At 70.4% G+C, this 110,069-nt stretch carries 118 protein-coding genes (1 of these 118 only partly in view); 60 read left to right on the top strand and 58 right to left on the bottom strand.

Annotation, left to right across the window (positions count from 1 at the left end; genetic code table 11):
• The 7 genes from RH864_RS07330 to RH864_RS07300 all read left to right on the top strand — a co-directional run.
• A protein-coding gene (locus RH864_RS07330; RefSeq protein WP_310516876.1) for a ribokinase crosses the window boundary here: on the top strand, nt 1-168 show its final stretch. It extends 765 nt beyond the left edge of the window; 168 of the gene's 933 nt are visible here — the last part of the coding sequence; its start codon lies off the left edge, out of view; it ends in the stop codon at nt 166-168.
• Nucleotides 165-1,175 (top strand): ABC transporter permease, encoded by a 1,011-nt coding sequence (locus RH864_RS07325; RefSeq protein ID WP_310516875.1) that lies wholly within the window; start codon nt 165-167, stop codon nt 1,173-1,175. The genes RH864_RS07330 and RH864_RS07325 overlap by 4 nt, the downstream gene beginning before the upstream one ends.
• 97 nt (nt 1,176-1,272) lie before the next feature.
• Nucleotides 1,273-2,301, top strand: a complete 1,029-nt coding sequence (locus RH864_RS07320) for a sugar ABC transporter substrate-binding protein (protein WP_310516874.1) — start codon at nt 1,273-1,275, stop codon at nt 2,299-2,301.
• A complete protein-coding gene (locus tag RH864_RS07315) occupies nt 2,301-3,842 on the top strand; it encodes a sugar ABC transporter ATP-binding protein (RefSeq protein WP_310516873.1) in 1,542 nt (513 codons plus the stop codon). The genes RH864_RS07320 and RH864_RS07315 overlap by 1 nt, the downstream gene beginning before the upstream one ends.
• A 45-nt stretch (nt 3,843-3,887) precedes the next feature.
• Entirely contained in the window at nt 3,888-4,343 is a 456-nt protein-coding gene (gene rbsD / locus RH864_RS07310; RefSeq protein ID WP_310516872.1) for a D-ribose pyranase, read from the top strand.
• A gap of 74 nt (nt 4,344-4,417) precedes the next feature.
• Nucleotides 4,418-5,128, top strand: a complete 711-nt coding sequence (deoC, locus tag RH864_RS07305) for a deoxyribose-phosphate aldolase (protein ID WP_310516871.1) — start codon at nt 4,418-4,420, stop codon at nt 5,126-5,128.
• A 102-nt stretch (nt 5,129-5,230) separates the two neighbouring features.
• Nucleotides 5,231-5,986 (top strand): GntR family transcriptional regulator, encoded by a 756-nt coding sequence (locus tag RH864_RS07300; RefSeq protein ID WP_310516870.1) that lies wholly within the window; start codon nt 5,231-5,233, stop codon nt 5,984-5,986.
• A 397-nt stretch (nt 5,987-6,383) separates the two neighbouring features.
• Here the strand turns inward: RH864_RS07300 and RH864_RS07295 are convergent, their stop codons facing one another.
• The 5 genes from RH864_RS07295 to RH864_RS07275 all read right to left on the bottom strand — a co-directional run bounded on the left by RH864_RS07295 (nt 6,384) and on the right by RH864_RS07275 (nt 10,946).
• Nucleotides 6,384-7,301 (bottom strand): oxygenase MpaB family protein, encoded by a 918-nt coding sequence (locus RH864_RS07295; protein WP_310516869.1) that lies wholly within the window; start codon nt 7,299-7,301, stop codon nt 6,384-6,386.
• Between the two features lie 109 nt (nt 7,302-7,410).
• Nucleotides 7,411-8,637: a GyrI-like domain-containing protein gene (locus RH864_RS07290; RefSeq protein WP_310516868.1), complete on the bottom strand. Its 1,227-nt coding sequence runs from the start codon at nt 8,635-8,637 to the stop codon at nt 7,411-7,413.
• 63 nt (nt 8,638-8,700) lie between these two features.
• Nucleotides 8,701-9,588 (bottom strand): alpha/beta fold hydrolase, encoded by an 888-nt coding sequence (locus RH864_RS07285; protein ID WP_310516867.1) that lies wholly within the window; start codon nt 9,586-9,588, stop codon nt 8,701-8,703.
• Nucleotides 9,585-10,265, bottom strand: coding sequence for a TetR/AcrR family transcriptional regulator (locus tag RH864_RS07280; RefSeq protein ID WP_310516866.1), 681 nt, complete (start codon nt 10,263-10,265; stop codon nt 9,585-9,587). Before RH864_RS07280 ends, RH864_RS07285 begins: the two co-directional genes overlap by 4 nt.
• Before the next feature lie 48 nt (nt 10,266-10,313).
• Nucleotides 10,314-10,946, bottom strand: coding sequence for a helix-turn-helix domain-containing protein (locus RH864_RS07275; protein WP_310516865.1), 633 nt, complete (start codon nt 10,944-10,946; stop codon nt 10,314-10,316).
• Between the two features lie 71 nt (nt 10,947-11,017).
• Between RH864_RS07275 and RH864_RS07270 the strand changes: the two genes are divergently transcribed.
• Nucleotides 11,018-11,971, top strand: coding sequence for an NAD(P)/FAD-dependent oxidoreductase (locus RH864_RS07270; RefSeq protein WP_310516864.1), 954 nt, complete (start codon nt 11,018-11,020; stop codon nt 11,969-11,971).
• A 112-nt stretch (nt 11,972-12,083) separates the two neighbouring features.
• Here RH864_RS07270 and RH864_RS07265 read toward each other — a convergent pair whose 3' ends face one another.
• The gene (locus tag RH864_RS07265) at nt 12,084-13,139 is read right to left on the bottom strand and encodes an alpha/beta hydrolase (protein WP_310516863.1); all 1,056 of its coding nucleotides are present in this window, start codon (nt 13,137-13,139) and stop codon (nt 12,084-12,086) included.
• Between the two features lie 130 nt (nt 13,140-13,269).
• Here RH864_RS07265 and RH864_RS07260 point away from each other — a divergent pair, with 130 nt between their 5' ends.
• From RH864_RS07260 to RH864_RS07250, 3 genes are all read left to right on the top strand, one after another.
• A complete protein-coding gene (locus RH864_RS07260; protein WP_310516862.1) occupies nt 13,270-15,939 on the top strand; it encodes a histidine kinase in 2,670 nt (889 codons plus the stop codon).
• On the top strand, nt 15,926-16,585 hold the full coding sequence (locus RH864_RS07255; protein ID WP_310516861.1) for a response regulator transcription factor: 660 nt from the start codon (nt 15,926-15,928) through the stop codon (nt 16,583-16,585). Before RH864_RS07260 ends, RH864_RS07255 begins: the two co-directional genes overlap by 14 nt.
• Before the next feature lie 288 nt (nt 16,586-16,873).
• Nucleotides 16,874-17,644: a hypothetical protein gene (locus tag RH864_RS07250; protein ID WP_310516860.1), complete on the top strand. Its 771-nt coding sequence runs from the start codon at nt 16,874-16,876 to the stop codon at nt 17,642-17,644.
• Nucleotides 17,645-17,720: 76 nt separating this feature from the next.
• Here the strand turns inward: RH864_RS07250 and RH864_RS07245 are convergent, their stop codons facing one another.
• Nucleotides 17,721-18,260: a hypothetical protein gene (locus RH864_RS07245; protein ID WP_310516859.1), complete on the bottom strand. Its 540-nt coding sequence runs from the start codon at nt 18,258-18,260 to the stop codon at nt 17,721-17,723.
• On the bottom strand, nt 18,257-18,835 hold the full coding sequence (locus RH864_RS07240) for a helix-turn-helix domain-containing protein (protein ID WP_310516858.1): 579 nt from the start codon (nt 18,833-18,835) through the stop codon (nt 18,257-18,259). The genes RH864_RS07245 and RH864_RS07240 overlap by 4 nt, the downstream gene beginning before the upstream one ends.
• A 112-nt stretch (nt 18,836-18,947) precedes the next feature.
• Here RH864_RS07240 and RH864_RS07235 point away from each other — a divergent pair, with 112 nt between their 5' ends.
• The 3 genes from RH864_RS07235 (at nt 18,948) to RH864_RS07225 (ending at nt 20,286) form a co-directional block, all read left to right on the top strand.
• The gene (locus RH864_RS07235; protein WP_310516857.1) at nt 18,948-19,430 is read left to right on the top strand and encodes a hypothetical protein; all 483 of its coding nucleotides are present in this window, start codon (nt 18,948-18,950) and stop codon (nt 19,428-19,430) included.
• 38 nt (nt 19,431-19,468) lie between these two features.
• Nucleotides 19,469-20,011: a hypothetical protein gene (locus RH864_RS07230; protein ID WP_310516856.1), complete on the top strand. Its 543-nt coding sequence runs from the start codon at nt 19,469-19,471 to the stop codon at nt 20,009-20,011.
• Nucleotides 20,012-20,079: 68 nt separating this feature from the next.
• Nucleotides 20,080-20,286: a hypothetical protein gene (locus RH864_RS07225; protein ID WP_310516855.1), complete on the top strand. Its 207-nt coding sequence runs from the start codon at nt 20,080-20,082 to the stop codon at nt 20,284-20,286.
• On the opposite strand, the gene RH864_RS07220 is transcribed toward RH864_RS07225, so the two are convergent.
• The 3 genes from RH864_RS07220 to RH864_RS07210 all read right to left on the bottom strand — a co-directional run bounded on the left by RH864_RS07220 (nt 20,283) and on the right by RH864_RS07210 (nt 22,594).
• Nucleotides 20,283-21,149, bottom strand: a complete 867-nt coding sequence (locus tag RH864_RS07220) for an Fpg/Nei family DNA glycosylase (protein ID WP_310516854.1) — start codon at nt 21,147-21,149, stop codon at nt 20,283-20,285. The genes RH864_RS07225 and RH864_RS07220 overlap by 4 nt on opposite strands.
• Before the next feature lie 32 nt (nt 21,150-21,181).
• Nucleotides 21,182-22,198, bottom strand: a complete 1,017-nt coding sequence (locus RH864_RS07215) for a hypothetical protein (protein ID WP_310516853.1) — start codon at nt 22,196-22,198, stop codon at nt 21,182-21,184.
• Between the two features lie 81 nt (nt 22,199-22,279).
• On the bottom strand, nt 22,280-22,594 hold the full coding sequence (locus tag RH864_RS07210; protein WP_310516852.1) for a hypothetical protein: 315 nt from the start codon (nt 22,592-22,594) through the stop codon (nt 22,280-22,282).
• 169 nt (nt 22,595-22,763) lie between these two features.
• On the opposite strand from RH864_RS07210, the gene RH864_RS07205 reads away from it, so the two are divergent.
• A complete protein-coding gene (locus RH864_RS07205) occupies nt 22,764-22,949 on the top strand; it encodes a hypothetical protein (protein WP_310516851.1) in 186 nt (61 codons plus the stop codon).
• Between the two features lie 15 nt (nt 22,950-22,964).
• On the opposite strand, the gene RH864_RS07200 is transcribed toward RH864_RS07205, so the two are convergent.
• Nucleotides 22,965-23,297 (bottom strand): hypothetical protein, encoded by a 333-nt coding sequence (locus RH864_RS07200; protein ID WP_310516850.1) that lies wholly within the window; start codon nt 23,295-23,297, stop codon nt 22,965-22,967.
• Nucleotides 23,298-23,523: 226 nt separating this feature from the next.
• Between RH864_RS07200 and RH864_RS07195 the strand changes: the two genes are divergently transcribed.
• On the top strand, nt 23,524-24,165 hold the full coding sequence (locus RH864_RS07195) for a hypothetical protein (protein ID WP_310516849.1): 642 nt from the start codon (nt 23,524-23,526) through the stop codon (nt 24,163-24,165).
• A 361-nt stretch (nt 24,166-24,526) separates the two neighbouring features.
• Here the strand turns inward: RH864_RS07195 and RH864_RS07190 are convergent, their stop codons facing one another.
• Nucleotides 24,527-27,181: an ATP-dependent Clp protease ATP-binding subunit gene (locus RH864_RS07190; protein ID WP_310516848.1), complete on the bottom strand. Its 2,655-nt coding sequence runs from the start codon at nt 27,179-27,181 to the stop codon at nt 24,527-24,529.
• A gap of 171 nt (nt 27,182-27,352) precedes the next feature.
• Here RH864_RS07190 and RH864_RS07185 point away from each other — a divergent pair, with 171 nt between their 5' ends.
• The gene (locus RH864_RS07185; protein ID WP_310516847.1) at nt 27,353-28,018 is read left to right on the top strand and encodes a hypothetical protein; all 666 of its coding nucleotides are present in this window, start codon (nt 27,353-27,355) and stop codon (nt 28,016-28,018) included.
• Here the strand turns inward: RH864_RS07185 and RH864_RS07180 are convergent.
• The 5 genes from RH864_RS07180 to RH864_RS07160 all read right to left on the bottom strand — a co-directional run bounded on the left by RH864_RS07180 (nt 28,005) and on the right by RH864_RS07160 (nt 31,016).
• Nucleotides 28,005-28,187: a hypothetical protein gene (locus tag RH864_RS07180; RefSeq protein ID WP_310516846.1), complete on the bottom strand. Its 183-nt coding sequence runs from the start codon at nt 28,185-28,187 to the stop codon at nt 28,005-28,007. The genes RH864_RS07185 and RH864_RS07180 overlap by 14 nt on opposite strands.
• A 71-nt stretch (nt 28,188-28,258) precedes the next feature.
• Complete coding sequence (locus RH864_RS07175; RefSeq protein ID WP_310516845.1) at nt 28,259-29,407, bottom strand: Fic family protein; 1,149 nt, start codon at nt 29,405-29,407, stop codon at nt 28,259-28,261.
• Nucleotides 29,408-29,537: 130 nt separating this feature from the next.
• The gene (locus tag RH864_RS07170; RefSeq protein WP_310516844.1) at nt 29,538-29,936 is read right to left on the bottom strand and encodes a nuclear transport factor 2 family protein; all 399 of its coding nucleotides are present in this window, start codon (nt 29,934-29,936) and stop codon (nt 29,538-29,540) included.
• Complete coding sequence (locus RH864_RS07165; RefSeq protein ID WP_310516843.1) at nt 29,926-30,423, bottom strand: sigma-70 family RNA polymerase sigma factor; 498 nt, start codon at nt 30,421-30,423, stop codon at nt 29,926-29,928. The genes RH864_RS07170 and RH864_RS07165 overlap by 11 nt, the downstream gene beginning before the upstream one ends.
• Nucleotides 30,420-31,016, bottom strand: coding sequence for a carboxymuconolactone decarboxylase family protein (locus tag RH864_RS07160; protein ID WP_310516842.1), 597 nt, complete (start codon nt 31,014-31,016; stop codon nt 30,420-30,422). The genes RH864_RS07165 and RH864_RS07160 overlap by 4 nt, the downstream gene beginning before the upstream one ends.
• A gap of 255 nt (nt 31,017-31,271) precedes the next feature.
• On the opposite strand from RH864_RS07160, the gene RH864_RS07155 reads away from it, so the two are divergent.
• Together RH864_RS07155 and RH864_RS07150 are read left to right on the top strand one after the other, a co-directional pair.
• Nucleotides 31,272-31,985 (top strand): hypothetical protein, encoded by a 714-nt coding sequence (locus tag RH864_RS07155; protein ID WP_310516841.1) that lies wholly within the window; start codon nt 31,272-31,274, stop codon nt 31,983-31,985.
• A gap of 11 nt (nt 31,986-31,996) precedes the next feature.
• Complete coding sequence (locus RH864_RS07150; protein ID WP_310516840.1) at nt 31,997-32,194, top strand: hypothetical protein; 198 nt, start codon at nt 31,997-31,999, stop codon at nt 32,192-32,194.
• A gap of 105 nt (nt 32,195-32,299) precedes the next feature.
• Here the strand turns inward: RH864_RS07150 and RH864_RS07145 are convergent, their stop codons facing one another.
• Nucleotides 32,300-33,772 carry an FAD-dependent monooxygenase gene (locus RH864_RS07145; protein ID WP_310516839.1) on the bottom strand — a complete coding sequence of 491 codons (1,473 nt, stop codon included), beginning with the start codon at nt 33,770-33,772 and terminating at the stop codon, nt 32,300-32,302.
• Nucleotides 33,773-33,959: 187 nt separating this feature from the next.
• On the opposite strand from RH864_RS07145, the gene bla reads away from it, so the two are divergent.
• Nucleotides 33,960-34,883 carry a class A beta-lactamase gene (gene bla / locus RH864_RS07140; RefSeq protein WP_310516838.1) on the top strand — a complete coding sequence of 308 codons (924 nt, stop codon included), beginning with the start codon at nt 33,960-33,962 and terminating at the stop codon, nt 34,881-34,883.
• Nucleotides 34,884-34,937: 54 nt separating this feature from the next.
• Here bla and RH864_RS07135 read toward each other — a convergent pair whose 3' ends face one another.
• Nucleotides 34,938-35,315 (bottom strand): PIN domain-containing protein, encoded by a 378-nt coding sequence (locus RH864_RS07135; RefSeq protein ID WP_310516837.1) that lies wholly within the window; start codon nt 35,313-35,315, stop codon nt 34,938-34,940.
• Nucleotides 35,312-35,728: a ribbon-helix-helix protein, CopG family gene (locus tag RH864_RS07130; RefSeq protein WP_310516836.1), complete on the bottom strand. Its 417-nt coding sequence runs from the start codon at nt 35,726-35,728 to the stop codon at nt 35,312-35,314. Before RH864_RS07130 ends, RH864_RS07135 begins: the two co-directional genes overlap by 4 nt.
• On the opposite strand from RH864_RS07130, the gene RH864_RS07125 reads away from it, so the two are divergent.
• Nucleotides 35,715-36,218: a hypothetical protein gene (locus tag RH864_RS07125; protein ID WP_310516835.1), complete on the top strand. Its 504-nt coding sequence runs from the start codon at nt 35,715-35,717 to the stop codon at nt 36,216-36,218. The two genes, RH864_RS07130 and RH864_RS07125, sit on opposite strands and share 14 nt — an antisense overlap.
• A 7-nt stretch (nt 36,219-36,225) precedes the next feature.
• Here RH864_RS07125 and RH864_RS07120 read toward each other — a convergent pair whose 3' ends face one another.
• Nucleotides 36,226-36,798 (bottom strand): TetR/AcrR family transcriptional regulator, encoded by a 573-nt coding sequence (locus RH864_RS07120; RefSeq protein WP_310516834.1) that lies wholly within the window; start codon nt 36,796-36,798, stop codon nt 36,226-36,228.
• A gap of 72 nt (nt 36,799-36,870) precedes the next feature.
• Between RH864_RS07120 and RH864_RS07115 the strand changes: the two genes are divergently transcribed.
• Nucleotides 36,871-37,470 (top strand): dihydrofolate reductase family protein, encoded by a 600-nt coding sequence (locus RH864_RS07115; RefSeq protein WP_310516833.1) that lies wholly within the window; start codon nt 36,871-36,873, stop codon nt 37,468-37,470.
• Here RH864_RS07115 and RH864_RS07110 read toward each other — a convergent pair.
• From RH864_RS07110 to RH864_RS07095, 4 genes are all read right to left on the bottom strand, one after another.
• Nucleotides 37,467-38,330 carry an alpha/beta fold hydrolase gene (locus RH864_RS07110; protein ID WP_310516832.1) on the bottom strand — a complete coding sequence of 288 codons (864 nt, stop codon included), beginning with the start codon at nt 38,328-38,330 and terminating at the stop codon, nt 37,467-37,469. The two genes, RH864_RS07115 and RH864_RS07110, sit on opposite strands and share 4 nt — an antisense overlap.
• A gap of 31 nt (nt 38,331-38,361) precedes the next feature.
• Nucleotides 38,362-38,850, bottom strand: a complete 489-nt coding sequence (locus tag RH864_RS07105) for a recombinase family protein (RefSeq protein ID WP_310516831.1) — start codon at nt 38,848-38,850, stop codon at nt 38,362-38,364.
• 88 nt (nt 38,851-38,938) lie between these two features.
• Entirely contained in the window at nt 38,939-40,021 is a 1,083-nt protein-coding gene (locus tag RH864_RS07100; RefSeq protein ID WP_310516830.1) for a winged helix DNA-binding domain-containing protein, read from the bottom strand.
• Between the two features lie 76 nt (nt 40,022-40,097).
• Nucleotides 40,098-40,289 (bottom strand): hypothetical protein, encoded by a 192-nt coding sequence (locus tag RH864_RS07095; protein ID WP_310516829.1) that lies wholly within the window; start codon nt 40,287-40,289, stop codon nt 40,098-40,100.
• Nucleotides 40,290-40,555: 266 nt separating this feature from the next.
• On the opposite strand from RH864_RS07095, the gene RH864_RS07090 reads away from it, so the two are divergent.
• The 8 genes from RH864_RS07090 to RH864_RS07055 all read left to right on the top strand — a co-directional run bounded on the left by RH864_RS07090 (nt 40,556) and on the right by RH864_RS07055 (nt 48,335).
• The gene (locus RH864_RS07090; protein ID WP_310516828.1) at nt 40,556-41,053 is read left to right on the top strand and encodes a hypothetical protein; all 498 of its coding nucleotides are present in this window, start codon (nt 40,556-40,558) and stop codon (nt 41,051-41,053) included.
• Nucleotides 41,037-42,785, top strand: a complete 1,749-nt coding sequence (locus RH864_RS07085; RefSeq protein ID WP_310516827.1) for a multicopper oxidase family protein — start codon at nt 41,037-41,039, stop codon at nt 42,783-42,785. Before RH864_RS07090 ends, RH864_RS07085 begins: the two co-directional genes overlap by 17 nt.
• A 110-nt stretch (nt 42,786-42,895) precedes the next feature.
• Nucleotides 42,896-43,363, top strand: a complete 468-nt coding sequence (locus tag RH864_RS07080; RefSeq protein WP_310516826.1) for a VOC family protein — start codon at nt 42,896-42,898, stop codon at nt 43,361-43,363.
• Nucleotides 43,364-43,441: 78 nt separating this feature from the next.
• Nucleotides 43,442-43,678 carry a type II toxin-antitoxin system Phd/YefM family antitoxin gene (locus RH864_RS07075; protein ID WP_310516825.1) on the top strand — a complete coding sequence of 79 codons (237 nt, stop codon included), beginning with the start codon at nt 43,442-43,444 and terminating at the stop codon, nt 43,676-43,678.
• Nucleotides 43,675-44,097, top strand: coding sequence for a type II toxin-antitoxin system VapC family toxin (locus RH864_RS07070; RefSeq protein ID WP_310516824.1), 423 nt, complete (start codon nt 43,675-43,677; stop codon nt 44,095-44,097). The genes RH864_RS07075 and RH864_RS07070 overlap by 4 nt, the downstream gene beginning before the upstream one ends.
• Before the next feature lie 105 nt (nt 44,098-44,202).
• On the top strand, nt 44,203-45,474 hold the full coding sequence (gene ectB / locus RH864_RS07065; protein WP_310516823.1) for a diaminobutyrate--2-oxoglutarate transaminase: 1,272 nt from the start codon (nt 44,203-44,205) through the stop codon (nt 45,472-45,474).
• 178 nt (nt 45,475-45,652) lie between these two features.
• Entirely contained in the window at nt 45,653-47,782 is a 2,130-nt protein-coding gene (locus RH864_RS07060; protein WP_310516822.1) for an LPXTG cell wall anchor domain-containing protein, read from the top strand.
• A gap of 100 nt (nt 47,783-47,882) precedes the next feature.
• On the top strand, nt 47,883-48,335 hold the full coding sequence (locus tag RH864_RS07055; RefSeq protein ID WP_310516821.1) for a nitroreductase family deazaflavin-dependent oxidoreductase: 453 nt from the start codon (nt 47,883-47,885) through the stop codon (nt 48,333-48,335).
• A 121-nt stretch (nt 48,336-48,456) separates the two neighbouring features.
• On the opposite strand, the gene RH864_RS07050 is transcribed toward RH864_RS07055, so the two are convergent.
• Genes RH864_RS07050 through RH864_RS07040 form a run of 3 tightly spaced genes read right to left on the bottom strand, consistent with a single transcriptional unit; the run spans nt 48,457 to nt 51,005 of the window.
• Nucleotides 48,457-50,049, bottom strand: a complete 1,593-nt coding sequence (locus RH864_RS07050; protein WP_310516820.1) for an ABC-F family ATP-binding cassette domain-containing protein — start codon at nt 50,047-50,049, stop codon at nt 48,457-48,459.
• Between the two features lie 54 nt (nt 50,050-50,103).
• The gene (locus RH864_RS07045; protein WP_310516819.1) at nt 50,104-50,415 is read right to left on the bottom strand and encodes an ArsR/SmtB family transcription factor; all 312 of its coding nucleotides are present in this window, start codon (nt 50,413-50,415) and stop codon (nt 50,104-50,106) included.
• Between the two features lie 2 nt (nt 50,416-50,417).
• Nucleotides 50,418-51,005: an SRPBCC domain-containing protein gene (locus tag RH864_RS07040; protein ID WP_310516818.1), complete on the bottom strand. Its 588-nt coding sequence runs from the start codon at nt 51,003-51,005 to the stop codon at nt 50,418-50,420.
• 199 nt (nt 51,006-51,204) lie between these two features.
• Here RH864_RS07040 and RH864_RS07035 point away from each other — a divergent pair, with 199 nt between their 5' ends.
• The 3 genes from RH864_RS07035 to RH864_RS07025 all read left to right on the top strand — a co-directional run bounded on the left by RH864_RS07035 (nt 51,205) and on the right by RH864_RS07025 (nt 53,491).
• Nucleotides 51,205-51,780: a helix-turn-helix domain-containing protein gene (locus RH864_RS07035; protein ID WP_310516817.1), complete on the top strand. Its 576-nt coding sequence runs from the start codon at nt 51,205-51,207 to the stop codon at nt 51,778-51,780.
• Nucleotides 51,777-52,376 (top strand): hypothetical protein, encoded by a 600-nt coding sequence (locus RH864_RS07030; RefSeq protein WP_310516816.1) that lies wholly within the window; start codon nt 51,777-51,779, stop codon nt 52,374-52,376. The genes RH864_RS07035 and RH864_RS07030 overlap by 4 nt, the downstream gene beginning before the upstream one ends.
• Before the next feature lie 74 nt (nt 52,377-52,450).
• Nucleotides 52,451-53,491 (top strand): hypothetical protein, encoded by a 1,041-nt coding sequence (locus RH864_RS07025; RefSeq protein ID WP_310516815.1) that lies wholly within the window; start codon nt 52,451-52,453, stop codon nt 53,489-53,491.
• Nucleotides 53,492-53,516: 25 nt separating this feature from the next.
• Here RH864_RS07025 and RH864_RS07020 read toward each other — a convergent pair whose 3' ends face one another.
• Nucleotides 53,517-54,422, bottom strand: a complete 906-nt coding sequence (locus tag RH864_RS07020; protein ID WP_310516814.1) for a CPBP family intramembrane glutamic endopeptidase — start codon at nt 54,420-54,422, stop codon at nt 53,517-53,519.
• 110 nt (nt 54,423-54,532) lie between these two features.
• On the opposite strand from RH864_RS07020, the gene RH864_RS07015 reads away from it, so the two are divergent.
• The 7 genes from RH864_RS07015 (at nt 54,533) to RH864_RS06985 (ending at nt 59,241) form a co-directional block, all read left to right on the top strand.
• On the top strand, nt 54,533-55,318 hold the full coding sequence (locus tag RH864_RS07015) for a DUF1345 domain-containing protein (protein ID WP_310516813.1): 786 nt from the start codon (nt 54,533-54,535) through the stop codon (nt 55,316-55,318).
• Nucleotides 55,319-55,361: 43 nt separating this feature from the next.
• Nucleotides 55,362-55,652, top strand: coding sequence for a hypothetical protein (locus tag RH864_RS07010; RefSeq protein WP_310516812.1), 291 nt, complete (start codon nt 55,362-55,364; stop codon nt 55,650-55,652).
• A 48-nt stretch (nt 55,653-55,700) separates the two neighbouring features.
• Nucleotides 55,701-56,174: a cupin domain-containing protein gene (locus tag RH864_RS07005; RefSeq protein ID WP_310516811.1), complete on the top strand. Its 474-nt coding sequence runs from the start codon at nt 55,701-55,703 to the stop codon at nt 56,172-56,174.
• 39 nt (nt 56,175-56,213) lie between these two features.
• On the top strand, nt 56,214-56,786 hold the full coding sequence (locus RH864_RS07000; RefSeq protein ID WP_310516810.1) for a GNAT family N-acetyltransferase: 573 nt from the start codon (nt 56,214-56,216) through the stop codon (nt 56,784-56,786).
• A gap of 259 nt (nt 56,787-57,045) precedes the next feature.
• The gene (locus tag RH864_RS06995; RefSeq protein WP_310516809.1) at nt 57,046-58,416 is read left to right on the top strand and encodes an FAD-binding oxidoreductase; all 1,371 of its coding nucleotides are present in this window, start codon (nt 57,046-57,048) and stop codon (nt 58,414-58,416) included.
• Nucleotides 58,417-58,531: 115 nt separating this feature from the next.
• Nucleotides 58,532-58,768 (top strand): hypothetical protein, encoded by a 237-nt coding sequence (locus RH864_RS06990; protein WP_310516808.1) that lies wholly within the window; start codon nt 58,532-58,534, stop codon nt 58,766-58,768.
• Nucleotides 58,765-59,241: a MarR family winged helix-turn-helix transcriptional regulator gene (locus tag RH864_RS06985; protein WP_310516807.1), complete on the top strand. Its 477-nt coding sequence runs from the start codon at nt 58,765-58,767 to the stop codon at nt 59,239-59,241. The genes RH864_RS06990 and RH864_RS06985 overlap by 4 nt, the downstream gene beginning before the upstream one ends.
• Before the next feature lie 13 nt (nt 59,242-59,254).
• On the opposite strand, the gene RH864_RS06980 is transcribed toward RH864_RS06985, so the two are convergent.
• Nucleotides 59,255-59,761 carry a bifunctional nuclease family protein gene (locus tag RH864_RS06980; protein WP_310516806.1) on the bottom strand — a complete coding sequence of 169 codons (507 nt, stop codon included), beginning with the start codon at nt 59,759-59,761 and terminating at the stop codon, nt 59,255-59,257.
• 86 nt (nt 59,762-59,847) lie between these two features.
• A complete protein-coding gene (locus tag RH864_RS06975; protein ID WP_310516805.1) occupies nt 59,848-60,687 on the bottom strand; it encodes an alpha/beta fold hydrolase in 840 nt (279 codons plus the stop codon).
• 189 nt (nt 60,688-60,876) lie between these two features.
• Between RH864_RS06975 and RH864_RS06970 the strand changes: the two genes are divergently transcribed.
• From RH864_RS06970 to RH864_RS06950, 5 genes are all read left to right on the top strand, one after another.
• A complete protein-coding gene (locus RH864_RS06970) occupies nt 60,877-61,875 on the top strand; it encodes a PfkB family carbohydrate kinase (protein ID WP_310516804.1) in 999 nt (332 codons plus the stop codon).
• Nucleotides 61,872-64,235: a glycoside hydrolase family 65 protein gene (locus tag RH864_RS06965; protein WP_310516803.1), complete on the top strand. Its 2,364-nt coding sequence runs from the start codon at nt 61,872-61,874 to the stop codon at nt 64,233-64,235. The genes RH864_RS06970 and RH864_RS06965 overlap by 4 nt, the downstream gene beginning before the upstream one ends.
• A gap of 121 nt (nt 64,236-64,356) precedes the next feature.
• Nucleotides 64,357-65,784, top strand: a complete 1,428-nt coding sequence (locus RH864_RS06960; protein ID WP_310521886.1) for an MFS transporter — start codon at nt 64,357-64,359, stop codon at nt 65,782-65,784.
• Nucleotides 65,785-66,030: 246 nt separating this feature from the next.
• Nucleotides 66,031-66,753, top strand: a complete 723-nt coding sequence (locus tag RH864_RS06955) for an IclR family transcriptional regulator (RefSeq protein ID WP_310516802.1) — start codon at nt 66,031-66,033, stop codon at nt 66,751-66,753.
• Between the two features lie 89 nt (nt 66,754-66,842).
• Nucleotides 66,843-68,165, top strand: a complete 1,323-nt coding sequence (locus tag RH864_RS06950; protein WP_310516801.1) for an MFS transporter — start codon at nt 66,843-66,845, stop codon at nt 68,163-68,165.
• Here RH864_RS06950 and RH864_RS06945 read toward each other — a convergent pair.
• From RH864_RS06945 to RH864_RS06935, 3 genes are all read right to left on the bottom strand, one after another.
• Nucleotides 68,137-70,044, bottom strand: a complete 1,908-nt coding sequence (locus RH864_RS06945) for an FAD-binding monooxygenase (RefSeq protein ID WP_310516800.1) — start codon at nt 70,042-70,044, stop codon at nt 68,137-68,139. The two genes, RH864_RS06950 and RH864_RS06945, sit on opposite strands and share 29 nt — an antisense overlap.
• Before the next feature lie 190 nt (nt 70,045-70,234).
• The gene (locus tag RH864_RS06940) at nt 70,235-70,903 is read right to left on the bottom strand and encodes a GNAT family N-acetyltransferase (RefSeq protein ID WP_310516799.1); all 669 of its coding nucleotides are present in this window, start codon (nt 70,901-70,903) and stop codon (nt 70,235-70,237) included.
• A 161-nt stretch (nt 70,904-71,064) separates the two neighbouring features.
• A complete protein-coding gene (locus tag RH864_RS06935) occupies nt 71,065-71,682 on the bottom strand; it encodes a hypothetical protein (RefSeq protein ID WP_310516798.1) in 618 nt (205 codons plus the stop codon).
• Nucleotides 71,683-71,881: 199 nt separating this feature from the next.
• Between RH864_RS06935 and RH864_RS06930 the strand changes: the two genes are divergently transcribed.
• Nucleotides 71,882-73,993 carry an RHS repeat-associated core domain-containing protein gene (locus tag RH864_RS06930; protein ID WP_310516797.1) on the top strand — a complete coding sequence of 704 codons (2,112 nt, stop codon included), beginning with the start codon at nt 71,882-71,884 and terminating at the stop codon, nt 73,991-73,993.
• A 148-nt stretch (nt 73,994-74,141) separates the two neighbouring features.
• Here RH864_RS06930 and RH864_RS06925 read toward each other — a convergent pair whose 3' ends face one another.
• The gene (locus RH864_RS06925; protein WP_310516796.1) at nt 74,142-75,191 is read right to left on the bottom strand and encodes an NAD(P)-dependent alcohol dehydrogenase; all 1,050 of its coding nucleotides are present in this window, start codon (nt 75,189-75,191) and stop codon (nt 74,142-74,144) included.
• Nucleotides 75,192-75,290: 99 nt separating this feature from the next.
• Here RH864_RS06925 and RH864_RS06920 point away from each other — a divergent pair, with 99 nt between their 5' ends.
• Complete coding sequence (locus RH864_RS06920) at nt 75,291-75,998, top strand: TetR/AcrR family transcriptional regulator (RefSeq protein ID WP_310516795.1); 708 nt, start codon at nt 75,291-75,293, stop codon at nt 75,996-75,998.
• A 122-nt stretch (nt 75,999-76,120) separates the two neighbouring features.
• Nucleotides 76,121-77,416, top strand: a complete 1,296-nt coding sequence (locus RH864_RS06915) for a saccharopine dehydrogenase family protein (RefSeq protein WP_310516794.1) — start codon at nt 76,121-76,123, stop codon at nt 77,414-77,416.
• Here the strand turns inward: RH864_RS06915 and RH864_RS06910 are convergent.
• The 7 genes from RH864_RS06910 to RH864_RS06880 form a co-directional block, all read right to left on the bottom strand.
• The gene (locus tag RH864_RS06910) at nt 77,413-78,303 is read right to left on the bottom strand and encodes a carbohydrate ABC transporter permease (RefSeq protein WP_310516793.1); all 891 of its coding nucleotides are present in this window, start codon (nt 78,301-78,303) and stop codon (nt 77,413-77,415) included. The two genes, RH864_RS06915 and RH864_RS06910, sit on opposite strands and share 4 nt — an antisense overlap.
• Nucleotides 78,300-79,172: a carbohydrate ABC transporter permease gene (locus RH864_RS06905; RefSeq protein WP_310516792.1), complete on the bottom strand. Its 873-nt coding sequence runs from the start codon at nt 79,170-79,172 to the stop codon at nt 78,300-78,302. Before RH864_RS06905 ends, RH864_RS06910 begins: the two co-directional genes overlap by 4 nt.
• Nucleotides 79,169-80,083 (bottom strand): phosphotriesterase family protein, encoded by a 915-nt coding sequence (locus tag RH864_RS06900; RefSeq protein ID WP_310516791.1) that lies wholly within the window; start codon nt 80,081-80,083, stop codon nt 79,169-79,171. The genes RH864_RS06905 and RH864_RS06900 overlap by 4 nt, the downstream gene beginning before the upstream one ends.
• On the bottom strand, nt 80,080-80,853 hold the full coding sequence (locus RH864_RS06895; protein WP_310516790.1) for an SDR family NAD(P)-dependent oxidoreductase: 774 nt from the start codon (nt 80,851-80,853) through the stop codon (nt 80,080-80,082). The genes RH864_RS06900 and RH864_RS06895 overlap by 4 nt, the downstream gene beginning before the upstream one ends.
• Entirely contained in the window at nt 80,832-81,956 is a 1,125-nt protein-coding gene (locus RH864_RS06890) for a pyridoxal-phosphate dependent enzyme (RefSeq protein ID WP_310516789.1), read from the bottom strand. Before RH864_RS06890 ends, RH864_RS06895 begins: the two co-directional genes overlap by 22 nt.
• Nucleotides 81,953-83,455 (bottom strand): N-acyl-D-amino-acid deacylase family protein, encoded by a 1,503-nt coding sequence (locus tag RH864_RS06885; protein WP_310516788.1) that lies wholly within the window; start codon nt 83,453-83,455, stop codon nt 81,953-81,955. Before RH864_RS06885 ends, RH864_RS06890 begins: the two co-directional genes overlap by 4 nt.
• Before the next feature lie 74 nt (nt 83,456-83,529).
• Nucleotides 83,530-84,882, bottom strand: coding sequence for an ABC transporter substrate-binding protein (locus RH864_RS06880; RefSeq protein WP_310516787.1), 1,353 nt, complete (start codon nt 84,880-84,882; stop codon nt 83,530-83,532).
• Between RH864_RS06880 and RH864_RS06875 the strand changes: the two genes are divergently transcribed.
• Together RH864_RS06875 and RH864_RS06870 are read left to right on the top strand one after the other, a co-directional pair.
• Nucleotides 84,860-85,999, top strand: a complete 1,140-nt coding sequence (locus RH864_RS06875) for a sugar kinase (protein ID WP_310516786.1) — start codon at nt 84,860-84,862, stop codon at nt 85,997-85,999. The genes RH864_RS06880 and RH864_RS06875 overlap by 23 nt on opposite strands.
• Nucleotides 85,983-86,717, top strand: a complete 735-nt coding sequence (locus tag RH864_RS06870; protein WP_310516785.1) for an IclR family transcriptional regulator — start codon at nt 85,983-85,985, stop codon at nt 86,715-86,717. Before RH864_RS06875 ends, RH864_RS06870 begins: the two co-directional genes overlap by 17 nt.
• Here RH864_RS06870 and RH864_RS06865 read toward each other — a convergent pair.
• Nucleotides 86,714-87,688, bottom strand: a complete 975-nt coding sequence (locus tag RH864_RS06865; RefSeq protein WP_310516784.1) for a Gfo/Idh/MocA family protein — start codon at nt 87,686-87,688, stop codon at nt 86,714-86,716. The two genes, RH864_RS06870 and RH864_RS06865, sit on opposite strands and share 4 nt — an antisense overlap.
• A gap of 56 nt (nt 87,689-87,744) precedes the next feature.
• Here RH864_RS06865 and RH864_RS06860 point away from each other — a divergent pair, with 56 nt between their 5' ends.
• Entirely contained in the window at nt 87,745-88,941 is a 1,197-nt protein-coding gene (locus tag RH864_RS06860; RefSeq protein WP_310516783.1) for an amidohydrolase family protein, read from the top strand.
• Here the strand turns inward: RH864_RS06860 and RH864_RS06855 are convergent.
• Complete coding sequence (locus RH864_RS06855; protein ID WP_310516782.1) at nt 88,913-90,061, bottom strand: ABC transporter substrate-binding protein; 1,149 nt, start codon at nt 90,059-90,061, stop codon at nt 88,913-88,915. The two genes, RH864_RS06860 and RH864_RS06855, sit on opposite strands and share 29 nt — an antisense overlap.
• Nucleotides 90,062-90,168: 107 nt before the next feature.
• Between RH864_RS06855 and RH864_RS06850 the strand changes: the two genes are divergently transcribed.
• From RH864_RS06850 to RH864_RS06840, 3 genes are all read left to right on the top strand, one after another.
• Nucleotides 90,169-90,780, top strand: coding sequence for a bifunctional 4-hydroxy-2-oxoglutarate aldolase/2-dehydro-3-deoxy-phosphogluconate aldolase (locus tag RH864_RS06850; protein WP_310516781.1), 612 nt, complete (start codon nt 90,169-90,171; stop codon nt 90,778-90,780).
• A 50-nt stretch (nt 90,781-90,830) separates the two neighbouring features.
• Nucleotides 90,831-91,214, top strand: a complete 384-nt coding sequence (locus tag RH864_RS06845; RefSeq protein ID WP_310516780.1) for a RidA family protein — start codon at nt 90,831-90,833, stop codon at nt 91,212-91,214.
• A gap of 150 nt (nt 91,215-91,364) precedes the next feature.
• Entirely contained in the window at nt 91,365-92,096 is a 732-nt protein-coding gene (locus RH864_RS06840) for an alpha/beta fold hydrolase (RefSeq protein WP_310516779.1), read from the top strand.
• A 12-nt stretch (nt 92,097-92,108) separates the two neighbouring features.
• Here the strand turns inward: RH864_RS06840 and RH864_RS06835 are convergent, their stop codons facing one another.
• Nucleotides 92,109-92,528, bottom strand: a complete 420-nt coding sequence (locus RH864_RS06835; RefSeq protein ID WP_310516778.1) for a VOC family protein — start codon at nt 92,526-92,528, stop codon at nt 92,109-92,111.
• 117 nt (nt 92,529-92,645) lie between these two features.
• Here RH864_RS06835 and RH864_RS06830 point away from each other — a divergent pair, with 117 nt between their 5' ends.
• Nucleotides 92,646-93,647 (top strand): helix-turn-helix transcriptional regulator, encoded by a 1,002-nt coding sequence (locus RH864_RS06830; RefSeq protein WP_310516777.1) that lies wholly within the window; start codon nt 92,646-92,648, stop codon nt 93,645-93,647.
• A gap of 26 nt (nt 93,648-93,673) precedes the next feature.
• Here RH864_RS06830 and RH864_RS06825 read toward each other — a convergent pair whose 3' ends face one another.
• On the bottom strand, nt 93,674-94,168 hold the full coding sequence (locus RH864_RS06825; RefSeq protein WP_310516776.1) for a winged helix-turn-helix transcriptional regulator: 495 nt from the start codon (nt 94,166-94,168) through the stop codon (nt 93,674-93,676).
• Between the two features lie 86 nt (nt 94,169-94,254).
• Here RH864_RS06825 and RH864_RS06820 point away from each other — a divergent pair, with 86 nt between their 5' ends.
• Nucleotides 94,255-94,917, top strand: coding sequence for a dihydrofolate reductase family protein (locus RH864_RS06820; protein WP_310516775.1), 663 nt, complete (start codon nt 94,255-94,257; stop codon nt 94,915-94,917).
• A 58-nt stretch (nt 94,918-94,975) separates the two neighbouring features.
• Nucleotides 94,976-95,557: a dihydrofolate reductase family protein gene (locus tag RH864_RS06815; RefSeq protein WP_310516774.1), complete on the top strand. Its 582-nt coding sequence runs from the start codon at nt 94,976-94,978 to the stop codon at nt 95,555-95,557.
• An 89-nt stretch (nt 95,558-95,646) separates the two neighbouring features.
• On the opposite strand, the gene RH864_RS06810 is transcribed toward RH864_RS06815, so the two are convergent.
• Nucleotides 95,647-96,468, bottom strand: a complete 822-nt coding sequence (locus RH864_RS06810; protein ID WP_310516773.1) for a Fic family protein — start codon at nt 96,466-96,468, stop codon at nt 95,647-95,649.
• 603 nt (nt 96,469-97,071) lie between these two features.
• Between RH864_RS06810 and RH864_RS06805 the strand changes: the two genes are divergently transcribed.
• Nucleotides 97,072-98,052 (top strand): epimerase, encoded by a 981-nt coding sequence (locus RH864_RS06805; RefSeq protein ID WP_310516772.1) that lies wholly within the window; start codon nt 97,072-97,074, stop codon nt 98,050-98,052.
• A 60-nt stretch (nt 98,053-98,112) separates the two neighbouring features.
• Here the strand turns inward: RH864_RS06805 and nrdF are convergent, their stop codons facing one another.
• From nrdF to nrdH, 4 genes are all read right to left on the bottom strand, one after another.
• A complete protein-coding gene (gene nrdF, locus RH864_RS06800; RefSeq protein ID WP_310516771.1) occupies nt 98,113-99,138 on the bottom strand; it encodes a class 1b ribonucleoside-diphosphate reductase subunit beta in 1,026 nt (341 codons plus the stop codon).
• Between the two features lie 46 nt (nt 99,139-99,184).
• Complete coding sequence (nrdE, locus tag RH864_RS06795) at nt 99,185-101,311, bottom strand: class 1b ribonucleoside-diphosphate reductase subunit alpha (RefSeq protein ID WP_310516770.1); 2,127 nt, start codon at nt 101,309-101,311, stop codon at nt 99,185-99,187.
• A 5-nt stretch (nt 101,312-101,316) separates the two neighbouring features.
• A complete protein-coding gene (nrdI, locus tag RH864_RS06790) occupies nt 101,317-101,733 on the bottom strand; it encodes a class Ib ribonucleoside-diphosphate reductase assembly flavoprotein NrdI (protein ID WP_310516769.1) in 417 nt (138 codons plus the stop codon).
• Nucleotides 101,734-101,863: 130 nt separating this feature from the next.
• Nucleotides 101,864-102,097: a glutaredoxin-like protein NrdH gene (nrdH, locus tag RH864_RS06785; RefSeq protein ID WP_310516768.1), complete on the bottom strand. Its 234-nt coding sequence runs from the start codon at nt 102,095-102,097 to the stop codon at nt 101,864-101,866.
• A 426-nt stretch (nt 102,098-102,523) separates the two neighbouring features.
• Here nrdH and RH864_RS06780 point away from each other — a divergent pair, with 426 nt between their 5' ends.
• Nucleotides 102,524-103,351, top strand: coding sequence for an alpha/beta fold hydrolase (locus RH864_RS06780; RefSeq protein WP_310516767.1), 828 nt, complete (start codon nt 102,524-102,526; stop codon nt 103,349-103,351).
• A 192-nt stretch (nt 103,352-103,543) separates the two neighbouring features.
• Here RH864_RS06780 and RH864_RS06775 read toward each other — a convergent pair whose 3' ends face one another.
• Nucleotides 103,544-104,128 carry an HhH-GPD-type base excision DNA repair protein gene (locus RH864_RS06775; protein WP_310516766.1) on the bottom strand — a complete coding sequence of 195 codons (585 nt, stop codon included), beginning with the start codon at nt 104,126-104,128 and terminating at the stop codon, nt 103,544-103,546.
• A 162-nt stretch (nt 104,129-104,290) separates the two neighbouring features.
• Here RH864_RS06775 and RH864_RS06770 point away from each other — a divergent pair, with 162 nt between their 5' ends.
• Nucleotides 104,291-104,662 (top strand): VOC family protein, encoded by a 372-nt coding sequence (locus RH864_RS06770; RefSeq protein ID WP_310516765.1) that lies wholly within the window; start codon nt 104,291-104,293, stop codon nt 104,660-104,662.
• A 40-nt stretch (nt 104,663-104,702) separates the two neighbouring features.
• Here RH864_RS06770 and RH864_RS06765 read toward each other — a convergent pair whose 3' ends face one another.
• The 5 genes from RH864_RS06765 to RH864_RS06745 form a co-directional block, all read right to left on the bottom strand.
• On the bottom strand, nt 104,703-105,683 hold the full coding sequence (locus RH864_RS06765; protein WP_310516764.1) for a Gfo/Idh/MocA family protein: 981 nt from the start codon (nt 105,681-105,683) through the stop codon (nt 104,703-104,705).
• Nucleotides 105,684-105,771: 88 nt separating this feature from the next.
• A complete protein-coding gene (locus RH864_RS06760; protein WP_310516763.1) occupies nt 105,772-106,863 on the bottom strand; it encodes a nitrilase-related carbon-nitrogen hydrolase in 1,092 nt (363 codons plus the stop codon).
• Nucleotides 106,864-107,064: 201 nt separating this feature from the next.
• The gene (locus tag RH864_RS06755; protein WP_310516762.1) at nt 107,065-108,054 is read right to left on the bottom strand and encodes a LacI family DNA-binding transcriptional regulator; all 990 of its coding nucleotides are present in this window, start codon (nt 108,052-108,054) and stop codon (nt 107,065-107,067) included.
• A 113-nt stretch (nt 108,055-108,167) separates the two neighbouring features.
• Nucleotides 108,168-109,160 (bottom strand): LacI family DNA-binding transcriptional regulator, encoded by a 993-nt coding sequence (locus tag RH864_RS06750; protein WP_310517041.1) that lies wholly within the window; start codon nt 109,158-109,160, stop codon nt 108,168-108,170.
• Nucleotides 109,161-109,309: 149 nt separating this feature from the next.
• On the bottom strand, nt 109,310-110,023 hold the full coding sequence (locus tag RH864_RS06745; RefSeq protein WP_310516761.1) for a gluconate 2-dehydrogenase subunit 3 family protein: 714 nt from the start codon (nt 110,021-110,023) through the stop codon (nt 109,310-109,312).
• Nucleotides 110,024-110,069 lie beyond the last annotated feature (46 nt).

The raw sequence follows: 110,069 nt of genomic DNA, 5'->3' as shown, positions 1-110,069 counted from the left end.
GCGGCGCTCGCCGTCTCGCTCGCGGAGGGCCGTTCGCTCGCCGAAGCCGCCGCCTACGCCGCCCGCGCGGGCGCCCACGCCGTCACCATCGCCGGCGTCATCCCCGCCCTCCCCACCCCCGATCAGCTCGCGAACGCGAGCACCACCCAGACCGGAGCCACCCGATGACCACGACCACCACCCAGGCCGCGCCGGTACGCCGCGCGGGCTTCGACGTCAGGAAGCTGCTGCACGCACGCGAGGCCGGCGTGTTCGCCGCGCTCGTCCTGCTCTTCATCCTCGGCTCGGTGCTGTCGCCGAGCTTCCTGCAGACCGGCAACCTGCTCTCGGTGGGTCAGCAGATCTCCCAGATCGGCATCATGGCGATCGGCGCCACGTTCGTGATCGTGAACGGCGAGATCGACCTCTCCGTGGGCTCGATCTACGCGCTCGCGGCGATCTCGACGGGCATGGCGATCGCGGCCGGCCTGGCCTGGCCGCTGGCCGTGGTCATCGGCCTCGGCGTGGGCATCGTCGCGGGCCTGCTGAACGGGCTCGCGGTCGTCCTCCTCGGGGTGCCGAGCTTCATCGTGACGTTGGGCAGTCTCAGCGTGTTCCGCGGCGTGACCCTGCTGATCTCCGACGGCGCCCCGATCTCGCTGAGCTCGAGCGACCCCGGCGTCGCCGAGTTCACTCTGCTCGGTCAGGGCCGGCTCTTCGGCGTCGTCCCGATGCAGCTGATCATCTTCGCCGTGATCGCCGCGATCGGCGTCATCCTGCTGTCGCGTTCGCGTCTCGGCTTCAACACCTACGCCGTCGGCGGAAACCAGGAGGCCGCGCGCCTCGTCGGCATCGACGTCAAGAAGGTCAAGCTCACCGCGTTCGTGCTCTCGGGCCTCACCGCGGCCGTCGCCGGCATCCTCGGGCTCTCGTTCCTCTCCTATGTGCAGGGCGTGACCGGCACCGGCCTCGAGCTCACCGTGATCTCGGCCGTCATCATCGGCGGCGCGGCCCTCTTCGGCGGGTCGGGCACGATGTGGGGCACCATCATCGGCGTCGCGTTCATCGGCCTGCTGCAGAACATCCTCAACATCAACGGCATCTCGTCCTTCTGGCAGACCGTCGTCACCGGCCTCGTCATCGTCGCGGCCGTCGCCGCGGACACCTGGCAGCGCAAACGCAAGTCCAAAGCCTGAGCGTCGCGCCGAGGCATCCGCTCGCACCATCACCGACCCGACCCTCGCACCATCCCATCCCCGCTCAACCCTGCACTCGGACAACAAAGGAGTACCGATGTCCTTCACCACCACCACTCGCCGCCTCCTGGCGGCCGGCGCCCTCGCCGCGGCGGGCGCCCTCGCCCTCTCGGGCTGCGGCGCCATCACGTCGGGCAGCGATGCCACGGCCGCCGGCGGCGAGTTCCAGCTCGCCGACTACATCCAGGAGCGCGTCGACAGCGGCGAGCCGCTGCGCATCAAGCTCAGCTACCACGACCCGTCGCTCGCGTTCGCGACGCCGATCAGCGAGGGCATGAACCGCGCGGGCGAGGAGTTCGGCGCCGACGTGCAGCTCATCGGCCCGACGGGCGGCGACGCCGCCAAGCAGGTCGCCGAGCTGCAGACCCTGATCCAGCAGCAGTCGGTCGACGGCCTCGCCGTCTCGTCGGCCTCGAGCGACGCGCTCAAGCCGATCATCGCGCAGGCGTACGAGGCGGGCATCCCGATCATCTCGTTCAACACCGACAACCCCGACTCCCAGCAGATGGGCTTCGTCGGCCAGGACCTCAAGGCGTCCGGCCAGGCGCAGGCCGAGGAGCTCGCGGCCACGCTCGGCGACGGCGCGACCGGCAAGGTCGTCGTCTTCTCGCTCGACACGGGCGCCGGCTGGTCGCACGACCGCTTCGGCGGATTCGAGGAGGGCCTCTCGGGCACCGACCTCGAGATCGTCGGCCCGGTGAACGTCGGCAACGAGCCGAACGCCGCCTACAACACGGTCGAGTCGACCATGGCCGGCCAGACCGGCGTCGTCGCGATCGCGGGCCTCGACTGCTGCTCGACGACCGCGGCCGCCCAGTGGGTGCAGCAGTCGGGCAACGCGGGCCAGATCATCATGGTCGGCTTCGACCTGCTCCCCCAGACCGCCGAGTTCGTCGCGAACGACGTCGTGACGTTCACGATCAGCCAGAACCCCGCCGAGCAGGGCTACCAGGCCGTGAAGGTGCTCGCCGACTTCCTCGCCGACGGCACCGAGATCACGGGCGTCGACACGGGCGCGCAGTTCATCACCAAGGCGAACCTCGCAGAAGCCACGGTGGAGGGCTGATGACCACGCTCCCGCCGCTCGGCGCCCGCCGTGAGGTCGCCGTCGCGATCCGCGACCTCGGCCGCAACTTCGGCCCGGTCACCGCACTCCAGGACGTCTCCTTCGACGTCCCGGCGGGCGAGGTCACGGCCCTGCTCGGTGAGAACGGGGCGGGCAAGTCGACGCTCCTGAAGATCCTCGCCGGACTGCAGCCGCCGAGCGGCGGGAGCATCGAGGTCTTCGGAGAACAGATCACCTCCTACGACCCGAACACCGTCCTCTCCAAGCACAGCGTCGCGATCGTGCCGCAGGAGCTGTCGCTCCTGCCCGATCGCACGGTGGCCGAGAACATCCTGGCCGGCATCGAGCCCGGCAACCGGCTGTTCCCCTCCAAGCGACGGATGCTCCGGCGGGCCGCCGAGCTCCTCGCCGAGCTCGACCTGGCGATCGCGCCCGACACCATTGTGCGTTCGCTCGACCTCGCGACCCAGCAGCTCATCGTCGTCGCCCGCTCGATCGCGCGCGGCTGCCGCGTGCTCATCCTCGACGAGCCGACAGCGATGCTGACCCCCGCCGAGGCCGACCGGCTCTTCGCGCTCATGGCGAAGCTCAAGCAGGGCGGCACGACGATGATCTACGTCTCGCACCGCATGCCCGAGGTGTTCGCCCTGTGCGACCAGATCGAGGTCCTCCGCGACGGCCGGCACGTCGGCTCGTGGCGGCGCGACGAGGTCACGCCCGAACAGGCGGTCGCCGCCATGGTCGGGCGCGAGCTCGACCGGTTCACGGCGCGCGCCGAGCTGGCTGACGCGTCGCGAACGGATGCCCCGCCCGCACTCGTGCTCGACGGCCTGTCCGGCCGCCGCCACGAGGACATCTCCTTCGAGGTCCGGCCGGGTGAGATCCTCGGCATCGCCGGGCTGCCGGACTCGGGGCGCGTCGAGCTGCTCGACAACGTGTTCGGTGCCGCGCGCGGCACCGGCGGCCGGGTCGAGGTCCTCGGCACGCCGTATGAGCGTCGCTCCCCGATCGCGAGCGTCGAACGCCGCCTCGCGTTCCTGCCCGGCGAACGCCGCGCGCAGGGCCTGCTCACGACCATGAGCGTCGGCGAGAACATCGGCGTGCTCGTCGCGAAGTCGTTCTCCCGGCTCGGGCTCGTGCGCCGGCGGGCGTTCGACCGCCGGACCGGAGAGCTCGCCGGACGGCTGCGTGTGAAGACCGCGAGCATCGACCAGCCGATCACGAACCTGTCGGGCGGCAACCAGCAGAAGGCCCTGCTCGCACGCTGGCTGTCGATCGACCCCGGCGTGCTCATCCTCGACGAGCCGACCCGAGGCGTCGACGTCGGCGCGAAGGCCGAGATCTACGAGCGGCTGTTCGAGCTCGCCGGGCGCGGTGTGGCGATCGTCTGCTCATCGTCCGACCTGCCCGAGCTGCTCACCGTCACCGACCGCATCGCGGTGCTCAGCCAGGGCCGCCTCGCGGGACTCGTCGACACCGCCGACGCCACCGAGGAGTCGATCATGACGCTCGCGACCGGCGCCGAGCCGGCGATCGTCTGACCCGCGCTCCCCCACGAGACATCCGGAAACGAAAGGACCACCCCGATGAAGCGCAACGGCATCCTGAACGCCGAACTGAGCGGCGCACTCGCGACCCTCGGCCACACCGACCTGATCATGGTCGTCGACGCGGGATTCCCGATCCCGCGTGACGCGCACCGCGTCGACCTCGCGATCGCCGAGAACCTGCCGGACCTCCGCACCGTGCTCGGTCTGATCGCCGACGAGCTCGTCGTCGAGGGCGTCGTGCGCGCCGAGGACGTCGTCTCGAACAACCCGCGCCTCGACGAATGGCTGCAGGAGCGGTTCGGCGACGCGGAGTTCACGACCCGCAGCCACGCCGACATGCTCGGCGAGCTCGCGCGCCAGGCGAAGGTCATCGTGCGCACCGGCGCATTCGAGCCGTGGGGCAACATCGGCCTGTTCTGCGGCGTCGACGTGCCCAAGTGGTTCGGCGGCGACGGCGTCATCGCGCCCGACTACTACGCGTCCAAGCTCTGAGCGGCCAGTCCGAGCTCTGACCGGCGCGTCGAAGCTCTGAGATCTCCCACCACCACCGAAGAAAGGCACCACCCGTGACCGACACCACCCTCGAGTCGAAGCAGGCGCTCTCGCCCGCTGAGCTCGCGCCCTACATCCAGCACACGAAGATCGAGGTCGGCACGACCCGCGACGAGATGCTCGCGCACGTCAAGGAGACCGTCGAGCACGGCTTCAACGCCGCGATGGTCCCCGCATCGTGGGTTCCGCTCGTCGCCGCCGAGCTCGCCGGCACCGGCGTCGGCATCGCGTCGGCGCTCGACTTCCCGACCGTCGGCGTCATGACGAGCGCGGGCAAGGCCGCCGAGGCGGCCGAGATCGCCCGCCTCGGTGCGACCCAGCTCGACATCGGCGTGCAGGTCGGCTGGCTGAAGAGCGGCATGTACGACGAGTTCCGCGAGGACATCGCGGGCGTCGTGCGCGCCTCGGGCATCCCCGTCAAGGTGATGCTCGAGCTGCCGCTGCTCACCGACGCCGAGAAGGAGACCGCGGTCGAGCTCGCGCAGGAGGCCGGCGCGGCGTTCCTCAAGAACGCCAGCAGCGGCCAGATCGAGACGGCGAACCCCGCGAGCGTCCGCTACCTCGTCGAGCGCGCCCGCGAGGGCGTGCAGGTCAAGGCGTCGGGCTCGATCAAGTCGTACCGGCAGGCACTCGACCTGCTCGGCGCGGGCGCCGTGCTGCTGGGCACCAGCGCCGGCATCTCGATCATCACCGACACCGGCGACGAGAGCACCGTCAGCTACTGAGCGACGTCGCGGGCGTCCGGCTGCGGCCGGGCGCCCGCCGACCGCCCCGGTTGCCTTCACGACCGTCGGCGGTGTATCCAGATACGAGCTATGGGAGACGACGTGGACGATTCGACGCAGGCCGCCGGAATCCAGCGAGGCCTGCCGGTCGCGATCCACGCACAGATCTCGGGCGGCATCCGGGCGCGGATCGCGTCGGGCGAGTGGCCCGCGCACTACCGGCTCAAGAGCGAGCCCGAGCTCGCCGCCGAGCTCGGCGTCAGCCGCGGCACCCTCCGCCGCGCGCTCACGACACTCATCGAGGAAGGGCTGCTCCGGCAGATCCGCGGCAAGGGCACGTTCGTCACCTCGACGACCATCGAGCCCGCGATCGCGCAGAAGCTCAGCACGCTCTCCGAAGACTTCGCCAACCAGGGCGTCGCCACCCGCACGACCGTGCTCGAGTGCCGGCTCATCGATCCGCCGAAGCCGGTCGCGGCGCTGCTCGAGGTGCCGTCCGGCGGCAAGGTCCTCGAGCTCGTGCGGCTCCGCTCGACCGAGCGCGGCCCCGTCGTGCTGCTGTACAACTACGTGCGCACCGACTTCGCACCCGGCATCGAGGGCGTCGATTTCGCGGAGAGCAGCCTGTTCGGCACGCTCGAGGGCACGTACGGCCTGAAGATCGCCACCGCACGCCGGACGTTCAGCGCCGAGGCCGCCGCGGGCGACGTGGCGACGCTGCTCGACCTCGCGGTCGGCGCACCCGTGCAGTACCTCGAGCAGGTCACCTACCTCGCCGACGACCGGCCCGTCGAGTACTCCGACGTCTGGATCCACTCCGGTCGCCTGCGCGTCACCTCGCTGCTCTCGCGGCGCTGACGCACCCCGCGAGCCCCGTCGAGACTCCCCTCGCCGAACGGTCGCGAATGGCGGGTGCCCCGGCCTCGCACCCGCCATCCGCGACCGTTCGACTGGCCTCCAGCCGCGCGGCGCGCGGCGCGGACGGCGCGCGGCGCGGACGGGCCCCGAGACTCCCTTCACCGAACGGTCGCGGATGGCGGGTGCCTCGGCCTCGCACCCGCCATCCGCGACCGTTCGACGGGCCTCCAGCCACGCGGCGGACGGCGTGCGGCGCACGGCGCGTGCGGGCCCCGAGACTTTCTTCGCGAACGGTCGCGGATGGCGGGTGTCCCGGCCTCGCACCCGCCATCTGCGACCGTTCGACGGGCCTCCAGCCACGCGGCGCGCGGCGGACGGCGCGCGGCGCGCGCGGCGTTCAGGCCGCGCGGCCGAACCCCTGCTGCAGCTCGAGGCGTGCGATGCGCGCGCGGGCGTTGCGCTCGCTCGGCGAGTCGGATCCGAGCACTCGTGCCGCGATCCAGAGCGCGAGGCGCGTGAGCGTGATCGCGGGCCACCACGGGCGGCGCAGGCCCAGCAGCGAGCGGATGCTCCGGGGCAGCGACGCGACCGCGCCGCCGAACAGGATCGGGTAGGCGAACCCCGTGAGACCGGGCAGTCCCGGCCGTCGCAACCAGCGCACGGCCTGCACCACCCGCTCGTCGACCTTCGCCTCGGCGAGGAACTCCTCGAGCTCGGCGTGCAGCTCGGCCACGGACTCGGGCGGATCCGTCACGCCCATGAGCCGGCCGGCCTGCGCCCACTCCCGCACGTACGCATCGGGGCCGCCCGGAATCGTCCCGCCCCAGACCTCGTGCGCCCCGAGGAACGCCTCCGTGAACGCGTCGTGCACCCAGCGCAGCAGCTCCTGATCGCCCGCCGAGTAGGGGCGCTCCGCGCCCGAGGCATCCGTATACGTGCCCGCGACCCGCTCATGCAGCCGCGCGACGTGCACGGACGCCGCCGTCGCCGCGCGCCGGTCGCCGAACGTCGTCGTCGCGACCCAGCGGATCGTGCCGTCGAGCCGGCCGAGCGGGTCCTCGGAGTACCGCGACCAGTCGTGCACGCCCGCCATCGCCCCCGGGTGCAGCGTCTGCAGCAGCAGCGCGCGGATGCCCGCGACGAGCGTCGGCAGCGAGCCGTTGACCGCCCAGACGGCGCTGCCCGGACCGAAGAACCCCGCATCCTCGCCTTCGGCGAGCGCGACGGTCCACGCGGGCAGCTCCTCATGCGACCGCCGCGACCGACTCCGCAGCCGCCAGCGGCCGGTGGCCTCGGATCGCCCCTTCGCACCCATACTCGACCGTACCCCGTCTCACCCGGATGAATGGCTCGAATCCCGTCACCATTCGCGGGTTCGCCCGCGATGACACCCGCAGATCGTGACGACGACCGGCAGCGTGCCGTCAGGCGTCGCGAACGGGCTGGCGCAGGATCGTCTTGAGCCTGGCGGGCGCGGTGCGACGGGGGTCGCTGAGGTAGATCTCGTGGTGGTCGCCGTTGAAGGTCAGGCCGTGGGCGGGCATCCACTCGTCGTGGAGGCGGGCGAGCGTGGGCCCCTCGTCGTCGTACGAGCCGAGGTGCAGGATCTGCGCCGAGCGGCCCTCGTGCAGCTCGATGAGCCGCACGAGGTCGAGCGCGGGGTTCGCCGGCTCGCCCTTCGCCTTCGCGCGCACGGCCGCGACGGCGTCGGCCACGAGCTGCTCGTCGATCCAGTCGGGCTGCGCGATGAGCATGGTCCAGCTCCACGCGCGCTTGTCGCGCGTGACGAACGCGGCGGGGTCGTCCGCCCGCCAGAGCCCCTCGAGCGGCGCGACCGCGAAGTCGCGGCCGAGCTCCTTCTTGCTGCGGAACTTCAGGGTGTACGCGGTGCCGTAGAGCGCCTCGACCGCGCGCGCGTAGGCCGGCTCGGTGTTCGGGTCGCCGTGCCCGTCGACCGCGAGATAGCGCATGGGCGGCACATCGACGAGGACGAAGTCCTTCGCCGAGGGGGCGTAGGGCGCCTTCTGGGCGCGCTTCACGTCGTACTTCTCGTCGGGCACGGGGACTCCTTCGGGTTCGCCCGGGCCGCGGGGCGGGGCCGGGTGGGCGGATGTCTCGTCGGCACCCGCTGCTCGTTGCAGGACCGCGATGGTCCGCTCGATCCAGCCGAGCTCGGCGCGGATCATGCTCACGCCGTAGTCGAACAGCAGCTCGGCGGGCGCGGGCACGTCGCCGAGCATGCGCTGCGCCGCCTCGATGCCGGCGAGGTCGGCCTCGAGCGCCGTCCGGCGCACGCCGAGCGAGCGCACGACGACGTCGGGGTCGAGCATCGGCGTGACGGCGACGCCGGGGAGCACGCGATCGTGTCGCGGCGTGGGCATGGCGATCGCCTCCAACGCCGCCTGGCGCATGGTGCGCTCGCCCTGCTCGGTGAGGTGGTACGTCGCGCGCGTGCGCGGCGCGGGTTTCGCTCCGCGGATCTCGAGGAGCCCGCGCGCGGCGAGCTTGCGCAGCAGGTAGTAGATCGACGAGTGGCCGATCGCGGTCCAGTTGCGCACGCCGCGCTCCTGGATGAGGCGTTCGAGGTCGTAGCCGTGCCGCGGCTCCTCGGCGAGCAGGCCCATGAGCGCGAGCTCGGCGTCGGTCAGCATGGCGCTACTCTAGCGCTAGGGTAACGTCGCGGTCGAGGCATCCGCGCTCGGACCGGCGGGAGGTCAGGATCGTCGCGGGTCGAGGGCGCTCGTGAGGAACTCGCGCGCGAGGCGCGTGAACTCGTCGGGCCGGTCGTAGGTGACGATGTGGCCGGCGTCGGGCATCGTCACGAGCCGCGAGCCGGGTGCCGCCTCGGCGGCGGCCGCGAGCTCGGCGTGCCCGACCAGGGGGTCGCGGTCGCCGCGCACCCACAGTGCGGGCACCGCGAGGCGCGGGAGCTCGGGCAGCAGGTTCAGGCGCATCGAGAACGGACCGTACGAGTGGATCTGCCAGTCGTCGAGCGCGAGCTCGCCGTGCCGCTCCTTCGCGACGGCCTCTTCGGTGGCGAGCCTGAGGATGTCGTCGAAGTCGCGCGTACGCTCGCCCTCGACGAGGTTCGCCGTCATCGACTTCCTGATCGCCTCGGGGCGCCGGGCGAGGTACCGCGTCGTCAGCCGCAGCGCCCCCGGCGTGCGCATGAAGAGCCAGGTGAGGAACTGCGCCTGGCGCTTCGCGCCGAGGCCGCCCGGCCCGACCGCGAGCAGCGCGCTCACCCGCTCGGGGCGACGCAGCGCGTAGCTCGTCGCCACGCCGCCGCCGAGCGACAGCCCGATCAGCGCGACCCGCTCGAGCTCGAGCGCATCGAGCAGCTCATCTAGGAACCGTCCGTAGAACGCGTCGTCGAGCACGCCGCGCCACGGCCGGCTGCCGCCGTGCCGCGGCAGGTCGATGAGGTGCACGCGGGAGTCGGCGGACAGCTCGGCGGCGACGCCTCGCCACACGCCCTGCGCCGTGTCGAGCATGGCGCCGTGCAGGAGGAGCAGCGGCGGGCCGGTGTCGCCGCCGCGGTACAGACGTACGGGTCCGCCCGCGACGGTCAGGTCGGTGTGGGTCGCGAACAGGTCGGTCATCGTTCCTCCATCGCATCGAGTTGCCCGCTGAGCCGCTCGATCAGCGCCAGCTGGGCGGCACGGGCGGTGGCAGCATCGGCCGGGCGGCCGGGCGCGAGCCCGCGACCGACGACGCCGGCGAACAGCTCGACGCTCTCCCGCAGCCGCTCGGGGGTCACGGCGCCGAGCACGCCCGCCGAGTGGATGAGGCCGACGGTGAACACGCTCAGCACGCGCACGATCACGTCGGCCTCGATCGCGGGGTCGATGACGCCCGCACGCTGCAGCTGGCCGACGTAGTCCGCCAGCCAGGCCGTTCGAGTCGGATAGCGGTCGTCCGCCACGTCCTGCACGTGGGCACCGAGCACGCGCTCGTCGCCCGCGTAGAGGGCGAGCATGAGCGGATCGTCCAGCAGCGCCTCGACACCGAACCGGTAGATCGCGGGGAGGTCGACGAGCCCGGGCGCCTCGACGACGCGGGCGTGCACGGCCGCCGTCGATTCGCGCATGCTACGCCGGAGCACGGCGTCGAGGATCGCAGGCTTGTCGGCGAACTCGAGATACACCGCGCCCTTGCCGATGCCGGCACGCGACGCGATCTGCGCGATGGTCATGCCGGGCCAGCCCTCGGTGAGGGTCAGCTCACGCGCGGCGTCGAGGATGCGGCGCCGGCGTTCGGGAACGAGTGGTCGCGGCATCCGTCACCCTTCCGTAGTGACCAGAGATCATATTCTGGTCACTACAGGCTACACGACGCCGGGGCCGCGCACATGCACGCGCTCCCCCTGCGGGGTCAGCAGGTTGAGGATCTCGGCCGGCTCGAGCGACGCGCTCGCGGTGCCGTGCGGCGTCCGGGTGTCGAACTCGGCGGCCTCGCCGGCCTCGAGCACGAACTCCTCATCGCCGAGCGCGAGCCGCACGCGCCCGCTGAGCACGTAGATCCAGTCGTAGCCACCGTGCGAGCGCTGCTCGACGGGCTCGCCGGGCGGATGCCCCGGCAGCACCATCTTGAACGCGTGCAGGTCGGGGTTGCTCCGCGTGAGCGGGATCATCGCGCGACCATTGCGATAGATCGCCTTGGGGTGGATGCGCGGATCGGCGATCTGCGGCGCCCCCACGAGGTCGTCGAGGCTCGCGCGATACACCGCCGCGAGCCGGACGAGCAGATCCAGGGTCGGGCGGCGCCCGCCGGACTCGAGGCGCGAGAGCGTGCTCACCGAGATACCCGTCTGTGCGGACAGCTCGGCGAGGGTGAGGTCGCGCCGGGCGCGCAGCGCCCGCAACCTCGGCGCGACACCGTCGAGCATGCGGTCGAGCTCGGCGACGGACGGGTCGGGCGGGTTCGACGGGTCGGAGGTGGACGGGTCGGCGTCGGCCATGGGGCATCCGTTCGTTGCTGTTCCGGCAAAGCTGCTTGCCGTTTCATGGTACGCCGAGGCACGATCGGATCATGCAGCACACCACCTGGGACGTCATCATCGCCGGCGGCGGCAGCGCCGGCCTCAGCGCCGCTCTCATGCTCGGGCGTTCGCGCCGGCGCGTGCTCGTCATCGACGAGGGCGCGCCGCGGAACCGATTCGCCGGGCACATGCACGGCGTGCTCGGCCGCGACCACACGTCGCCGCTCGACCTGCTCGAGGCCGGCCGCGCCGAGCTCGGCCGCTACGACGGCGTGGTGATCCGGTCGGGCGAGATCGTCGAGGCGGCCGGCGACCTCGAGCGCGGCTTCACGGTCACGCTCGCCGACGGCGAGCGGCACGAGGGGCGACGGATGCTCCTCGCGACCGGCCTGCGCGACGCCCTCCCCGACGTGCCCGGCCTCGCCGAGCAGTGGGGGCGCGGCGCGTTCCTCTGCCCCTACTGCGACGGCTGGGAGCAGCGGGACCGTCGCATCGCGGTACTCGCGACCACGCCCGCCTACGTGCACGCGACCCAGCTGCTGCGCCAGCTCTCCGCGAACGTGACGTTCTTCGCGCACGGGTTCGAGCTCGCGCCGGAGGCGCGGCAGGGGCTGGTCGCGCGTGGCGTCGCGGTCGAGGACCGGCCGGTCGACCGCGTCCTCGCCGACGGGACGGGTGCGGTGCGAGGCATCCGGCTCGCCGATGGCCGCGAGCTCGACGCCGACGTGATCTTCGTCAGCCCCACCCCCGAGCCGAACGACGCCCTCGCCCGCGCGCTCGGCGCCGACTTCGCCACCGGGCCCGACGGCGTCGACTGGGTGCAGGTCGACGCGATGGGCCGCACGAGCGTGCCCGGCCTCTCGGCCGCCGGCAACCTCACCGACGGCCGCTCCTCCGTGCCCTATGCCCTGTCGGCCGGCAGTATGGCCGGCGCCATGCTGAACGCGGACCTCGTCGAGGAAGAGGTGCGGGCCGCCGTCGCGGCGAGCCCGTACGCGCTCTGAGCACGGCACGACTCCGTCACCAGTCGTCGGCAGCACCGCACGACACACCGCCCGCCCGGGGTATCCGCCCGGTGTGTCGCCTGCGCGTGCCGACGACCGGCGACGGCACTCGCTACAGGTGTCGACCGAGGAAAGCGCGCACCTGCCCGTACGCCGTGTCACCCTCGGCGTGCACGCCAGGGAAGAAGTAGTACCCGTGCGGCATGCCCTCGGGCCAGTAGCCGACGGCGGGCAGGCCATGGCCGTCGAGCAGCTCGACGAACGCCTTCGCCGAGTCGACGATCGGATCGTGCGTGCCCGCCGTCAGGTACGCCGGCGGGTAGGCCGACAGGTCGGCGTAGATCGGGCTCGCGAGCGGCTCGGTCCAGGGCGTGGTCGGCAGGTAGGCGCTGCGGATGAATCCGAAGAACGCGCTGTCGTACACGATGCCGCGGGGCGCGAGCCGCTGGAACGAGTCCCACCGCTCCTGCACGAAGTCCACGAACGCGCCCAGCATGACGACCGCGCTCGGCGCGGGCAGCCCGCGCTCGCGCGCGACGAGCGGGATCACCGCGGCATAGTTCGACCCCGCCGAGTCCCCGGCCACCGCGATGCGGGCGGCGTCGCCGCCCAGGCGGGAGGCATCCGTCGTCAGGAACCGGTAGACGTCGACGACATCGTCGAGCGGCGTCGGGAACGGGTACTCGGGCGCGAGCCGGTAGTCGGCCGACACCACGAGCGCGCCGTTGTCGCGCGCGAGCCGGCGTGTCAGATAGTCGGTGTCGTCGCTCGAGCCGACCGTGAACCCGCCGCCGTGCACGTAGAGGATCACGGGCAGGGATGCCTCCGGCGCCGCCGCCTGCGGCCGGTACACCCGGGCGCACGCGACCCCGTCGCGGACCGGCAGATACACGACCGTCACGTCGACGTCGGGCACCGCCTCGGCGCCCGACGGCGGGACGAGCGCCGGGTCGGGCTTGGGCTGATCGGCGCCGATGTAGCCCGTACGCACGGGCTTGATCATCATGTCGCGCAGCGCGACGGGCTGCCGGTTGTTCGCGATGACCCGGTACGACGGCATCGCCGGATCGTCGGGGTCGATGTAGCTCAGGCCGTCGATGGCACGCACGACGGTCACGTCCTCCGCGCCGGCGGGGATGGCGAGCAGGGTCGAGTCGATGGGGGCCACTCCCCCATCGAAGCGGAGATGCGGCGGTCACGTCTAGGGCGGGGCCGTGCGAGACCTCGCGGAAGGCGTGCGACGCAGACGGGACCGTGGTCCCGTGACAACGGGACATCCCTGCTGCCAGCATGAGCGCATGTCACCCGACGCGCGCCGCACCTCGAGCCGGGTCGCGGCGCTCGTCGTCGCCGGCGTCGCGCTGGTCGCGGGCGTCGTCGCGATCGCGATCGACCTCGCCGTGCTGCCAACGTATTCCGAGCCGCCGATGTCGGCGGGGTGGTCGGGTGTGCTGCCCGGGCTCGCGCTGCTGATCCCCGGGTGCCTTCTGCTGTGGCGGCTGCCGTGGCATCCGATCGCCGTCGTCCTCGCGGGCTTCGGCGCGCTGTGGGTCGTCGACGGGCTCGCGTCGGCGGCCGTGAACCTGGCGTGGTTCACCGACCGCGACGCGTGGTGGGCGGCGCCCGCGTTCTGGTTCTTCACCCGGGCCGGGTCCGTGCTGATCCTGCCCGTGACCCTGCTGCTGGTGCTCTTCCCCGACGGTCGGCTGCGACGCGGCGGCTGGCGCGTCGTGTCGATCGCGGCGATCGCGCTGGGGCTCGTCATGCCGGTCGCGTTCATGTTCTCGCCGCCGTCGGCGCTCGTTGAGGACGAGCCCGCGCGTGCCGAGCTGCTCCAGGTGTTCGGCGGGTGGTCGCTCGCGCTGCCGCTTCCGGATGCCGCGTGGACGGCGCTGCTCGCAGCCTCGGGCCCGTGCCTCATGGCGAGCCTCGTGCTCGCGCTCGTCGTGTGCGTGAGCCGGCGCTTCGGGGCGTCGGCCGATGAGCGCGCGCAGCTGCGCTGGCTGCTGTGGTCGGGCGCGGTGTTCGTCGCCGCGCTCGCGATCTTCCCGTTCGTGCCGACCCAGGTCGTCGACGTGCTGCTCGCGGTCACGCAGGGACTCATCGCGTCATCCGTCGTGGTCGCCGTGACCAGGTACCGGCTGTACGCGATCGACCGGTTGCTGTCGTGGACGCTGGTCTACGCCGTGCTCGTCGCGGCGATCGTCGCGGTCGACGTGCTGCTCGTCCTCGCGATCGGCAGCGCGATCGACGACCGGGTGGCCATGCTGCTCGCGGTGATCGTCGTGACCGTGGCGTACGCGCCGCTCCGCGGCCGCCTGTTCGGGTTCGCGAGCCGGCTCGTCAGCGGCCGCCGGGCGGACCCGTACGACGTGGTGTCCTCGCTCGGGAGGCGACTCGAGGCAGCCCCCGACGGCGCCGGACGGGTCGCGGCGCTCGCCGACGCGATCGCCGACGCGTTCGGCGCGCGGTTCGTGCGGGTCGAGCTCGCGCGCGCGGGCGTCGACGGCGCCGAGGCCGGCGTGCCCCGCGCCGGCGGACTGGCGGCCGAGACCGGGCGCACGACCGACGCCAGCATGCTCGCCGCGGAGTCGGGCGCGCGCGTCGCCGACCTCGTGGTCTTCCCGATCGACTACGCCGGCGAGACGATCGGGCGCATCGAGATGGAGTCCGGCCGCCGGCCCGTCGTCTCGGCGCGCGACCAGCAGCTCCTCGGCGACCTCGTGCAGTTCGCGGCCGCCGCGATCCGCAACGCCGAGCTCGGCCGCGAACTGCAGGAGATCCGCGAACGCCTCGTGCTCGCCCGCGAGGCGGAGCGTTCGCGGCTCCGCCGCGACCTGCACGACGGCCTCGGGCCGCTGCTCGCGGGTGTGAAGCTGCGGCTCGAGACGTCCCGCAATCTCGTCTCGCGCGAGCCCGCACGCTCGCTCGAACTGCTCGACGCCGCGATCGACGAGCAGACCGAGGTGATCGCCGAGATCCGACGCATCGCGCACGACCTGCGGCCGCCGGCGCTCGACGACCTCGGGCTCGCGCGGGCCGTCGAGCAGCTCGGCGAACGCCTGTCCGGCGGTGGTGTCTCCGTCTCGGTCGAGGCCGCGCTGCCGCGCGACCTGCCGGCGGCCGCCGAGGTCGCCGCGTACCGCATCGCCGCCGAGGCGATCGCGAACGCACGCAAGCATGCGGGCGCGACACGGGTGCGCGTGCGGCTTTCGGTCGGGCCTGGGCGGGTCGATCCGGGGCGGATGGATTCGGGGCGGATCCATTCGGGGCGGATGCCTCGGTCTCGACGCGTGGACGTGACGCGAGCCGGCACGCCATCGGACCCTGAAGCGCCGACGGCCGGCCGAGACGAGACGCCGGGTGACGTGCGCCGTGGCTCCGAGGGAGCCGGCGGAGTGGCGGCGCCGCGTGGCGAGTCCGGCGCATGGCAGGTAGCCCGGGCCCAGGGCGGGCCTCACGGTCAGCGGATGCTCCGCGTCGAAGTCGTCGACGACGGCCACGGCATCCCGGCCGATGTGACGCGCGGCGTCGGGCTGCGGTCGATGCGCGAGCGCGCCGAGGAGCTCGGTGGCACCCTGTCGATCGTCGCCGCCCGCCCCGCCGGCCCCGCCGGCCCCGCCGGCCCCGCCGACGCGATGGCGCACGAACGTGTGATGGAAGACGAAAAGTGGGTTGGAGCTCCGCCCTCCGCGTCTCCAACCCACTTTTCGATTTCCAACGCGGAGCGGGCCGGCACGCTGGTCGTCGCACTGCTGCCGATCGCGGCGGCGGACGACGTCGCGCCCGAGACATCCGTCCCGGCCGAGGCATCCGTGCCGACCGAAGCATCCGTCCCGCCCGAGGCATCCGTCCCGGCCGAGGCATCCGTGCCGACCGTGACATCCGTGCCGGCCGAGACATCCGTACTCACCGGCCTTGATCCCGATCCCGACGCCGAGGAGGCGACCGCCGATGTCCGAGACTGAGCCGATCCGGGTGCTGCTCGTCGACGATCACCCCGTCTACCGCGACGGGTTGTCGATGCTGCTCGACTCGACGGGTGAGGTCGCGGTCGCGGGCACCGCTGCCGACGGCGAGGAGGCGCTGCGCGCGATCGACCAGCACGAGCTCGACGTCGTCGTGATGGACGTGCAGATGCCGAACCTCGACGGCATCGCCGCGACGCGCGAGCTCGTGACGAGGCATCCGCATCTCGCCGTCGTCGTGCTCACGATGTCGGAGGACGATGAGACCGTGTTCGCGGCAATGCGGGCCGGGGCGCGCGGGTACCTCGTGAAGGGCGCGAGCCAGCACGAGATCCTGCGCGCGATCCGGGCCGTCGCGGGCGGTGAGCTCGTGTTCGGCGCCGCGATCGCGCAGCGCGTTGCGGCGTTCTTCGCCGCAGGGCCCGCGAACTCGCCCGCCGAGGTGTTCCCGCAGCTGACCGCGCGCGAGCGCGAGGTGCTCGACCTCCTCGCGGCGGGGCGGTCGAACCCGCAGATCGCGCAGGCGCTGTTCCTCTCGCCGAAGACCGTGCGCAATAACGTGTCGAACATCTTCGCGAAGCTGCAGGTCGCCGACCGCGCCGAGGCGATCGTGCGCGCCCGCGATGCGGGCCTCGGGCGCGGGTAGCTGCCGTCTGCCTGCGTCCGGCTCGACCGGGTGCGCTGCCGCGCCGGCTCGTACGGTCTGCGCCAGCGACGACGGTCGTGCCTGGCGCTGACGGTCGGCGCGGGCGCGGTCAGCAGGGCAGCGGGGGCCTAGCGCCAGGAGTCGAGCCGACGCATCGGATCACGCCGGATGTCCCGGGCGGTGGTCGGGACATCCGCGGGACGGCGCTCCCTGTGGGCCCGGGGCACGCCCCCGGGAATCTGGGATCACGGCCGAAGAGCGGCCGCCCACACACAGGAAGGCCAGATCATGAACCTCTTCGACCCCAGCATGGTGACCGAAGCCAGCACGCCCGTCGCGGCCCCGCGCCCCCGCGAGGGCGTGCCGGTGCTCGCGGTGCGCGGCAAGGCGGCGGATGCCTCGGCGGCACCTCGCGCGAAGCGCGGCGGCGACCTCGGACCGGTGCGACCCAATCGGCTGCAGCGCCTCGGCGGCCTCGGCCTCATCGCGGCGCCGCTGCTGTTCGCCGGCGGCATGCTCACCTCGCCGCAGCAGACCGCGCCCGGGAACGAGGGCTACATCGCCTCGCTCGCGGCGGATCCGGCGCTGAGCCTCGCGTCGGCGAACTTCCTGCACTACGGGTGGGTTGCGCTCGCGTTCGGCGCGATCGCGGCACTCGGCCTCGTGCGCGGTCGACGCGGCCGGGTATGGATGTCGATCGCGTCGGTCGTGCTCGCGTTCGGTGCGATCCAGATGTCGGGGTTGTTGCTCTCAGACTGGTTCCTCGTGAGCATGGGCAACTTCCTGCCGATCGAGAGCGCCGCCGCGGTCGATGCGGCCGCGAAGGAGGCATCCGTCGCGATCTGGCAGTACTCGGGCATGGCGTGCGGCATCCTCGGCATCGCGGGCCTCTCACTCGGTCTCGCCCGCGCCAGGGCGATCTCGTGGTGGATCGCACCCGTCGCCTTCCTGCCCTGGATCCTGCCCGCCGTCCTCGGCGGCCCCGTCGGCGTCGTCGCCGCGACCCTCTGCTACGCCCCGCTCATCGTCGCCGGCATCCGCCTCGTTGCGAAGCGCTGACCCTGCGCCCCGGCGCGACATCCGGCGACCGGCCCGGCTCTCCTCCCATGAGGGCCGGGCCGGTCGCCCGTGACTCTCAGTTCGCTCGGTTCACCTCAGCGATCACGCTCTCCGCGTACCAGAGGTAGGAGTCACGACCGTCCGGGAGCTCCACCGCGTCGTTTCCGTAGACGTCATATGCGATACGGACGAGCTCTTCTGGGTGGGTGATGCCGAGATGCCGGGCGAGGACGACCAGATCCGCGAAATCCTTGTCGCGACCCGCGGCGAGCTTCATCGCCACGAGTTCTCGTGCGGTTGCGACAGCGACATGGACCTCGTCATCGGAGGCAGCCACGTCCACGCGGAACCAGCCCGAGCCGGCCGAGTTGAGCCAGCCGGGCAGCAAACCGAGCTCGTCAGCCATCTCGGCAACGACCGCGAGTACCTCGTCCGCGGGTTCGACGAGTGCATCGATGTCTCTGGTCACGCGCACCGCGGGGTCGTTCGGGAAGCGCAGCAGCATGGCCGCGCCGCCGGCAATGCGGATACCCCCGCGAACACCCCGTTCACCGAGCCGTCGGACCAGTTCGTCCAGGAGCGCCCGAACGGTATGCGCGTCGAAGGGCCGGTTCATGCGGTCGAGAGGGAACGCTCGTCGAGGAAGATGTTCAAAGCACGCAGGCGCGGCGGCGTGGTGCGCTTGGCTCGCTCGCGCAGCGGAGCGAAACGTGAGACGTACCAGCGACGGCTCAGCTTGCTGGGCGCGGCCCACGCGGGCCGTCGCGCCGCGGGGATGGCATCGCCGTACACCGCTTGGAACAACTGCTCCCACCGCGGATCTTTGAGGCTCGACGCACGGGTTGCGAGATCCGCGTCACTGAACTCGTCGGAATGCTGCCGCACGACCGACGCCGCGTGAGTGAGGAGCCTGAGCGCATAGCTCCCATCGCGCTCGTCGAGCGCCGCGTTCATCCGATCCGTGACCGCGTCAGGCAGGAATTCGGCGAACGGCGAGCTCGGACGCGCGGTCAGCGCGAGCCGGCACCCCATCGCGGCGAGGGCTCGATCGAGAGTCTCGAGTTTGACGGTGCCGTCGCGCTCGGACCGCTCCATCTGCGAGACGGCGCCCGCCGTGATCCCAAGCCGCGCTGCGAGGTCGGCGCCGGTGAGCCCAGTGCGCTCACGGGTCGTACGGATTAGATCGGACATGCACCGAGTATAGCTCTAGCTGATTCACGCGCTTTGCCCGGGCGCGCGTACCGCGCATCCGGCATCTCCGCGCCCCCTCCTCGCAGATCGCAGACACGTCTAGCCTCGCGGAATGGCTGATTACGCCCGGTACGAACTCGAGACCGTGCGGCTCGTCCGCGACGACGGCGCCACCGAGGTCTGGTTTCCGGACCCGGTCGAGCCCGAGGAGGCCGCGTTCTCGGCCGAGCTGGCCGCGGCGTTGCGCGACCCGCACGCGAACCCCGCCGCACTCGCGGCTCGCGTCGGCGACGAGCTCGGCTCGGCGTTCGAGGTCGAGTACGGCTCGCCTCGGCGCCGACGGTTCCCGTGGCGTCGGTCGCGCACCGCTCGGTACCGGTCGTCGCAGCCGGCGATGAATCCGGATGCCTCGGCGGCATTCGAGGCTCGGGCCGCCGCCGCACGCGCACGTCACGCGGAGCTTGCCGACGACGCCGCGTGGGCGGCGACGCCCGACGCCGCGGAGATGCTCGGCCAGGGCGGCGTCGGTGGTCCGTTCACGTTCGGGAATCGCACCGGCGAGATGTTCCGGCCGCGACCGCGCCGCCGCCGATAGTCCTGCAGCCACGGAGCGCGACGTCGTAGGCTCTCGGCGTGGAGGACTACTCGCGGTACGAGCAGGAGATCGTGCGCCTGTTCTACGACTACACGGACACCGTCCTGTGGTTCCCCGACCCGGTGCCGTACGACGAAGCCCGTCTCAGCCCCGAGCTGACCGAGGCGCTCCGCGCCTGGGGCCGGCGCCACGACGAGGGCCTCCGGGTCGACCAGCGGTGGCAGTCGCCCGACCTGCCGGCCCAGCTCGCGGCCGAGCTTCCCGAGCTCGTCGAGCGCGTGGGCGACGAGCTCGGTTCCGCGTTCACGGTCGAGTACACGAGCCGGCCGGACGATCCGATGGCGTGGGCCGGGTCGCGCAAGGTGCGCTATCGATCGACCGAGCCGCCGACGAATCCGGATGCCTCGGCGGCATTCGAGGCGCGGGCCGCCGCCGCGCGGGCCGAGGCCGAGGAGCGCGCGCAGCGCGCGTCCGCCGGGCCGAACCCGAACGTCGTCATGGCCCGCCGCGATGGAACGACGGGCGAATGGTTCGCGATTCAGCCTAGGAGCGGAAAGATCTTCCGCCCGCCGTCCGGGTGACCGCTCGGCCCGCTCGCGCCCGGCGCAACCCCCTCCGATGGCACGACGCGCGGACGTAGCCTCGGCTCATGAGTGATCAGAACGCGGCGAGCGGCATGCCCGACGACACCGAGCAGCCGACGATCGAGGAGACCGACGAGACGTACGGCTCCGACGCCGAGGCGCAGGCCGCGGCCGACCATGCCGGTGGTGTGGGGTCGCCGGTCGGGGTCGCGTCGGAGGGCCGGGCGCGTACGAGCGAAGCCGACGACGGGGACGACGGTACCGACCGTTAGCCGTCGCGGAGGGGTAGGAGCTCGCCGTCGGTCTGACACGAGGGACAGTATTCGGCGGTCGTGCTCGCGAACGAGAACGAGTGGATCGTTCCGCCGCAGACGGGGCACGGCTCGCCCGCACGGCCGTGCACACGCATGGCTGCGGTCTTCGCGGCCTTCAGCTCGGCGATCGGCACGCCGCGGCGGGCCTCGGTCGCGCGGCGCATGAGGTCGACGACGGCGGCGAAGAGACGGTCGAGCTCGTCGGCCGAAAGCGACGACGCGTGCGCGACCGGCGAGATCTGCGCGGCGAACAGGATCTCGTCGGAGTACGCGTTGCCGATGCCGGCGAGCGACTCCTGCTCCTGCAGCACGGCTTTCACCTGCTTGCGCCGGCCGACGAAGGCGTGATCGAACTCGGCGCGCGAGAAGCGCGGCGACACCGGGTCGGGCCCGAGCTTCGCGACGGCCGCGACCTCGGTCGGCTCATCGACGACCCAGCCGCCGAGCGAGACCCAGTCGCCCGCATCGGTGAGCTCGAGGGCCGGTCCCTCGTCGAACGCGATGGTCGCGAGCGTGACCGGCCCCGAGGCATCCGTCTCGTCTGGATCGGTGGCGACCTCGTCGGTGGCCTCGCCCGCCCAGCGCGCCCAGCCGTGCCGGCCGAGGGAGACGACCAGGTGGTCGGAGCCGTCGAGCGCGAGGTCGAGCAGCTTGCCGTGGCGGCTCACCCCGAGCACGCGTTCCCCGACGATCGAGCCGATCGGCCGCGCCCGCGTCTTGTTCACACGGAACTCGAGCACGTCGACCTCGCGCACCGCACGGCCCGCGAGCCGCTCGTCGAGCTCGTCCGCGAGCGCTTGCACCTCAGGCGACTCAGGCATGCGCCCAGCCTGGCACGCCCCGCCGACGCGGTCTACGGGCGCGCGTCAGGGCGCTCGTACACCACGCGATCGCCGAGGGAGACCCGGTCGACGACGCCGGATTGAGCATCGGACCAGGCGATGTGTGCCAGTCCTGAGGTCGTTCCGGTGGTGTTGGAGTACTCGACCACGGCGAGGAGCGGCGTGGCGTCGGGTTCGATCCGGTAGGCGAACGCGTCGATGAACCCCTCGTCGCCCGCCGCGTTCATGGCGTAGATCCGCCCCACTGCTGGCGGGTAGCCCCAGTCGATCAGCTCGAACCTGGCCTCGGCACCGTCGGGGTGCGTGACCCGGGTGTAGGACTCGTAGTCGATCGTCGTGACCTGCCCGGCCGGGTCGGTCACCGATCGGAGGTGGTCGGCCTCCGGCCCATCCCAGAACCGCTCGAATGCGCGGTCGGTGCGGTCGCCGGTTTCGTCGATGGTGGTGATGACGTTGCCGGCGTCGTCGAAGTAGTCGACCGCGCCGGTGGCGAGCGAGCGCAGCGTCGCGATGTAGGGGCGCGCCGGCACCTGCCCATCGCCGCGAGCCGGCACGGTACCGGCCTCGCGGGTGAACACGATGTCGGTGAGATCTCCGGAGACGCCTGACGGCGATTCCGGGTCGACTTGGTGGAGGCCATGGCCCGGTACATAGAGGCGGTCGAGACCCGCCTCGCGCTGCAGGTACGGCGTACCCCACGTCCAACCCGGCCCGAAGAAGGCCGCGCGCGTGACGTTCGCCACCGTGCTGTCCCAGGTGATCCCGGCGTGACCGCTCTCGACCTGGGCGCCGCCCAGCGAGCCACCGACGTGCAGCACGATCCCGTTGCCGGCATCGATGCGAACGGGGGTCTCGACGGACTTTCGACGCTCGTCACGCAGGTTTTCGACGGCCTGGGCGAGCGCCGTACCGGTCGAGCCGTGCACGATCCCGATCGACAGCGCGCCGGCCAGCAGCGCACAGCTGGCGGAACGGCCGAGCCGGCGGGCCGCATCGCGCGCACGCTGAAGGAATAAACGAGTTGGCATTGTATTATATTAGCACACACGCACGGAGCCCGAGCTGATCACGCCGTGCTCAGCCGACCTCTTTCGGCGCGGACGGTGCGCTCAGGCGGTGTCGTCCTGGCGCTGCCTCCGCTCGAGCCTGCGATTGTGGCGGTGCATCCACACCAGGGGTGGGAGTGTTGCGAGCACGACGATCGCCACGCTCCACATCCCGATGTCGAGCGCCAGCGTGCCGACGCCGAACACCACCAGTCCGGCCCCGATGCTGCGAAGCGCAATCGACCAGCCTGGGAGGCGTTCGGGGCGAGCGAGGTACGGGATGAGACAGTCGGCGTTCGCCTCGAGCAGCATCCGCATCGACCACATCGACGCGACGAAGCCCGCACCGATGACGAGCCACGCCAGTCCGCTTCCCATCAGGCCATCCGAACACGCAAGCCGACACGCGTCAATCGGGCCTCGCCCGAACGCGGACGACGAGACACGTCGCGGACCGATGGCCTGATGGGTCGCCGAAGCGGACAACATCTTTCCTTGTGCGGACGCCTCGGGCAGGATGTCGGAGACCCCGACTCGAAAGGCACTCGTGATCGCGTTCCCTGGACCTCACCTGCTCATCGTCCTGCTGTACTGGGCCGTGATCGGGGCCGCGATCTTCGGACTCGTCTACCTCGCAGCCCGTCTCGCCTTCGTGCATGCGCTGCACAAGCACGGGCTGATCCCTCCTGCACCGGGGCGCTCCGCGCCCCCAGCGACCGACGACCCCGCGTAGGTCGCGCGCCCGCGCTCAGCGATCCGCCGCGCGGGCCGACGCGCCTGCGCGATCGCCGAGCCATCCCAGTACGAAGATGACCGCGAAGACCGCCGCGCCCATGACCCAGGCGAACGAGGTGATCCCCAGGGTGAATACGAGATACCAGCCGAGCGCCAGCGTTCCCAAGACCAGCACGATGCCGCTCACGGTGTACAGCAGTGCGCGGCTGCGGAACGCGGGCGGCGGGTCACCGGAGATCCGGCGCCGCAACTCTTGAAGGAGCGCGTTGACGATGATCATGACCAGAACCGCCAGCGAGCCCACGATCCCCGGGACCAGGAAGAGCACGATCACCGCGGCGCTCATGGTCGCACCCGTGCTGAGGTAGTACCACCACGGCGTGCTGACCCGCTCGCGCGGATGTGGCGCAGTCGTCGCCTCCGGATGGTGTTCGTGGTCCGGCATCCCGACAGCCAACGCTCGTCGTGTGATGAAGTCAAGGCCATACGGCGCAGAGCCTCCACATTCCGTGGGAGTTCGAAGACGGGCGGGGCACCCGTCGATAGGGTCGTGCGAGAGGTTCGGGAGGAAGATGCGACGCGCGAAGCGGGCGAAGCCCGGCGACGGGCATGCGCTGCAGCGGTACCGCTGGTGGCAGCCGTTCTCGCGCTCGCTGTTTCATCTCCCCCTCGTCGGGCCGGATGGATCGCCCGAGACCTGGTCCGTCGACATCCGGCACGCCGGCGACGACAACGGCGAGGTGTACGCGCAGCTGTATCTCAACGGCGTGAACCAGGCCCGCTCCAAGCTGCCCGCGGAGTTCACGATCCCGGGCGGCCGAATCGAGGTCGTCACGAGCGGGTACGGTCTGCGGCGGTGCCACTACGTGACCGACGACGGACGCGAACGGCAGCTCATGCCCGACCCGGCGTCGGCCGAGGGCCGGCGGGCGCAACTGCACCGAGCGAACCCGGGTGCGAGTCGTGCGCTGGGCGCCCTGTCCTGGGTCGTGCTCGTCGTCGGCGTCGTGCTCGGCGTGCCGCAGATCCTCGAGACCGTCACGAGCATCCCGCCGATCGCCGAGAACCTCGGCACGTTCGAGAGCCCGATCCACCTGCCGCCGTGGCTGAACATCACGCTGCTGGTCGGTACGCTGCTCGCGAGCACCGAGCGCGCGCTGCGGCTGCGCTACCACTGGCTGCTCGACGGCGGCCTCTTCGGCGAGGACGAGTAGCCGCGGGCGGGGCCGCACGCGGCTCAGATCAGTCCGCAGCTCAGCAGGAAGATGGCGAGTCCGTGCGCGATCGCCGCGAAACTGACGCCGCGCCCCATGCGCAGGAACGCGCAGATGAGTTTCTCCCTGAGCGTGAACGCCAGCAGTGGTGGAACGCGGGTTGGAAGTCCGAAAGTGGGTTGGAGGCGGTGCAGGGCGGCCCGGCAACCCACTTTCGGACTTCCAACACACCCAGTGAACGGATGCCTCGGGCATGGCGAAGGCCCGGACCTCCTGGGAGATCCGGGCCTTCGAGCCGATCGGGTCGGCGGGGGGGTGGGCGCGCGGCGCGCGGCGCGCGGCCGGGGCGGATGCCCCGGGGTTACGCCGCGAGCGGCGCGGTCAGCTCGGCGCGGGGCACGGGCGTGACCGCGAGCACTCCGTTGACGGCGTCGACGCGCACGCCCTCACCGTCGCCGAGGTCGCCGCTCACGAACAGGTCCGCGATGCGGTCGTCGACCTCGCGCTGGATGAGGCGGCGCAGGGGCCGCGCACCGAACTCGGGCTCGTACCCGTGCTCGGCGATCCAGGCGACGGCGGCGGGCGAGACATCCATCGACACCTCGCGCGTCGCGAGCCGCGTGACCGTCGCACCCAGCATGAGCGTGACGATCTCCGCGATCTCGTCCTGCGTGAGCTTCTTGAACAGCACGATCTCGTCGATGCGGTTCAGGAACTCGGGGCGCATGGCCTCGCGCAGCTTGCCCATGACGCGCTGGCGCACGTCGTCCTGCGACGAGAAGCCGTTGGCCGAGGCATCCGATGACGCGACGAAGCCGAGCGCACCGGAACGTGAGGCGAGGAACTCCGAACCGAGGTTCGAGGTCATGATGACGACCGTGTTGCGGAAGTCGACCGTGCGACCCTGCCCGTCGGTGAGCCGCCCGTCGTCGAGGACCTGCAGCAGCAGGTTGAAGACGTCGGGGTGCGCCTTCTCGATCTCGTCGAACAGCACGATCGAGTACGGGTTGCGGCGAACGCGCTCGGTGAGCTGCCCGGCCTCGTCGTAGCCGACGTAGCCGGGAGGGGCGCCGACGAGGCGCGACACGGTGTGCCGCTCGCCGAACTCGGACATGTCGAACCGGATCACGGCGTTCTCGTCGTCGAACAGGCGGTCGGCGAGCGAGCGGGCGAGCTCGGTCTTGCCGACGCCCGTCGGGCCGAGGAACAGGAACGAGCCGACCGGACGCTTCGCATCACCCATGCCCGTGCGGTTTCGGCGCACAGCCTTGGCGACGGCGGTCACGGCGTCGTCCTGCCCGATGACCCGGGCATGCAGCTCGGACTCGAGCTCGGCGAGACGCTCGCGCTCCCCCTCGGTGAGGCGGTTGACCGGGATGCCGGTCGCGCGCGAGATCACCGCGGCGATCTCGGCCTCGTCGATGACGGTGCTCTGCTCGTTGGTCGAGTAGGGAGCGCCAGCGACCGAATCGCGACCACCGTTCCCGGTCTCGATACGCTCCTTCGTCGCTACCCGACCAGCGGCGGTAGCGGCGTCGAGCTTGGCCTGCACCTTGCCGATCTCGTCGCGGATGCGCGACGCCTCTTCGTAGTGCTCGGCCGTGACGGCGGCGTTCTTGTCGGCCTCGAGGGTCGCGAGCCGTTCGATCAGCTCCGAGACATCCACCTTCACGCCCAGGCGCAGCCGCAGGCGCGCGCCGGCCTGGTCGATCAGGTCGATCGCCTTGTCGGGCAGCACGCGGTCGCTCAGGTAGCGAGCGCTCAGCTCGACGGAGGCGCGAAGCGCGGCGTCGGTGTAGCTGACGCCGTGGTGCTCCTCGTAGGCGGACTTGAGGCCCTGGAGGATGAGCACGGAGTCCTCGATGGACGGCTCGCCCACCTTCACCGGCTGGAAGCGGCGCTCGAGCGCCGGGTCCTTCTCGATCCGGCGGTACTCGTTGAGGGTGGTCGCACCGACCAGGTGGAGGTCACCGCGCGCGAGGCGCGGCTTCAGGATGTTGCCCGCATCCATCCCCCCTTCTCCGCCGCCTCCGGCGCCGACGACGGTGTGCACCTCGTCGATGAAGATGATCAGCTCGCCCTTGTGGGCGGCGATCTCTTCCATGGTCTTCGTCAATCGTTCCTCGAAGTCGCCGCGGTAGCGGGTGCCGGCGAGCATTGCGGGGAGGTCGAGTGCGATGACGCGCTTGTGGAGGAGTGCTTCGGGGACGCTCTCGTCGACGATCGCGCGGGCGAGGCCCTCGACGATCGCGGTCTTGCCGACGCCCGCCTCGCCGACCAGCACCGGGTTGTTCTTGGTGCGGCGGCTGAGGATCTCGATGGTCTGCTCGATCTCGTCGACCCGGCCGATGACCGGGTCGAGCTCGCCGGCCTCCGCGCGTGCGGTGAGGTCGGTGCCGAACTTGTCGAGCATGGGGGTGCTGGACTGGCCGGCGGCGCCGTTCGAGGCATCCGTCTCGCTCTGGAAGCCCGGAGTGCCCTCGGTCTCGACCGTCTCGCGCATGCCCTGTGTGAGCGCCTCGGCGGTGACGCCGGCGCGCGCGAGGACCTGCCCGGCGGGGGCGTCCTGACCGAGGACGAGCGCGAAGAAGAGGTGCTCGGGGTCGATGTACGTCGAACCCGCGCTCCGTGCGACCTGGTAGCTGTGGAACAGCGCGCGCGATGCGCTCGGGGTGATGGTCGCCGCGTTCAGGTCAACCGGGGCCTCGGTCGCCTGCGGCAGGCGGGCCTCGGTCGCGGTGATGATGCGCTCGGGGCTCGCACCGACGCGCTGGATCGCCTGCTGGACGGAGTCGTCCTCGACGATCACGCGAAGGATGTGCAGCGCATCGAGCTCCGTCTGTCCTCGTTCGAGGGCGAACCGTCCGGCACGCTGCAGAATGCTCTGGGTGCGCGCGCTCAGGAATCGGCTAAGGTCGATCGACCGAGCCGAGCGGGCGCGCTCACCCTCGAGGTAGCGGGCGAGGAACTCGTCGAACGAGCTCGCGCCGGCCTCGGGGTCGAAGTCGTTGGGCACCTGGCCTCCTGGTTGAAGTTGAGTGGTGTTCGCTCAAGTTCAACGCTGGAGTGGCTGGTGTATTCCCGGGACGGAGAACGCCTCGTCGTGAGTTGCCGCCGGCAAGGCGTGGGGAAATCACGCGAAGGCCAAAGAGATGCATATTGGAGTGTCACCCGTTAGCGTTGGCGCATGCAGAGCCCATTCGACAACCCTGACGCCGCGAAGGCGATGGCCGAAGCCGACGTGATGCACAGGCCCGGGATGGCGGACCAGCTGATGCGAGAGCTCGCCCCGCTGCTCGCAGCGGAAGATATCGACATCGAGAACACCGACGAGCTGGATCTGGCGACGCTGCAAGCCGCTCTCGATCGCGCCGTCGAGCGCCGTAACCTCGAGCTCTCGACGCCGATCGGTGAGCGCCGGGAACGCGCGTGCGTCGTCCTACTCCTGGCCGCCGGAGCGATCGGCGACGACGAGCAGTTGCTGGCCGAGTCACTGGTGTGGGGCGTGCAGCCCGAGCCATCCGACCCTGACGAGCCGTCAGTCGCCAACGTCATCGGGGTCGCGCTGGGCGAACTCGACGGGTGGTTCACCGACCCCGAACTCGAACGAGGCCTGATCGAGTTGCGGGTGCCGGAGACGCTTCCAGGCGGGGTTCGAGCAGCGATCGACATCCTCGCCCTTGCCCGCAAAGGACGAGCATTCGGCTCGATCGACGCCCTCATTCGCCGCCATCGCGGCCTGAAAGTGCTCGAGGGTGCTGCCCTTGCGGTGGCCGCAGCCCTCATGGCGTTGGCTGCGAAAACACACGATACGGTCACGAAGGTCGGTGTCCGCCTGCTCATCGACTCATGAGAACCGCTGCTCCGAAGCCGGAATCGACGGTCGATCGGGAAGAGGCAACCTTGCGCAAGGTCTCGGTGCGACGCAGGCTCGTCGTCGGGGCGACATTGATGGGCGGAGCGATGGCGATGCTCACGGCGCTCATGCCCGGGTGGGGGCTCGTCTTCTGGTCGGCGAGCATCGCTTCGCTCCTCGGCGCCGGCATACTTGCGGCGTTCGAGTACGCCGCCGGGAGGGACGAACCGAGCGACGTCAGGTCAGACCCTCCCGCAAAATGCGCGGAAGCAGACCAACGCGGTCGAAGCGATGGACCAGGTGGATCGTGAAGTCGTTCGGCGAGAACACGAGATGGTACCGCCGAGCGTTGTCGGGATCGCGCTCGAGCAGGTGGCGGTCGAGGAGGCGACGGAGCGCTTGACTTCGAGTCGCCGGTGCGCCCGGGAGAAGCATGGACAGGTCAGATGCGGCGATTGTCGTCTTGCGTGCGGCGATGCTCAAAATTCCCGCGTCCACGACGGTCACGCCGCCCGAGCGTTGCATCCGCTCGAGAGCGGGCAGCAGGAGCTGATCGGTTACGAAGTTCGCATCGCCGAGATTGGTCAGCTTCTCGACATCGGAAGCGAGGCCTTCGAGCAGGTAGGTACACCACGCGATGATCGCGTCGTTCGTCAGCGAGTCGGCATGCTCGAGTTGGTTGTAGTACTCGGTGCGGTCAGCGCCGAAGACAGCGGTCGGGTTGATCGCGCGGTAGTCGGTTGGCGAGGAGAAGCCCTGCTTGACCAGCATCGCATACGTGAGCAGCCGGGCGACGCGGCCGTTGCCGTTGCCGAACGGGTGGATCCAGAGGAACCGGTGGTGAGCGATCGCGGTTTGCAGGAGCTGCTTCTGCGGTTCAACCGGCTCGGAAATGAAGTCAATGAGGTGGTTCATGTGGTCGGGCACGTCGGCCGGCCACGGCGGCTGATGCAGCGATTGCCCGATGCTGACCTCGCCGAGCCGATACGCCCCAGGGGTGCGGTCACCCTCGCGGCGCAGACCCTCGACCGCAATCCGGTGAAGCTCACGGATGAACAGGTTGCTGATCGGCTCACCCGGCGCGTGGGTATCGATGAAGTCGACCGCTCGTTCGAGATTCAGGATCTCTTCGACACCGTCGTCGAAGTCGAACTCGCCGTCTTCGCGACTCTTCGCCACGCCGGACACGGCGTCGAAAATCGAGGTGCGGTTTCCTTCGATCCTTGCCGACATGATGCTCGTCAGCAGTTGCGACAGCGATTTCAACTGGCGGTACACGACCGGCGGAGTGGTGCCTCTGCCGAGCACGGTCCGCGAGCGCTCGAGTTCGATGATCACCCGGGTGAGCTCCGAATCGAAGGCGAACGTCGGATAGTCGATCTTCACGAGATCTTTTTATCAGCCTGGGACGAGAACTTTAAATACTCCGACTAAATACCCAGTTCAAACGCCGTTAACTACGATATATTGCACCGTCTGATTTTATCAGGCAATCATTCCAATTCTCGCGCGCAGCTCAGAACGCCGCCCGCGTCACCGCCGACACCACATCCACACGCGCCAGTTTCTGGGGGTTGGCGATCGAGTGGATGCGCGTGACGCGCCCCTCCTCGATCGTCAGGCTCAGCACCCCGAGCAACTCCCTGTCGACATCCAGCTGCGCCCCGATCCCCCCGTTCACCCACGCCGACGTCAACCGCGGGTGCACCCCGCATTTCTCTATCGACCCGCGCAGGTACGCCACGATCTTCTCGGCCCCCACAATCGGCCGCCGCGCTGCGCCCCGCACCTGCCCGCCGCCGTCGGCGATGGCCACGACGTCGGGCGCGAGCACGTCCACCAACCGCTGCAAGTCCCCCGAGTTGAACGCATCGAGAAACCGCGCCAGCACCTCCTCCTGCTCGTCACGCGCCACGCGCACCCGCGGCCGCCGCGCGGCCACATGCGCCTTCGCGCGGTGCGCGATCTGGCGCACGGCCGGCAGCGACTTCCGGACCGCCACCGCGATCTCTTCGTACGGGCACGTCGAACACCTCGCGCAGCACGAACACGGCGCGCTCGGTCGGCCCGAGCGTCTCGAGCACGGTCAAGGTCGCCATCGACAGACTCTCCGCGAGCACCACGTCATCTGCCACATCGGGCGAGGTCAGCAGCGGCTCGGGCAGCCACTCCCCCACGTACTCCTCGCGGCGGCGCTTCAGCGTGCGCAGGTGGTTGAGCGACTGCCGCGTCACGATGCGCACGAGATACGCGCGCGGGTCGCGCACGTCGCCGTGCGAGACATCCGCCCAGCGCAGCCAGGATTCCTGCAGGACGTCCTCGGCGTCCGTCGCCGAGCCGAGCATCTCGTACGCGACCGTGAAGAGCAGGTTGCGGTGCGTGACGAAGGCGTCCTCGCTCATGCCGGCGACGATACGCGCTGCGGCGAGCGCGCTGCGAGCGGCCGCAGACCGCACGAATCCGACAGCCCGTCGGAATGAATCCCGAGCGCGATGTTCATGCGCGCCGTCGCGTCCATGAGCCCGACCTTCGCGGTCAGCTCGAGCAGCGCAGCCGGGCCGAGCGCGTCGAGCAGCTCCGCCGACAGCTCGTCGCTGACGGCGGGCGGCATCTGACACATCGCCTCGGCATACTCCATCACCTTCCGCTCCAAGGGCGAGAAGACGGATGCCTCGCGCCACCGCGGCACCTCACGCGCCTTCGCCTCGTCGAGACCCTGATCGTGCGCCAGGAAGTAGTGCAGATCGAGACAGAAGCTGCAGCCCACGCACGCGGCCGTCGCCATGCGCGCGAGGCTGCTGAGGTTCGTATCGAGCGCATCCCACTTCTCGGACTTCCGCCCGATCCGCGACAGGTCGAGCAGCACCCGGCGGTTGTGCCACATGACGCCGACCGAGTCGGGCACCTTGCCGAGCATGCGCTTGCTCATGGTCTTCATGACGCTGCCGAGGATGCCGGTGACCTCGGTGGCGGGGATACGTGCTTCGGTGGTCATGATGGCTCCGGTCTCTCGTGTCAGCCGCCTCGTGGCGATGACATGGAGACACCGGTCGCGACGCGTGTGTGACACCGGTCGCCGCATCAGACACAACGGCCTCGACACCTGCTTCATCGTTGCCAACACAGCAGCTCGGTTGAGTATTAGCATGCTATTGCTGAGTGGCATTGGCAGTCGCCAAGCCGCCTGCTGGCGGAAACCCCCGCCGCACCGATCGGAGGACTGAAATGAAGCGATTTCGCCGCTTTCACTTTGGCGATCGCAGCCGCGATCACCTTCACCACGCCGTCGTACGCGGCGGGCGTGCCTATGCGGATGCTCCAGGACATAACCGCGGCGGGCAGATCGATTGAGCCCGAGGCCCCGCCCCGAGCCGGGGTCGAGGCCTTACAGATGGCCCAAGACACGACCACGTCCTGGCGGTCCGAGGCTCCTGCGGACGTCCGAGAACTTGCGATCAGGCACGACGTCTCCTCAGCCGAGGCGCTGATCCTGGACGTCGGCGCCGCGCAGGCCTGGGAGATCGATGAACACACACGCCTTCTGCGAATTCCGATCGCGCCCGGGCAGGGTGTCATGGCGGAGAGCAGCGTGAACATGTTCTTCGATGAATCGGGCGTCCTGACGGGGAAGGTTGAGTTCTATTTTGCTTCGCTTACTCGCGACAGCGGCCAGGTTCGTACCTGGCTTGATGGCCGAAAGATCGTGGATGAGGTCGTTTCTGCTCCAGCCGGAGCAGAAACGCCAACGCCCTTGTACAAGAAGGGCGACTGGTGGGGAAACTTCCTGCAGTGCATGAACAGCGCGGGTGTTGCCGGATGGCTGGTCACTGCGATCTCGATTGCGTGCGGAGCAATCTGCGTTGTGACCGCCGGAGCCGGCTGTTTTGTCTGCCTCGCCGCAGCCGCCGGTACGGCAGGCGGTACGGTTGGCGCCTGTATTGAGATAGCGAATCAGGTCTCGTGAAAGGCGCCCAAATGCCTCAGATTTCGATTCGCCGGCGGCTCGTCGTCTCCGCAGTGCTCCTCGGCGGCGCAACAGCGATGCTGGCTACGCTCGTTTCAGGCTGGGGATTGCTTTGGTTCCTGAGCATCGCCCTCATCCTCTTCGCCGGAGTCTTGGCGGCTTTCGAGTACGCCGCACAGCTGCAGAGGGGCAAACCGCCACGCCAGTGAGCACAGCCACGAAGACTCGACGAGGAACATTCTCCATGCCCCACGACTTGGCGCGATCAGTCGACGAACGTTGCTGGCCTGTTGATGCAACGAGGTCGCTATGGCCTAGCTGGGCGTTTCGGACCGCCGACGCCAATCGGTCGCGCTCGGCGAGGTAGCGCCGAACCAGCGCTCGAGGTTCTCGAGCAGCTCGCGCTGGTCGTCGCCGGTCCAGACCACGTGCCCGTCGGCGCGGAGCAGGACGGCGGGGACGTCCAGCTCGTCGCTCACCGCGACGACGCGGTCGACCCGGTCGGACCAGCCGACGACCGAGAGGCCGCCGTTCTGGTCGACCAGCAGACCGCGGGCGCGATGCATCCGCTCATAGAGGCGGCCAGCATCACGCAGACGGATGTCTCGCATCCGGCTGCCGACGAGGTCGTCAGCGTTGCCGAAGTCGTAGCGGATCGCAGTTCCCGCGACCCGGTCGATCATGGAGCGGCTCACGTCGTCGAAGCGCATGAGGTCGGTGACCAGCCGGCGCACGGCCTGCGGGCCGGGCTCGGCGTCGATCAGCACCGACTGCGCGCGCGTGAGGCTGAGCACATCCGCGGCGGCCGGGTGGCGCTCGGCGAAGTATGTGTCGAGCAGGCCCTTCGGCGCCCAGCCGTGCACCTCGGCGGCGAGCTTCCAGCCGAGGTTGAAGGCGTCCTGGATGCCGAGGTTGAGACCCTGGCCACCCAGCGGCGGGTGCACGTGCGCCGCGTCGCCCGCGAGGAATACCCGCCCCACCCGATACCGCTCGGCGAGGCGCGTGGCATCCGTGAACCGTGACAGCCAGCGCGGCGCGTGCGCGCCGAAGTCGGTGCCGGCGTATGCCCGCAGCTGCGCGCGGAACTCGTCGAGCGTCGGCGGGGTCGTGCGATCCTCGGCCACGGTCGCGGCGGGCACGACGGCACGATGCAAGCCGTTTCCGGCGGGGCCGACCCCGAAGCCGCGATGCGTCTCGCGAACGCGCGCCACCAGCTCGGTGAGCTCGTCGTCCGGCATCGTCACCTCGAGCTCGGCGAGCAGCCATTCCGTCTGCGCCGCCTCCCCGGGGAACTCGACCCCGAGCGACCGACGCACCAGACTCCGACCGCCATCACATCCGACCAGCCACCGCGAACGTTCCCGCGACCCATCGGCCAGATCGACCGTCACCCCGGCGTCGTCCTGCGAGACGCCGACGACCTCGGCCCCACGCCGCACCTCGGCCCCGAGCTCCCCAGCACGTTCAGCCAGCAGCCGGTCGGTCACCGGCTGCGGAATACCGAGCACATACGCGTGCGCCGAATCCAGCTCCACCCCGGGCGCGGCCTCGATGCCCGCGAACTGCCGCACCCCAGCCGGGTACCGCGTGCCCTCAGCCAGGAACCGCTCCAGCAGCCCACGCTGATCCATGATCTCGATGCTGCGCGGCTGCAGCCCGAGCGAGCGCACCAGCGGGCTCGGCTCCACCTCCCGCTCCAGCACGAGCACATCCACGTCGTGCAACCGCAGCTCGCTCGCGAGCATCATGCCCGTCGGACCCCCGCCGACGATGATCACGTCACGCATGCCAGCAGACTACGGCGGCGCCGGAACGCCGACCACGAGGAATCCGGCTGGGCCCGTCGCTATCGGCGCGACGGAGGCCGATACCCGCATCCTCGACCGCGATGCGATTTCTTCACCAACCGATGTACTAGCATGTGAGCGGCTGCTGGTGGCCAGTGAGCCGACACCGACACGTCTGCGAGCCCACATGACCGCGATCTCCCGCCGCGCGCTGCTGAGCGCCGCGCTCGTCCTGCCTCTGGCGGGGTGCGCCGTCGCGGTCGCCCCCGCGCCATCATCCGCCCCGAGCCCCGCCCCCACCCCACGCCCCTCACCCACCCGCCTCGCCACGGCATTCACCGAGCTCGAGACCGAGCACGACGCGCGCTTCGGCCTCTTCGCGATGGACACCGGCACGGGCCGCACCCTCGCGCACCGCGCGGGCGAGCGCTTCGCGTTCTGCTCCACCTTCAAGGCGCTCGCGGCGGCCGCGATCCTGAACCGCCCGGACGAGACCCTCGACACCCTCATCACCTACCGCCGCGACGACCTCGTCGGCAACGCCCCCATCACCGAGCAGCACGTCGACACGGGCATGACCCTGCGCGACCTGTGCGACGCCGCCGTCCGCTTCAGCGACGGCCCGGCGGGCAACCTCCTGGTCCGCGAGCTCGGCGGGCCCGCCGCGCTCACCGAGTGGGCCCGCTCGCTCGGCGACGACACCTTCCGCATGGACCGCGTCGAACCCGACCTCACCGAGGCCACGCCCGGCGACCCGCGCGATACGACCACGCCGGAGGCGTTCGCGACCACGATCCGCGCCCTGCTGCTCGGCGACGCGCTCCGCCCCGAGGCATCCGCCGCACTCACCGACCTCATGCTGCGCAACACGACCGGCGACGCGCGCATCCGCGCCGGCACGCCGGCGCACTGGCTGGTCGCCGAGCGCACCGGCTCGGGCGGGTACGGCACCGCGAACGACATCGGCGTCGTCTGGCCGGCGGATGCCTCACCCATCGCCCTGGCCATCATGACCTCGCGCCCGCGAGCCGACGACGAGCGCTCCGACGCCCTCATCGCCGAAGCCGCCAGGCTCGCCCTGACCGAGCTCGCCGGCGAAGCCGGCCCTTGAACCCCGAGGCAACGGACGTAACGACGCGGTGTGCCAGGACCCTGGCGCCACCGATCAGTACGGCCGCGTGAGCCCGTCGAACATCGGGAAGTGCTTCAGGTTGAGCGTCGCGAGTTCCGCCTCGAGCGAGAGGGCCGTCGCGGCGATTGCGAGGTCGGCGGCATCGATGCCGCGGTTGCCTGGCAGCCAGCGCCGGCCGAGTTCACCTGCGAGCTCGGCGATCTCGGCGTCGACCGGGTGCCAGGTGAACACGCCGAGGAGGTTGCGGGTCACGCGCTCTTCGCCTGGTCGCATGCCGGCCAGAACCTCGAGTTTCGTGATCTCACTGGCTCGGAGCACATCGTCTCCCCGCCAGCCACGGATCCGCTGAAGTGCATCCGCATGGCCGCGAAGCGCATCGATCACGACGGAGGTGTCGACGACAACCGTCATCGGCCGAGGACCTCATCGAGGCGTCGACCGGAACGCAGGCGTTCAACGTACGCTTCACCGTCTTCGTCACGGTTCCGCCACGCACCTGCGGCCTCGTCGATCGCACGAAGATCCGCTGCCAGGTCACGTCTCGGTCCGTACGCCTTCGTGACCGCTTCGCGTATCAGCGATGACATCGATCGCCCCGTTCGCCGGACCTCCTCATCGAGGAGCCGGCGCTCATCGTCGGTGAGTGAGATCTGCGTCCGCAGCATGATGTAAGAATACATCACATCCGCGAAGAGAGATCCAATCGAATGCAGCCTGTGGAGGGATGGTCCCACGAACCGGCGAAGCCGGCTCTTGAACCCCGAGTCATCCGCTGGAACCATGGCCGGGAACCGACGACCCAGGAGCCGGATGTCCGAGATCACCGACCGCGAACCGACCGCCGAGATGTCGACGCTCGCTGGCGCGCCCATCCTGCTGCGAACGCGGCGGCTCATCACCGCCGCGCTGGTCACCGCGTTCCTGTACAACCTGGTGATGACCTCGAGCCGCGGCGGCTGCCCGGGCGGCGTCTCGGGCGATGGCGGATATCTCGACGCGAACGGCCAGCCCACCGACACGGTTCCGATGTGCACGAACCTCACGCTCGGCCCGAGCTGGTGGGTGTTCGTGGCGATCGCACTCGTCGTCGTGCTCGCGATCACGCGCGTGCTGAAGCGCGCGTCCGATCAGCGCGACGCCGCGCGCATCCTCGACCGGGCCGCGCTGCTGATCTTCACGATCGCGGGCGCATCGGTACTCATCAGCTACGTCTGGTTCTTCGCGATCCCGTGGGAGAGCATCTACGACGGTGGCGCGGCAACCCCGTTCCTCTTCGGCAGCGTCGACATCGACGTGTATCCGATCGACCGCTGAGCGAGCATCACTCCGGCACCACGGCGGTCACGATCTGATTCACGACCGCCTCGACCGCGTCGTCGGCCAGCAGATCCGGCATGGTCAGATGTTCGAGCAGCAGCCCGGTCATCGCGAGGTACAGCACCAGCACGGTCGAGCGGTCGCCGGGGAATCCGCCGCCGACGTGATCGGAGTTCGCGATCGCGAGGTTGCCGGCGAAGTGGCGCGTGACGGCCGGCGCGAGCCGCGGGTTGCGGGTCGCCTCGAGCCGCAGCTCGAAGAGCGCGAGATGCGCGGCCCGGTCGGCCTGCGCGCGTTCGACGAGCCACATCATGAGGTCGCGTTCGGTCGCGCGGGTCGGCTCGGCCGCCATGCGGCGAGCGGATTCCTCGGGGTCGGGCGTGAGCCGCTCGAACACGTGTGCGGCGAGCTCGTCGATGAGCTGATCGCGCGAGGCGAAATAGTTCGACGCGGTGCCCGCGGGCACCGCGGCCGCCGTGTCGACCGCACCGAACGTGAGCCCGCGACCGCCCTGCGCGGCCAGCACCTCGACGGCCGCCTCGAGCAATGCTCGTCGGCGCTCGGCATTCTTGACCATTCCGGATGCCTCCTCAGCACGGTCCCGATGAACCCTTGACGGTGCAACAACTATAGCTATAGTGGTTGCCATATGCGAACCCTCACCTACTACATCTCCCTGTCGATCGACGGCTTCATCGCCGGGCCCGACGACGAGGTCGACTTCTTCCCCGGCTCCGACGACTACCGGGCGTGGATGTCCGGCGACTACGGCGATGCGCTGCCGTCGTTCGGTCGCGAGCAGCTCGGCATCGCCGACGCCCCGCTGACGCGCTTCGACACCGTCATCATGGGACGGCGCACCTACGACCCCGCACTCGAGCTCGGCATCACCTCGCCGTACTCACACCTGCGTCAGTACGTCGTCTCGCGAAGCCTCGAGCAGCTCGATCCGGCGGTCACGATCGTGCCGGGATCCCCGATCGACACGGTCCGCGCCCTGAAGGCCGAAGACTCGTCGCTCGGCATCTACCTCGCGGGCGGCGGGCGCCTCGCGGGTCAGCTCATCGAGGAGATCGACGAGCTCGTCATCAAGCGCTACCCCGTGATCGCCGGCGCGGGCCTTCCGGCGTTCGGCCCCGAGTTCTCACCGCGGCGGTTCGCGCTCGACGCCGTGCGCACGTTCGACGGCGGCAATGTCGTCGAATGGTACTCGCGCATGGACCAGAGCGCTTCCGGAGACCCGGCCTAGGGGCGCGCACCGATTACGGCGTCGATCACCGCGTCCCACGCGGGCGGCGGCAGCTCGTGCCCGATACCCGCGAGCGGCACGAAGCGTGCGCCGGGGATGTCTCGTGCGAGCGCTTCCCCGTTCGCTACCGGGAACATGGGGTCCGAGGTCCCGTGGAGCACCGTCGTCGGCACCCGGATCTCGCCCAGCCGTTCGCGCCAGCGGGGCGGCTCCGCGAACGCGGCCGGCTCGTCGTCGGGCCGCGGCGCGGGTGAGCGGCGCACGGCGTCGGTCCAGATCGCGCGGTCGTGCGCCTCGTCGAACTCGTCCCCGGCATAGTCGCGGTCGATCGCCACGTGGTACTCGACGATCGAGTCGGGGTTGCTCCGGTCCGGGTCGGGCAGCGGGTTCGCCCACGCCGTCTGCAGTCGCGCGGACGGCTCGGGCAGGTCGTCATCCCCGCTGCCGAACCAGGCCGGCGTCGTCGACACGAGCGTGAGCGCGCGCACGCGCTCCGGGTGGTCGAGCGCGGCGAGCTGCGCGATCCATCCGCCCGCCGAGCACCCGACCCAGTGCGCATCGTCGGCGCCGACTGTGTCGAGCAAGGCGAGCGCGTCGCCGATGGCGGCCGTGACCCCCGGTTGCCGCCGCTCGGTCGGCCCGAGCGTCGTCTCCCCCGTGCCGCGCTGGTCGTAGCGGATCACCCGGTACCCCTGCTCGGCGATGGCCTCGCAGAACTCGGGTCGCCACCAGTCCATGGGACAGTCGCCGCCCGCGACGAGCAGCACGACCGGATGCTCCGGCGAACCGATCGCCTCGCCGACGAGCAACGTGCCGTCGGGCCGCGCGACGCGCAACCGCCGAACCTCAGCCCGAGACATCCGCATCCTGGTCTCCACCGGCGCCGCGCGATCAGGCGTGCGCGTCCTCCAGGTGCTTGGCACCGTGGTTCAGCACCTTGACGACGAGGTTGTGCTGCCGCAGCACACGGATGGTGCGCGCGATCTCGTCGGACTTCCGGCCGAGCGCGCGCTCGTTCGCGACGACGAGCACGTCGCCCGCCTGCAGCGAGTCGAACAGCCGGCCGAGCCGCTGCTCCCAGGTCAGCTCGACCTCGGGCGCGGGGTGCTTGAAATCGAGGATCGCGACCCCGAAGCGCGCCAGGTCGTTACGCTGCTCGACGACCGACGGCATATCGTCGCGCGCGACGACGATGCCGACGAGCCGGGACCCCTCGGGGCGCGCCTTCCACCAGTCGCGGTGCAGCTGCAGCTCCTCGAAGCACTCGGGGCAGCCGATCGCGGCGTGCGTGTGGTCGTGGACGACCGGCAGGCTCGCGGTCGTCGCAGGCACCGTCGTCGCAGGCACCGCCGACGTGCCATGGTCCGTCGTATCCGTCATCAGCTCACCCATCCCGCCGTCACGTCGCTCTCCATTGTCCCTGCGATCGCGCTCGCGCGCACGCCGCGCGCGGAAGCCGCGCACACGATCACCCCTCGGCGAGCTCCACCCTCGGCTCGAGCCCCAGGAATGCGGCGTAGCGTGCCGCAGCCTCTTCGATCGCGGACCGCTCGCGCGCGCGAAGCGCGCGGTACGGCTGCAGCGCGAAGGTCACGCGCTTCGCGCCGATCGTGCGCTTCATGGCGGCGAGCAGCTGCCCGTCGACGAGCGCCATGCCGATCGCCGCCTCGCGACCGCGCGGCACGAGACCGTCGGAGTCGAGCATCCAGCGCGAGTCCTGGTACCCGCGGTACATCTCGTCGAGCACCTGCAGCAGGTGACCGGCGGGCGCGGTCGGCGACTCCCCGGACGCCGGCGGCTCCTCGCCTGCGGCGTGCCAGAACGTGCGCCCGTCGTGCTCGAACGACGAGAGCCGGTCTCCCGCGCCGGCGATGCCCCGCCGCACATCGGTCACGACGAGCGTCGCCCAATACATGAGGTCGCGCTCGGTCGCGGGGCCGTGCGACGTGAAGTACCGCAGGGCCAGCTCGGCGAGCCCCTCGTCGCGGTCGAGCCGCCTGGGCGCGGGCACGCGCTCGTCGAACAGCGCGTAGGTGTGCTCGCCGTCGCGTGGCGCGCCGCTCGTCACCCGGTTGTGCACCTCGAGCCACGCCATGAGCAGCCCGAGCGGCTGGCCGGTGAGCGGCTCGCCGCGCTCGGCGAGCCGGGTCGCGAGCTCGGTCCGGGTGAGTGCGGATGCCTCACCCAGCGCCGCCTCGACGATGCCGGCGATCGCGGGAACCCGGTCGCCGAGCGGTCGCAGCTGCTGCTCGTAGACGGGCAGCACCCGGGGCGAGGTGAGCTCCTGCAGCCAATGCACGTCGTCGGCCGGCACGTAATGCCAGGTCGACCGGAGGATGTGGGTGCGCAGCACCTGCCCGGTCGCGAGCGCAGCGGCCAGGTCGTCCTGGTCCGGTGCCTCGGTGCGGGTCGCGACCGCCCACGCCGACTGCGAGGGGTTCTCGGCCTGCACCGCGAGCAGCGCGCGCACGACCTGCTCGGCGTCACCATGCGGCGCGGCGAGCAGCTGTGAGCGCAACCGCCACCGGCTGACGTCACGATCGGTCGTCATGCCTGCAGCGTAGGGCGGGCCACCGACGCAGGCGCCACGCCCACGCGCAGACCGCGAATCCTTCGCCCGCTCCGGTTCAGCCGAACTCGCTGAGCTGCCGCACGAGCCCCCATCGTTCACGGAGCCGGTCGACGACGCGACGACGCTCGTCGGCCCCGTCGGCGAAGTCCACGGCCGGGGCTGCTTCATCTGCGTCGCTCATGCGGGTGAACAGGGCGCTCTGCGCGCCGCGTTGGCGTTCGGTCACCATCGTCCGATCCTGCTGCATCCCAGTATGCTACCAAGCCTGGCCAGCAGTGTCAGCCGAATCGCCCGAGCTGCGCAGAAACGCGCGCACCGGCCGCTTCCGATGCCCACCCGCGGGGCCGTTCGCGGGGGCCATCCGCACCAGCCCTGAGCCGACGCCCTCCACCGGGCGCGTACCTCCCCGCAGGGCGATTGCGGGTTCGCCGCGTTCCCGCGGCCCGGGCCGACCACGATCGTGGCAGATGCATCCCATCGATCTCACCCGATCTCACCCGAGGAGCAGGCATCATGCGCAGGGTCTACACAGTTTTCGCCTGGAGCGTCGCCGGCGGCGTCGTCGTCCAGGCCGCCGCGATCGCGTTCGCGTTCGGCGGCGTCCTGAACCGTGTGCAAGAGGGCGGCGTGGTCGACAAGGCGCTCGTCGAGAGCGGCGGGTCGGCCGGCCGGGGCGAACTGGGCTTCTGGATCCACGGCCTCGTGGGCGGCGTCGCGATCCCGATGATCGCCGTCGCGCTGCTCGTCGTGTCGTTCCTCGTGCGGGCGCGCGGAGCGCGCCTCTGGGCGGCGGTCGTGCTCGCGGTCGTCGTGCTGCAGGTCACACTCGGTTTCTCACTGACGGATGTCCCGTACCTCGGACTCATCCACGGCGCCAATGCGGTCGCGGTCGTCGGCACCGCGTCGATCGCCGCCCTCCGGATGCGCCCCGCTCGCACGCCCCGGACCGGAGCGGCGCGCGCGAACCCCGACCCGACACGAGGAGCGTCGACCGATGTCGCTGCTGCCTGACCTGCTGCAGCCCGTTCCCGACACGGCATGGGTCTGGCGCCGGCCGGGCGTCGACCTCGAACCCGACGCGGCCGAGTATCTCCCCGCGTCGCACCGTGCGGGCCACGCCTCGCGGTTCGCCGCATCCGCCGCGCCCGCGCCCGCGCCCGCGCCCGAACGCTCGGGCGGCGAGCCGCCCGACCACGCCCCGCGCCGGCGCGAGCTGCTCCGCCGGGTCGCCGCCGGCGTCGCCGTCGCGACGGCGCTCGGCGTCGGCGCGATCGCCTGGAGCTCGACGCTCGTCGGCGAGTACTCGGTCATGGACCTCGGCGCCGGCCCCGCGTCGCACGCCGGCCACGCCGGGCACGCCGGCCACGAACCCGGGGCCGCGGGCGATCCCGGCGCGCCCGGAGCATCCGTCGCCGGCGCGACCGCACCCCGGGTCAGCGTGACCGACCTCACCGCACCGGCCGACCGCCCGGCCGACGTGCACGTCGAGCTCGTTGCCAGGCAGAGCACCGTCGACGTGCCCGGCGGCCACGCCGTCGAGGGGTACACCGTGAACGGCACGTCGCCCGGCCCCGAGATCCGGGCGCGGCAGGGCGACCTCGTCGAGGTCGAGTTCGTGAACGCGTCGGTCGCCGACGGCGCGACCCTGCACTGGCACGGCATGGACGTGCCGAACGCCGCCGACGGCGTCGCGGGCATCACCCAGGACGTCGTGCCCGTCGGCGGCCGCTTCACCTCCCGCTTCGTCGCCGAGGACGCGGGCACCTACTGGTACCACTCGCACCAGGTCTCGCACGAGCAGGTCGTCGGCGGGCTGCTCGGCGCGGTCGTCATCGAACCACGCACCGAAGGCGCGTCGGTGACGGATGCTCCAGGCACCACGCACGACGTCGCCGCCCTGCTGCACGTCTACGGCGGCCAGTACACGCTCAACGGGCGCGCCGGCGACGAGCGCGTCGGCGCGGAACCCGGCGAGACCGTGCGCGTGCGCGTCATCAACACCGACCAGGGCACGGCGTCGGTGTGGTCGGCGGCTCCGTTCACGGTGCTCGCCACCGACGGCCACGAGGTGCACGCGCCCACGCCGATCACGGGCCGACGGGTGCTCATCCCGGCCGGCGGGCGGGCGGATGTCTCGGTGCAGGCGCCGAACGACGGCGCCGTGCGACTGCACGTGGGCGGCGCCCGGAGCATCCTGATCGGCGACCTCGACGCGACCGGCGAGGCGACCGACGTCCCGCAGCCCACCGACACCCTCGACCTGCTCTCGTACGGCGCTGCCGCGCCGCTCGACTTCGATCCGACCGCGCCGGACCGCTCGTTCGACTACGTCATCGCGCGCCGCTTCGGCGTCATCGACGGGCGCCCCGGGAACTTCTGGACCGTCAACGGCCGCATGTTCCCCGACATGCCCATGTTCCACGTGCGCGAGGGCGACGTGGTCGTCATGCACCTCAGGAACGATTCGGGCGACGTGCACCCCATGCACCTGCACGGCCACCATGTCGTCGTGCTCGCACGGGACGGCGTCGCCGCATCCGGCAGCCCCTGGGTCGTCGACTCGCTCGACGTGCACCCAGGCGAGCGCTACGACATCGCGTTCGTCGCCGACAACCCCGGCATCTGGAGCGACCACTGCCACACGCTGCCGCACGCGGTCGACGGGCTCGTCGCGCACGTTATGTACGACGGCGTGACGACGCCGTTCACGATCAACGGGGCCGCGGGCAACCGCCCCGAGTGATGCGCGCGGCAGGGGATCAACGCTCGCCGCGGGCGCGACATCCGCGTAGCCTGACGCCCGAGATCGCATCCGAACAAGGCGGAGACCTTGTCCGAACGAGGGGGTTCCAGATGGCCGAGATCGCACCCATCCAACCGTGTCTCTGGTTCGACGACCGGGCGCGCGAGGCGATGGACTACTACGTCGACGTGTTCCCGAACTCGCAGATCATTCGCATCGACGAGTACCCGGACGAATCGCTCGACGAGCACTTCACGGGCATGTCGGGCAAGGTGCTGAACGGGCAGTTCGCGCTGAACGGCGTGGAGTTCACCTGCCTCGACGGCGGGCCGCTGTTGCGGTTCAACGAGTCCGTGTCGTTCATCGTGTCGTGCGAAGACCAGGAGGAGATCGACTACTACTGGTCGAAGCTGTCGCACGTGCCCGAGTCCGAACAGTGCGGCTGGTGCAAAGACCGGTTCGGCGTCAGCTGGCAGGTCATCCCCGCCCGCATGGGCGAGCTGACCCGCCGCCCCGCGCAGATCCAGGTCATGATGCAGCAGAAGAAGATCGTGATCGAGGAGCTCGAGCACGCCTGACGCGGCGCAGGATGGCCGGACGTTGGCAACGTTGGTAAGGTCTGGTGGTCAGCCACCACTCCTCCACAGGAGGTCGCCATGCAGATCAGTGCACGAGCGTTCAACAACGACCTCGCCGCAGCGAAGCGGCACGCCAGACTCGAACCGGTGATCATCACCGACCGCGGGGAGCCCGCATACGTCCTGATGTCGATCGCGGAGTACGAACGCCTGCGAGGCACCCCGACGAACATCGTCGACGCCCTGCGGATGGACGAGGACATCCCGTTCGACCCGCCCCGCGTGAACTTCGAACTGAGGATTCCCGACCTGTGAGCTGGCTCCTCGACACGAACGTGGTCAGCGAGCTGCGGCGCCCCGTGCGGACGAGCCGTGCGCTGACGGAGTGGGCCGCGCACCAGGATCCCTCGTTGCTGTTCATCTCCGCGATGACGATCGTCGAGCTCGAGACGGGCGTGTGCCGCAAAGAACGCACGGACCCGCTCCAGGGCGCAGTGCTGCGCCGATGGCTGGATGGCAACGTGATCCCGGCGTTCGAAGGCCGGACGCTTCCGGTGGACGCCAGGGTGGCCGTCCGCGCCGGCTCGTTGCACGTTCCCGACCCGAAGCCATCCACCGATGCGCTCATCGCCGCAACCGCCATGGTGCATGGGCTCACGGTCGTCACCCGCAATGCCCGGGACTTCACGCCGCTCGGTGTGCCGGTCTTGAATCCGTGGAGCCAAGAGCGCTGAACGAGGCCCGGTCGCCCCGGGCGGAGGATCGCGGTGCACGGGCTTCCCGGCTCGGGGACGTAGGCTCGTCTCCTGCGTCATTCGACTGAACAGGAGCACCACCGCATGACCGACTCGTCTTTGGACATCTTCGAGCAGTACGAGTCCAACGTGCGCGGGTACATCCGTGCCTTCCCCGTCGTGTTCGACAGTGCGAAGGGCTCGACGCTGACCGCGGCCGACGGGCGCGAGTACCTCGACTTCTTCGCGGGCGCGGGCGTGCTGAACTACGGGCACAACAATCCGCACTTCACGCGCGCTCTGATCGAGTACCTCGAGCGCGACGGCATCATCCACGGGCTCGACATGGCGACCTCCGCGAAGAAGGCCTTCATCGAGGCGTTCGAGCGCGTCGTGCTCGCTCCCCGCGACCTCGACTACAAGATCCAGTTCACGGGACCGACAGGCGCCAACGCGGTCGAGGCCGCGCTGAAGGTCGCCCGCCAGGCGACCGGCCGCGCCAACGTCGTCGCGTTCACCAACGCGTTCCACGGGCTCAGCCTCGGCGGCCTCGCCGCCACCGGCAACAGTCACTACCGCGCCGCCGCGGGCGTCGCGCTCGACAACGTCACGCGACTCCCCTACGACGGATACCTCGGCGCCGGCGTCGACACGCTCGACCTGTTCGAGCGCATGCTCGAGGACGGCGGCAGCGGACTCGACCTGCCCGCCGCGGTCATCGTCGAGGCGGTGCAGGGCGAGGGCGGCATCAACGTCGCGAGCGCGCCGTGGCTGCAGCGGCTCAGGCAGCTCACCGCCGACCGCGGCATCCTGCTCATCCTCGACGAGATCCAGTCGGGCATCGGGCGCACCGGCTCGTTCTTCGCGTTCGAGGAGTCGGGCATCGTGCCCGACCTCGTGACCGTGTCGAAGTCCATCTCGGGCTCGGGCCTGCCCATGTCGCTCGTGCTCATGCGGCCCGAGGTCGACGTGTGGAAGCCCGGTCAGCACACCGGCACGTTCCGCGGCAACAACCTCGCGTTCATCTCGGCGCGCGTCGCGCTCGAGGAGTACTGGACCGACGACGCGTTCATGGACGGAGTCGCGGCGAAGTCGGCCCTGCTGCGTCGCACGCTCGACGAGATCGCGGCCGAGCAGACCGACCTCGGCCTCACCGTCCGCGGCCGCGGACTGTTCATGGGTCTCGTGTGCGACGGCGATCCGACCTGGGCAGGCCGGGTCTCGGCCGAGGCGTTCCGCCGCGGGCTCGTCATCGAGACGTCGGGTGCGAACGACCAGGTGCTCAAGTTCCTCCCGGCGCTCACGATCACCGAGGACGAGCTCACGCGCGGCCTGCAGATCGTGCGCGAGAGCATCGCGGCCGTCGCCGCGGGCTGACGGGTCGGCGGCGGCGAAATCCCCCAGGCTCGCCCTCGCGCACACTGGCGCAGAAACGGAGACATTTCTATACTGTCGCGCGGACGGCACCGAATCGACGACGACGGACGGACGTGTGGGCGTGGGCAGAGGCGTGGGCAAGCGAGCAGTGGGCACCTGGGCGGCATTGGTGGGGTTGGTGGCACTGGCGGTCGGCGGTGGGACGGCCGCGAACGCGGCACCCGCACCGGCCACTACCAGCGTCTCTGGGACGCTCGAGACCGTCGTCGAGGGCCCGGACGCCCTGACCGACTGGACCGGCTGGCGCGTGCAGGCCTGGGTGACCGGCGGGACCGCGCCGATCGCGAGCGCCGACGCGAGCGCGGACGGCGACTTCTCCGTCGCGTTCGGCGATCCCGTTCCGGCGGACGGCATCGCCTATCTGACAGCCTCGGCACCCGCGCAGCCTGACGGTCTGACCGCGACCATGGCCCTCGCCATCCCGGCCGGCGCCCCGACCTCACCCGTCACCGTCAACGAGCGCACGACGGTCGCCATGGCGTACTCGATGGCCCAGTTCATCTCGAACGAGCAGGTGACCGGGCTCGCGCCCGGCCTCCGCAACTCCGCGGCGATGACGGCGAACCTCGCCGACCCGGCGACCGGCGCCCTGAGCACGACGCTGACGTCGTCGCCGAACGGCGAGGAGACCTCGACGCTGGCGGCATTCGACTCGCTGACGGCCGCGCTCGCGGCCTGCGTCAACGTGCCGTTCGACGCCCCCGCGGAGCATCCGGCCGGGCGGTGCAGCGCACTCGTCGACGCCGCGACCGTCGACGGCGAGGCGGCGCCCACCGACACCCTGCGCGCCTTCGCGTCGATCGCCAGGTCCCCCGGCGCCGATCCCGTCCGCGTCTTCACGCTGACCCAGGCCGTCTCCCTGCCCGAGGAACTGCCGGTGCTCGACACGCCGCCCGCGGCCTGGACCATCGCGATCCGCTTCGACGGCGACGGCGAGTCGCTCGATGGGCCCGGCAACTTCGCCATCGACCATGAGGGCAACATCTGGGTCAACAACAACTACGAGTACGCGGCGGACCCGCACACCCCCGTGTGCGACTCGAAGGAGCTCTTCCGCGTGTCGCCGACCGGCGAGTTCACGACCTTCACGGGCGGCGGGCTGAGCGGCGTCGGGTACGGCATCGATCTCGACCCGGCGACCGGGAACGTCTGGGTCAGCAACTTCGGCTTCGCCGCGCCCGCACCGCTCTGCCCCGAAGACCAGCAGCCGCCGCACAACAGCCTCTCGGCCTTCACCCCGGCTGGCGTCCCGATCTCGCCCGACACCGGGTTCACGCAGGGCGACGTCTTCTGGCCGCAGGGCATGACCTTCGCAGCCGACGGCTCGATCTGGACCGCGAACTGCGGCAACGACTCGGTCACCGTGTACGCCGACGCCGACCCGGCGAAGGCGTGGAACCTCCCGTTCGAGCAGCTCGGCCTCGAGCAGCCCTTCGATGTGGTCGACAACGGGCGCGGCATGGTCATCTCCGGCATCGTGAACAGCTCCGTCGTCATGGTCGACTACGCGGGCAACCCGCTGCCGGAGTCGCCCGGCGCGAACCCCGCGTTCGACAACCCGATGGGCCTCGCGAGCGACGCGCACGGCAACGTCTGGGTGTCGAACTCGAGCCTCATCACGCTGCCCTGCCCGACGCCGCCCGGCGGCACCGGGCCGTTCGCCGACGGCGACGTGAGCGGACTCGACGAGGTGCTCGGCTCGGTCGCGCTGATCACGCCCGACGGCACGGCCACGGAGTTCGAGGGCGGCGGCACGACGGTCGCGTGGGGCATCTCGACCGACGGCGACGGCAACGTCTGGGTCGCGAACTTCGCGGGCAAGCGCCTCTCGGCGTTCTGCGGGGCCGACCCGTCGACGTGCCCGGCCGGTCTCACGACCGGTGACGCCATCTCGCCCGACGTCACCGGGTTCTTCTTCGACGGGCTCACGCGCAACACCGCGACCGCCGTCGACCAGTCGGGCAACGTCTGGGTCACCAACAACTGGCTCGAGGTCCCGATCCAGTCGAACCCCGGCGGCCACCAGATCGTCGCGTTCCTCGGATTGGCCACGCCGACCGTGATCGCTCCGCCGACCGGCGGGAACACGCCGCAGCCAGGCCCGGATGCCTCGCCGGCAGCCCCGGCCCAGCTGCCGTCGACCGGGGTCGATCTGGGGATGATCCTGCTGATCGCCGGCGGCGCACTCGTGCTGATCGCGGTCGGCGTCGCCGTGGTCTTCGCGGGCCGGCGGCGCCGGTCGGAGTAGTCCGCTCGCGCACGGACGCGCAACCGCGCCAGACGACCGCCCGGCGGCGTCGCTAGGATCGAGGAGAGCGACGGCGGGAGCGGCGATGAACGAGCAGCGCATGCCGAAGACGTACCACCACGGTCGGATGACCCACCTGATGAACCGGGCGATGACCGCGCTGACGCGCGCCGGCCTGGTGCCGCACGCTGCCGTGCTCACCGTGACCGGCCGCACGAGCGGACTCCCCCGGTCGACGCCGGTGACCGCGATCGAACAGGGCGGCGCGGTCTGGCTGGTGTCGCCCTACGGCACGGTCTCGTGGGTGCGCAATGCACGCGCGAGCGGCGAGGTCACGCTGACGAAGCGCCGCACGACCCGCCGGTTCGCCGTGCGCGAGGCGAGCCCCGACGAGGCCGGCCCCGTGCTCAAGCGCTACGTCGAGATCGCCCCGATCGTGCTGCCGTACTTCATCGCTCGGCGCGACGACGCGGCGGAAGCGTTCGCCGCCGAAGCCGACCGGCATCCTGTGTTCCAGCTGATCCCGGTCGGTGAGGGCTCAGTCGCTCGCTGAACGCTCGCGACGGGCGTACCGCTGAGGGCCGGCATCCGCCCGCCTGAGGCATCCGCTCGCCTGAGGCATCCGCCCGCCTCATCGTGACGAGCCGCTCGCCGCGCGAGCCGAACCGAGCGCGCTACAGCGCGCCCGTCGCGGGCGTCTCCTTCACGCGGCCGCCGCCCTCGAAGATCAGCAGCCGGTCGGCGAGCTTGTCGACGAAGAACCGGTCGTGACTCACGACGATGACCGCGCCGGGGAAATGCGTGAGCGCACGCTCCATGACCTGCGTGCTCGTGATGTCCAGATGGTTCGTCGGCTCGTCGAGCACGATCACCGCCGCGCCCGAGAGCAGGCACTGCGCGATCGCGACCCGCGCGCGCTGCCCTCCGGAGAGCGTGCCGATCGTCTGCTGCAGGTCGGCCTCGGAGAACTGCAGCATCGCGAGGAACCGGTTCACGCTCTTCTTCGTCGCCGTGAACGCGAGCGAGTCGGGGTACGCGTTCACGGCGTGCCCGACCGTGTCGGTGAGGTCGAGCTCGGCGTAGACCCGGTTGTACGAGACGAACCTCGCACCCTTCGCCCAGCGCACGCTGCCCGCGTCGGCCTCGGTCTCACCCGTCAGCACGTCGAGCAGCGTGGACTTGCCCGAGCCGTTCGACCCGATCACCGCGACCCGGTCACCGCGCTGCAGGTCGAACGAGACGCCGTCGAACAGCGGCGTGCCGGTGAAGCCCTTCGTCAGTCCGGTCACCGTGAGCAGGTCGTTGCTCACCTTCAGCCCGTCGTAGATGCCCGTGATGATCTGGTCGATCGGCCGCGGCGCCTGCCGCTTCTTGATGTCGGCGAGCCGGCGGGCGACCGCGTTCGACGGGTTCCGCGCCGCCTCGCGGCGCGCGGTCGCCGCGGCCTGCTCGTACGCGAGCAGCTCCTCCTCGTGCGCGAACTGCTTCTCGAGCATCTTGAGGCGGGACTGCTTGGCGTGCACGTACGCCGAGTAGTCGCCCTCGTACTCCTGCAGCCGGTAGTTCTCGATCTCGATGATGCGGTCGACGACGCCGTCGAGGAACTGCCGGTCGTGCGACACCACGAGCACCGCGCCGGTGAAGCCGCCGAGCCAGCCCTCGATCCAGCGCACGCCGTCGAGGTCGAGGAAGTTCGTGGGCTCGTCGAGCAGCAGCACGTCGGGCGACTGGATGAGGATCAGCGCGAGCGCGGCCCGGTTGCGCCAGCCGCCCGAGAGCCGGTCGACGGGCAGGTGGCGGCGCTCCTCGTCGAAGCCGAGACGCGTGAGCACGGTGTCGATGGAGGTCTCGTACGTCCAGCCGCCGATCGCGTCCATGCGTTCGAACAACGCCCCCTGCTCGATGAGGAGACGCGTCATGGCCGATTCATCCATCGGCTCGGCCAGCTGCGCGCCGATCTCGTCGAGCCTGCCCTGCGTCTCGTGCACCTCGGCGAAGTGGGCGCTCAGCACCTGCTGCACGCTCTGCGACCCGTCGAGCTCGGAGAACTGCGAGAAGTAGCCGATGGTCGTGCCGGGCGTGTGGTCGACGGTGCCGCCCGTGGGCTCGCGCCGCCCCAGCACGAGCTCGAGGAACGAGGTCTTGCCGGTGCCGTTCTTGCCGATGAGTCCGACGCGGTCGCCGCGTGCGAGCTTGAGATAGGCCGCTTTGAGCACCGGGCGCCCGTCGAAGTCGAGGCTCACGTCGTTCAGGCGGATCAGGCTCACGGGCAGCAAGACTAGCGGCCGCACCTGGCGAACGGCCTCGCGGGGGCCGGCGCGCTACAGCCCCTCGGCGATCTCCTTGATCGTCGAGAGTCGGCGCTCCCACTCGGCACCGATCGCGTCGAGCCGGCGGGCGGTGGCGCTGAGCTCGGCCCCGATGACGCGGTATCTCACCTCGCGCCCATCGCGAACGGACTCGACGAGGCCGACGTCGGCGAGCACCGCGAGGTGCTTGGCGATGGCCTGGCGGGTCACGGGCAGGCGCCCGGCGAGGGCGGACGCGGATGCGTCGCCCTCGCCGAGTGCGGACAGGATGCTCCAGCGGGTCTCGTCCCCGAGCGCGGCGCACACCTGGACCAGCGTCCCCATGGTCACGCGCCGGGCCCCGCGTCGCGCTGCGCCTCACCCCGGGCTGTGCCGCCGGCCTCGCCCTCGACGAGCGCGACGAGCTTGTCGAGCTCGAGCGTCCAGCCCTCGGCATGGCTCGCCATGTTCGCGGCCGGGTCGCTCGTGACGCCGAACCCGGTCTCGACGACGGTGAGCCGCGTTCCGTCGGCGATCGGCTCGAGCGTGAATGTGAAGGTGGTCGACGTGGCCTCGTCGATCGCGTCGGGCAGTGCGCCGAGTGCGTCGTCGTTGTTCCAGCGGTACGAGACCATGCGCGGTTCGTGCAGGGCCTCGACTCGCAGCGGGATGGCCCCGTAGTCGTCGAAGGTCATCGTGCCGACCGCGCCGGCCCCGGCGCCGTCGAGCTCCGTGCGACCGAACCAGCGCGAAATGTGCGTCGGCTCGGTGACCGCGGCCCACACCTTCTCGAGCGGCGCAGCGATCGTGATGGTGCGGCGCACCGTGAAGGCGGCCTCGTCGACGACGGATGCCTCGTTCTTCGTCATGCTCTCCATGATCGTTCCTTTGGTCAGATGAGCGGATGCCTCGGCCGAGGTGTTGTGCAACCTCATGGTTGCATACCTCCCTTTACACGCAACCACCAAGTTGCAGTTGGCTGCTCCGCATCGAAGGCGGCGCTTCGCGGGCAGAGGTGTCGGTGGAGTACTGAATACTGGTGTCATGATCAAGAATAAGCCTGGTGCGAATGCATGCATCCCATCCACCAAGTTGCGGCTATTATTAGATAGATCGAATATTCGAGGTGGTGACATGAGCGCCGGCGCACTCATCCGCGCGGCCCGCAAGAGCATGCGCCTCACCCAGCACGCCCTCGGCCGTCGGGCGAACCTCTCGCAATCGCACCTGTCCCTCATCGAGAGGGAGCGGCAGAATCCCTCGTTCGAGGCCGTCGAGCGGGCGCTTCGAGGAGCAGGACATCGATTGATCGCGATCCCGACCGTCCGAGCCGACGCATCCGCGATCGCCGCGGACATGCGTCTCGCGCTGGGGGAAGGTCGAGCAGATCGCGCACTGCGCGGCTTCCTGCAACTCAACGACAACCTCCGAGCCGAGCATGGCGCGGTACGGATGGCGCTCGCGCTCACCGAGCCGGAGAGCACCGGCAGCAGAGAGTGGGACGCCGCGATCGCCGCGATCACCGAGCACCACCTCGCCGCGGAGCGTTTGCCGGTACCCAGCTGGGCGCTCAGCCCCTCGCGGACGCTCCGGCGATCGTGGGTGCTGGGTGAGAGCGAATACACGCTCGCACCCGAACCGTCGCGTGTGCCTCCGGAGTTCCTCCGCCGGCGGGTGCTGGTCGACGCTGACACGCTGCTCAGCGCATGATCCGGTTCGATCGGGGCGCGCTCGAGTTCGCGCTCCGGCAGCTGCTGACGAAGCTTCACGCACAGGATGAGCCCACCGGATTGCGCATCATCGGCGGGGCAGCGCTTTCCCTTCGCTATTTCGAACGCGAAGCGACCGTCGACATCGATGCGCATCCGATCGGCGATTCGGCGCTCGTGCTCGCAGCCGGCCGGACCGTCGCTGAGGAGAACGGCTGGCCGATCGACTGGCTGAACGACCTGGCGAGCGGGTTCATCCCTGAGTACGGTCGCGTGACGCCCAACTGGGAGACGCTCTACGAACGCGACGGCGTCAGTATCCAGGTGCCGTCCGCTCAAGCGATGTTGGCGATGAAGCTTCGGGCGAATCGCCCCGGACGTGACGACGTCGATATCGCGAAGCTGATGGCCATCTGCGACGTGACCGCCGTCGAGCAAGCAGAGGAACTGTACGAGGCGTTCTATTCGACCGAGGTCCTGCCGGACCGAGCCGTGGCGATGATCGAGCGGATTCTCGCGCTCGGCCTGCCCCCACGGCCGGAGCAGCCGAGCGCTCCACGGCTCGACCCGCGATCAGACCAGCCTCGGACCATGTGAAGTGGACGCGCTGATCCCGCGTAGGCGTGGACGCCAGACCACCTCGACCGCTGACCCGGGGGCAAGGAGGCCCCGTGGGTGCGACGCGCGGCGGATTGCCGATGTCGGTGGCATCCGTCACCATGTCGGGCATGGACACCGACGTCATCGCGTGGTTGCTCGACCAGGATCCCGCCGTGCGCTGGCAGGTTCGGCGCGACCTGCTCGACGAACCGCCCGAGGCGGTCGCGCGCGAGCGCGCCCGCGTCGTCGAGGAGGGCTGGGGAGCCCGGATCCTCGCGGCGCAGCCCGCCGACGGCTATTGGGGCGGCACGGTGTACGGGTCGAACCGTGAACGTGACAGCGTCATGTGGTCGCTGCAGATCCTGCGCCGCCTCGGGGCCGAGCCTGAGGCGCCGCGCGTGCGCGAGGCGATCGAACGCGTGCAGCGCCAGGTCGTGTGGGGCGAGGTCGACGATCTGCCGTACTTCCACGGCGAGGTTGAAGAGTGCGTCAACGGCGGTGTGCTCGCCGTCGCGTCGTACTTCGGGGTGCTCGGGGCGGGCACCGACCGCATCCTCGGCCTCCTGCTCGGGCAGCGGCGGGCCGACGGCGGGTGGAACTGCGACCCGCCCGAGGAGTCGTCGCGGAGCTCGTTCCATCCGACACTGTGCGTGCTCGAGGGGCTGCTCGCCTACGAGCAGGCGGCGACCGGCGGCGACCCGGCCGACGGTGACCCGGCCGACGGCGGCGCGCGGGGAGCCGCGGTCGCCGAGGCGCGACGCTCGGGCGAGGCGTACCTGCTCGAACGAGCGCTCTTCCGCCGCAAGTCGACCGGCGAGATCGTCGACGAGCGGTACCTGAACTTCTCCTTCCCGACCTACTGGTTCTACGACGTGCTGCGTGCGCTCGACCATCTGCGCGAGGCGCGGCCGGAGTCGCCCGATCCGCGTATCGCTCCCGCGATCGACATCCTGCTCGCACAGCGCGGCGAGGACGGCCGCTGGCCGGCCGGCGCACGCTGGCCGGGGCGCCGCGCGTACGAGATCGATGCGCCGCCGGGCGAGCCGAGCCCCTGGAACACCCTGCGCGCGCTTCGGGTGCTGCGCTGGGCTGGCGCGGAGGGTTCGCGCTGACGCTCGTCGCGTGCCCGCAACGCGGTTACGCGGGCGTGCGGCGGTCGATGAGCCCGTCCGCCCGCGTCGCGAGGCGCCCGCGCACGAGGAACAGGGCGAGCACCGCGAGGAGCAGGAACGCGAACGTCGAGAGGCCGCCGATCGCCACGAGCGGATTGTGCGCCGCGTTCGCACCGCTCTGGTCGACCCCGCCGGTCGCGAGGATCACCGAGGGGTCGTAGAGCGCGTGCAGCAGCATCGGCACGAGGAGCGAGCCCGTCACGCGGAGCGTCAGGTACATGCAGATGCCGAACCCGAACGCGAAGCCGATGGTGAGCAGCACGGTGTCGAGCGAGAAGCCGGACAGGAGGTTCGCGGAGTGCAGGAGCGCGAAGACCAGCGTCGAGAGCAGCATGACCGCCCACTCGCCGTAGCCGCGTCTGCGCAGCAGGTCCACGACGAGCCCGCGCGTCAGCAGCTCCTCGCTGAATCCGACGAACAGGCCCGCCAAAAAGATGGCGGCGACGCTCGCGACGGTGTACGAGCCGTAGTCGGTGCCCGCGAGTCGCAGCACGATCGCGGCGGCCACGAGCGCGGGTGCGATCCACATCCAGCCGCGCGCGTGCTGGGGCCGGCGCGAGAACAGCGGGCGCAGCCAGCCGAGCGACCAGGCGAACAGCAGCAGGATGACTCCGCCGACGAGCGGCGGCAGCGCGAGCGCGAAGAACACGCTCTCGGGAGTCGCGGCGAGGTCGTCCCGGTCGATCAGGTCGCCCGCGAAGCGTCCGATGAGCGCACCCGCACCGAGGTAGAGCGCGAGGTAGACGACGGCCGCGACGAGCGCCTTCCACCATCCGCCGCGGTTCCAGAAGCGTCGCCAGGCGTTCCGACCTGCTGCACCTTCGGCCGCGGATCCTGGCGTCGTGTCGCTCCTCGTGGCGTCTGCACTCATCGCGTCTCCGCTTTCCCCTGGGCGCCGCCCGATGGGGCGCATCGCGGCAAACGTACCCGAATTCGGAGCGCCATCCCCGCGCCGCGCTCGACCTTCGGCAGACTTCGCCTATGAGCGACACGCAACCGTCGGCCGACGAGGCTGCCGCCGGCCACGGCGACGCGGAAGCTGCGGCGCCGGAAGCCCTCGCGCCGCAGCCCGCGCCGTCGCGCACCCGACTCGGGCCGCGCGACGTGGTCGCGCTCATCGTCGAATCCGGCGGACTCCTCGCGCAACTGATCCTGCTCACGCTCGGCGGCTTCTTCATCTCGACCGAGGACGAGGACGCGGCCATCCTCGCGCTCATCGGCTGGTGTCTCGTCGGCACGCTGTACGTGTTCGTCACCGTGGTCTGGATGAACATCGAGGTGCGCGGCGCGGAGGCCGGCAGCCGGCCCATCCGCTGGATCCTCACGCATCCGCTCGCGCGCGTGCTCTCGACCGTCGGCACGTTCATCGCGAGCTTCGTGGGGCTCTGGTGCGCGATCGAGCTGATCTTCAACCCCGACTGGCACGACGGCATCGACATCTTCGCGGTGTGGGCGATGCTGCTCGCGTGGGCGCTCTTCCACTGGGGCTTCGCGCGCATCTACTTCGCGCGCTTCTACCGGCAGACGGATGCGCCGCCCCTCGAGTTCCCGAAGACGCCGTCGCCGCAGCTGGCGGACTTCGTGTACTTCTCGTTCACGAACGGGACGAACTTCTCGGTGTCCGACGTGGTCGTGCTCGACCGGCGGATGCGCTGGACGGTCATCTGGCACACGACGATCTCGTTCTTCTTCAACGCGCTCATCATCGTGCTCTCGATCAACACGATCACGAGCGGCGGATTCGGCGGTGAGGTGACCGTGCCCTGATCGGGCGGTGTCGGCGCACCGCACGCCTCGCTAGGGTGCTGCCATGACTGATGCGAATGCCGGGCGGACCGTGCTCTCCGAGGAGTCGCGCGCGCAGGTGCTGAACGCCGAGGTCGCCCGCTACGCCCAGGACGGCTGGACGGTGCAGGCGGTGAGCTCCGGCCAGGCGGTGCTCTCGAAGGTGCGGCGCATGGGCTGGTTCTGGAACACGATCGGCGTGCTGATCACGGCGGGGTTCTGGCTGATCTACGTGATCTACCGGGCGCTGAACCGGAAGCGCGACACGCTGATCATCACCGTCGACGCCTACGGGCAGGTGCGCACGCAGGGCTGAGTGCGCAAGCCCTGGCCCGATCGGCGGTGACGGGGCTAGCGTCGGCGCATGAGCATCGACAACGGACCTCGACCGAACGCGTTCGACATCGAAACGGCGACCAAAGAGAACACCGACTACCGCGCGGTCGTCTGGAGCGGCAAGTACCTGCAAGTCACGCTCATGTCGATCCCCGTGGGCTCGTCGATCGGTCTGGAGAAGCATCCCGAGACGGACCAGTTCCTGCGCATCGACGCCGGGCGTGGTCGCGTGAAGATGGGCCCGGCCGAGGACGACCTGTCGTTCCAGGAGGACGTGTCCGACGGGTGGAGCATCCAGGTGCCCGCGGGCACCTGGCACGACGTCGAGAACACGGGCGACGAGCCGCTGCAGCTGTACACCGTGTACGCGCCCGTGCATCATGCCGCGGGCATCGTGCAGGAGACGAAGGACGACGCGGACCGTGACGAAGAGGCCGGCGTGGACGAGCCGCCGGCATGGAGCGTCGAGCCCGAGCAGAGCGAGCCGGACCAGCACGCGTGAGCACGGCCGGCGTGGGTGGCCGGTGGCAGAGTGGGCACCATGGCGATCGAGGTGCGGCCGGCGACGCGGTTCGCGGATGTCGCGGCCGTGGTCGGCCCGAAGCGGCCCGACGCGAACGTGTGCTGGTGTCTGAGCTACCGCATCCCGTCCAAGCAGAACGTCGAGCTGCGCGGCCCTGAACGCGGCGCGCTCGTCGAGCAGCTCGTGGGCGAGGACCCGCCGCCGGGAGTGCTCGCGTACGACGGTGACGAGGTCGTCGGCTGGGCTGCGGTGCATCCGCGGGGCGACACGAGTTTCGCGCGCAACCGCAAGATCCCGCACGCCGACGACCTCGACGTGTGGTCGGTCTGGTGCATCCGGGTCAGGCCGGGGCACCGCGGCGAGGGCATCTCGCACGAGCTGCTGCGCGGCGCCGTCGACTTCGCGCGTGAACGCGGCGCCCCGGCGATCGAGGGGTACCCCGTGGACAACCGCGGCGAGAAGGTCGATCTGACCATGGCGTACGTCGGCACGCGCGCGCTCTTCGAGCGGGCCGGTTTCAGCAAGGCCGCCGACACCGACTCGGTGCTGAACGGGTTCCCGCGGGTGCTGATGCGACTCGACCTGCGCTGACACCGGTCATGGCAGGATCGGGGCTCTATCTCGGCGTCGAGCTCGCCCGCGACCGGGTCACGCTCGAACCCGCGCGGGAGGAGACCGCGGCCATCTGCGAGCGCCGACGTGTTCGTCGACGCGCTCGACCGGGTGCTCAGCACCGGGTGGTGATGCGGGCCGCGGATGCCTTGTGGCGGCGGATTCCGCATGAAATGAGCACAGCTCTTCCAGATGTCGGCGGGGGCCGCTAGCTTGTGCTCGACCGAAAGGATCCCTCATGGCTCGCACCCCCGACCGCGCCGCGCTCGAACGGCTCCGCGACGACCTCTCGGGCACGCTCGTGCTCGACGACGATCCCGGCTACGACGTCGCCCGGCTGCCCTGGAACCTGAGTGTCGACCAGCGCCCCGCTGCCGTCGCGACGCCCGCCGACCTCGCCGACGTGCAAGCGATCGTGCGCGCGGCGGCCGACGGCGGCTTCGGCGTGACCACCCAGCCGAACGGGCACGGCGCCGAGGGCTCGCTCGAGGGCGTCGTGCTGATCCGCCCGTCGCGCTTCGACGAGCTGTCGGTCGACACCGAGGCGCGCGTGCTGCGCGCGGGCGCCGGCGTGAACTGGGGCCGTGCGCTGCAGGAGCTCGACGGCACGGGCTTCATCGCCCTCGCCGGCTCGAACCCCGAGGTGAACGTCGTCGGCCTCGCACTCAACGGCGGGCACTCGATGTTCAGCCGGCGATACGGCATCACGGCGCGTTCGATCGTCGCCGTCGAGTTGGTCGACGGCGAGGGCGAGGTGCGCCGCGTGACCGATGCCGAAGACCCCGAGCTGATCTGGGCGCTGCGCGGCGGTGGCGGTCTGTTCGGCGTCGTGACCGCGATCGAGCTGGCGCTCTACCCGGGCGATCAGCTGTTCGGCGGCACGCTCGCGTTCCCGATCGAGACCGCGGCCACCGTGCACTCCGCGGCGGTCGAGCTCGCGCGCGACATCCCCGAGCTCGGCATCGAGCTCGGCCTCGCCCGCTTCCCCGACCTCCCGCTCGTGCCGCCGCCGCTACGCGGCCGGACGGTGGCGACGGTCGCGCTCGTGCACCTCGGCGACGAGGTCACGGGGCGCCGGTACGCCGATCGGCTCATCTCGGTCGCCGAACCCATCGCCGACACGCTCACGGTGTTCACGATCGGCTCGCTCGCGGCCGTCGCGGCCGAACCCGTCGACCCGATGCCGACGGTCGACTTCGGTGCCGCCGTGGGCTCGCTCGACGACGCGTTCATCCACGACCTGGTCGACGCGTTCCTGCGCGGCGCCGATCTCGGGCTCGCCCGACTCGGGGTGCGCGTGCTCGGCGGGGCGATCGCCGAGGAGCTCGGCGCCGAGCTCGCTGCGATCGGCGCGATCGAGTCGCCCGCGCTGCTCAGCGCGGGCGTGCTGCTCATGGATCCCTCGATCGACGCGATGGCGGCGCTGCAGCCGTTGCGTGAGCTCGCCGCGACCTACCCGGCTGCGGGCGCGGTGCCGAGTTTCCTCGGTCGTGGCGCCACGCTCGCCGACGCGTTCGCACCCGCTGTGCTCGCGCGTCTCGCCGAGGTGAAGCGCCGCGTCGATCCGCGCGACGTGATCGTCGGCAACCGCGAGCTCCCCGCCGGCTAAGTTCGCCGAGTGTGACCGGTCCCGCCCGAGTGAGACCGATTCGCACGGGCATTCGCGGCGGATCGGTCACACTCGGCGGGCGGGCACCCAGAATTAGTGAGTACACTAATTATTCGTGAGCAAGGGAATGAATCCGTTCGAGGGTCGCCCCGGCTTCTGGAACCGGGTGAACCGCATCCTGTACCCGATCGCCGGCCCCGCGCAGGTCGGCATCGGGTACGGCAAGACCGAGGCGCCGTACGTGCCACCGGCCAACCCCACCTGCCCCGTGTGCCAGCAGCCGATGGCCGAACACACCATGCAGCGCGGCAATGCCAACACGCCCACGCGCATGATCTGCCCGAGCGCATGAGCGAGCAGACGACCGTTCGCCGAGGCGCCCACCCCGAGGCATCCGCCGACGACCTGCTCCAGCTCGACAAGCAGGTGTGCTTCGCCCTCGCGGTGGCGTCACGCAGCGTGATCGCGCTGTACCGCCCCGTGCTCGAACCGCTGGGGCTGACGCATCCGCAGTACCTCGTCATGCTCGCCCTCTGGGAGCAGAGCCCGCGCACGCTGAGCGGGCTCAGCTCCGAGCTCATGCTCGAGCCGGCGACGCTGACGCCGCTCGTCAAACGGCTCGAGTCGGCCGGGCTCATCACGCGGGCCCGGAGCCCGCACGACGAGCGTGCGCTGTCGATCGAGCTCACCGACGCCGGCCGCACGCTCCGCTCCCGGGCGCTCGAGGTTCCGCAGCAGATCATCGAGCGGCTCGGCGTCCCGGTCGACGAGCTCGAGCACACGCGCGACGCCCTCACCCGCCTCATCGACGCCGCTCGGGCCTGAGCCCGCCGCTCGGTCAGCCCTCGAAGTCCTCGGGGTCGACGTCGTCGAGGAAGCGCTTGAACTCGTCGACCTTGGCCTCGTCCTTCTCGTCGTCGCCGCGGACGTCCGCCATCTCGGCCGGGATGCTCGCCTCGGCGAGCACGTCGTCGGCGACGAAGATGGATGCATCGGCTCGCACCGCGAGCGCCACGGCGTCGGACGGACGGGCGTCGATGACGCGGCTGCCGAGGGGCGTCGAGAGCGTGATCTCGGCGAAGAAGGTCCCGGCTTCGATGCGCGTGACCTCGATCTGCGTGACCTCGGCGCCGAGCAGGTCGAGCAGCGACTTCATGAGGTCGTGCGAGAGCGGGCGCGGCGCCTGCTCGCCCGAGATCGCGATCAGGATCGAGGTCGCCTCCTGCGTGCCGATCCAGATGGGCAGCACGCGCGAATCGTCGCCGTCGTCGAATACGGGCTTGAGCAGGACGATGTGCTGACGCGCGGCATCGAGCGCGATCCCGAGAACGCGAACCTGGACCATGACGCCTCCCACCCTGCCCGGGGGTCACACTGCCAATGGTAGGTCGGTTCGGCCTCGTCGGGGCCGATCGCTCCGCGGATGCTTCGCTACGGCCTCGTGCTGGAGTGCTCCGTCGTCGCGCCGGCGAGGAAGGCGAGCGCGGCCTGCCGGTAGTCGCGCGAACCCGGGGCGTTGAAATGGTGCCGGCCAGGCACTTCGAAGAACCGGCCGGCCGGCGTCGCCGCCGCGAGCGCCCGGGACTGCTCGAGGATCGCATCCTCGCTGCCGGTCGCGAACAGCACGGGCTGGGCGGGCGGATGCTCCGGGTCGGGGTCGGCATCGCCGAACCGCATGCCCTCGGCGAGCGCGAGGAGCGCGAGCAGCTCGTTGCCCGGCACGCGCTCGGCGAGCGTGACGTAGTTCTGCGTGACCCGGTCCTCGACGGGGGCGCCCGACTCGGCGTACGCCCTGGCCTGGGCGATCTGCAGCCGCGCGAGCGGCCGGCCGTCGGGGATGCCGCCGAGCACGGCGAGCTCGACCCGTTCGGGCGCCTGGACCGCGAGCTGCCAGCCGACACGTGCGCCGAGCGAGTAGCCGGAGTAGCGGACGGTGTCGATGAGATACGTGTCGAGCACCGTCACGAGGTCGTGCACGAGGGCGTCCATGGTGTACTCCGACGACTCGTGCGGCTTGTCGCTCGCGCCGTGACCGAGCTGGTCGACGCCGAGCACCCGGAACCCGGCTCGGGTGAGGTCGCGCACCCAGCCCGTGTTCACCCAGTTGTCGCGGCAGCTCGACGCGAACCCGTGCACGCAGAGCACGGTCGGCGCGTCCCGGTCGTCGGATGGCGCGGCCTCCCACACGTAGGTCGCGATGCGCCGGCCCTCGGCCGTCATCACGTACTGCGGTGCGGGCATCTGCGTGACGAACGGAGCAGGAGTACTCATGCGCCCCATTCTTGCGTGCCGCTGCGCGGCCCGACGGCCTCGGCCTGCTCCCGGCCGCTCCGTGTGCTTGCCGTCCGAGTTCCGCACTCAGGAACCCGCGGCCGAATGGCCTTAGCAGCCGCGCCCGGCTGAGACAACCGGGCCGACCCGTGATCCGCCCGGCCGGGCCGCGTGGGTATCTTCGAGAGCGTGGGCAGCACCGAGACCTCCGACGCAGCGTCGGGCTCGCTCGCGCCTCGACGCGATCGCGACCGCGACCGCGACCGCATCGTCGTCGTCGGCCAGGCCGCACGCGACCTCGTGCTCGGCATCGACGCACTTCCCGAGGCCGAGGGCAGCACGCCCGTCTCGGAACGCATCGAGCGGCTGGGCGGCAAGGGCGCGAACCTCGCGGCGGGGCTGCGGCAGTTGAATCCCGCGACGCGCGTCACGCTCGTCGCGGTGCTGGGCACGGATGCCTCGGGCGCGCACGCGTTCGATGACGCCGCCGACTCGGGGCTCGACGTCGACCACGTCGTGCGCCGAGGACGGACCGCGCTGCTCGTCGACCTGGTCGAGTCCGACGGCACCCGCCGCCTGCTCGAGGACGTGCCGCCGGAGGCGGAGCTCACGACGGACGACGTGATCGCCGCGGTCGCCGCGATGCGCGACGCCGACACGGTCGTACTGCAACTGCAGCAACCCGCCGAGGCACTGCTCGCCGCCGCGCGCGCCGCGGTCGATGCGGGCGCCCGCCTGGCGCTCGACGGCGCGATCGGCGGTGCCGCGCGCGACGAGCTGCTGGCCGAGGCATCCGTCGTTCGCGCCGACGCCCGCGAAGCCGCCCTGCTCACCGGCATCGCGATCAACGACCTGGACGCCGCGCGCCGCGCCGCCGGGGCGCTGCTCGCCCACGGGCCCGACGTCGCCGCCGTCGCGGTCCCGGGCGCGGGCGACCTCGTCGCGTGGCCCGGCGGCGAACGCTTCTTCCCGTTCGCCGAGCACGACCGGACCGACCGCACGGGCGCGGGCGACGCCTTCGTCGCCGGCCTGGTCATGGGGCTCCGCCGCGGCGATGCGCCCGAGGCGGCCGGCCGGCTCGCGGCCGACGCGGCCTCGTCGACCGTGCAGCGACTCGGCGGCCGGCCGGACCTCGGCCACCTCGTCGCCCGGCACACCACCCGACCCGAGGAGACCCGCGACGCATGACCGAGCCCCTTCCCTTCGACGTCGCCCCATGGAGCATCGGCCTCAGCGGCCTCGACGAGTCGCAGCTCGCGCACCGCGAATCGGTCTTCGCGCTCTCCAACGGGCACGTCGGGTGGCGCGGCACGCTCGACGAGGGCGACCCGCACGGCATCACGGGCAGCTATCTGAACGGGGTGTTCGAACGCCATCCCATGCCGTACGCCGAGGCCGGCTACGGCTACCCGAGCTCGGGCGAGAGCGTCATCAACGTGCCGAACGGCAAGGTCATCCGGCTGTTCGTCGACGACGAGCCGTTCGACGTGCGCCGCGGCACCGTGCACCGGCACGAGCAGCGGCTCGACTTCCGAGACGGCACGCTGCACCGCGAGGTCGACTGGACCTCACCCGCGGGCGTTCGCGTGCGCATCCGGTCGACCCGGCTCGTGTCGCTCGCGCACCGGTCGGTCGGCGCCGTGCGATACGTGGTCGAGTCGGTCGACGCCGACGCGGTCATGACCGTGCAGTCCGAACTCGTCGCGAACGAGGATCTGCCCGAGGTGCACCCCGACGACCGCGTCAAAGAGGTGCTCGACGAGCCGCTCGCGGCGTGCGGTTCGTTCGTGCTCGGCACCGCGGCGACGCTCGTGCACGAGACCTACGAGAGCGGGCAGCGCATCGCCGTCGCCATGGACCACGCGGTGTCCGCGCCCGGCGGCGTGTCGATCACGACCGAGGTCGACGAGCACCTGGCCCGCACGACGATCAGCGCGCGGCTCGCTGTCGGCGAGCAGTTGGAGGTCGTGAAGGTCGTCGGCCACGAGTGGTCTGAGACACTCGACCCGCCGGCCCTGCGCGACCGGGCCGATGCCGCGGTCGACGAGGCCCTGGGCGCCGGCTGGGCCGGGCTCGCGGCCGGCCAGCGCGAACGGCTCGACGCGTTCTGGGAGTGCGCCGACGTCGAGGTCGACGGCGCACCCCGACTGCAGCAGGCCGTGCGGTTCGCGCTGTTCCACGTGTTCCAGTCGGCCGCGCGGCTCGAGATCAGGTCGGTTCCGGGCAAGGGGCTGACGGGTGCCGGCTACGAGGGGCACACGTTCTGGGACTTCGAGGGGTTCGTGCTGCCCGTGCTCACCTCGACCGCCCCCGAGGCGGCGCGTCAGGCGCTGCTCTGGCGGCATGCCACGCTCGACCACGCGCGCGAGCGCGCGCGGCAGCTGAAGCTCGCGGGCGCGGCGTTCGCGTGGCGCACGATCGACGGTCGCGAGAGCTCGGGCTATTGGCCGGCCAGCACGGTCGCGTTCCACCTGAACGCCGACATCGCGGCGGCGGTGCTGCACTACGTACGCGCGACGGGCGACGACGAGTTCCTGCGTGACGTCGGCATCGACCTGCTCGTCGAGACCGCGCGGCTCTGGCTCGCGCTCGGCCGCTGGGACGACGATGGCGTGTTCCACCTCGACGGCGTGACCGGGCCCGACGAGTACACGGCCGTCGTCGACGACAACGCATTCACGAACCTCATGGCCGCGCAGAACCTCGCGTTCGCCGCGGCCGCCGCACGCCGGCACCCCGAGCGCGCCCGTGCGCTCGGAGTCGGCGACGACGAGATCGAGGCGTGGGAGCGCGCGGCCGGCGCCGTGGCGCTGCCGTTCGACGAGCGCCTGGGCGTGCACGCGCAGTCGGCGCGGTTCACGCAGCACGCACGCTGGGACTTCGATGCGATGACGATCGAGCAGTACCCGCTGCAGGAGCACTTCCCGTACTTCGACCTCTACCGCAAGCAGGTCGTCAAGCAGGCCGATCTCACGCTCGCGATGTTCTTCGCGCCCGAGGCGTTCACGCCCGAGCAGAAGGCCGCGAACTTCGCGTACTACGAGGAGCTCACGGTGCGCGACTCGTCGCTCTCCGCGGCGGTCCAGGCGGTGATCGCGGCCGAGGTCGGGCAGCTCGAGCTCGCGGCCGACTATCTCGCCGAGGCCGCGACGCTCGACCTCGACGACCTGCACGAGAACACCGACGAGGGCCTGCACATGGCGTCGCTCGCGGGCATCTGGACCGCGCTCACGTGCGGCTTCGGCGGTATGCGCGACAGCGACGCCGGCATGCGGTTCGCGCCGCGGCTGCCGCCGCAGCTCACGCGCATGACGTTCGGCATCAAGCTCGCGGGTCACACGCTGCGGCTCGACGTGCGGCCGGATGCCACGACCTACCGTCTGAGCGACGGCCCGCCGGTGACCGTGCACCACTTCGGCGAACCGGTCGAGCTTCTGGCGGGGCATCCGCTCACGTGCGCGGCCCCGCCGCTGCCCGATCCCGGCCCGCGGCCGACCCAGCCGAGGCATCGCGCTCCGCGCGACTTCGCCGACGCGCTCGGCGCCTGACCCTCACGCGTCGATTGCCATCGAACGGTCGCAGATGGCGAGTGTTTTCGAGCGGGACCCGCCATCCGCGACCGTTCGCGAGGTGTTCTTCGACGGCGTGGTCAGGGCTAACGTGGGCAGCATGGCTGCGAACGGCGGAATGTCTCGCGATCAGCGACTCGTGCTGTCGATCGCGGTGCTCGCGTCGTTCGTGTCGTTCCTCGACGGCACGGTCGTCACGGTCGCGCTGCCTGCCATCATGCACGAGCTCGGCGGCGGGCTCGCGACCCAGCAGTGGGTCGTCGACGCCTACCTGATCACGCTCGGTGCGCTGATCCTCGTCGCGGGCTCGCTGAGCGACGTGTACGGGCGGCTGCTCATCCTGCGCATCGGGCTGATCGGGTTCGGCCTCACGTCGATCGCGATCGCGGCCGCGCCGACGCCCGAGTTCCTCATCGTCGCCCGGGCACTGCAGGGCGTCGCGGGCGCGCTGCTCGTGCCGAGCTCGCTCGCGCTCATCACGTCGAACTTCCGGGACGAGGCGCAGGCGCGCGCGATCGGCATCTGGACGGCGCTCACGACCGCGGCGATGGTCGCCGGGCCGGTGATCGGCGGCCTGTTCGTCGACCTCGCGTCGTGGCGGTATGCCTTCCTCATCAACGTCGTGCCGATCGCGATCACCATGTGGCTGCTCGTGCGACTCGGGCACCGCGACGTGCGGCACCCGGGCGCCCGCATCGACTGGATCGGCGCGGTGCTGTGCACCGTCGGGCTCGGCGGCGCGGTGTTCGCGCTCATCGAGCAGCCGAACCTCGGCTGGTCGCCGCTCATCGTCGTGTCGCTCACGGTCGGCGTGCTCTCGTTCGCCGGATTCCTCGTCAGGCAGCGGTTCGCGGCGCAGCCCATGATGCCGCTCTCGCTGTTCCGGGTCAGGAATTTCTGGAGCGGCAACGTCACGACCCTCTTCGTGTACGCGGCGCTCTCGCTCAACGGCTTCGTGCTGGGCGTGTACCTGCAGCAGGGCGCGGGGCTGCCGGCCACGCTCGCCGGGCTCGCGACCCTGCCGTCGACGATCATCATGATCGTGCTGAGCTCGCGCGTCGGCGCATGGTCGGGCAAGATCGGCCCGCGGCTCTTCATGACCGTCGGCCCGCTGCTCATGGCCGTCGGCGCACTGCTGCTGCTCACCGTCTCGGCCGAGTTCTCGTACTGGTGGCAGGTGCTGCCGAGCGTGCTGGTGTTCGGTTTCGGGCTCACGCTCACGGTGGCGCCGCTGACCTCGGCGATCCTCGGCTCGATCGAGCCAGCCAAGTCGGGCATCGCCTCGGCGGTCAACAACGCGGTGGCGCGCGTCGCCGGCCTGCTCGTGATCGCCATGCTCGCCGCGATCGTGGGCGGGCAGCTCGACCTCGACGGCTTCCATCGGGCGGCGATCGTGACCGCGGCGCTGCTCGTCGCGGGCGGCATCGTGTCGTGGATCTGGATCCGCAAACCCGAGGACGAGCCGGGCAGCGCGGCGTCGCTCGCCGCCGACGGCGCCCCCGAAGAAGCGGCAGAGCCGAACGCCTGAGTGCGTGCGCGGCCCGCCGGGCCGCATCCGACCGGGCCGCATCCCGCCGGCTGCGCCGAACCCTTGTTCAGGAAGAACACGGCGGACGTCGGCGTGTCGGGCTGCAACACGCCGGGCACGGGCGCGATCTTCCTGAGCAGCGAACGGCGGGCGACGGATGCTTCGGCGATGAGCTTGTGCTTCGTCGATGCGTGTTCGAGTATCGAGTGCGGTGTTCGATAACAGGGTCGGGCGGAGAGGATGCACATGCGCGAGGACGACCACCGGACGGCCACGACCGCGCCACCGTCGCAGACGCTGTCGCGAGGCATCCGCATGCTCGAGGTCCTCGCCGACGCACGTGAGCCCCTCACGATCGACGAGCTCGCGGGCCGGCTCGGCGTGCACCGCTCGGTGGCGTACCGACTGCTGCGCACGCTCGAGCATCACCGGCTCACCGTGCGCGACGCGGCCGGTCGCATCGTGCTCGGCGCGCGGCTCGCGGCCCTCGCGGCCGGGGTCGCGCACGACCTGCAGGCCGAGGCGCTGCCCGAGCTCACGAGCGCGGCGAACGAGCTCGGCATGACCTGTTTCCTCGCGGTGCTCGACGGCGACGAGATCGTCACGCTCACGAGCGTCGAGCCCAGGCACGCGGTCGCGTCGGTCGCGCAGCGCCCGGGTTCTCGGCACGCGTTCGGGCTCGGCGCCCCCGGCAAGGCGATCGCCGCGAGCCTGCCCGAGAGCAGCTGGCCGCGCGCGCTCGACGACGGCCACCGCTCGGAGGTCGACACGTCCCGGGTGCGTGGGTTCGCGATCAGTCACGACGAGGTGATCGTCGGGCTGCGCTCGACCGCGGTGCCGCTCAGCCTCCCCAACGGCCAGCCGGCGGCGATCGCGGTCGTCTATGTGGGAAGCGAACGCACCGACGAGCAGATCGCCGAGCGTCTCACCTCCGCGTCGCGAGCGATCCGGAGCGCGCTCGGCGGCTGAGCAGCCGGGTCGAATCGATTCGATTTTTGCGTGCGCTCCCGTGTACGGTCGCACCGTACCGCACTCGCACCACTCGGAAAGGCCCTCCCATGGCACCATCCGTCGCCCGCCGCCGGATCGCCCTGTTCGCCCTGTTCTTCGTCCCCGGCGTCGGCATCGCCTCGTGGGTCACGCGAACGCCCGCCATCCGCGACCTGCTCGGCGCGTCGACCGCTGAGATGGGGCTCGTGCTGTTCGGCCTGTCGATCGGCTCGATGGCGGGCATCCTCTGCTCGGGCGCGCTCGTCGCACGGTTCGGCACCCGGCCGGTCATCGCCGTAGGGCTCGGCCTCACGATCCTCAGCATGCCGGTCATCGGCCTGGGCGGCGCGGTCTCCGCGAGCGTCGTGGTCGCGGCGGGTCTGTTCCTCTTCGGCCTCGGCATGGGCGGCGGCGAGGTCGCGATGAACGTGGAGGGCGCCGAGGTCGAGCGCGCCTACGGACGACCCGTGATGCCTGCGCTGCACGGGTGCTTCAGCCTCGGCACCGTCGTCGGCGCGATCGCGGGCATCGTCTTCACCGCGACCGACTTCTCGGTCGTGTGGCACCTCGTGATCGTCGGCGTCGTGACGGGCGCGATCTTCCTGGTCGCGATCCGCGACGTGGTCAGCGGCACGGGTCGGATGCCTCGCAGTGAGCGCGGCCGCACACGTGCCGCCGACGCGCCCCGCGCGCGCCTCTGGCGCGACCCGAAGCTCCTGCTCATCGGCGGCATCGTGCTCGCGATGGCGCTCGCCGAGGGCACCGCGAACGACTGGCTGCCGCTCGTCATGGTCGACGGGCACGGCTTCGACCCGGCGCTCGGCTCGACGATCTTCGCGGTCTTCGCCGCGTCGATGACGATCGGGCGCTTCCTGGGCGGGCCGATCATCGAACGCTTCGGGCGGGCGAAGGTGCTCGCGGCGAGCGCCGCGGCCGGTGCCGTCGGGCTCGCGCTCGTCGCGTTCGTCGACCACCAGGTCGTGGCCGGTGCCGCGGTCGTGCTGTGGGGGCTCGGGGCCTCGCTCGGGTTCCCGGTCGCCATGTCGGCCGCGGGCGACTCCGGCCCGAACCCCGCAGCGCGCGTCTCGCTGGTCGCGACACTCGGGTACGTGGCCTTCCTCGTCGGCCCGCCCGCGCTCGGCCTCCTCGGCGAGGAGTACGGGCTGCGCATGGCGCTCATCGTGCCGCTCGTGCTCGTCGCGATCGCGGTCTTCCTGGCGCCGGGCGTGGGCCGAGCGCCCGGGGCGGTCGGGGCCGCCGAGATCGGCAGTGCCGCCGAGGCGGGCGCCGCCGAGGCCTCGGCGCGCGAGGCCTCGGCGCGCGAGGCGCCGGGCAGCGGGGCGCCGGCCGACGACGTGCCGGTCAGCGAGGCGCCGGCCGACCGGCGCTGAGAATCGGGCGGAAGAACGCCGCGAGCTCGTCGGTCGCGGTGAGCGGCAGCACGTTCGCCACGTACTGGTCGGGGCGGACCACCACGACGGCTCCCCCGCGGTCGATGCCGCGCTGGTCGAAGACGTCGTCGGCCGGGTCGGCGGCGTACACCTTCTCGTAGTCGGTGAGCTGGAACGGCCCGCTCGACGGCAGGAACACGCTCGGCACGGCGCCCAGGTCGACGTCGGTGTAGGCCTGCTGGTACACGACCTTCACGTCGAACCACGCGTCGCGGTCGGCACCCTCGGGCGTCGCCGCGAGCGGCGAGTCGGGCGCGGTCGCGAGCCAGTCGGCGAGATCGGCGACGGCGGATGCCTCGCCCGCACGAGCGGCGTCGGCGAACACGTAGATGCGCCACCTGCCGTCGGCCGTCGCGTGGTGGCCGAGGTGCACCGGGTTGCCGTCGCACACGCGGGTGACCATCGCGGACTTGAACCGCTTGCCGATCGGGTAGCCCTCGGCGAGCGCCTGGTGCTCGCCCGCGCCCACGATGAGCGACGGCGCGTACTGGGTCATGAAGCCGGCGGGGAACTCGAACGTCGCGGCGTAGAACTCCTCGAGCTCATCGGGCGAGGCGAACTCCTCAGGCTTCTTCGCCATCATCGACGACCACTGCTTGTCGAAGTCGATGAGACTCTGCGCCACGACCTGGCGCTCGGCGGAGTACGTGGCGAGCAGCGCTTCGGACGCACGGCCCTCGAGCACGTGGCCGAGCTTCCAGCCGACATTCCAGCCGTCCTGCATCGACACGTTCATGCCCTGGCCGGCCTTCGCGCTGTGCGTGTGGCAGGCGTCGCCCGCGATGAACACGCGCGGGGTCCGGGTGCCCGCGGCATCCGTCTCGACGTCGTCGAAGCGATCGGTGAGGCGGTGGCCCACCTCGTAGACGCTGTGCCACGCGACGTCCTTCACGTCGAGCGTGTAGGGGTGCAGGATCTCGTTCGCGCGGGCGATGATCTGCTCGATCGTGGTCTGACGCACATGGTGGTGGTCGTCGAGCGGCACCTCGCCAAGGTCGACGTACATGCGGAACAGGTAGCCGCCCTCGCGCGGGATGAGCAGGATGCTCCCGGCCTCGGACTGGATCGAGGCCTTGAGGCGGATGTCGGGGAAGTCGGTGACGGCGAGCACGTCCATGACGCCCCACGCATGGTTGGCCTGGTCGCCGGCCATGTGGCATCCGATCGCCGACCGCACCCGGCTGCGCGCGCCGTCCGCGCCGACCACGTACTTCGCCCGCACCACGCGGGGCTCGCCCGCGTGCTCCCCAGCCGTGTGCACGAGGTGCACGGTGACCGGGTACTCGGAGCCGTCGGCCTCGGCGGCGACCTCGAGTCGTTCGAACTCGTAGCCGTAGTCGGGCTTCGCCCGCGTGGGCGACTTGGCCATGACGTCGCCGAAGTAGTCGAGCACGCGCGCCTGGTTGACGAGGAGGTGCGGAAACTCGCTCACGCCTGCAGGGTCGTCGGGCGTGCGCTTGACCCGCACGATGCGCGACGGATCGGCGGGGTCCGGCTTCCAGAACACCATCTCGGTCTGCCAGAACGCCTCGGCGATGATCTCCTGCGCGAACCCGAACGCCTGGAACGTCTCGACGCTGCGCGCCTGGATGCCGTCGGCCTGCCCGATCTCGAGCCGGCCTGGCCTGCGGTCGACGATGCGCGTCATGACACCGGGGAACTGCGACAGCTGCGCGGCGGCGATCATGCCCGCCGGGCCGGCGCCGACGATGAGCACGTCGACCTCGTCGGGAAGCTCCTCGGGCCGGTTCAGGCCGACGCCCGCGGCGGGCTTCACCCGGGGGTCTCCGGACACGTAGCCGTGGTGGTGGAACTGCACTGGGGCTCCTCACTTCGTTGTGCCGCGCGGCAGCTGATCTGTTCGATAATCGAACTTGCAATTCACATATCGCGCAGCACGATGATAGGGCGGCGCTCGATCCGGAGCAAGACCGTGCGCCTCGTGCCCGAGAGCCGCGGGTGGCCGACGGGCTCGCGAACGGCCGGGCGGGCGGTCGGGCGCGGCGGGGTCAGCGGGACGAGGACGTGTGGGCGGGTCGCCGGTGTACGCCGCCGCCTCGCACCGGCGTGGCGAACGACTGGCCCGCGAGCAGCGCATAGGTGTGCTCGCCGTCACCGGTCGAGGCCTGCTGGAACCCCAGCCGCTCGGCGACCGCGATGGAGGCGACGTTCTCGGGGTCGATCACGGCGGTGGCGATGCGCGCGCCTACGGCGTCGAACGCGAAGTCGAGCAGTGCCGCGGTCGCCTCGGTCGCGAGCCCGCGGCCCGTGAACCGGCGTTCGAGCACCCAGCCGACCTCGACCATGCGCGTCCCGGCGCGCACCGATCGCAGGTGCAGCGAGACCTCCCCGGCGAGCTCGCCCTCGGACTCGATCGCGAGCGCCATGAAGTCATCGGCCTGCCAGAGCCGGGTGTGGCGGGTCCTCGCCCGCAGATGCTCGCGGATCGCGCCGAGATCGTCGTCGGGCCAGTGCAGGTATTCCGTCGTCTGCGGCTGGCGATGCATGCGCAGCCAGGGGTGGAAGTCCTCCATGAGATACGGGCGCAGCCGCAGGCGGGCTGTCGTGATGATGGACGCATCGATCGGTTCCGGCAGCCGCGTCCCGCGCAGCACGCGCGGCTTCCTGGGGAGGCGTTTGCGGTACTCGGCGGCCGATTGGGGAGTGGGCAGTTTCACGGCGGCTCCTCGATGGTGCGGGGAACGGCAACCGGCGGGGTCTCAGCTCCGCGATCTGCGGGCCGATCCTGCTGGGTTGCGAGACTACCCCGCGACCTCGACAGGCGGCGAAGAATTGCGGACACCTTGCCCGGGCACCGCCGCTGTGCTAGCCGATCGGGCTACCGCGGGTCGAACTCAGCGGGAATCGGCGGGCACGCCTCCACGGCCGCGGCGAAGCCGTAGGCCGAGACATTGTTCAGCGGGTTCCAGCCGCCGTGCTCCGGATAGCCGGAGACGAACTCCTGCTCGGTCGGCGGAATCGCGATCGCATGTCCGAGGGCTTGCAGGCACTCGCGCTGCTCGGTCGAGCGGTAGCGGAACAGTGCACGGATCTGGTCGGCGCTGAGCGGTCGGTCGAACAACGGATCGGTCGGGAACTGCGCCTCGCAGACGTAGGTCGACAGCGCGAACGAGGCCGCATGTTCCTCCGCGATCTCGCCGGGCTCGACCTTGCCGTGGGCGGCGACGACGTGCGGATAGCCCGCGGCTCGCAGGCATGCGGCGATGGCCTCGGGCTGTTCGAAGACGCTGACCAGCCGGACCGGCTCGATCTCATGCCGCTGGTCTTCGGGGAGCCCGGTGCGCTCCCAGGCGCGGTCCGCTTCGGTCGGTGCGAGGTCGCCGCCCGCCGTCGTCGACGCCGGAGGCGCTGCCGTCGCGCTGGCGCACGCCGCGAGCAACCCGCTTGCGGCGGCGGTCACGATGAGCACCCCGACCCATCGCCTGTGCCCACGCACGTGCCGCATCTTCACCGCCCTTCCCCATGATGAGACATCAGAGACTTTCGTGTCACCGCATGCTGATACTCGCATGCTGATATGCACTGTACGCCACGAGCTCCCGGAATGCACACATCGTCACAAGCCCCGAATGGACTGGCGGATATTCAGAATGTGCGTATATTAGCGTCCGATCCTTTCGAGTTTGGAGTGTGCAATGCTGCGTGCCGATCCGTGCCGAGTCGATCGCCAACGAGGTCGAAGGGGGTGGTATCTGGCAGCCGGCGCGGGCCTGTGCGCGGCGCTCGTCGGCGGGCTCGTCTCACCGGCCTGGGCGGCCGCGCCCCCCGACGGCGGGGGCGACGTGCAGCTCGGGTCGTTCGCGTTGGGCGACGGCCTCGAGGGGGCGATCGGTGAGCTCGACGGGTCGTTCTCGTTCTCGATCTCCGCGGGCGGGGTGCTGCTGGCTTGGGATTCCCGGGCCGCGGCGGCAGACCCGGTGCGGCTCGGCGGCGGCTGGTCGTTCGGGTTGTCGACGATCCAGGTGTCCGGGGGCGTCTGGGTTCACCCGGTCTCGGGCGGAGCGTTCCCGATGTCCGCGACGTCGCCGTCGGGGCTTGCCGGCTATCCGGGGTCGGATGTGGTGTTCGCGGCCGCCGAGCCCGGCGCGGTGGTGCCGGCGCGGCCTGACGGCTCGGGGCCGGAGACTCCGTACGCGTACGTGCTGCACGAGCTCGGCGGCGTGTCGACGTACTACGACGCGGCGGGGCATCCGGTGTCGTCCATGCTGGGTGAGCGACGGTCCACGACCGAGTACGACGAGTTCGGGAATGCGGTCGCCTCGGCCGAAGGCGACCGGTACGTGTACGACGCCGCGTCCCGCGTGATCGCGCAGACCACCCAGGAGGGCCTGCAGATCGACACGTCGTACTGGGCCGACGGCTCCCGCAGGGAGCACACCACGGCGGCCGGCTCGACGCGCTACTACTGGGATGGAGAGGCGCTGCTCAACGACAGCCACCAGGCGACCGATGGGGCGAGCGGCACCGCGAGCTACCTGACCGGCACGTCGCGGCAGGCGCGCACCGTGCAGCCAGACGGCGCCTCGCCGAGCACGTCGTACTACGGCACCGACCGGCACGGCAACGTCACCGAGCTGATCGATGAGGCCGGAGCGATCACGACCCGGTACACGTACACCGACTACGGCGTCGCGACCGCGGCGGGCGACCGGTCCGCCCCGCTCCCGGGCGGCATCGGTGAGCTGGGGTACAACCCGTTCCAGTACGCCGGGGAATACACCTACCGTGATGGCACCCAGCCGCTGGGCCCGCGCATCTACGACACGGCGCAGGCCCGCTTCCTGACCGAAGACGATGCGTCACTGGTGAACCTGTACGCGTTCGGCGACCTGAACCCCATCACCAAGGTCGACCCCAGCGGCCGGACCTCGGTGCTCGACTGGGCGCGGTCCGGCGCCGTCACCGCCGGCTTCGCGTTCGCCCTCCTCGGCGCGGCGCTCTTCGTCAGCTCGGCGTTCACGGGCGGCATCAGCGGGCTCGGCGCGGTCGGCATCTTCTCGGGGCTGGTCGCCGGTGGCGATGCCGTGCTCGCCGGGTTCGAGTTCGCCGCCATCACCGGCAAGGTCGAATGGGTCGACCAGCACGCCGTCGAGATCGCCTCATGGGCGTACGCCGCGACCAGCGCCGCCTTGGCCATCGGCGGTGTGTTCACGAGAATCGGCACCTCACTGAACTGGAAGCTCCCGATGTCGGAGGTGGATGAGATCATCAGTCTCGAGAACACGATCCAGAAGCGAGTCGCTTCGCTCGATGGTATCGACCCCTACCTCGACGGTTTGCCCGTGGGCTACGAAGATCTGTCCTACCTGAGCACGAAGCTCGAAGTCCATTCTGCGCTCGCGAAAACGTACACGCAGGACATCCGAGCGATGGGCACAATCGCCGCGCCGGGGGACACCGTCACGCTCACACCGACACAGCGCCTCACTCTGCTCCGCGGGCTCGACGCAGAGATCGTCAGCCGCGGGAAGGCCATCCGAGCGGAGCTCGATAAGGCGACGAAGGCACTGACCGGGTCCGAACTGAGCAACGACCCCACCCGCACGGTCAAGCAAGATCTGGCCAACCTGAAAACCGCACGAGGCAAGGCTGACGGGGTGATCGATCCGAACTCCGGCACGCTCGAACAGGTGGGCCACGCCGACGACATTCCGGATGAGCTCACCGGAAATACGAACGCTCCCACCACGTTCGGTATCATCCCGACTCGCACGGGCCTCAACGTCGGGGGCGATCCCTTCAACTGATCCGCACGCACTCCCCCGCGGCCGACCGGGACCTGTCGACGCGGTCGGTGTGACGACCGCCCACTCGCTGGCCGCATCCCCACGCGAGCGCCCGTCGTGATCCTCACGGCGGGCGCTCGCCTGTCTGGGCGGGGCAGCGCGACGCGGCTCACGCGAGCGTGAGCACCACGCTGCCGCGCTTACGGCCGGTGTCGACGTACCGGTGCGCCTCGACGATGTCGTCGAGCGAGTACGTGCGGTCGATGACCGGCCGGAGCGTGCCGGCCTCGGCGAGCCCGGCGAGCCGCACCATCCCGTCGGCACCCAGCTCGCCCCCGCGATGATCGACCACGAGACCGCTCCTGCGGGCCTGCCGCCCCGCCGCCAGCATGCCCGGCAGGTCGACGATCACGAGCAGCAAGGCCCCGCCCGGTCGCAGGAGATGCGCGACGCGATCGAACGGCGCGTTGCCCACGCATTCGACGATCACGTCGTACCGCGGTCCGGCCGGTGCGGCGAAGTCCTCCTGGGTGTAGTCGATGACGCGACTCGCGCCGAGACCGCGGACGAGCTCGGTGTTACGCCCGCTCGTCACGGCCGTCACGCGCGCCCCGCGCGCGGCCGCGAGCTGCACGACGGCCGAGCCGACCGCACCCGATGCCCCGTTGACGAGCACCTCGGTGCCGGCCTCGATCGGCACCCGGTCGAGGTACCGGATCGCGGTGTGACCGCCGAAGACGACCGCCGCGGCCTCTTCGAACGAGAGGTTCGCCGGCTTCCGCACGACCTCGCCGGATTCGCCGACGGTGACGTACTCTGCGTGGCATCCCATGCCGGCCCCGCGCATGAGCATCACCTCGTCGCCGGGTGTGTATCGGGTGACGCTCGCGCCCACCGCCTCGACGACCCCCGCCGCCTCCATGCCGAGCACCCTGAGCCGGGGCCGGAACAGTCCGATGGTGGGCGTGACGAGCAGGCTGGTCCCCCTCGGCACGCGGCGACTGCGCAGGCGCTGATCCGCGACGCTCACGGTCGACGCCCGCACCCGGACGAGCAGCTCGTCCGCAGCGGGGTGCGGCTTCGCGACGCGGGCCACGCGCACCACCTCGGGCGGCCCGAACCGCTCGGCGCGCGCGACGCGCATGGTCTCCGGTGCCGCTGACGATGCCGTCGAGGTCTGCCCGCGCGAGGCACGTCGCGGCCTGGATGCAGTGGACATGATCGCTCCCTTACGCTGTAAGCCTTACGCCGTAAGATACGCCTCGCCGTCACCGCTGTCCAGACCCTTCGCGAAAAACCTGACGATGTAAGGTGAAGCATGCCGCCGAAGACCGCTGAGCGCACCCCGCTGAGCCGTGAGCGCGTGCTGGACGCCGCGCTGAGGCTCGCCGACCGCGACGGCATCGAGGCCCTCACCATGCGTGCGCTCGCGGAGGAGCTCGGCGTCGAGGCGATGTCGATCTACTACCACCTGCCGAATAAGAACGCGATCCTCGACGGGGTCGTCGAAGCGGTCTTCGCCGAGGTCGAGCGCGAGGTCGGGGGATTCGGAGTCGCGGCAGCCACCGAGGCCGCAACCTGGGCGGACGCCCTTCGCGCGCGCATCCTCGGCGCGCGCCGCGTCCTGCTGCGCCACCCCTGGGCACCCTGGATCATGAACGCACGAGGCACACCCGGCCCGACCGCCGCCCGCCACGTCGACGGCGTGGTCGGCATCATGCGCGCCGGCGGCTTCTCGTACGACCTCATCCATCACGGCCTGCACGCCATCGGAAGCCGCGTCTACGGCTACGTGCAGGAACTCAGCGACGACAAGGACGCACCGGCCCCCGTCGAGCTCGCCCAGCTCGCCACCTTCGCCCCGAACCTCGCCGCCATGCTCGGCGAGGTGGTCCACGACGACCCCGATTCGACGCTCGGCTGGTGCGACGACCAGACCGAGTTCGAGTTCGGCCTCGACCTGCTGCTCGAGGGACTCGAGCGCCGACGCGCGGCCGAAGCCGACGGCGTCGCCGAGCCGGCCTGAGGTCCGGCCTGCGAGACGAGGCATCCGTCGCGGTGCCTGTCGCGTTCGCGGTAGCCTGCCGGAGCGCATCGACGCGCTCAGCGGACGGCGTCGGCGCAGGTCGCAACCGATCGGAGACTGACATGCGCATTCTGCTCATCGGCGCCGGAGGCGTCGGCGACGCCATCGCCAAGATCGCCGCGCGCCGCACGTTCTTCGAGCGGATCGTCGTGAGCGACTACGACGAGGCGCGCGCGCAGCGCACGGTCGAGTGGATCGGCGCCCGGCACGGGGACGAGGTCGCCGCGCGCTTCGGCACCGCGCAGATCGACGCGAGCGACCCGGACGTGGTCGCCGCGGTCGCGCGCGAGCACGACGCGACGCACGTGATGAACGCGGTCGAGCCGAAGTTCGTGCCGTCGATCTTCGCCGGGGCGCTCGCCGCCGGCGCGGACTACCTCGACATGGCGATGAGCCTCTCCGAGCCGCATCCGACCGACCCGTATGCGCAGACCGGCGTCAAGCTCGGCGACGACCAGTTCGCGCAGGCCGGCGACTGGGAGCGCGCGGGCCGCCTCGCGCTCGTGGGCATGGGCGTCGAGCCCGGCCTGTCCGACGTGTTCGCGCGGTACGCCGCGGACCACCTGTTCTCCGAGATCGACGAGCTCGGCGTGCGCGACGGCGCGAACCTCGTCGTGCGCGACGAACACGGCGAGGAGATCTTCGCCCCGAGCTTCTCGATCTGGACCACGATCGAGGAATGCCTGAACCCACCGGTGATCTGGGAACAGGATCGCGGCTGGTACACCACCGCGCCGTTCAGCGAGCCGGAGGTCTTCGAGTTCCCCGCGGGCATCGGCCCCGTCGAATGCGTGAACGTCGAGCACGAAGAGGTGCTGCTCATGCCGCGCTGGCTCGACGCCAAGCGCGTGACCTTCAAGTACGGGCTGGGCGACGAGTTCATCGGCGTGCTCAAGACCCTCCACACGCTCGGGCTCGACAAGACCACGCCGGTCCGGGTGCGCAGCGCGAACGGGCCGGTCGAGGTCGCCCCGCGCGATGTCGTCGCGGCCGGCCTGCCCGACCCGGCGACCATCGGCCCCCGCATGACCGGCAAGACCTGCGCGGGCGTCTGGGTCACCGGGCGCGACGCGAAGACCGGCGAGCCTCGCGAGTCGTACCTCTACCACGTGTCCGACAACGAATGGACGATGCAGGAGTACGAGGCGCAGTGCGTGGTCTGGCAGACCGCGCTGAACCCGGTCGTCGCGCTCGAGCTGCTGGCCTCCGGGACGTGGCATGGCCTCGGCGTGCTCGGGCCCGAGGCCTTCGACGCTGCCGAGTTCCTCGACCTCATGGCCCGGCCCGAGCACCTCGGCGGGTACGGTCAGCCATGGTTCATCGAGGACCGTCGCGGAGGGACCGCGGTCGCGCGCTAGTCGACCAACCCTCCTGAGAGCCCTCGTGCGAGCCATTTCCGCGCGAGGATGCCGAAGATCACCGGCGGCAGGATGCCGAGCGTGCTCGCGGCGAACATGGGACCCCACTCGACCTGGAACGCCCCGAAGTAGCTCGGGATCGTGGTGGGGAACGTGCCGGCGTTCCGTTGCGTGAGGACGAAGGCGTAGAAGAACTCGTTCCAGGTCAGGATGAACACGAGCGTGGCCGTCGCGATCACCCCGGACGCGGCCATCGGCAACGAGACACGGCGGAACACGCCCCACTCGGAGAGCCCGTCCATGAGCCCCGCCTCCTCGACCTCCGGCGGGATCTCGAGGAAGAACCCGTGCATCATCCAGATCCCGAACGCCAGGTTGTACACGATGTACACCGCGATGATGCCGACGTAGGTGTCCACGAGCCCGATGTTCGAGGCGATGAGGTAGATCGGCAACGCGAACACGACCGCCGGCCCCATGCGCGTGCTGAGCACGACGAAGAGGAATCGCTCCTTGTGCTTGCCGCGCATCCGCGCCAGGGCGTGCCCGCCCATGGCCGAGAGCACGACGACGATGGCCGTGGTCACCAGGGCGATCAGGAAGCTGTTCATCAGGGCGTGCAGGAACGGCCCGTTCAGCACCTGCTCGAACGCGCTCCAGTCGATCGGCCGGAACCAGTCGATGGGCATCTCACGCCAGGCGACCTGCGGGGTCAGCGCGATCCGCAGCATGATCGCCGTCGGGATGAGGCAGACCAGCGCGACGACGATCATCACGAGGTACCACGGCAGGTTCCAGAGGCGCTTCGGCCCGCGGGGCCGGCTCGGCGCCGTCGGCCGCTCGGCCGCCACGCGCGCCGGCCGGGTCTCGGTCTCGATGGCGGTCATTCGGACACTCCCTTGCTTGCCTTGAAGAACTTCACGATGAACGTGCAGATGATGCTGATGATGATGAGCACGACGAAGCCGACCGCCGCGGCGTACCCCATGTCCAGGTACTGGAACGCTTGTCGCCACAGGTAGATCGGCAGGGTCTCCGACGAGGTCCCCGGCCCGCCGTTGGTCATGATGAAGAGCTTGTCGAACTCGCGGAAGCTGTCCATGAACCGGATCAGGGCCACGAGGACGAGGAGCGGCCGGATCTGCGGGAGCACGAAGTGCCAGAGCTCCTGCCACGCGTTCGCGCCGTCGAGCCGCGCGGCCTCCATGACGTGCTGCGGCACGGTCTCCATCGCGGCGGCCACGACGATCGCGACGAAGGGCGTCCACTGCCAGGCGTCGACGAACGCGACCGTGACGAGCGAGACCCCGGGGATCGAGAGGAACGCGGGCGCATCGATCCCGATGAGCCCCAGCGTCCAGGACACGAACCCGTTCGAGTCGAACATGAAGCGGAAGATGGCCCCGACGACGAGCGGCGCGAGCACCATCGGCACGATCAGGATGATCCTGAGCAGTCCGTGTCCCCGCAGTTTCCGGTTGATGAGGAGGGCGATGAGGATGCCCACCGGGATGCTCACGGCGAGCGAGACGCCGGAGAAGACGGCGGAATGACCGACTGCGCCCCAGAATCGCTCGTCTCCGGCGAGCTTGATGAAGTTGTCGAAGCCGATGTAGCCGTTGTTGCCCGGGCGCGTCAGCGACTCCCGCCGGAACATCAGATTGACGATGTACAGCGTCGGCAGGAGCAGGACGATCGCGAACACGACGACCGACGGGGCGAGAGAGAAGAAGGTGTAGCGCTTGCTCGTGATCATTGGGCGACTCGATTCGGTGCGAGCCAGGCGCGGGGATTCGACACGGTCATGCGGTGCAGCTCGTGTCGCTCGATCCCGCTCGCGATGGCCAGCTGGGTGAAGGTGGTGGTCAGGTGTCGGAGGTTCGAGAAGGTGTGCCCGGCGATCGCGTCGGGCCCGGTGAAGTGCTGCACGCTGTCGTGCGACACGAGCACCCGGTCGCCGAGCCCCTCCTGGAGCAGCCGCCGGAGGATCCCGATCCAGTGCTCGTCCGGGTGCGCGGCGTGACCGATCCGGTCGAGGCCCACGTAGGCGCCCCTCCGGGCGATCGCGAGCGCGTAGTCCACGGGCTCGTCGTCGGCGCACACGTGCGACACGAGCACCTTGCCGAGGTCCACGCCGGCTGCCGCGAACAGGTCGAGCTGCTCGAGCCCGAAGCCGCCGGTGGTGTGGCTCACGATCGGGGCCCCCGTCCGCCGGTGCGCGACCGCGGCCGCACGGAGTCCGTCGAGGTCGCCCGGTGTGGGCTCGGCGCTCGTGGCCACCTTGATCACTCCGCAGGACCGCCCGAGCTCGGCGACGAACCGGCCGGCGAGCTCCTCGGTGTCCGCGGCACGCACCCACTCGGGCTGCGGGCTCCACTGTTCGCAGAAGGTGCCGGTGCTCGCGATGACGGCGACACCGCTGCGCTCGCTCACGGCGCGGAGGAACGCGAGGTCGCGCCCGTACCCCGGCGGCGTGCAGTCCACGATCGCCTGCACGCCGGCCGCGCGGGCGTCGGCCAGCACGGCGACGCACTCCTCCTCGAGCGCGAGCGGGACCGGCCCGCTCGCCCCGGTCTTCTGCCGGTAGTCGATGACGAGGTGCTCGTGCGGCAGGATCACGCCGTGCTCGTCGAGCTCGGCCGGCCCCGTGACGGTCAGGACGCTCATCGGGGCCCTCCCCCGGCGAAGCTGTTGCCGTAGTCGAACGACGCGGTCAGGCCGCCGTCGACCACGAGGTTGGCGCCGGTCATGCCGCCGGCCGTCTCCGGCGAGAGCAGATGCACGATGGTCGGCGCGACCTCCTCCGGGGTCAGCAGCCGTCCGAGCGGGTGCCGGCGCGTGAGCTGCGCCTTCGCCTCCGCGCCGTCGGTGAGACGCTCGAAGTGGCGCTCGAGCAGCGGGGTCATGGTCGTGCCGGGCGACACGCAGTTGACCCGCACGCCGTGGGGTGCGAGCTCGATCGCGAGTGCGCGCGTCAGCGCGATCACGGCGCCCTTCGAGGCGACGTAGGCGGCTGAGCTGTCCTGTCCGACGAGACCGGCGACGGATGCCACGTTGACGATGCTGCCCGTCGCGGCCACGAGGAGCCGCCACAGCTCACGCGTGCCCACCAGGATCGATCGCACGTTCGTCTCGTACGTACGGTCGAACGCGTCGTCCGACGTCTCGGTGAGCGGAGCGATCGGCGCGATCCCCGCGTTGTGGACGAGGTGATCGAGCTTCCCGAACCGGTCGCGGACCTCGTCGGCGAGGCGGGTCCAGCCCGCGGTCTCGCGGACGTCCAGCTGGAACGGGATGAAGCCGGCGTCCGACGCCGCGCGAAGCGCTTCGGGATCCCGGTCGGCGACGACGACGGGACCGCGTTCACGGAGCAGACGCGCGGTCGCAAGCCCGATGCCGCCGCCGCCTCCGGTGACTACCGATACTCGCTCATCCACGATTCGACCTCCTTCGCCACGGATGTGTCACCGAGCGCCGCCCGGCAGAAGCCCTCGAGCGCGCCGCGCTCGTCCGGCGGGTGACCCTCGGGCGCGAGGGTCTCCTTGAGTCCCGCTCCCGTGAGCACGCACACCGCATCCGGCCCGGCATGGCCCGAGGCGATGAGCGCGGCGGGGGCCGCGCACGAGGAGAGCTCGACGTCGAGCCCGTCGTACCGGGCCAACCGCGAGCGCAGGTCGTGGAGCTCGCCGTCGTCGGCGGCCCCGACGAACCCGTCCCCGGCTCGGACCTCACGCAGGAAGAACGTCGCCTCGTCGGCATAGCCGGTCAACCGGTCGGCGATCGAGGTCGCGCGAGTGGACACGGTCTCGGACCATTCGGCGACCGTGTCGTCGCCGCGCGCGAACGCGGCCGCGATCGGCGCACAGCCGGCCGCCTGTCCGGCGACCATGCGCGGGCGCGGCAGGCCGGCCTCGTGCACGCCGTTCGCGGTGCCGAGCAGCACCGGGCCCACGCTCACGGCGGCTGCGACCGTTCGGATGCCGCCGTCGCCGACCTGCTCGACGATCTCGGCCCCGATCCCGCGGCACGCCCACTCGCACCCCGGCGCCGCAAAGGTCGATGCGAGATTCGGCAGATCGAATGCGGAGGCGATCCGCTTGGCGAGTCCGTGGACGGCCGCCGGCCCCTCCCCGACCCGCACCACGGATGCCCCGCGCAGCGCCACCATCCGCAGGATCTGCTCGGGCACCCGGCTCGGCACGAGCACGAGGAGCGGAAGCCCGGCGCGTGCCGCAGCGCTCGCGGCGGCGACGGCGGCGTTCCCCGAAGAGGCCACGACCGCACCGCGCGCGCCGGCCTCGAGCGCCTCGGCCATGAGGACGCCCATCACCCGGTCCTTGAAGGACCCGCTCGGATTGGCGCCCTCGAACTTGAGCCACGCGCCGTTGAGCTCGGGAATCCGGCTCCGGACGAGCGGCGTCGCCGACGAGGCATCCGCTGACCCGATCCATGGATCGCGACGGAGGCACACGCCGCCGCAGCGCGGGCAGAGCCCCGCGCCGGCCGGCGCGTCGGCGCCGCAGGACTGACACACGTTCACGAGAGGGTCGGTTCCTTTCTTGATCCGGTCGCTCGGAGGGCGAGGCCTGGCCGGGCCTCTCCGCGCCAGCGCCCGTCGGTCACATTGGGTTCGCCCGAGAGGATGGCGTGCACGACGGACGCGGGCGTCGCATGACCGAAGTCGGGCCCCCCGTCGAGCGCCTCGGGGTCGATGACGAGCAGATCCGCGGGCCGGCCGGGCTCGAGCCGCCCGACCGGGAGCCGGAACCGTTCGGCGGTGCGCCCCGTCATCCGGGCCACCATCTCCTCGACGCTGACGGAGATCGTGCCGGTGGCCGCCCACGAGAGGAAGCGGAAGAACGCGTTCGTCGCGCGGGGATGCGGGATGCCGGACCCCATGATGCCGTCGGATCCGACGAGGTGACCGGCACCTTGCGTGAGCGCATGCACGTTGGCGAGGTGACCGTGGTCGACGACGATGCAGGCGCGGCCCGAGGTCTCCTGGATCGCGCGGACCACGACGGCACCGCTCGTGGATCGTGTCGCGGCGGCGAGCGCGGCGACCGTGCGTGCCTCCCAGCCCGCGATCGCGGTGCCGTCGAGACCCGCGAGGAAGATGGTGTCCCAGCCGCCCGCGACCGTCGCGCCCGGGCCGGCGGCGTCGAGCTCCGCAGCGAGGCGGGACGCCCGGCCGGGTTCGGCGAGATGGCGGCCGAGCTCGGCCGCGGCGAGGTGCTGCACGGAGGACGGCATCAGCGCCCGGATGAACGTGCAGCCCGAGGTGTAGGGGTAGGAGTCCCATGTCGCACCGGTGGACGCGAGCATCGGGAGGTAGGCCTCCGCCGCGCCATCGCGCCCCGGCCCGGAGACGTGCAGGTGCGAGAGATGCAGATCGAGCGGACTGCGCCGGCAGATCTCGACGGCCTCGTCGAGCGATCGGTCGAGTCCGGTCCCGTAGTCGCGCAGGTGCGTGACGTACAGCGTGCCCGCGGGGACGGCCTCGGCGATCGCCACCAGTTCGTCGGTGTTCGACGCGAGCGCGGGGGCGTAGCTGAGCCCCGTCGAGAGGCCGGGTGCACCCTGTGCGACGCCACGCTCGACGAGTCGGCGCATCTCGGCGATCTCGTCGACGGATGCATCGCGGAGATCGGTGCCCATGACGGCCGAGCGGATCGTGCCCTGCGGCACGAGACTCGCAACGCGCGCATGGCTCGCCCGGTCGACCTCCTCGAGGTACGCCGCCAGGTCGGCGAACTCGGCGTCGGGAAGCTCCCCGGCGATCGGCACGAGCGTCTCGGCCATCGTGTCGCGCGTCGCGCCGGTCGCGAAGCTCAGCCCGAGTCCGTCCTGACCGACGATCTCTGTCGTGACGCCGGCCAGCGCGCGGGCCTCCATGCCGTCTCCGGTCAGCGCGGCCGCGTCGGCGTGCGAGTGCGCGTCGACGAAGCCCGGCGTGACCCAGAGCCCGTCGGCGTCGACGACGGCCGCCCCGTCGACGGCCAGCGCGGGGCCGACCTCGGCGACCCGCCCGTTCACCACGCGGACATCGGAACGCGCGCGGTGCGGGGAGGCGCCGTCGAAGACGACGCCTCCCCTCACCAAGAGGTGCGCACTCAATCGATGTATCCCGCGTCCGACATGATCTGCGTCAGTTCCTTCTGCGCGGTGGCGAGCGCGTCATCCACCGACTTGCCGCCGGTCATGGCCGACGACATCTCCTTGGCGAAGGTGTCGCCGATCTCGGTGAACTCCGGATAGAACGGCCAGTGCTCGGCGGTCGTCATCTCCCAGCTGGCCTGGAGCGCCTCGGAGAACTCGGACAGGCCGTGCTCGGCCATGTAGTCGCTGTACTCGGCGCTCTCGAGGACGTGCAGGTTCGGCACATCGGTGCGGCTGAGCTCGGTCAGCTCGCGCATCGTGACGTCGCGCGACATCCGCCACTGCAGGAAGAGCCAGGCGGCGTCCTTGTTCTGGCTGTCGGCGGTGATCGCGAGCCCCTCGTTGTAGAGCCACTGCAGGTGGTTGCCCGCGGGGCCGGTGGGCAGCGAGTATCCGACCTTCCCGGCGACGCTCGACTGGCCTTCGTCCTCGAAGATGGTGCCGAATCCCGACGTGTCGAACATCATCGCGGCGGCCCCGGAGGAGAACTTCTCACCCGCCTGGGTGAAGGTCAGCGTGGCCGCATCGCTCGGGCCGTAGTCCTTCATCAGCGTGACGTAGTCGGTCATCGCCTCCTGCATCTCGGGGGTGTCCGCCTGCGGGTTGCCCTCGTCGTCGAACAGGATCGCGTCGTACCCGTACGCCCACCCGAGCTCGCTGCCGAGCGACGCGAACGTCGAGGCGCCGCGCGCCGTGAACGGGATGAGGTCGGGGCGCTGGGCCTTGATGGTCTCGGCGGCGGCGAGGATGTCGTCGGTGGTCTCGGGAGCGGCGAGGCCGAGCTCCTCGAACACGTCGGCCCGGTACATGAGCATGCCGCCGATGATCGTGTGCGGCAGTGCGTAGAGCTCGCCGTCGACCGTCATGGACTCGATGGCGCCGGTCGGGATGTCCTCCATGACGAGCCATTCGTCATTGGCGTTCTCGAGGTACTCGTCGAGCGGCTGAAGCCAGCCCGCGGAGACGAACTCCGGGAGGTTCCAGAACGACGACGAGGTGATGTCGTAGGTGCCGGCGCCCGAGGTCGCGTCGAGCACGAGCTTCTGGCGAGCGGTGGGCTCGTCGTAGACCTCGAGCTCGACGGTGATGCCCGTCTCGTCCTCGAAGTCGCCCTTGAACTCCTGGATGGCCTCGATCTCGTAGCCCTCTTTGAGCAGGACGCGGAGCGTCGTGCCCTCGTAGGCCGTGCGGTCGCCGGCTTCGGCGGGTGCTTCAGCGGACCCTCCGGAAGAACATCCGGTGATCAGGAGGCTGCTGGCGGCGACGATGCCGACGGCAGCCGCAATGCGGCGCGGCAACGACTTCATGGGGGTTCCTCTCCTGGTGCAACATGTGCAATGGGTATTGCAAATCGTACCGGAGCATCGTTACAGTCGTGTGTCGCGAAGTCAACGCATCGAGGAGTCTTTTTTGGAAACCCCGCCCCGGAGGCCCGTCACCGATGTGGCTTGCGCCGGTGAAGCCATGGCCATGTTCGTCACCGAGCACACTGGACCGCTGACCGAGGACACGCGGTATCGCATCTCGGCCGCAGGGGCGGAAGCCAATGTCGCGCGCTATCTCGCGCGACTCGGCGCCAGTTCCGCGTGGATCAGCCGACTGGGCGCCGATCCGTTCGGCGACTTCATCGTCGCCGAGATGGCGCGCGACGGCGTGGATGTCTCGGCCGTCGAGCGCGACGCGAACCGCCCGACCGGGGTGGCGTTCAAGGAGCGCCGGCCGGCCGGGACCGCCGTGCACTACTACCGCCGGGACTCCGCGGCGAGCGCGCTCGGCGCGTCGGCGGCGGCCCGCGCCTGGGCACTCGAGCCTCGCATCCTGCATCTGAGCGGAATCACGCCGGCCCTGTCGGAAGACTGCCGCGCGTTCATGACGGCGGCGGTCGATGCACGACCGCGGGACGGCGTGGTCTCGTTCGACGTGAACTGGCGCCCGGCGCTGTGGCCCGGGTCCGACTCGGGCGTGCTGCGGACGATCGCGCAGGCTGCCGACCTCGTGTTCGTCGGCCTGGATGAGGCCCAGTCCGCCTGGGGACTCGGCGACGTGGCGGCAGTCCGCGCCGCGATCGACGGTCCGTCGATCCTCGTGGTCAAGCGCGGGGCCGGCGGGTGCACCGTCTTCGACGGCGACCGGCGCATCGAGGTGCCCGCGCTCAGGGTCGACGTCACGGAGCCCGTCGGCGCGGGCGATGCGTTCGCCGCGGGCTTCCTGCACGGGTGGCTGTCGGGCGCAGACCCCAAGCACGCCGCACGCATGGGCACCATCGTCGCGAGCAGTGCCCTGAGCGTGCACACGGACGTGGGCGCCCTCCCCGGCCGGGAATACATTGAAGGTCTGCTCGCGCTGGGGGACGATGAGTGGGAGTTCGCCAGCTACTCCCCCGGCCACGAAACGAGGACCCCCGCCCATGTCGCAAACCGTTGACCGTGCCCTGCAGATCCTCGAGTTCCTCGGCGAAGGCGAACGAGACCTGGCCGAGGTCGCCGACCTGCTCGAAGTCCACAAGTCGACGGCGCTCAGGTTGCTGCAGACCCTCGAGGCCCGCAACTTCGTGCGGCACAACGCCGCCCACCGATACCGGCTCGGCGTCCGCATGTTCAGCCTCTCGACGCTCGCACTCGGCAGCCTCGACATCCGCTCGATCGCCGCACCGCACCTCAGGCGGCTCGCCGACCAGACGCAGCAGACGATCCACCTCGGCGCGTACGACGGGAGCGACGTGTTCTACATCGACAAGTTCGAGACGCAGAAGACGGTGCGGATGTACTCCCGCATCGGCGTTCCGGCCCCGCTCTACTGCACCGGCGTGGCGAAGGCGATCGTGGCCGAGCAGCCCATCCAGGACCGGATCCGCATCGCCGAGGGCATCGACTACGTGCGTCACACCGAGCGCACCATCACGACCCCCCAGGGCTTCCTCGACGAGCTCAACCGGGTACGCCAACGCGGGTACGCCATCGACGATCGCGAGCACGAGGACTACATCCACTGCATCGCGGTCGCGTTGCGCCCGGACTCCGCTCCCGTCACGCACGGCATCTCGCTCTCGGCACCGACGATCACCATCAACCGAGCCGAGCTGCTCGAGCTCGTCCCGATGCTGCAGGACGTCGCGACCAAGATCTCCGCCGAGATCGCCTAGTCACGTCCGTGCTGCTCGACGATCGTGAGCGCGGTGCGAACGCTCCACAGGGCCTCGTCGAGCGTGACCGCCCGTTCGACGGGCCGACCGGCGACCGAGGCGGCGAAGTGCCGCAGCTGTGTCGCGAGCGCGCCGACCGGCAGACCGTAGGCGGATGCCTCGAGCTCCACATCGGGGACGAAGTCCCCGTCGACGGTGTCGAGCCGCAGGCCGCCGCCCGGCAACGCGAGCGAGGCGCTGAGCCCATCGGCGAGCACCTCCATGCGCGCGTCGATATACCGCCGCGTGTGCGGCAACGACCACGAGTTGTCGACCGAGGCGATCGTCCCGTCAGCGAACCGCAGATGAGCGATCACCGATTGCGGGAACGGCCGGGAGTCGTCGGTCCAGGCCTGCTCGCTCTGCACGTGCACCAGCCGCTCCGGCACGAGGGCCCGGATCAGGTCGAGATCGTGGACCATGGCGCTGAGCGCCGGATGCGCGTCGCCGTGCAGGGCCACCCGTTCGGCCGGCACGATGCGCACCGCGCGGATCATGCGGATGCGACGCCCCGCGACGTGCTCGCGCATCGCGACGAACGTCGGCAGGAACCGGCTGACGTGCGCGGGGAAGACCAGGGCCTTCTGGGCTTCGTCGAGCGTGTCGAGCTCCTCGAGTTCAGCGGCCGTGGTGACCACGGGCTTCTCCACGAGCGCGGGCAATCCGCGATCGACGGCGAGCCGCAGATCCGCGGCATGCGCCGCCGGCGGCGTCGCGATGACCACGGCGTCGACGGCCACTCCGGCGAGCGCCTCCGCGAGACTCGCGTGGGCGGTCGCACCGGTTCGCGCTGCGGCCGCCGCCGCACGTGCGGCATCCCGGTCGGCCACGGCGACCACCTCGAGCTCCGGCAGCGCGGCCGCGGTCGCTATGTGCCGCATTCCGAAGTCGCCAGCCCCGACCATCACCACGCGCACGCGATCTGTACTCATCTCAGCCATCCCATCTCTCACCACGTCCACCCTCGCTCCGAAGGAACCCGAATTTCATGCGTTCGACTCTCCGCTTCCGCCGCGCGCTGCTCGGCCACGACCTCGACCCCGTCACGGACGCGTGGATCGCGGTCGAGGACGGCCTCATCGTCGAGATCGGGACGGGCTCGCCCACGGCATCGGCCTCGGGCGATCGTTCTGAGCACCACCCCGCCGCGTTCGGCCTGCCCGGACTGGTGGACTGCCACGTCCATCTCGCCCTGAGCGGCGGGCTCGACATCCAGGCCGAGGCGCTCGCCCAGGATCCGATCACGGCCGAGAGGCTCGTGCGCGCCAACGCCGCCCGGCATCTGGACAGCGGCGTGACGACCGTACGCGATCTCGGCAGCCCGGGCAATGTGGTCATCGAGCTCGCCGCCCGCGAGGGCGGGCGCGGAGGTGCGGGCATCCTCGACACCGGTTCGCCGCGCATCGTGGCCGCGGGGGCGATCGGCTCTGCGACGGGCCACGGCAGCTTCCTCGCGACGGCGGCCGAGACATTCGACGAGTACCTCGTCGCGCTCGACGACCTCGCGGCACGTGGCGTGGGTACCGCCAAGCTGTTCGCGAGCGGCGGCGTGATCACGTCGGGCACCGAGCCCGGCGCGGTGCAGATGGCCCCCGAACTGCTGGCGGCCGTCGTGCGAGCCGCGCACGCCCGAGGCATCCGCGTCGCGACGCATGCGCACGGCGCGACCAGCATCCGCAACGCGATCGCCGCGGGGGCGGACACGGTCGAGCACTTCTCGTACCTCGGCCAGGACGAGCTCGCTGCGCTGCGGGCGCGCGACGTCACGCTCATCAGCACGTTCGTCGCGACCGAACGGTTCGTGTCGAGCCCCGACCGCGCCCGGTCGAACCGGGAGGCCACGGCGAAGATCATCGACCATGCACCCCACGAGCGCCGCGCGCTCGAGGCGGCCGTCCGGGGCGGCGCCCGCCTCGCGGTCGGGACCGACGCGGGCACCACGCTCAATCCGCACGGCTGGGGCATGCAGGAGCAAGCCGTTCATCTCGTCGAGGCCGGCATGGACCCCGCCTCGGCGCTTCGCGCCCTCACCATCGGCGGCGCCGACGCGCTCGCCGTGGCCGGAGGAGTGCTCGCGCCCGGCATGCCGGCGGATGTGCTGTGCCTCGGCGCCGATCCGCTCGCGGACATCCGAGCACTCTCCGCGATCGACGCAGTCATGCTCGCGGGCCGGTGGGTGCGCTGAGGGCGGCGACCGCCTCGTCGATGGACGTGAACGTTCCGCCGATCACCCCGGAGATCAGGGCCATGGTCTGTCGCGCGGCCTCGACGTAGTCGGGGCGGCGCGCGACATGAGCGGTGCTGCCCGCCGCCCACGACCTGTCGATGGCGGCGAGGCATTCCGCGAGCCCCCGGACGTCGACGTAGTCCGAGAACCACGGCAGCTCGCGGAGGTCGAGCCGAGGCACATCGATCCGGCCGATCTGCTCCACCTCTTCCCGGAGGACCCGCTCGGAGTGCCGCCAGCGGAGGAACTGTTGCGCGGCCTCGGGGAGGTCGCACCGGGTGGTGACCGCAAGCCCTTCTGCGTACATGAACTGGGCGGGCGCCTCGGCGCCGATGACGGTGTACCCCATTCGCCCTCGGACGGGCGAGTCGGAGGCCTCGAAGCGGAAGACCCAGGCGCTGGTGTCGAAGAGCATGGTCGCGCGCTCTTCCACGATGAGCTCGCCGACGGCCGCGTAGTCGAGGTCTGCGAGCCCGGCCCCGTGCGAGCGGAGCGCAGCGATGAGGTCGCCGGCGCCGGCGACCAGGTCCTCGCGTGCGGCCGGGCCACGTCCGGGAAGAATGGTCCGGCCACGGGCGGCCGCCCATCCCGCGAACGTCTCGAGGGAGGAGAACTCGGGGTTGGCGCGGGCGACGAGGCCGGCGTGGCCCGCGTGCCGCAGCGCCGCATGAGCGGCGATGGTCTCGTCGAGCGTGCTCGGCGGCTCGATGCCGAGCGCCGCGAACAGATCGGCTCGATAGGAGAGCATGCCGCCGGTGAGCGTGTGGGGGACGGCGTACACGTGTCCGTCGCGGGACAGGGCGTCGAGCGCGAGGGGCACGAAGCGGTCGTCGAGCCCCAGCGCCGACAGCGAGAGCGGAGCAAGGATGCCCCGGGCGGTCAGCTCGTCGAGATACCAGAACGGCGCCGTGACGACATCGGGATGCTCGGCCGCCGTGATGAGCCCGTCATGCGCTGCGCCCTCGGCGACGACCGCGATCTCGACGCGCACGCCGGTCCGGTCGGTGAACTCGGGCACGAGACGCCGGATGATCTCGACGGTGTGACCGGCCTTCAACCAGACGCGCAGCGGGCGCATTTCTCCTCCAGATCACCTGACCGGCGCTATTGCATATTTTGCAATGCAATGGACAGCATGTGCAATCACTATATAGAGTTGCCGCACCGCCGTGAATGAGATCAGGAGTGCTCGTGCTGTCAGACTTCTTCCGCGAGCATCTCGCGGTCTCGCCCATGATCGCCATCATCCGCGGCCGCTCGGTCGAGGACACGGTCCGGCTGGCGCTGCAGTGCTGGGAACACGGCATCCGCCTCGTCGAGGTGCCGACCCAGTCGAACGAAGCGCTCGAGGCGCTCGCCGCGCTCGCGCCGCACGCGAACCAGACCGAACGGTTCGTCGGCGCCGGCACGATCTGCACGGCGGATGATGTCACGCGCGCCCACGCGGCGGGAGCCCGTTACCTCGTCGCCCCGGGGCTCTTCCCAGACGCGGTCCGAGCCGCCGACGCGCTCGGCCTGCCCACACTCCCGGGCGTGCTGACTCCCACCGAGATCGCCGGGGCGCTCGCCATGTCGCTCACCGTGCAGAAGCTGTTCCCGGCGAACGCACTCGGCACGTCTGGGGTACGGACCCTACGCGGCCCGTTCCCCACGGTGGACTTCGTCGCCGTCGGCGGCGTCTCCCCCGACGATGCACAGGACTACCTCGACGCCGGCGCGATCGGCGTCGGGGTCGGCAGCGCGCTCGACACACCGGCATCACTCGCCCGGTTCGCCGCACTGCGCGACGCGGGCTGAGCTCGACGCCGACCCATCCATATCCGGACCACCAACGACAGGAGCACACCATGACGAAGACCAGCATCAGCACGAACCTCGCCCCGGTTCCCGTGGCGTCCTACTCTCAGGCCGTTCGCCGCGGCAATCAGCTCTTCCTCGCCGGCCAGGGCGGGTTCGACGCGGCGACCGACGAGCTCGTCGGGCCGGGCGTCCGTGAGCAGACGCGGCAGGCGCTGCAGAACCTCAAGCATGTCGTCGAGGCCGCGGGCGGCACCATGGACGACGTCGTCACCGTACGCGTCTTCATCAGCGAGCACGCCGAGTTCGCCGGCATGAACGAGGTGTACGGGGAGTTCTTCTCCGACCCGCTTCCCGCGCGCACCACGGTGTCGGCCGGCCTCGGACCCGGGATGAAGGTCGAGATCGACGGCGTCGCCATCCTCGGCGACTGAACCAGCGCTCGGCCCGGGGTGCTCAAGGGCCCGATGAACCCCGGGCGAAATAAAGCGGAGCAAACCTCATCACCTCTGGTGGACGCGCTCTCACGGGCGTAGGGTGCGCGGTGGCGGCCGGTGCGGCCGCCACCGACGAGGAGGGTGATGATGACGGATGCGACGGCGAAGCCCACGATCGTGCTCGTGCACGGGGCGTGGGCCGACGGCTCGAGCTGGGACGCGGTGACGCGCACGCTCCAGGCCGAGGGCTACACCGTGCTGGTCCCGCCGAACCCGCTGCGCGGGCTCACCGACGATGCGGCCTATGTCGCGTCGTTCCTGGCCCAGCGCACCACCGGGCCGGTCGTGCTCGTGGGCCACTCCTACGGCGGCGCGGTCGTCACGAACGCCGCGAACGGCGGGGACGTGCGCGCCCTGGTGTACGTCAACGCGTTCGTCCCCGATGAGGGCGAGACGGTCGTGCAGCTGCTCGGAGGCTCGGGCTCCGCCCTCGGCGTCCCCGACCCGACGACGATCTTCGACATCGCGGGGTATCCGGGCGCCCCGGAGGGCGCGGCCGAGGTGTTCCTGAAGCCCGAGGTCGTGCACGAGTCGTTCGCCCAGGACCTCCACGAGGCCGACCGCTGGACGATCGTCGCGAGCCAGCGGCCGGCCTCGCTCGTCGCGAACGTGGTGCCGTCAGGCCCGCCGGCCTGGCGGACGATCCCGAGCTGGGCCGTGATCGGCACCGACGACCGGGTCATCCCCGTCGCGCTGCTGCGCCGGATGGCCGAGCGGGCCGGCTCGACCGTCAGCGAGTTGAGCGCGTCGCACGTCTCGATGGTGTCCCACCCCGAGGCCGCGCTCGAGGCGATCCGGGCGGCGGTCGCGAGCGTCTGATCGGCCGCTCGCTCAGCCCGGGTAGACCGCAGCCACATCGAGCACCCAGGTGACGCCGAACCGATCGGTGAGCTGCCCGTACAGCGGCGCCCACTGCGACGGCGCAAGGTCCTGGTGCACCGTCGCGCCATCGGCGAGCCGGCCCCAGTAGCCCTGCAGCTCGGCCGGGTCGGTGCCGCGCACCGAGACGAAAAAGGGGTCCTGGCCGCGCTCCAGGGGCAGATGGGGGTACACGTCGTACGCCATGATGCGGAACCCGTCCGGGGACTCCACCTGCCCCCAGACCACGTGGTCGGCGGTCGCGGGGTCGGCGTTCCCCATGTCGGCGTACCTGAGCACGGTCAGCTCGCCGCCGAACACCGAGCGGTAGAACTCCAACGCTTCGCGGGCCGCGCCGCGGAAGTTGAGGTGAGGGGTCACTTGGATGGTCATGAGGGTGCTCCTTGCACGTTCTTGGGATGAGACATCCGGTCGTGGTGAACCGGACGTCTCCACTGTCTCGTCAGAAGAGGTCGGATTATGTCCGCTTCTTCGGGGAGAATCGAGGGCATGGCCGGAGCGACCTCACGCCTGCTGACCCTGCTGTCGCTGCTGCAGTCGCGGCGCGACTGGCCGGGCCAGGTGCTCGCCGACCGCCTCGACGTCAGCGCACGCACGGTGCGTCGCGACATCGACCGGCTGCGCGAGCTGGGCTACCGCATTCAGGCGATGAAGGGCCCGGATGGCGGATACCGACTCGACGCCGGTTCGGAGCTGCCCCCACTGCTGTTCGACGACGACCAGGCCTTGGCGATCGCGGTCGCGCTGCAGACCGCGCCCGCGACCGGGGCAGCCATCGACGAGGCCGCGAGTCGAGCGCTCGCCACGGTCAGGCAGGTGATGCCGTCGCGACTCCGGCACCGCATCGACGGCGTGAGGTTCACCAATATCCCCGCGGGCCGGGCCCCGGCGATGGAACCGCAGGTGCTGATCGCGATCAGCGCTGCGGTCCGCGCCCGCGAGGTGGTGCGCTTCGACTACCGGCCGGTCGGCGAGGACGCGGAGGACGAGGCGCCGCCGCGGCGCGTCGAGCCGCACCACGTCGTCGCCCGCGCGGGTCGCTGGTACCTGGTCGGGTGGGATCTCGAGCGCGAGGACTGGCGGATGTATCGACTCGACCGGATGTCTCCACGGGTGCCGACCGGGCCGCGCTTCGGACGGCGTGAGGTCCCCGGTGGCGACGTCGGCGCTTTCGTGGAGTCGCGGTTCATGGGCTCCGACCGACCGGATCGCTGGCCGTGCGAGGGCACCGTCGTGCTCGCCCTGCCGGCACGCGACGTCGCGCCGTTCGCCCCTGAAGGCACGGTCGAGGCCGTCGACGCCGATCACTGCCGGCTGAGGGCGGGGTCATGGTCGTGGGTGGCGCTCGCGGCATCCATCGGGAGATTCGACGCCGCGGTCTCCGAGGTCGCACCTCCCGAGCTCGCAGCGGCGTTCCGCACGCTCGCTGCCCGCTACGCCGACGCTCGTCCGCCGCGAGGTCGGCCGACGCGACGCCCGGCGGTCAGGTAGTCGCGACCATGGGCGAACCGCGACGGTCACGCCTGGCCGACCGCGGCCTCGTACGCGGCGGCGAGCAGCTCGCTCGGGCGGGGCGCGGCCGGGTCGGGGCGGGGAATCCCGAGGTGGCGCTCGCGCAGCTCGTCCATCATCGCGTCGACGAGCCGGGGCCCGCCGTCGCGCAGGAGCTCGGCGCGGACCCGGAGACGCGGCTCGCCCTCACGATGCGCGAGGCCCCAGGTGCCGAGGGCGATCATGATCGGCAGCACCTGGATGCCCGCCTCGGTGAGCGAGTAGGCGGCGCGCTGCCCGCGTCGCGCCTCGTCACGGGTGAGCAGCCCACCCTCGACGAGTCGCTTCAGCCGGCTCGCGAGGATGTTGGACGCGATGCCCTCCTCCGACCCGGCCAGCAGCTCGCGGAAGTGGCGACGATCGCCGAACATGATGTCGCGCAGCACGAGCATCGACCACGGGTCACCGAGCACCTCGACGGCCGCGTTGATCGCGCAGCCTGAGCGAGGAGCCGATTCCATGCCAGCCAGTCTAGTGATTGCACCTCGCAACCGCTTCAGCTAGGGTGCAAAGTGATCTTGAATTGCAACCCCTTCGGAGGCCAGTGATGTCATTCGTCCGCGTGCAGAACTTCTCGGTGTCGCTCGACGGCTTCGCGACCGGCGAGAACCTGTCACTCGAGGCACCTTTCGGCCACGCCGGCGAGCGCCTGCACGAGTGGATGTTCGCCACCCGCTTCGGTCGCGAGATGTTCGGCGGCACCGGCGGCTCCGAGGGGGTCGACAACGCGTTCGCCGAGCGCCACGACCGGCTCGACATCGGCGCAGAGATCATGGGTCGCGGCAAGTTCAGCGCGACCACCGGCCCCTGGACCGACCTCGGCACGGACGACGAATGGCGCGGCTGGTGGGGCGACGAGCCGCCGTTCCACACTCCCGTCTTCGTGCTCACCCACCACCCGCGGCCGTCGATCGAGATGGCGGGCGGCACCGTCTTCCACTTCATCGACGAGTCACCGCAGGACGCGCTCGCGCTCGCACGCGAGGCCGCAGGCGGTCGCGACGTGCGCATCGGCGGCGGGCCAACGATGGTGCGCGAGTTCCTCGCCGCGGGGCTCGTCGACGAGCTGCACGTCGTCGTCGTGCCGATCCTGCTCGGCCGCGGCGTGCGGCTGTGGGACGGACTCGAAGGCCTCGAAGCGGGGTACGACGTCGAGCAGGTGGCATCGCCGAGCGGGGTCGTCCACGTCACCTTCAGCCGGCGGGCGTGACGCGCGCGGCGCGGGCACGAGACATCCGCTGAACCGATCTGAACGCGAGGAAGCACACATGGGCAAGGTTGCCTGGGGATTCACGTCCTCGATCGACGGATTCATCACCGGACCCGATCACGACATGAGCTGGCTGTCGACCGGTGAATCGCTCGACGACGCCACGACGCAGCGACTCGCCGACGCCGTCGGCGTGATCATCTCGGGCCGGGCCGGCTACGACGCCGCCCTCGCGCAGCGCGACGAGCGCGACGAGCTGACCTCCGAGGCGTACGGCGGCGCCTGGTCGGGGACGGAGTTCGTGCTCACCCACCGGCCCGAGGAGCTCGCCGACGACGACACCGTCATCGCCCTGGACTGCGACGTCGTCGAGGCCGTACGGCGCGCCCAGGAGACCGCGGGCGATCGGGATGTGCAGATCATCAGCGCCGACATCGCCCGGCAAGCGCTCGAACACGATCTCATCGACGAGCTGCAGGTGTTCGTCGCACCCGTGTTCCTCGGGGACGGCACGCGGATCTTCGACGTCCCCGGTGGGAGACGCATCGAGTGGGAGCTGGTCGAGATCTACGACGACGCCCCGCGAAGCTTCGGCCGGACCTACCGACCGAAGGGCAGGAAGCCGTACTCGCCCGGCTGAGTGCGGCCGCTGGCCGCCCGGGTCGGCTGTCGAGGCGCGTGGCACTCGGTGCGGATGCTCCGCCACCGGCCTTGGCGGCTACCGACGGTTCATCGTGCCGCGCGCATGCGTTCCGCGATCGCGCCGCTCAGGCGGTCGAGCTCGATGAGCACCTCGGTGGCGCCCCAGACCCGGTCGCGCTGCCGTTTGGTGACCTCGTGGATGATGCCGTCTGCTTCGAGCCGTTCGAGCGCCGAGTAGGTGCTGGATGTCGAGCCGCCGGCAAGGCGCAAGGCGTCTTCTGTGGTGAGAACGGGATGTCTCGTGAGCTGCCCGAGGATGCGCGCAGCCGCGCTGCCGGGCCGAGGGTTCGACAGCCTCGCCCAGTAGGCGGGGAGCCCGCCGATACGGGCGGCCGAGACTTCGGCCTCCTCGGCCGAGATGCGAGTCGCCGTCAGGAGTTCGCTGACGAAGGCATCGAGTTCGCCGACGCGATAGCCGTTGACCAACGAGAAGTAGCGTTCCCGGTCGGCCGCGAGGGCACTCGCGATGGGGATCACGACGTTGCGAGTGAGTCCGCGTCGTCTCAATACGGCGTTGATGAGCGCACGGCCGATGCGTCCGTTGCCGTCCGTGAACGGGTGGATGCTCTCGAATTGGGCGTGGACGATCGCCGCCTGGGGAATGGTCGGCAGATCGTCGCGGTTCGCGAACTCGATCAGGTCCGTCATGTACCGCTCGACCGTCTCCGGCGGCGGCGGAACGTGAACGGCCCCTCGAGGCGAGTAATCCGAGCCGCCGATCCAGTTCTGCTGCGTGCGGAACGTTCCCGCGTACGGACCGTCATACGGGTCGTCGCGCATGAGCGTCGCATGGGCGGCAAGCATCTCGTCGATGGAGATAACGCCAGTCTCGCCCGCTTCGCGGATCATCTCGGCGATCGCTCGCGTGGCTGCGACCATCGAGGTCGCCGACTCGTTCGCTTTGATGCCGGCTGTCGCGCGAGCGTAGTCTTCCATGCTCGCCTCGACGTACTCGATCTTCGACGACGAGACCGCCTCCATGCGGAGCAAGACTCCGGAGAGGGCCTCGATGTGATTGGGATCGGATTCGTCGACGGTCGAAACCGCACGGATGGCCGCCTCGTTCGCGGCGGTCAATCTGGCCGGCAGCTCGTAGGAGAGCTTGGCGATCATGGGCGGCAACGAGACCTCGATCTCGGTCAGCATTCGATCGGCCCGCCCACCCCCGCGCGAAGCGCTCCGCCATGGACGCGTTTCCGAACGGTGCGCGGGCCAACCTCCGCCGCCCGCTCTGCCTGGCGTCGCCATCATGCCGCCTCCAACCCGGAATAGTCCCGCTGTTATTCCGACTTTAGCGCCCTAAGTCGGAATAACGCCGTCGCTATTCCGACATCGACGAGGTACGAGGGGGTTGGCCTGGCGCCTCCACCGGGACGGGGGTCCCGAGATCGCTCCGGCTCGGACGGTGACGTCCGCTAGGGTCGGTGCCGGAACGGCGTGTGGAGGTCTCGGGTGCCGAAGACAGCGGTCGTCGCGGGTGCGACGGGGTTCGTCGGAGCAGCGCTCGTGCGCGCGCTCACCGATGACGGATACACCGTTCGTCGGATCGGTCGCGCCGCCGACGTCACCTGGAACGACCGCGCGGCGATCGGCCGCGCCGTCGATGGCGCCGACCTGCTGATCAATCTCGCGGGCAAGTCGGTGAACTGCCGGTACACGGACGCGAACCGCGGCGAGATCCTGAGCTCACGCGTCGACACGACGCGTGAGCTCCGCGAAGCGGTCTCCGCCGCAGCTCACCCGCCCCGGGTCTGGATGAACGCCTCCACCGCCACGATCTACCGCCACAGCACGGATCGGCCGAACACCGAGTCCACCGGTCGAATCGGGCACGGGTTCTCGGTCGACGTCGCCACGAGCTGGGAGCGCGAGTTCTTCGCGGGCGACCTGCCGGAGACGCGGCGTATCGCGCTGCGCATGGCGATCGTGCTCGGCGACGGCCCTGCCACGAACCTGTTGCTCCGACTGGCGCGCTTCGGGCTCGGCGGTCCGCAGATCGACGGCCCGTGGTTCCCGCACCGGCGTTATCGAGGCATCGGCACGCACCCGACCGCTGCCGGACCCTCCTGGCATCGCACGCGAGGCCGCCAGAAGTTCAGCTGGGTGCACCTCGACGATGTCATCGAAGCCATTCGTTTCCTCCGCGATCACGACGACCTCGACGGCCCCGTCAACATCGCGAGCCACAACCCAACCGACAATCGCACCCTCATGCGCACCCTTCGGCGAGCCGTCGGCGTCCCCTTCGGCCTTCCGGCATGGCGGTGGATGCTGGAACCCGCCATGTGGGCGCTGCGAACCGAGCCCGAGCTGGTGTTGAAGAGCCGGTGGGTGCTCCCCGGGCGGCTCACCGACCACGGCTTCACGTTCGCCTTCTCCGAACTCGACGAGGCGGTCGACGACGTCGTCTCGCGACCTCGACGGCGCCGCTGACACACAGAACGGGCGGATGCCGAAGCATCCGCCCGTTCGTGAGCCACCGCGCAGCGGGGCTTAGAAGTCCCAGTCCTCGTCTTCGGTGTTGACCGCCTTGCCGATGACGTACGAGGAGCCCGACCCGGAGAAGAAGTCGTGGTTCTCGTCCGCGTTCGGGGAGAGCGCCGAAAGGATGGCCGGGTTCACGTCGGTGACCGTCTTCGGGAACATCGGCTCGTAGCCGAGGTTCATGAGGGCCTTGTTCGCGTTGTAGTGCAGGAACTTCTTGACGTCCTCGGTGAGCCCGACACCGTCGTAGAGGTCCTGCGTGTACTGCACCTCGTTGTCGTAGAGCTCGTACATCAGCGAGAACGTGTAGTCCTTGAGCTCGTCGCGCGTCGCCTGGTCGACGAGCTCGAGCCCACGCTGGAACTTGTAGCCGATGTAATACCCGTGCACGGCCTCGTCGCGGATGATGAGGCGGATCAGGTCGGCCGTGTTGGTGAGCTTCGCGCGGCTCGACCAGTACATGGGCAGGTAGAAGCCCGAGTAGAACAGGAACGACTCGAGCAGCGTCGAAGCGACCTTGCGCTTCAACGGCTCGTCGCCACGGTAATAGTCCATGACGATCGCAGCCTTCTTCTGCAGGTTCTCGTTCTCGACCGACCAGCGGAAGGCGTCGTCGATCTCCTTCGTGGAGCACAGCGTCGAGAAGATCGACGAGTAGCTCTTCGCGTGCACCGACTCCATGAACGCGATGTTGGTGTACACCGCCTCCTCGTGCGGGGTCAGCGCGTCGGGGATGAGCGACACCGCACCGACCGTGCCCTGAATGGTGTCGAGCAGCGTGAGACCCGTGAAGACCCGCATGGTGAGCTGCTGCTCTTCGGGCGTCAGCGTGTTCCACGACTGGATGTCGTTCGACAGCGGCACCTTCTCGGGCAGCCAGAAGTTGTTCACGAGACGGTTCCAGACCTCGAGGTCCTTGTCGTCCTGGATGCGGTTCCAGTTGATCGCGTTGACGTGGTCGACGAGCTTGAGCTTGCCGCCGCCGGCGTGCGCCGGGTCGTTCTTCGCGGAGTTCACCGGGTCGGTGAGGGTCATGTGGGTTCCTTCTTGAGCAAGCGGATGTCTCGGGCTGCGGTGTGGGCTACAGGGTGCAGGAGACGCACATCTCGAGCTCGGTGCCCTCGAGCGCCATCTGCCGCAAGCGGATGTAGTAGATCGTCTTGATCCCCTTCTTCCATGCGTAGATCTGCGCCTTGTTGATGTCACGCGTCGTCGCCGTGTCCTTAAAGAACAGCGTGAGCGAGAGGCCCTGGTCGACGTGCTGCGTCGCCGCGGCGTAGGTGTCGATCACCTTCTCGTAGCCGACCTCGTACGCGTCCTGGTAGTACTCGAGGTTGTCGTTCGTCATGAACGCCGCCGGGTAGTAGACGCGGCCGAGCTTGCCTTCCTTGCGGATCTCGATCTTCGATGCGATCGGGTGGATCGACGCGGTCGAGTTGTTGATGTACGAGATCGAGCCGGTCGGCGGCACCGCCTGCAGGTTCTGGTTGTAGATGCCGTGCTGCTGGATCGACGCCTTCAGCTCCACCCAGTCCTGCTGGGTCGGGATGTGCACATTCGAGTCGGCGAACAGCTGCGTGACCTTCGCCGTCTCGGGCACCCACGCCTGCTCGGTGTACTTGTCGAAGAACTCGCCCGACGCGTACTTCGAGTCCCAGAAGCCGTCGAACACCTCGCCGCGCTCGATCGCGATCGTGTTCGACGCGCGCAGCGCGTGGAACAGCACCGTGTAGAAGTAGATGTTCGTGAAGTCGACGCCCTCTTCGGAGCCGTAGAAGATGCGCTCACGGGCGAGGTACCCGTGCAGGTTCATCTGACCGAGGCCGATCGCGTGCGACTTGTCGTTGCCGTCCTCGATCGAACGCACTGAGGCGATGTGGCTCTGGTTCGACACCGAGGTGAGTCCGCGGATGGCGGTCTCGACGGTCTTGCCGAAGTCGGGCGAGTCCATGGTCAGCGCGATGTTCAGCGAACCGAGGTTGCAGCTGATGTCCTTGCCGATCTGGTCGTAGGACAGGTCTTCGTGGTACGTCGTCGGCGTGTTGACCTGCAGGATCTCGGAGCACAGGTTCGACATGTTGATGCGACCCTTGATCGGGTTGGCCGTGTTCACCGTGTCTTCGAACACGATGTACGGGTAGCCCGACTCGAACTGGATCTCGGCGAGGGTCTGGAAGAACTCGCGCGCGTTGATCTTCGTCTTCTTGATGCGCGCATCGTCGACCATGTCGCGGTAGTTCTCGCTCAGCGGCACGTCGCCGAACGGCTTGCCGTAGACCTTCTCGACGTCGTACGGCGAGAACAGGTACATGTCTTCGTTGTTCTTCGCGAGCTCGAACGTGATGTCGGGGATGACGACCCCGAGCGACAGCGTCTTGATGCGGATCTTCTCGTCGGCGTTCTCACGCTTGGTGTCGAGGAACCGCATGATGTCGGGGTGGTGCGCCGACAAGTAGACCGCACCGGCACCCTGACGGGCGCCCAGCTGGTTGGCGTAGCTGAACGAGTCCTCGAGCAGCTTCATCACGGGGATGATGCCCGACGACTGGTTCTCGATCTGCTTGATCGGCGCGCCCGACTCGCGGATGTTCGACAGCAGCAGCGCCACGCCGCCGCCGCGCTTGGACAGCTGCAACGCCGAGTTGATGCCGCGCGCGATCGACTCCATGTTGTCTTCGATGCGGAGCAGGAAGCACGAGACGAGCTCGCCGCGCTGCGCCTTGCCCGTGTTGAGGAACGTGGGCGTGGCCGGCTGGAAGCGGCCGGCGATGATCTCTTCGACGAGGTCGACCGCGAGCTTCTCGTCGCCCTGCGCGAGCCCGAGCGCGGTCATCACGACGCGGTCTTCAAAGCGCTCGAGGTAGCGCTTGCCGTCGAACGTCTTGAGCGTGTAGCTCGTGTAGTACTTGAACGCACCCAGGAACGTCTCGAAGCGGAACTTCTTCGAGTAGGCGAGGTCGTTGAGCTTCTGGATGAACTCGAACGAGTACTGCTCGAGCACCTGCGGCTCGTAGTACTCCTTCTCGACGAGGTAGTCGAGCCGCTCCTTCAGCGAGTGGAAGAAGACGGTGTTCTGGTTGACGTGCTGCAGGAAGTACTCGCGCGCGGCCTCGCGATCCTTCTCGAACTGGATCTTGCCGTCGGCGTCGTACAGGTTCAGCATCGCGTTCAGCGAGTGGTAGTCCATCGCCTGGCGCGGCGCGTCCATGAGCGCTACGCCGTCAGTTGCCGCTGCTTGAGCCAAAATTCATCCAATCCCTCATCGACGGCGCGCACGTCGTCTGGTGTTCCGAAGACTTCGAATCTGTACAGGTGCGGCACGCCGGTCTTGCGGGCGATGATGTCGCCCGCAAGCCCGTATGCGGTGCCGAAGTTGGTGTTGCCCGCGGCGATCACGCCGCGCAGGAGCCCGCGGTTCGCGGGATCGTTCAAGAATCTGATGACCTGCTTGGGCACGGCGCCGTTGCCGTCGCCCCCGCCGTAGGTCGGCACGACCAGCACGAACGGCTCCGCGGCACGCAGCGGCTGCTCACGCGCGAAGAGCGGAATGCGCGCTGCCGGACGCCCGAGCTTCTCGATGAAGCGGTGCGTGTTGCCGGACACACTCGAGAAGTAGACGAGGTTCGTCATCTGCTTCTCCTCTGTCGTGGCGTGCGGGTCTCGATACGCTCGCTGGCGCGTAGCTCACTCGAGCGACGGGATCTCCGCGCCACCCGCTGGTCGAGTAGCGCAGCGTATCGAGACCCCAGGCGAGCGAGACCTACGCGAGGCGGTCGGCGAGCTCCGAGATCTTGTCGGGGCGGAAGCCCGACCAGTGGTCTTCGTCGGTGATCACGACGGGCGCCTGCTGGTACCCCAGGCCCTTGACGTGCTCGAGCGCGCTCTCGTCGACCGAGAGGTCGAGCACCTCGTACTCGATGCCCTTGCTGTCGAGCGCGCGGTACGTGGCATTGCACTGCACGCAGGAAGGCTTGGTGTACACCGTGACCGTCATGTGTTTCCCTCGTTCTCGCGGGCTCGTGAAGAGCCGACTTCCCCCGGAGCGAGCAATGTCGCTCGCGTCCCTCAATACTACATCTTGTGGCTACCGAACGGAACGACCCCAAGATGCAGTAGTTACATTCGTGTAGTTTTCCACGGGGTTATCCACGGTCCATCCCCAGCCGGGCGTTCGCCGAGCGGCGGATTCTCGCCGCTCGGCCCCGGTTATCCACACCCGGAACCCATTCGGAGAAACTTGCCTGTGAATGGATGCCTCGGCGTGTCGCGACCGGACCCCTTGGGTGCCGAAGCACCCTCGACCCCTACATATGGTGTTGTGGCTCCCATGGTGCCACCACCCACCGACATCGCCTGCCCCATACGGGCCGTGTCGCGCGACCCCTCGCGGCGGACCGGTGAACCGACCTAGCCTGGCCCCATGACCGAGTACGCCACTTCGAGCGACGGCACGCGCATCGGCTTCGATCGGGAGGGCTCGGGCCCGCCCGTCATCCTCATCGACGGCGCCTTCCAGTTCCGTGCGTTCGACCCCGTCACGACCGAGCTCCAGCATCAGCTGGCCGCGCACGGCTTCGAGGTCGTCCGCTACGACCGGCGCGGACGGGGCGAGAGCCGGGCGGACGCGCCCATCACCCTCGCGCAGACCGTCGAGGACCTGCGCGCGCTGATCGAGGTGCTCACCGAGGGGAGCGACGACGCCGTCACGCTCTTCGGCAACTCCTCGGGCGGCGCGATCGCGCTCGCGGCCGCGGCGGCGGGCCTGCCAGTGTCGAAGATCGTCGTGTTCGAGGTGCCGCTCGATCCCGAGGCGGGCGCCGAGGGTGCCGCGTTCCTCGCGGATCTGCGCGACCGGATCGCGTTCGGCGACGGCGCCGCGACGGTCGAGTTCTTCATGCGGGACATGCCGCCCGAGTGGCTCGAGCAGTCGAAGGCGAGCGACGCCTGGCCCGTCATGACCGCGCTCGCGCCGAGCCTCGAACCCGACGCCGAGGTGCTCGCGTGGACGCAGTCGGCCCCGCGCGCCGAGCTCTGGCGCGACATCACCCAACCCGTCCTCGTGCTCGTCGGCAGCCAGACCCTCGGCGTGATGGGGCCGGCGGCCGACTCGCTCGTCGCCGACCTCGCACACGCCGAACGGCGTGAGCTCGAGGCATCCGATCACCTCTGGGACCCGCGCACACTCGCGCTCGTCATCGCCGGCTTCCTGGTCGACGGCCCGGTCGCGGGCGATCCGTCAGGCGCGTAGCGCCCGCACCGCCCGCACCGCCCGCACCGCCCGCCGCCCTTCGTACTGACCGCGCCACGTACGACCGCCTGCGCCACGTACGACGGTCGTACGCGGCGCCGACGGTCGGGCGTGGCGCGGTACGCGCGCGGGCACATCCCTCCGCGGAGCCGCCGTCACCCCTACCCGAGGGTGAGACCGGCGACCGGGGTGTCAGGGCTTGGCGGCCTTGGCGGCGGCCTTCGCGGCCTGTTTGGTCTCACGCACCTTGGCGAGCGACTCGGGGCTCACGATGTCGGCGACCGAACGGAACGACCCCTGCTCGCCGTACGCCCCCGCGGCCTCGCGCCAGCCGGGCGCCTCGAGGCCGCACTGCTTGCCGAGCAGCGCGAGGAAGATGCGCGCCTTCTGATCGCCGAAGCCGGGCAGCGCCTTGAGCCGCTTGAGCACGTCGGCTCCCGTGGGCTCGCCACGGGTCCAGATGGCGGATGCGTCGCCGCCCCACTCGTCCCAGATCGCGGCCGCGAGCGCCTGGACGCGACCGGCCATCGAGCCCGGGTAGCGATGCACGGCGGGCGTCTGCTGGAAGATCGCGACCAGCTCGTCGAGGTCGGTCGCCGCGATGGTCTCGGGATCGATCGCCCCCAGCCGCTCGCGGATCTTCAGCGGGCCCGCGAACGCCGTCTCCATCGCGACCTGCTGGTCGAGCAGCATGCCGACCAGCAGGGCGAACGGGTCCGTCGAGAGCAGCTCGTCGGCCGCGGCGTCGTCGGTGATGTGCAGGTCGTGGTTCGCCATGCGAGCCATCCTTTCATCCGGACGCCGGGCCGCGCAGTCCCGGCGCGGGTCGAGCGAATCAGGACAGGAACTGGCCGGATGCTTCGCAACACTGTCCGTACGAGAGTCGGATAGAGCCGCCGCGTCGAGCCCGACGCAACTGATCCGATGGAGGAGCAGACCATGGACTGGAAGATCGAGCTCATCTTCGTGCCGGTGACCGACGTCGACCGGGCGAAGGAGTTCTACATCGACATCGGCTTCAACCCCGACTACGACCAGAGGGTCACGGAGGGCCTGCGGTTCGTCCAGCTCACGCCACCCGGCTCGGCGTGCTCGATCGCGATCGGCGAGGGCCTCGGCAGCGGCGTCGAGCCGGGCACGCTCGACGTCATCCAGGTCGTCATCCCCGACGCCGACCGCGCGCTCGCCGACCTCGTCGAGAAGGGCGTCGACGCCGAGGGCGTCGACGAGCAGGCCTGGGGCCGGTTCGTCACGTTCCGCGACCCCGACGGCAACCGCTGGACGCTGCAGGAGCTGCCGCCACGCCCGTAGGCGCAGGCGCAGACCTGCGAGGCGCCCGTGCCGGCTCCGTTCACCGGGATCCGACCGGAGCGGACGGATCCGGCACGCCGGCCGCCTCCGCGAGGTCGAAGACGAGGTTCATACTCCTGACGTTGTCGGCGACCGTGATCCCTGCTGACGAGTCGCCCTCACACGCGGCCACGAAGTCCCGCCACGCCACGCCGAGGTCCTCATCGGCCTGCGGTGGCCTCGTCGTGGCCACCCGCCTCGGCTCCTCGCCGGAGTCGAGGTGGAGGTCGACCGCGAGGTCGCTCACGCGGAGCTCGCCGTCGCGCCCGCGGAAGACCCAGTCGCCGTCCCACGGTGTCAGCTCGCGGCGCGCCGCCCAGGTCGCCTCATACGAGACCCGCGCACCTCCGTCGAGCTCGAGGCCGGCGTCGACCGACGCGAGGCCCTCGTAGGCACAGTCGTCCGGACGCGCCGCCGTCACCGAACGCACCGTGGCCTCCGCTCCCGTGAGGAACCGAAGGAGGTCGAGATGATGGATCGCCATGTCCGCGAGCAGCGGATGTGCGAGCCGCGCGCGACCACCGTCGGTGAACTCCGGCTGCGCGAACCGGATCCGCACCTCCTCGAGCCGCCCGATCGCGGGAAGGTGCTCGCGCACGGCGCGAGCCCAGGGGCGGAATCGATAGTTCTGATCCACCAATACCGGAGTGCTCGCGGCGGCGGCGACCTCGGCGACCTCCTGCAGGTGTCGTCGGTTCGGCACGAGCGGCTTCTCGCACAGCACCGGCACGCCGCGGGCGACGGCGACACGGATCGCCGGAAGGTGCAGCTCGATGGGCAGCGTGACGATGACGGCGTCCAGCCCGCCGAGCTCGATCGCCTCGCGGAAGTGCGCCACCCGGCGCGCGTCTCCGAGGTCGGTTCGCCCGACGGCGCGGCGGCCGGCGACCGTGGCCACCGTCGCCGACGGTTCACCGCCGAGCACACGACACCACGCCTCACCCCATCGCCCCATCCCGAGGACGCCCACACGTCGTTCCATCTGCACTCCCTTCTCGCGGACGCGGAGCAATTCAGAGCGGGTGGCCACCTCTCCACAAGGCGACCACCCGCTCCGGCTCACGCGCGGATCAGACCGTGTAGCCGGTCGGCGGCGTCAGCACGCCACGCTCGATCAGCTTCTTGATGTTGCCCGCCCGCGTCTCGTGTTCACGCTGGAGCCATCCCTCGGTCGGCGGTGCGTCGAGGTACTGGTTCTTCGGGTAGATGGGCTCGTCGTAGATCGCGCGGTACTGCTCGGTGCGCAGATCCTTGAACTGGTTGTACAGGCCGTTCGCCACTCGCGCCCGCCGCAGGGCCTCGATGTCGATCGTGGTGCAGACGAAGGAGTCACCCGTCGTCCAGCCGCGCTGCTGCGTGAGGATCTGGCCACGCGGGCCGACGATCATCGACTGACCACCGAAGAGGTCCTGCACGCCGCCGTCCTCGCGGTACTCCGGCCCGAGGTTCGGCGCGACGACATAGGCCGAGTTGAACATCGCGTGGGCGCGGTTCTGCAGCTCCCACATGCCGTTCTGCACGGCCGGCTCGATGAGGGTCGGGCGGATGATGATCTCCGCGCCGTTCATGGCGAGACCGCGGGCGACCTCGGGGTACACGCCCTCGTGGCAGATCGCGATGCCGATGTTGCCGATCTCCGTCTTCGCGACCGGGAAGATCGCGTCCATGACGTTGCCGTTGCCCTTCTTCTCGATCCACTCGTCCCACACGTCGTGCGGGTTCATGTTGCCGAGCATGCCGCCCTCGTAGGCGTCGGACGTCGCCTTGTACCGCTTGTAGACGATCTCACCCTTGGGGTCGATGATGAAGGCCACGTTGAAGTGGCGGTCCGGAAAGTCATCGTCCTTGACCATGTACAGCTCGGCCGCGATGTACGTGTCGAGCTCGACGGCCTTCTTCGCGAGCTCGTCGGTCTCGGGACCGGGGATCGTGACGGCGAAGTGGCGCTCCTTCTCGCGGTTGCCCGGGAAGTTGGCGATCATGCCTTGAATGGCCATCTCAGGGATGACGACAAGCTTGACGGGCGCGCCCTCCCACCGGCCGACCATGACGGCCGTATCGATGAATTCGTTGATGCGCTTGACGTTGGCGACGCCGTCCCCGGGGTTCTTCACGTTGAACGTGCGGGGCGAGACGGCCACGACGACGAACGGGTCGATCATTGCGGTTCTCTCTCTCTTCGCTGAGGTGGAGCGGCTCAGGCACCGGGACATCCGCAGAGCCCGATTGCTGAGTTAGCGCTAACTCAGATAGAAGCACATCGTGTGCGGTGATTCAAGCGATCGCGACAAAAAGACAGGTAAATAGCGATATTTGCTGACTTTGGGAGCGCGCCCGTGCGAGCACCAGGCGGTGAGAGCGCACTACCGCCGGGCGGGAGCGGCCGTGGTCTCGCGGACCACGAGCGTCGCCGGAATGAGCGGGATGATCGCCGCATCGCCACCACGGATGCGCTCGAGCAGCGCCGTGACCGCCACCTCGCCGACCGCCTCGAAATCGAGGGTCACCGTGGTCAGCGCCGGCCTGAAGAACGCCGACTCCTGCAGATTGTCGAAGCCGACGACACTGACCTCCGCCGGAGCGGCACGACCGACCTCGTCGAACGCCTTCAAGACGCCGAGCGCGAAATGGTCGTTTGCGGCGAACACGGCGGTGACCTCTGCTCGGGCGGCGAGCACCCGACCGGCGCGATACCCGTCAGCCGGTGACCAGCCCGAGGTCGCGACCGGCCTCGGCACCGGCCGCCCCGCCTCCGCGAGCGCCTCCGCCCAGCCCCGCCGGCGCGCATCGGACGCCATCCACCCTGGCGGCCCCTGCACATGCCAGACCGTCTCGTGCCCCAGCCCGAGCAGATGCGCGACGACGGCGCGAGCACCCGAGACCTCATCGATCGAGACGCTCGTCGCGCTGGCGGGAGAGCCCTGCTGGAAGGTCACCACCGGGATACCCGCCGTCAGGTCGTCGAGCATGGAGACCGCATCCTGCAGCGGAGCGAGCACGATGATGCCGTCGACCTCGTCGGGCCCAATCGTGCGCATGGCCGCCTTGACGTCCTCCCGTTCCAGGGATCCGAGCGTCACGAGGCGGGTGGCGTAGCCATGCCGGCGGGCTTCCTCCGAGATGCCGTACAGAGCGACGGACGGACCGACCACATTGAGCTCGAAGCTGACCACGCCGATGGTTCTGGTCCGGCTGCTCGCGAGCGCGGCCGCGGCGGCATTGCGCTTATACCGCAGCTGCTCGATCGCGAGCTCGACCCGCTCGCGGATCTCCGGCGAGACGTTCGTGGCCCCGTTCACGACGCGGGACACGGTCTGTTGCGAGACCTCGGCGAGCCGCGCGACATCGATCATGCGCGGACCCTTCGCGCGTGACGCCGCCCGCTCCCGCCGTCCGGCTGCGCCGGGAGACGGCGGCTGTGTCAGCATTCCCCCATTATGTGGCCCGCTGCAGAGTTACCGCTAACTCAGCGGAATGGACGCGCCGGGGAGGTCGTGTCCCGGATGACGAGGTGCGGTTCGATCAACGGGATGTCGCCTTCGGCCTCACCACGGATCATCGCGAGGATCCGGCTCACGGCCACGTGACCGATGGCCTCGAAATCGAGGGTCACCGTGGTCAGCGCCGGTTGGTAGTACGGGGCCTCCTTGACGTCGTCGAATCCCACGACGCTCACGTCGGCCGGCACGTCGAGACCCGCTTCGTCGAGCGCCTTCATGACGCCCAGCGCGAACGGGTCGTTCGCGGCGAAGATCGCGGTCACACCCTCGGTTCGGGCGAGCTCGCGACCGACGCGATAGCCCTCGGCCGCAGACCAGTCCGTGGTCGCGAGCGGCGGCGGACCGACGCGGCCCGCCGCGGCGAGCGCTTCAGACCATCCACGGGCGCGGGCGGTGGTCGCCATCCATCCGGGCGGGCCCTCGACATGCCAGACCGTCTCGTGGCCGAGCTCGAGGAGATGGCGCACGGCCATATGCGCACCACGGACCTCGTCGATGGAGATGCTCGTGGGGCTCGGCGGGCTTCCCTGCTCGAACGTGACCACCGGGACGTCGAGGTCGAGCGCCGTGAGCACCGCGATGGCCTCATAGAGCGGAGCGAGCACGATCACCCCGTCGACGGCGTCCGACCCGACCGAGTCGAACGCGGCTCTGATCGCCGATCGTTCGAGCGAGCCGAGGGTGACGAGCCGCGTGGAATAGCCGTGCTTGCGGGCCTCCTCCGAGATGCCGTAGAGCGCCACGGACGGGCCGAGCACCGACAGCTCGAAGCTCACGACACCGATCGTCATCGTGCGGTTGCTCGCGAGCGCCGCTGCGGCCGGGTTGCGCCGGTATCGCAGCTGGGTGATCGCGAGCTCCACACGAGCCTGGATCTCGGGCGAGACGTTGGTGGCCCCGCGCACCACCCGGGAGACGGTCTGCTGAGAGACCCCCGCGAGCCGCGCGACGTCGACCATGCGCGGGCCCTTGCTTCGCGAGGCGTTGCGCGCCGCCCGGCCGGGAGACGTGTGCGTTCCGTGGTCGAGGGGCGGCTGTGCCATGCCCTCATTATCCCCGGGTCGCCGCACCTCGCCAGGATGCGGCGCCCCGGGGAGCGTGCTGTCGATCACGGCCGCCGGTAGCGCAGCACTTCCGGATGCTGGTCGTACGGCCATTCGGCGCCCTCGACCATGTACTTGCGGGTGGTGTAGCTGCCGTCCATCGTCGACGCGAGCGACGGCGGGCCGTCGAACCCGATCACGCCCCAGCCGACCCGATTCTCGTTGCCGCCGTACACGGGGTCGCCGTAGAACCCCTGGCGCGTGTTCAGCACGAGCAATGGGAAGAACTCCAGGAAGTCCTCGTTCACCGGCTGGTTCCCCGCGGGAGCCCCGCCGAGCCCGACCTGGTTGTCGTCGAGCGCGTACCGGCCCGGGCGCTCCGCGCCCGCGAGCTGCTCGAGCACCGCGTCCTGCGCGGCGTCGTCCAGCTCCACGAACGGCACACCCGACCGCTCCTGCGCGAGCCGGTCCATCTCGGCAACCCCCTCACGGTAGAACCGACGACGCTGCTCGATGCGCTCGTGCCATGCTTGTTCTTCGCGGCCCTCCATGCGGAGCCAGCCGATGCCGTCCGCCGCGGGGAAGATGAACTGCGTGCCGGCGAGCATGCGGTCGATGAATCGGACCACCTTCGCCTCGCGCGCGCCCGGATGGTGGTCGGCGGGGATGATCCTCGCCGTCGCAGCCTCGATGGTGACCCACTCGTGCTGCGTGAAGAAGATCGGCCCGTCGACGTCTCTCGTCGAGATGGGCACGGTCACCCATTCCGCCTGTCCCATGTCACTGTCCTTTCATGTCGTTCGGTTGGTTTCCCGGCGCGGTGCG

Origin of the sequence: Agromyces aerolatus (genome assembly GCF_031432255.1) — a bacterium.
Lineage (GTDB): Bacteria > Actinomycetota > Actinomycetes > Actinomycetales > Microbacteriaceae > Agromyces.
The sequence above is the reverse complement of the archived record's forward strand: the minus strand, read 5'-3'. Positions and strand labels throughout refer to the sequence as shown.

Bases quoted from the DNA above. Each gene is read 5' to 3' on its own strand.
- RH864_RS07075 (WP_310516825.1), top strand. From the start codon at position 43,442: ATGCAGATCAGTGCACGAGCGTTCAACAACGACCTCGCCGCAGCGAAG.
- RH864_RS06845 (WP_310516780.1), top strand. From the start codon at position 90,831: ATGACGAAGACCAGCATCAGCACGAACCTCGCCCCGGTTCCCGTGGCG.
- RH864_RS07290 (WP_310516868.1), bottom strand. From the start codon at position 8,637: ATGCTGACCGACGCCGAGCTCGCGCTCATGGGCCTGCTCGCCGAGGAG.
- RH864_RS07145 (WP_310516839.1), bottom strand. From the start codon at position 33,772: ATGCGTGACGTGATCATCGTCGGCGGGGGTCCGACGGGCATGATGCTC.
- RH864_RS06830 (WP_310516777.1), top strand. From the start codon at position 92,646: ATGGCCGGAGCGACCTCACGCCTGCTGACCCTGCTGTCGCTGCTGCAG.
- RH864_RS07195 (WP_310516849.1), top strand. From the start codon at position 23,524: ATGCGACGCGCGAAGCGGGCGAAGCCCGGCGACGGGCATGCGCTGCAG.
- RH864_RS07010 (WP_310516812.1), top strand. From the start codon at position 55,362: ATGACTGATGCGAATGCCGGGCGGACCGTGCTCTCCGAGGAGTCGCGC.
- RH864_RS07040 (WP_310516818.1), bottom strand. From the start codon at position 51,005: ATGAGGTTGCACAACACCTCGGCCGAGGCATCCGCTCATCTGACCAAA.
- RH864_RS06880 (WP_310516787.1), bottom strand. From the start codon at position 84,882: ATGAAGTCGTTGCCGCGCCGCATTGCGGCTGCCGTCGGCATCGTCGCC.
- nrdH (WP_310516768.1), bottom strand. From the start codon at position 102,097: ATGACGGTCACGGTGTACACCAAGCCTTCCTGCGTGCAGTGCAATGCC.
- RH864_RS07030 (WP_310516816.1), top strand. From the start codon at position 51,777: ATGATCCGGTTCGATCGGGGCGCGCTCGAGTTCGCGCTCCGGCAGCTG.
- RH864_RS06770 (WP_310516765.1), top strand. From the start codon at position 104,291: ATGGACTGGAAGATCGAGCTCATCTTCGTGCCGGTGACCGACGTCGAC.
- RH864_RS07250 (WP_310516860.1), top strand. From the start codon at position 16,874: ATGAACCTCTTCGACCCCAGCATGGTGACCGAAGCCAGCACGCCCGTC.
- RH864_RS07080 (WP_310516826.1), top strand. From the start codon at position 42,896: ATGGCCGAGATCGCACCCATCCAACCGTGTCTCTGGTTCGACGACCGG.
- RH864_RS06840 (WP_310516779.1), top strand. From the start codon at position 91,365: ATGACGGATGCGACGGCGAAGCCCACGATCGTGCTCGTGCACGGGGCG.
- RH864_RS06765 (WP_310516764.1), bottom strand. From the start codon at position 105,683: ATGGAACGACGTGTGGGCGTCCTCGGGATGGGGCGATGGGGTGAGGCG.
- nrdE (WP_310516770.1), bottom strand. From the start codon at position 101,311: ATGGACGCGCCGCGCCAGGCGATGGACTACCACTCGCTGAACGCGATG.
- RH864_RS07055 (WP_310516821.1), top strand. From the start codon at position 47,883: ATGCCGAAGACGTACCACCACGGTCGGATGACCCACCTGATGAACCGG.
- RH864_RS07270 (WP_310516864.1), top strand. From the start codon at position 11,018: ATGCAGCACACCACCTGGGACGTCATCATCGCCGGCGGCGGCAGCGCC.
- RH864_RS07320 (WP_310516874.1), top strand. From the start codon at position 1,273: ATGTCCTTCACCACCACCACTCGCCGCCTCCTGGCGGCCGGCGCCCTC.
- RH864_RS07000 (WP_310516810.1), top strand. From the start codon at position 56,214: ATGGCGATCGAGGTGCGGCCGGCGACGCGGTTCGCGGATGTCGCGGCC.
- RH864_RS07110 (WP_310516832.1), bottom strand. From the start codon at position 38,330: ATGTCTCGGGCTGAGGTTCGGCGGTTGCGCGTCGCGCGGCCCGACGGC.
- RH864_RS07240 (WP_310516858.1), bottom strand. From the start codon at position 18,835: ATGTCCGATCTAATCCGTACGACCCGTGAGCGCACTGGGCTCACCGGC.
- RH864_RS06820 (WP_310516775.1), top strand. From the start codon at position 94,255: ATGTCATTCGTCCGCGTGCAGAACTTCTCGGTGTCGCTCGACGGCTTC.
- RH864_RS06745 (WP_310516761.1), bottom strand. From the start codon at position 110,023: ATGGGACAGGCGGAATGGGTGACCGTGCCCATCTCGACGAGAGACGTC.
- RH864_RS06920 (WP_310516795.1), top strand. From the start codon at position 75,291: ATGCCGCCGAAGACCGCTGAGCGCACCCCGCTGAGCCGTGAGCGCGTG.
- RH864_RS07160 (WP_310516842.1), bottom strand. From the start codon at position 31,016: ATGACCACCGAAGCACGTATCCCCGCCACCGAGGTCACCGGCATCCTC.
- RH864_RS07225 (WP_310516855.1), top strand. From the start codon at position 20,080: ATGAGTGATCAGAACGCGGCGAGCGGCATGCCCGACGACACCGAGCAG.
- RH864_RS07165 (WP_310516843.1), bottom strand. From the start codon at position 30,423: ATGAGCGAGGACGCCTTCGTCACGCACCGCAACCTGCTCTTCACGGTC.
- bla (WP_310516838.1), top strand. From the start codon at position 33,960: ATGACCGCGATCTCCCGCCGCGCGCTGCTGAGCGCCGCGCTCGTCCTG.
- RH864_RS06815 (WP_310516774.1), top strand. From the start codon at position 94,976: ATGGGCAAGGTTGCCTGGGGATTCACGTCCTCGATCGACGGATTCATC.
- RH864_RS07235 (WP_310516857.1), top strand. From the start codon at position 18,948: ATGGCTGATTACGCCCGGTACGAACTCGAGACCGTGCGGCTCGTCCGC.
- RH864_RS06775 (WP_310516766.1), bottom strand. From the start codon at position 104,128: ATGGCGAACCACGACCTGCACATCACCGACGACGCCGCGGCCGACGAG.
- RH864_RS07005 (WP_310516811.1), top strand. From the start codon at position 55,701: ATGAGCATCGACAACGGACCTCGACCGAACGCGTTCGACATCGAAACG.
- ectB (WP_310516823.1), top strand. From the start codon at position 44,203: ATGACCGACTCGTCTTTGGACATCTTCGAGCAGTACGAGTCCAACGTG.
- RH864_RS06930 (WP_310516797.1), top strand. From the start codon at position 71,882: ATGCTGCGTGCCGATCCGTGCCGAGTCGATCGCCAACGAGGTCGAAGG.
- RH864_RS07115 (WP_310516833.1), top strand. From the start codon at position 36,871: ATGCGAACCCTCACCTACTACATCTCCCTGTCGATCGACGGCTTCATC.
- RH864_RS06980 (WP_310516806.1), bottom strand. From the start codon at position 59,761: ATGGTCCAGGTTCGCGTTCTCGGGATCGCGCTCGATGCCGCGCGTCAG.
- RH864_RS07215 (WP_310516853.1), bottom strand. From the start codon at position 22,198: ATGCCAACTCGTTTATTCCTTCAGCGTGCGCGCGATGCGGCCCGCCGG.
- RH864_RS07135 (WP_310516837.1), bottom strand. From the start codon at position 35,315: ATGACGGTTGTCGTCGACACCTCCGTCGTGATCGATGCGCTTCGCGGC.
- RH864_RS07085 (WP_310516827.1), top strand. From the start codon at position 41,037: ATGTCGCTGCTGCCTGACCTGCTGCAGCCCGTTCCCGACACGGCATGG.
- RH864_RS06905 (WP_310516792.1), bottom strand. From the start codon at position 79,172: ATGATCACGAGCAAGCGCTACACCTTCTTCTCTCTCGCCCCGTCGGTC.
- RH864_RS06870 (WP_310516785.1), top strand. From the start codon at position 85,983: ATGTCGCAAACCGTTGACCGTGCCCTGCAGATCCTCGAGTTCCTCGGC.
- RH864_RS06760 (WP_310516763.1), bottom strand. From the start codon at position 106,863: ATGATCGACCCGTTCGTCGTCGTGGCCGTCTCGCCCCGCACGTTCAAC.
- RH864_RS06835 (WP_310516778.1), bottom strand. From the start codon at position 92,528: ATGACCATCCAAGTGACCCCTCACCTCAACTTCCGCGGCGCGGCCCGC.
- RH864_RS06995 (WP_310516809.1), top strand. From the start codon at position 57,046: ATGGCTCGCACCCCCGACCGCGCCGCGCTCGAACGGCTCCGCGACGAC.
- RH864_RS07245 (WP_310516859.1), bottom strand. From the start codon at position 18,260: ATGAACCGGCCCTTCGACGCGCATACCGTTCGGGCGCTCCTGGACGAA.
- RH864_RS07315 (WP_310516873.1), top strand. From the start codon at position 2,301: ATGACCACGCTCCCGCCGCTCGGCGCCCGCCGTGAGGTCGCCGTCGCG.
- RH864_RS06960 (WP_310521886.1), top strand. From the start codon at position 64,357: ATGGCTGCGAACGGCGGAATGTCTCGCGATCAGCGACTCGTGCTGTCG.
- RH864_RS07325 (WP_310516875.1), top strand. From the start codon at position 165: ATGACCACGACCACCACCCAGGCCGCGCCGGTACGCCGCGCGGGCTTC.
- RH864_RS06860 (WP_310516783.1), top strand. From the start codon at position 87,745: ATGCGTTCGACTCTCCGCTTCCGCCGCGCGCTGCTCGGCCACGACCTC.
- RH864_RS06900 (WP_310516791.1), bottom strand. From the start codon at position 80,083: ATGAGCGTCCTGACCGTCACGGGGCCGGCCGAGCTCGACGAGCACGGC.
- RH864_RS07045 (WP_310516819.1), bottom strand. From the start codon at position 50,415: ATGGGGACGCTGGTCCAGGTGTGCGCCGCGCTCGGGGACGAGACCCGC.
- RH864_RS06965 (WP_310516803.1), top strand. From the start codon at position 61,872: ATGACCGAGCCCCTTCCCTTCGACGTCGCCCCATGGAGCATCGGCCTC.
- RH864_RS07285 (WP_310516867.1), bottom strand. From the start codon at position 9,588: ATGACCGACCTGTTCGCGACCCACACCGACCTGACCGTCGCGGGCGGA.
- RH864_RS07295 (WP_310516869.1), bottom strand. From the start codon at position 7,301: ATGGGTGCGAAGGGGCGATCCGAGGCCACCGGCCGCTGGCGGCTGCGG.
- RH864_RS06865 (WP_310516784.1), bottom strand. From the start codon at position 87,688: ATGAGTACAGATCGCGTGCGCGTGGTGATGGTCGGGGCTGGCGACTTC.
- RH864_RS06810 (WP_310516773.1), bottom strand. From the start codon at position 96,468: ATGATCCGCGAAGCGGGCGAGACTGGCGTTATCTCCATCGACGAGATG.
- RH864_RS07105 (WP_310516831.1), bottom strand. From the start codon at position 38,850: ATGACGGATACGACGGACCATGGCACGTCGGCGGTGCCTGCGACGACG.
- RH864_RS07260 (WP_310516862.1), top strand. From the start codon at position 13,270: ATGTCACCCGACGCGCGCCGCACCTCGAGCCGGGTCGCGGCGCTCGTC.
- RH864_RS06875 (WP_310516786.1), top strand. From the start codon at position 84,860: ATGCGGCGCGGCAACGACTTCATGGGGGTTCCTCTCCTGGTGCAACAT.
- RH864_RS07275 (WP_310516865.1), bottom strand. From the start codon at position 10,946: ATGGCCGACGCCGACCCGTCCACCTCCGACCCGTCGAACCCGCCCGAC.
- RH864_RS07220 (WP_310516854.1), bottom strand. From the start codon at position 21,149: ATGCCTGAGTCGCCTGAGGTGCAAGCGCTCGCGGACGAGCTCGACGAG.
- RH864_RS06825 (WP_310516776.1), bottom strand. From the start codon at position 94,168: ATGGAATCGGCTCCTCGCTCAGGCTGCGCGATCAACGCGGCCGTCGAG.
- RH864_RS07125 (WP_310516835.1), top strand. From the start codon at position 35,715: ATGTCCGAGATCACCGACCGCGAACCGACCGCCGAGATGTCGACGCTC.
- RH864_RS06925 (WP_310516796.1), bottom strand. From the start codon at position 75,191: ATGTCCACTGCATCCAGGCCGCGACGTGCCTCGCGCGGGCAGACCTCG.
- RH864_RS07200 (WP_310516850.1), bottom strand. From the start codon at position 23,297: ATGAGCGCCGCGGTGATCGTGCTCTTCCTGGTCCCGGGGATCGTGGGC.
- RH864_RS06780 (WP_310516767.1), top strand. From the start codon at position 102,524: ATGACCGAGTACGCCACTTCGAGCGACGGCACGCGCATCGGCTTCGAT.
- RH864_RS07185 (WP_310516847.1), top strand. From the start codon at position 27,353: ATGCAGAGCCCATTCGACAACCCTGACGCCGCGAAGGCGATGGCCGAA.
- RH864_RS06915 (WP_310516794.1), top strand. From the start codon at position 76,121: ATGCGCATTCTGCTCATCGGCGCCGGAGGCGTCGGCGACGCCATCGCC.
- RH864_RS06755 (WP_310516762.1), bottom strand. From the start codon at position 108,054: ATGATCGATGTCGCGCGGCTCGCCGAGGTCTCGCAACAGACCGTGTCC.
- RH864_RS07100 (WP_310516830.1), bottom strand. From the start codon at position 40,021: ATGACGACCGATCGTGACGTCAGCCGGTGGCGGTTGCGCTCACAGCTG.
- RH864_RS06975 (WP_310516805.1), bottom strand. From the start codon at position 60,687: ATGAGTACTCCTGCTCCGTTCGTCACGCAGATGCCCGCACCGCAGTAC.
- rbsD (WP_310516872.1), top strand. From the start codon at position 3,888: ATGAAGCGCAACGGCATCCTGAACGCCGAACTGAGCGGCGCACTCGCG.
- RH864_RS07015 (WP_310516813.1), top strand. From the start codon at position 54,533: ATGAGCGACACGCAACCGTCGGCCGACGAGGCTGCCGCCGGCCACGGC.
- RH864_RS07090 (WP_310516828.1), top strand. From the start codon at position 40,556: ATGCGCAGGGTCTACACAGTTTTCGCCTGGAGCGTCGCCGGCGGCGTC.
- RH864_RS07035 (WP_310516817.1), top strand. From the start codon at position 51,205: ATGAGCGCCGGCGCACTCATCCGCGCGGCCCGCAAGAGCATGCGCCTC.
- nrdF (WP_310516771.1), bottom strand. From the start codon at position 99,138: ATGACCCTCACCGACCCGGTGAACTCCGCGAAGAACGACCCGGCGCAC.
- RH864_RS06750 (WP_310517041.1), bottom strand. From the start codon at position 109,160: ATGGTCGACGTCGCGCGGCTCGCGGGGGTCTCTCAGCAGACCGTCTCC.
- RH864_RS06855 (WP_310516782.1), bottom strand. From the start codon at position 90,061: ATGCGCCCGCTGCGCGTCTGGTTGAAGGCCGGTCACACCGTCGAGATC.
- RH864_RS06985 (WP_310516807.1), top strand. From the start codon at position 58,765: ATGAGCGAGCAGACGACCGTTCGCCGAGGCGCCCACCCCGAGGCATCC.
- RH864_RS07020 (WP_310516814.1), bottom strand. From the start codon at position 54,422: ATGAGTGCAGACGCCACGAGGAGCGACACGACGCCAGGATCCGCGGCC.
- nrdI (WP_310516769.1), bottom strand. From the start codon at position 101,733: ATGACGAACCTCGTCTACTTCTCGAGTGTGTCCGGCAACACGCACCGC.
- RH864_RS07095 (WP_310516829.1), bottom strand. From the start codon at position 40,289: ATGCAGCAGGATCGGACGATGGTGACCGAACGCCAACGCGGCGCGCAG.
- RH864_RS07120 (WP_310516834.1), bottom strand. From the start codon at position 36,798: ATGGTCAAGAATGCCGAGCGCCGACGAGCATTGCTCGAGGCGGCCGTC.
- RH864_RS06910 (WP_310516793.1), bottom strand. From the start codon at position 78,303: ATGACCGCCATCGAGACCGAGACCCGGCCGGCGCGCGTGGCGGCCGAG.
- RH864_RS06950 (WP_310516801.1), top strand. From the start codon at position 66,843: ATGGCACCATCCGTCGCCCGCCGCCGGATCGCCCTGTTCGCCCTGTTC.
- RH864_RS06955 (WP_310516802.1), top strand. From the start codon at position 66,031: ATGCGCGAGGACGACCACCGGACGGCCACGACCGCGCCACCGTCGCAG.
- RH864_RS07180 (WP_310516846.1), bottom strand. From the start codon at position 28,187: ATGCTCGCCGACCAGAAGACGAGCCCCCACCCGGGCATGAGCGCCGTG.
- RH864_RS07280 (WP_310516866.1), bottom strand. From the start codon at position 10,265: ATGCCGCGACCACTCGTTCCCGAACGCCGGCGCCGCATCCTCGACGCC.
- RH864_RS07150 (WP_310516840.1), top strand. From the start codon at position 31,997: ATGCCTCAGATTTCGATTCGCCGGCGGCTCGTCGTCTCCGCAGTGCTC.
- RH864_RS07210 (WP_310516852.1), bottom strand. From the start codon at position 22,594: ATGGGAAGCGGACTGGCGTGGCTCGTCATCGGTGCGGGCTTCGTCGCG.
- RH864_RS07255 (WP_310516861.1), top strand. From the start codon at position 15,926: ATGTCCGAGACTGAGCCGATCCGGGTGCTGCTCGTCGACGATCACCCC.